Below are 115,343 nucleotides of genomic sequence, written 5' to 3'. Positions count from 1 at the left end.
TATCTCGGCTACGCCACCCAGCAGTTCCGCCGGCTCGAAGCGCGAGGCGACGGCTCCCTCTCCGCGGACACCCGTAAGCGCACCGCCAAGCACGCCCGGCACCTGAAGCGGCTGTGCCACCAGGGCCTCGCGCTGTACACCACCGGGCAGCTGGCCATCCGCGTGGAGAACCCCGAGGAGTACCACGACTTCGGCGAACGGGTCGCCGCGGACCCGTCGGCCGCCCGGCCCCTCCTCGGCCACTACGAATCGGCCTTCGACGAAACCCGCACCGCGCTGCCGGACCGGCCCGACGAGGCGGCCGTGGAGGCGTGGCTTCGCCGGGTCCGGGATCACTTCTACCGTCCCGCAGCTCATGAACCTCTGCCGTCCGGCAGCTCGTGACATTCGGGGTGTGGTCAGCGGCGGGACCGCACGCGCGCGTCCCGTGGAGGCCGGATGAACTGCAACTCCAGGGTGAGCGGCGGCTCGGCGACCCCGGGTCCGCCGGCCGCCGCCCACTGCACGACCTCCTCGGTGCTCTCGTCGTCCATGACGAACCCGATCCAGGCGGCCCGGCCTCCGGCACGGCGCCCGGCGGCCGAGGGGCGGACGACGATGACGTTGGCCTGGTCGCAGGGGCCCAGGCAGTCGGTCGTACGGACCTGGAAGCCGTGCTCGGACGCGGCGGCCCGCAGTAGATCGAGCTGCCACGCGTGGTCGGTGCCGGGGTGTTTGCGGGCGTCGCCGCAGCAGCAGCCCCGGCAGACGACGAGGGTGCAGGAGCCGGTCAGGGGTGTACGGGGCGTCGAGGACATGGGAGAAGCATGAGGCCTTCGACGATCACCGGGTGTGGGCGGGGTGCCCTTCCGGTCAGAAGCGCCCCGATGTTCGTCCCGCTCCGCGGCACCGGACGTGCCACAGGGGTGCCGGTCGGGGGCCCGCCACGCCCCGCCCCGCTCCGCCACGCCCCGCCTCGCCGAGGCGTCGGCGTCGGCGTCGAAGCCCGTACCGCCGTTCACGCAGGTGCTGTTGCGCTGCCGGGGGGCCGGTCCCGTTCCAGCCTGGTGCGGGCCCCGTCTAGGGTGAGCGGTGTGACCGACAGCAGACCACCGCTCGCCGTGTTCGACCTCGACAACACCCTCGCCGACACGGCACACCGCCAGAGGTTCCTGGAGCGCAAGCCGCGCGACTGGGACGCCTTCTTCGCGGCCGCGCCACAGGATCCCCCGATCGCGGAGGGCATCGAGCTGGTGCTGGAGAGCGCGCAGGAGTGCGAGATCGTCTACCTCACCGGGCGGCCCGAGCGCTGCCGGCGCGACACGCTCGACTGGCTCACCGGGCACGGGCTTCCCGAAGGACGCGTCTTCATGCGGCGCAACGACGACCGCAGGCCCGCCCGGCGCACCAAGCTGGAGATCCTCCGGCGGCTCGCCCGCACCCGGGAGATCCGCGTTCTGGTGGACGACGACGAGCTGGTGTGCGAGGACGCCCGCCGAGCGGGGTTCACCGTCGTACGGGCGGACTGGACCGCCCCCTCCGGCGCGCTCAAGGAGGCGCAGGAGAGGGAGGGGCGGACCTGAGCACCGGATCCCGGCGGCGGCGAGCGCCGGGTCCGGCCCCAGGCCGTCAGTCGACGTCCTCGATGCGGAAACCGACTTTGAGGCCGACCTGGAAGTGCTCGATCTGCCCGTTCTCGATCTGACCCCTGACCTGGGTCACCTCGAACCAGTCCAGGTTGCGCAGGGTCTGCGAGGCACGGGCGATGGCGTTGCGGACGGCCTGGTCGACACCCTCGTGCGAGCTGCCGACGATCTCCGTGACCCGGTAGGTGTGGTCCGTCATGCGGGTGCTCCTCTCCGCCGTGACAGGATCGTCACGCGTCATTCCACGGTGCCCCAAGCCGCGGCGGAGCGCGAGACGACCCGTCGGCCGCCGTCACCTCGCCGCGCTCAGCGACAGCGCGAAACGGCCCTCGCGGTCCGTCCACCAGTGGGTCAACTCCAGGCCGGAAGCGGCGAGTTCGGTGCGTACGCCGTCCTTCCGGAACTTCGCCGACACCTCCGTGCGCAGTTCCTCGCCCGCCGCGAAGTCGACGGCGAGATCGAGCGCCGGGATCTTCACGGTCTGCTCGGTACGGGAGCGCAGCCGCATCTCGATCCACTCGTTCTCGGCGTCCCACAGCGCGACGTGGTCGAAGGCGCCGGCATCGAAGTCGGCGCCCAGCTCGCGGTTGACGACGGTCAGGACGTTCTTGTTGAACGCGGCCGTTACTCCCGCAGCGTCGTCGTACGCCCTGACCAGGACCTTCTCGTCCTTGACCAGGTCCGTGCCGAGCAGCAGGGCGTCGCCGGGTGCGAGCAGGGCGCGTACCGAGTCCAGGAACACGGCGCGCTCGGCCGGCAGCAGATTGCCGACCGTGCCGCCGAGGAACGCCACCAGCCGGGGACCCGGCGTGTCCGGCAGCGTCAGCCCGGTGGTGAAGTCGGCGATCAGCGCGTGCACGTTCAGCTCCGGCCGCTCGGCGACGAGGGCCTGTCCCGCCCGGGTGAGGGCGCTCTCGCTGACGTCTACCGGGACGTACGTGTGCTGCCCGGTCAGCGCGTCGATCAGGTACCGCGTCTTCTCCGAGGAGCCGGAGCCCAGTTCGACCAGGGTGCGGGCACCGGTCGCGGCGGCGATCTCGCCGGCCCGGGCGCTGAGGATCTCCCGTTCGGCGCGGGTGGGGTAGTACTCGGGCAGCTCGGTGATCTGCTCGAACAGGTCGCTGCCGTGGGCGTCGTAGAACCACTTCGGTGGCAGCGTCTTGGGGGTGCGGGTGAGGCCCTGCTGCACGTCGGCGCGCAGGGCGGCCTCCGTGGCGTCCTCGGGCAGGGTGCGGGTGAGAAGGAACGGACTCACGTATGGGGCTCCTTCGCGGGTGCGGGCGGTGCGGGCGGTGCGGGCGGTGCGGGTGCCAGGGGGTCGCTCGGCTCCTTGAGCGGGGTGAGCAGCACGTCCGTGCGGCTCGCGGCGAGCAGGGTGCGGTCGGGGACCTCCTGCCAGTGCGGGTCGTCGTCGTAGGGTTCGGAGGCCACGACGGTGCCGCCGCCGGGCCGGAGCAGGTACCAGAGGGTGTCGCCCCAGGCGGTCGCGGCGATGGCCTCGCCGTTGGTGAGCAGGAGGTTGAGCCGGGAGCCGGGAGCCGCCTCGGCCACTTCCAGGACCGTGTCGGCCAGCGCCTGCCCGGCCTCGAGTTGATTCGCCGTTCGCCGCCGGGACGCTGCAGCCGGTGTCGACACCGCGATCGTGCTCAGCCCTTCGGGCCTCCGCGCGCTCGCGATCCCGGCACCGTCGCGCCCCTTCGGCTCACCCGCGATGCCGCCTCGCAGCCGGGCGAGGACCAGCGCCCACACGAGTGCGGAGTCGTTGCGGGCCTCCAGGGACAGGACGTCCACCGCCGGCAGGCTCCGCACGAGGGGCGCGAGCGAGCCCGGCCAGCCCTTGACGGCGCCGTTGTGGCTGAACAGCCAGGGCCCCGCGGTGTACGGTGCCGCCGCGGCCTCCGCGTCGGCGCCGGAGAGGGTCGCGTCCCGCACCGCGGCGAGCACGGCCCCCGAGCGTACGACGCGCGCCAGGTCGGCCAGGGACTGGTCCGCCCAGACGGGCCCGGCCCGGCGGTAACGCGCCGGAACCGGGTCCCCCTCCGCGTACCAGCCGACGCCGAAACCATCGGCGTTGACCGTCCCGTACCGCTGGCGCCGCGGCGCCCAGGACTGGCGGTACAGGCTGTGCGGCGGCTCGACGAGGATCCTGCCGAGCGGCTCCTCCGGTCCCAGATAGGCAAGGTGACGGCACATCAGACGTCCGCCGAACGGGCCGTGCGGAACCCGGAGAAGATCTGCCGCCGGACCGGATAGTCCCAGTTGCGGAACGTTCCCCGGCAGGCCACCGCGTCCACGGCGAACGAACCTCCGCGCAGCACCTTGTACTCCGGCCCGAAGAACACCTCCGAGTACTCCTTGTACGGGAACGCGGTGAAGCCCGGGTACGGCAGGAAGTCGCTCGCCGTCCACTCCCACACGTCGCCGATCAACTGCCGTACGCCGAGCGGCGATTCGCCCTCCGGGTAACTGCCCGCCGGGGCCGGGCGCAGATGCCGCTGTCCCAGGTTGGCGTGCTCGGGCGCGGGGTCGGCGTCGCCCCACGGGTAGCGCGTCGAGCGGTCGCCCGCAGGGTCGTGCCGGGCGGCCTTCTCCCACTCGGCCTCGGTGGGCAGCCGGCGTCCGGCCCAGCGGGCGTAGGCGTCGGCCTCGTACCAGCACACGTGCAGCACCGGCTCGTCGGGCGGCACGACCTCGGTCACGCCGAAGCGGCGCCGCAGCCACTGCCGTCCGTCACGGCGCCAGAACAGCGGTGCGCCGATGGAGTTGCGGCGGATGTGGGACCAGCCGTCCGCCGTCCACCACCGCTCGTCGTCGTAGCCGCCGTCCTCCATGAACGCCTGGTACGCGGCGTTCGTCACCGGCGTCGTGTCGATGTGGAACGGCGCCACCTCGCGCCGGTGCGCCGGGCGTTCGTTGTCCAGGGACCACGGCTCGGTCGAGGTGCCCATCATGAACGGGCCGCCCGGGACGAGGACTTCCGCCGGACCGGTGAACAACGGCGCGGGTTCCGGGTCCGGTGCGGTCAGGACCTGGGGGCCCGTGCGGAGCTGATGGGTGATCAGCATCGTCTCGTCGTGCTGCTGTTCGTGCTGCGCGATCATCCCGAAGGCGAAGCCCGCCTCGGTCAGGCGCGTCCCGTGGAACGCGGTGCTCTCCAGCACGTCCAGCGCCCGCCCGCGCACGTCCGCCGCGTACCGGCGCGCCTCGTCCGGCGGCAGCAGGGGCAGAGTCGGGCGCTCGGAGCGCGGGTGCTCGAAGGCGTCGTAGAGGCTGTCGATCTCCGGGCGCAATGCCTCCTGGCCGGCGACGGCCCGCAGCAGCCACTGCTCCTCCTGGTTGCCGATGTGCGCCAGGTCCCACACCAGCGGCGACATCAGCGGCGAGTGCTGCGCCGTCAGGTCGGGCTCCTCCACACAGGAAGTCAGCAGCGTCGTACGGTCCCGGGCCGTCACGAGCGTGGTCAGCGCCCGTTTCCGGAACGCCTCGACGTCGAGGGCGGGGTCGGTCATGTGCGGATGTCCTTCCCGTGCGGGCGACGGCTCGCGCCGTACAGCTCGTCCAGCAGATCGTCGGCGGGGCAGCGGCCCCGGCTCACGTAGCGGTCCAGGTAGGCCGTGACGGCGTCCGTGACCCAGGGGGCGGCGCCGAGCCGGGGCAGGGCCTCCACAGCGGCCTTGAAGCACGTGACGGCCACCTCGTGCAGCTCGGGGTCGGCCAGGCCGTGCCGCGCCGCGTCGAGCCACAGCGGGTTGTGCGGCGCGGGCAGCGACAGGGACCGCTCGGCCAGCGGCTTCACCGCCCGGTAGGCGGTCTCGGCGGCCTCCGGATCGTCGAACAGCGCCGTCGTCACGGCGAGCGGCACGACCCACCCGTCGTCGCCGGGCTGCGCGTCGATCATGCGCAGTTCGAGGTGCCCACGGGGCCTGATCGGCGGGAACAGGGTCGTGACGTGGTAGTCGAGATCCGCCCGCGTCGGCGGCCTGGGCGCCCCCGACCTGGTCCACTCCCGGAAGGTCAGCCACTCCGGGACGTCCCAGGGCCCGCCGTCCTGCCGTACGCACATCACCGGCGCGTCCAGCACGTGCCGGGCCCAGCCGGTGCGCGGGTCGGCGTGCAGCGGGGGCGCGCCCGCCCGGCCTGCGCCGATCTCCATCCACAGCAGCTGGCGGGTCGAGAGCCAGCCGGTGGGCTCGTGTCCGGCGAGGGGGGAGTTGGCGAACGCGGCGACCAGGACCGCGCCCAGCTGGTGCGCCAGCCACCAGCGCCGCCCGTGGCCGAGCGGCCCCGGTTCCTCGTGTCCGGCGTCCAGGCACACCTGGACGGAGGCCGAGGTGCACATCATGGCGCGGCCGGCCGGGCCGGTGCGGTCGAGGCAGGTCTCCATGGCGTCGTAGCGCGGTTCGTGCAGGTACCGGCGGGGCGAGTGCCAGGGATCATGGCCGATGCCGACGAGAGCGAGATCGTCCTTGGCGAGGACCGCGCGGACGGCGTCGAGGTCGGCGGAGACGGTACCGATGCACTCCATCAGCGAGGCGGCGGGCGGCGAGCTCAGTTCCAGCTGGCCGCCGGGTTCCTTGGTGAGCGCCGACCTCAGGTGCACGGTCCGCAGTGCGGCGTAGGCCGCTTCGAGTTGTGCGGATGTTACGGGGAGCTGCGGTGTGCGCAGCCCGTGGATGAGCCATTCGACTTCCACCCCGACCCTGCGGGGCGGGCCGGTTTTGAAACAGATGCCCCGGACCAGGGCCTCCACCTCGGCTTCGGTGAGGCCGGTGCGGGGCTCCGTACAGTCACTCGCCGGACAGACACTAGGCGAATCGGACATGTCGGAAACCTCCAGAGGGTCCACGATGCCACCGGCCCGGGTCCGGGCGGGGCCCGGGCGAAGGCACTCGTTCCACCCAAGCCCCTCCCGCCGCTCGGCACAAGGGGGCAAATCACCGCAACCGGGGCCGGTGATCTCCGTCCCCGCGGCATTCTCGGGACGTGCACCGCACCGGAAAACTCTGTTGCACCGCATGACCAGCATCGCTCACGATGCGTTCATGAGCACGACGGGGGAGATCGCGCGGCGCGCGATCGTGGCGCCCACGGGGGTGGCGCCATGAGCGCGCGGCTGCGCGGCATCGCACAACAGACGGAGCAGATCGTGGCGGCCGGGGCGTATCGCGCGCCCGACGGGCGCGAGGTGTCCATCCTGGCGGAGGCGGAGGCGGCGCGCTCCGGCACGCGGATGCACGGGCCCGGTCCTGTGCAGGCGCCACCGGTCCCGCCGGCGGACACCTTGTTCGAGGTCACGGGGGAGAGCAGCCTCGAAGCCGCCCGCCGGCTCGTCCTCGCCGGTCCGGTGGCCGTCCTGAACTTCGCCTCGGCCCGCAACCCGGGCGGCGGCTACCTCAACGGCGCCCAGGCCCAGGAGGAGGCCCTGTGCCGGGCCTCCGCGCTGTACGCGTGCCTGACCGGGGTCCGGGAGTTCTACGACCAGCACAGGGCGCACCGCGACCCGTTCTACACGGACCGTGTCATCCACTCACCCGGCGTGCCGGTCTTCCGTGACGACCGCGGACGGCTGCTTGCCGAGCCCTACACCGCCGGATTCCTGACCGCCGCGGCGCCCAACGCGGGCGTCGTCCTGCGAACGGCGCCGGAACGCGCGGGCGAGCTGCCGCAGGCCCTCGCCGTACGGGCCGAGCGGGTCCTGGAGACGGCCGTGGCCCACGGCTACCGCCACCTGGTGCTGGGAGCCTGGGGCTGCGGGGTGTTCCGCAACGACCCGGCGCAGGTGGCGGGAGCGTTCCGGGCGCTGCTCGGGCCAGGCGGGCGATTCGAAGCAATGTTCGAACAAGTGGTGTTCGGAATCCTCGACCGCACACCGGGGGCCGTGACCCGGGAGGCTTTCGTACGGGCGTTTCCGGAGCGCCGGCTCCAAGTCTGACGTGGAGCCTCAGCTCCAGCCGTGGCGCTCCCGCAGCCGGTGCCGCACCAGATCGAACCGCATCCGGTCAAGGGCACAGGCCTCCCGCCGCATGCCCTCCTCGTGGAGCCGCAGGATCCGGCCCACGTCCACCCACGAGTCCCGCCCCGACCGGTCCCACGGCCCGCTCCCGATCGGCACCCACCGGGGCAGGCCCCGGCCCCACTGGTGCGGCTTCGCCGCGCATCCTGTTGCGCCGTCGTGCCGCTTGCTGGAGAGCTGCACGGCGAGGAAGGTCCCGCCCGCCTCACGGGCGACGACGAGCACGGGACGGTCCTTGCCACGGCCGTCGTTCTCCTCGAAGGGGACCCAGGTCCAGACGATCTCACCGGGATCCGGGTCCCCGTCGTGCGCGGGCGAGTACTCCGTGCGCACCCGGCCCACCTCGCGAGGGTCGGCCTCCGTGGTGGCGGAGTCACCGTGCCGGCCGGGGACGTTCTCATCGGTAAACGCAGTCACGGGGCCACGGTAGAGCCTCGGTCCCGGACCGCCCGCCTCACCCCTCGTCCTTCTCCACCGGCACCTTCTGCGCCGACGGCGGCACGAAACCGTTCAGCACCGAAGCCCCGTTCGCACCTTGGCCGTTCTGATTCATCGAGGTCAGCAACTGGCGTGCCAGGCCCAGGCCGGTACCGCCCATGGTGAGCGCCTTGGCGAACATGTCGGCCATGCCGTCGGCGCCGTTGAGCAGCACCATGTTGTCGACGTTGCCGAACGCGGACGCGCCCGCCTTCACGATCTCCGGCCAGTTCTCGGCGAGTTGCTGAGCGACGACCGCCTCCTGGTTCTCGGCGAGGGCGGCGGCCCGGGCCTTGATGGCCTCGGCCTGGGCGAGGCCCTGAGCCTTGGCCGCCTCGGCCTGCGCGAGTCCCCTGGCCTGCGCCGACGCCGCCTCGGCCTCACCGGTGGCGCGTGTCGCCGCCGCCGTGGCCGCGCCCCGCGACTTGGTCGCCTCGGCCTCGGCGGCCGCAGCCGTCTTCACCCGGGTCGCCTCGGCGACGGCCGCCAGTTCCGTCTCCTTCGCCTTGGCCTGGGCCGCCGAGATCCGTGCGTCGCGCTCGGCCTCGGCCAGCGTGCGCTTCTCGTAGGCCTTCGCGTCCGCGGGCTTGCGGACGTCGGCCTGGAGCTGCTGCTCACGCCGGTGTGCTTCCAGTTCGGCGACCCGCGTCTCCTGGACCACGACCTCCTGCCGGGCCCCTGCGTCGGCCAGCGGGCCCGCCTGCCGTGCCTTCGCCGCCGCCTTGTCGCGCTCGGCCTGGTAGCCGGCCTGGAGGATCTCGCTGTCCCGGGTCGCCTCCGCCATCTTGGCGAAGGACTGCTGCTCGGCCTCGGTGGCCAGCCGGTTCGCCTCGGCCTGCGCGATCCGCGCGTCCCGCTGGACGGCCGCCGCGTGCGGGGCGGCCAGGTTCTGGATGTACCCGGTCGGGTCCTCGATCTCGTGGATCTGCAGCGAGTCGACGATCAGACCGAGCTTCTCCATCTCCGTGCCGCAGGCCGCCCGGGTCTGCCCGGTGAGCTTCTCCCGGTCGCGGATCATGTCCTCGACCGTCAACCCGCCGACGATGGACCGCAGATGACCGGCGAAGACGTTGTGCACCCGCTCCGACATCAGCTTCTGCTGGTCGAGGAAGCGGCGCCCCGCGTTGGCGATCGACACGAAGTCGTCGCCCACCTTGAAGATGACCACGCCCCGCACCTTGAGCGGAATGCCCTGGTGGGTCACGCAGTCCACGTGCAGCTCGGTCTCGTTCAGGTCGAGCGAGAGCTTGCGCACCGCCTGCACGCCGGGCAGCACCAGCGTGCCGCGCCCCGTGACGATGCGGAATCCCATGCCCTCCCCGAGGCCCTCCGTCCTGTGCTTGGAGCCGGAGATGATGAGCGCCTCATTGGGTTCCGCGACCCGCCACATCATCTTGAACAGACCGATGAGAACGAGGACGGCAGCGAACGCCACCCCCGCAACGACGCCGACAACCATCGGCATACGCCCCCCTTTGCATGGTGCCCTGTCGGCACCGAACGAAGGGAGTGTGCTCCTCGGCGACGCCGGGGTACAGACGTCCGCGCATCCTTGTCGAAACCTTGACACACACGGCTCCACCTGCGCCGAAGTGGGCTCAACTGCCGTAGGCGGCCGTCACGTGGACCGTCCTGGGCGGCAGGTACTCCACCACCATCACCACGGTGCCGCACTCGATGCGGTCGGTGCCGGAGGCGGCGTAGGCGAGGAAGTGCTCGGCGCCGCCACGCACCCGGACGATCACCTCACCGACGAGCCCCGGCCCGACCGTTCCGGTGACCCGCCCCACGAGCCCGACCATCGCCGCATCGTCCATGGTCACAGCGTACGGGCCGAACGCGCCTACGCCGCCGGGGTTTCCGAGGTGACCGGCTGCGGCGGCCACGCCTCGTGCCAGCGCAGCTCCGCCTCAAGCTGCGCGGCGAGCGAGACCAGCAGTGGCTCGCTGTTCGCCGGCCCGAGCAGCTGCGCGCCGACGGGCAGTCCGCCACCGACGAGTCCGGCGGGGACGTTGACTCCGGGCCAGCCCAGCACGTTCCACGGCCATGCGTACGGGCAGGCCGCGATCATCGCCCGGTCGGTGGCCATGCCGGACAGCTCCAGCATCGAGCCTATGCGCGGTGGGGGAGCGGCCGTCGTCGGTGCGAGGATCACGTCGTACGACGTGAAGAACTCGCCGACACGGCGGTGCAGGACCGCCTCCGCGCGCCGGGCCGCCCGCAGCGGGGTTCCGCCCAGCAGCCGGCCGAGCCGGGCGGCGTCGCGGGTGCGGCGGTCGAGGAGCGCGGGGAAGGGGGCCTCGCGGACGTGTTCGGCGATGCCGGCTGTGGCGCGGGGGATGAAGGTGAGGCCGATCTGACCGTACGGCGGGTCGGCTTCCTCGACGGTGTGCCCCAATGAGGCCAGCTTCTCCGCGAGTTGCAGTACCCGGGCCCGTACCTCCGGCTGGAGCCGGGCGGGCAGCGCGGTGAACGGCGGCTTCAGGGAGAGCGCGATGCGCAGCCGTCCGGGGTCGCGGCCCACGGCCGCGGACACGTCGAGGGCCGGCGGCCGGTGCGGGTCGAGGTCGTGGTTTCCGCTCGCCGCGTCGAGCAGCAGGGCCGCGTCGGCGACCGTACGGGCGAGCGTGCCGTTGACCGTGATGCCCTGGAAGGCCTCGCCGCGCGGCCAGGTGGAGATCCGGCCGCGCTGCGGCTTGATACCGATCAGGTGGGTCCAGGAGGCCGGGATCCGCACCGAACCGGCACCGTCGGAACCGAGCGCGGCGGGCACCAGGCCGGCGGCGACCGCGGCGGCCGAACCGCCGGACGAGCCGCCCGGGGTGTGCTCCGTGTGCCACGGATTGCGGGTCGCGCCGAAGGCGGGTCCCTCGGTGAAGGGCCACTGCCCGAGCTCGCAGGTGTTGGTCTTGCCGACGATCACGGCCCCGGCCGCGCGCAGCCGCCGTACCGCCTCGCCGTCCTCGGCGACCGGCGGGTACTCGCCCGGGCAGCCGAACGCGGTCGGCTCACCGGCCACGTCCATGTCGTCCTTCACGGCCACGGGCACCCCGAGCAGCGGACGGCGCACTCCGGCGGCCAGTTCCTGGTCCGCGGCCTCCGCCTCGGCGAGAGCGGCCTCGGCCCGTACGATCCGGAAGGCGTTCACCGACCCCTGCGTGGCCCCGATCCGTGCCAGGGCCCGCTCCACCAGAGCCCGGGACGAGACCTCCCCGTCAGCCAGTGCGCGGGCGGTCGCCACCAGGCCTGCGGAACGGTCGAGCGTCATGCGGGCCACCTCCGGGAACACGTGGTCTACCGAACGGTAACGTCCGGTGGGCCGTCGTGCTACGGGATGTCGAACATCCGTTGTTCCCGATGGGAGTCCTCGCGCACCGCGGGTCAAACCATTGACGCGCACACGCCCCACCCCTACCGCACGCCGCCCCTGCCTCGGTCTGGCTTCTCCGCCTGGAGCATCGGACCGGACCGCGCCTCCGCGACGGTCCGCGGGCGCGGACGGGGTCAGTGGGCGTTGTGGCGCATCTCCCGGGGGCTCACGCCGAAGCGTCGGCGGAAGGCCGTGCTCAGTGCGCTGGCCGAGGAGAAACCCGAAGCGTGGGCGAGTTCCGTGATCGTCATGTGGTCGCACTCGGCGCACTGAAGACGGTCGCGCACCAGGCGCAGGCGTTCCTCGCGGATCAGGTCACGGGGGGTCGTGCCCACACGCTGGAGGGCCAGTTGGATCTGCCGCAGTGACCAGCCCAGGGCGTGCGCCATGGACGTACCGGTCAGGCCGGGGTCGGCCGCGTGATCGCGCGCGTGGCGTCGGGCCAGCGCCTCGACCTCGGTGAGATGGCCCGGCGCGTCGGGACGGTCGTCGCTGCAGACGAGCATGCACAGGAGTTCGACGATGCGGTCCGAGACGGCGTCGAACTGCGAGTCGGTCAGGGCGTGGCGCTCCTCGTGCAGACCGTTCAGCATGGAACTCACCACACCTCCCAGCCCTCTTGTCAGGTCCAGCCCGGTGGCCAGCGGTGACTTCCGGTTCAGCGGGCCGTCGATCTCACGGGCGGGAATGGTGAAGATGTAGGCGACAGCACGGGCCTCCTGCAGGCACTGGAAGGGAGCGCCGAAGGTGACCAAGGTGGCCGACCCCGGTGTGAGGTGCGCCACCTCGTCGTTCTGCCGCAGCACGATGCGCCCGTTGATCGGCAGGAGGAGGCGGTAGTCCTCGTCCGGGTCCTGCCGTACCTGCTGGGCGGTCCGGATGTATTCGATCTCGTCCGACTCGAACCTGACGAGCTGGTAGTTGTGGCTGCGCTGGCGGACCGTCTCGCCGCGGAAGTTGTCGGGGTGCGCATATCGGTACCCCATCCGGGACTGGTAGGACGCGATGTGTTCGCTCCAGAAGTCGGCCCGCTCGCGCGGGTCCACTTCACCCGTGGTCTGCGACTCCAAGACGTAACGTCCCGTGGGCAACGTGACTCCTCCGCTGCGACGGGTCTCGACGGTGTGTGCGGGCAGCCCGGAACTACCGTGCGTCCACGTGCTGTTCACGCGTCGTCACATTAGGGGCAGCAAGCGGTATCCGGGAGCAGCGGAAGGCTCATTGGCACATGCCGAAGGCAAGGGGTCGCCCGTGGGTGCTCCGTGGAGCGCGCGTGCGCCGCACGGCAACTTCTCTGCGTGTACGGGCAAGTGCGTATGCGCGAGGCGCCGCTACCGTCGTGCGCCCGTCAACTCACGCCCGCCTTTGAGGACTCCATGACCGATCAGATACCGGTGACGGTGGTCTGGTGCCTGGCCCTTGGCCTGTTCGCCGTCACCGTGCTGCTTGTGCGTCAGCTCGGCATCACCGCTCGGCACCGCAGACGGAACACGGAACTGGCTCAGGGCCTGCGGTCGCGGGACGCGGAACTGCGCCACCTCCTCGCGGTCCGGCTCCCGGCGGTGGAGGACGCGACCGACCGGACGGCCCCGCAGACCGGTCTGCTCGACGCCCGCCTCGCCGACACGGACTTCGCGGCCGGTCTCGACGACGTCCTCGACCGGTTCGCCGCGACCGTCGAGCACGCGCAGTCGCGCGCCGACCAGTCCGCGAAGGCCGCTCTGAAGGCGTCGATGCGCTCCATCCAGGCCCTGGCCAACGAACAGCAGGTGTCCATCGCGCAGATGCAGGACCGGCACGACCACCCCGACGTGCTGCGCGACCTGCTCGAAGTCGACCACACGAACGCCCAGTTCGGTCGCCGCGCCCAGGCCATCGCCGTACTCTGCGGGTCCTGGCCGGGCCGCCAGCGCGCCACCTCGGCGCTCGTCGAACTCGTCCGCGGCGCCACCTCCCGCATCCGCGACTACCGGCGTATCCGCATCAACGGCGAGGTCGGCATCGCCGTGGAGAGCCGGGCGGTGGAACCGGTGGTGCTCGCGGTCGCCGAACTGCTCGACAACGCGGCACGCCACTCACAGCCCCACACGACCGTCGAAGTCTCGATCCAGACCGTGCACAACGGCGCCTGCGTCGTGATCGACGACGGCGGTGTGGGCATGGACGGCCAGGCGGTCGCCCATGCCGCCGAACTGCTGTCCTGCAGGCGCGCGACGGACGTGACCCGGCTGGGCGACCCGCCCCGCTTCGGCTTCGCCGTCATCGGGGCGCTCGCGGAGCGCTACGGCTTCAGCGTCTGCGTCGACACGCTCTCCCCCTACGGCGGTGTACGCGCCGTGGTGTTCCTGCCGACCGGGCTGCTCACCCACATGGAGACCGTCCAGGACGTCGCGCCGGCGGCCACGGCCCCCGACCCCGCTCCTGCGCGCGACTCCGCCCCCGTGCGCGACTCCGCCCCCGTGCGCGCTCGCGCGTCCGAGCCCACGCCCGCGCACACTGCCGAGCACGCGCCCGTGCCGGACTCGGTGCCCGGGCAGCCGGGTCGACAGCCCTCCGTCGTCGAGCCCGCGTCCCCGTCGGCATCCCCCGCCGAGACGGCAGTACACGGCGGAGGACGTTGCAGCACACCGCCCCCCGCCCTCGGCTCCGGCGAGTCGACCACGCCCGGCGGCCTCCCCAAACGCCGTCGCCGCTCCCTGCGGGAAGCGGCCGTGGAACCCGCGGCCGTGCCGACCGTGGAGGTCGGTGGCCGCTCGGCCGAGGAGAAAGCCCGGCGCATGGGCGCATTCGCCCGCGGCACCCGCTTCGGCCGCACCGCGCAGTCCACCGCCCACGAAGAAGAAGGGAACAGCCACGAATGACCGGGCCCACCAACAACGAGTTGGGCTGGATGCTGGACGAGGTGCTGAAGGTGCCGGAGGCGCGTCACGCGATCCTGCTCTCCGCCGACGGAATGCTCCGCGCGTACTCCGAGGACATCGACCGGGACGACGCCGAACGACTGGCCGCAGGACTGTCCGGCGTCCAGTCGATCAGCCGGAGCACGGCCGAATTCTGCGGCAGCCCGCACACTCCCTGGCGGCAGACCCTGATCGAGTTCACGGAGGGCTACGTCTTCCTGGTCGCAGCCGGCGAGGGTGCCTACCTCGCGGTCTCCACCGGTGAGGACGTGGACATGGAAGCCGTCACCTACCGTATGCACAAGCTCGTCGACCGGCTCGGCAAGGAGTTGAGCAGTCCGGCCCGGCAAGACGCGGGCAGCTCGGCATGACACCCCGGCGGCGCCCCGCAGACCGGCTGGTGCGGTCGTACGTCGTCACGGACGGCCGTGCCCACCCCACCCGCAACACCCTGGACCTGGTCACGCTGCTGGTCGTGACCGACGATCTGCCGCTGAGCGGTCTGAACCCGGAAAAGCGCAGGCTCATGGAGCTGTGCCGGCCCGGAGCCCTGTCCGTCGCCGAGGTGGCCGGCCATCTCGCACTGCCGGTCAGCGTCGCCAGGGTGCTGATCGCCGACCTCATGGACAGCGGCCACATTGTCACCCGCGCGCCGATCCCCGCCGTCCTACCGGCCGACGCCCACATCCTCCAGGAGGTGCTCGATGGGCTCCGCGCCCGCCTCTGAACCCGCCGCCGGGGACGTCCATCTGCGGCCCAGCGTGCAGACCGCTGTCAAAGTGCTGGTCGTCGGCCACTTCGCGGTCGGCAAGACGACATTCGTCGGCGCGCTCTCCGAGATCCGGCCGCTGCGCACCGAGGAGGTCATGACCGAGGCCGGCGCAATCGTCGACGACCTGGCCGGCATGACTGACAAGACCACCACCACGGTGGCCCTGGACTTCGGCCGGCTCACCCTCGACGACCGCCTCGTGCTCTACCTGTTCGGCACCCCCGGCCAGCAGCGCTTCGCCCCGCTGTGGCACGACATGACGAGGGGAGCGCTCGGCGCGCTCGTCCTCGCCGACACCCGCCGCCTCGGCCAGTCCTTCGAGGTGATGGGCGTGCTGGAAGAGCTCGGCCTGCCCTACGCGGTCGCCCTCAACCAGTTCGACGACACGCCCGCGCACGAGCTCGACGAGGTCCGTGAGGCTCTCGACCTTCTCCCGGAAACCCCCCTCGTCCGCTGCGACGCACGCGACCGGCTCTCCTCGACCCGGGCCCTGATCTCCCTCGTCGAGTACCTCCTGACCCGCATCGGCCACCTGGAGCACATGTGACCTCCCCACGCCCCGTACCGCCGCCGGCCTGCCCGGCGCACGAGCCGCTGTACGGCCCTGAGTTCGCCGCCGACCCGGCCGCCGCCTACCGGCGGCTGCGCGAGCACGGCCCGATCGCGCCGGTCGAGCTGGCACCCGGCGTCCGCGCCTCGCTCGTCGTCGGATACGAGGCCGCCCTGCACGTGCTGCGCAGCGCCGAGACCTTCTCCAAGGACCCCCGCCGCTGGCAGGACCTGGCGGACGGCACCGTCCCCGCGGACAGCCCGGTCGTGCCGATGATGATGTACCGGCCGAACGCGTTGTGGGCCGACGGCGAGGAGCACCGTCGGCTGCGCGGCGCCATCACGGACAGCCTGGCCCAGGTGGCCCCCGGCACACTCCGCGGCTATGTCGAGACGTGCGCCGACACGCTCATCGACCGCATGGCGCCCGCCGGGCGGGCCGATCTGCTGGGCGAGTACGCGCAGGTGCTGCCGCTGCTGGTGTTCAACCGCCTCTTCGGCTGCCCGGCCGACTACGGCGAGCGCCTGGTCGAGGGGATGTCCGGGATCTTCGACGGGGTGGACGCCGGGAAAGCGAACGAACTGCTCGCCACGACGCTGTTGGACCTCGTCACGCTGAAGCGGGAGCACCCCGGGCACGATGTGACGTCCTGGCTCATGGCCCATCCGGCAGAACTCACCGACGAGGAGATGATCCACACCCTAGTCCTCCTCATGGGCGCGGGCACCGAGCCCCAGCAGAACCTGATCGCGAACAGCATGCGGCTGCTGCTGGCCGACGACCGGTTCGGGGGCAGTCTGTCGCGCGGCAGCCTGCCGGTGGAGGACGCCCTGGACGAAGTGCTGTGGACCGACCCGCCCATCGCCAACTACGCCGTCCACTACCCCGTGCACGACGTCGTGTACGAAGGAGCGGCACTGCGCGAGGGCTGCCCCGTCGTCGTCTCGCTCGCCGCCGCCAACACCGATCCGGCCCTGATGGCGGATCAGCGGGCGGGTAACCGTGCCCATCTGGCCTGGAGCGCGGGCCCGCACAACTGCCCGGCACAGGGCCCGGCCCGCCTGATCGCGGCCGCTGCGGTGGAGAGACTGCTCGACCGCCTGCCCGACGTCGAACTCGCCCTTCACGTCGAAGAGTTGACCTGGCGGCCAGGCCCCTTCCACCGGGCGCTCGCCGCGCTGCCCGTGACGTTCCCGCCGGCCGCCGCAGGCGGCCGGTCCGCCGCGCACGACGAGGCATCCGCGCAGCGCGAGCCGGCCTCCGGGCAGGCGCGGCCCTCCGCGGTGCCGACAGCCGGTGGGGCCAGGCGCGGCTGGGCGGCCCGGCTGCGGGCCTGGTGGCAAGGGGACTGATCAGGACAGGTGTACCGGCAGCGAGCGGTGGCCGTTGGAGATGAACGAGTCGACCGGCTCCAGTTCCGTGCTCCTCACCGCGAGCCGGAGTCCGGGGAAGCGGTCGAAGAGCGCCGGGAGCGCGATGCGGGCCTCCAGCCGCCCCAGGGGTGCGCCCATGCAGAAGTGGACGCCGTGGCCGAAGGCGAGATGCTCCTTGTCGCCACGTGTGACGTCGAAGACGGCGGCGCTCTCGCCGTACTTGTCAGGGTGGCGTCCGGCGGCGGCGTAAGCCGCGAGGATCGCCTCGCCCTTGCGGATCACCACGCCGTCCGGGCCGCCGAACTCGCTCATCGCGAGGTCCTCCACGGCGTACCGCAGCGGCAGGCTGGCGACCGGTGCCTCCACGCGCAGCGCCTCCTCGACCACGTCGTCCCAGGAGGCGCTGCCCGCGCGGACGTGGGCGAGTTGGCCGGGGTACGCGAGCAGGAGGTGGATGGCGTTGTCGATGAGGTTGACGGTGGTCTCATGACCGGCGCTGACCATCAGCACCAGGGTGTCCAGCAGTTCCTGCTCGCTCAGCCGGGTGCCGTCCTCGTCGTCGCGCGCCGCGATCAGCTCCGAGGTCAGGTCGTCGCCCGGCGACCGCCGCTTGAGGGCGACGAGCTCGCCGAGTGCGGCGTAGAACCGGGCGTAGATGTCGGTGACCTGCTCCGGGGTGGCGGAGGTGTGGAAGATGCCGTCCACGACCGCGCGCAGTTCCGCCCCCTGTTCCTCCGGCAGCCCGAACAGCTCGCTGATCACCTGAATGGGCAGCGGGTAGCAGAACTGCCCGCGCAGGTCGACGACTCGGCCGCGCCGCCCGGCCTCCTCGACGCGGTCCAGCAGGGCCTTGGTGATCTCCTCGACACGAGGTTCGAGCGTCGCGGTGCGGCGCGCCGTGAACGCCTTGGAGACCAGGGCGCGCAGCCGCCTGTGCTCGACGCCGTACGCCGTGAACATGTTCTGCACCGCGACCCATGTGAACAGGGGCCATTCCGGGGATATCCCGCCGTTGATCCACCGTGGCCAGTGCCGGCGCGGATCCTTGGAGACCCGGGGGTCGGTGAGCAGACGCTTGAGGAGGTCGGGGGAGGTGACGGCCCATGCCTCGACGCCGTCCGGGAGTTCGACGAGGGTCACGGGACCCCGCTCGCGGATCCGGATGGCCTCGCCGTGGATGTCGCGGCCGGCCGGATCGATCACTAAGGGTCGGGGGTTTCCCATCGCAGCCTCCTGGTACTCGAACGTCGGTACGAGCGGTAAAGCTACTTCGGCGTAGCGTGCCTGACGAGATCACCTGCCGTGCGCTGCGCACGGGGACAAGTCCCCTGCGCGTGAACGCAAGTCGGCGGCACCGCATCCGCCGTGGGTCCTGTCGTCACCTTCCCGCCCGCCCCGCCCTCCGGGCGGACGACGGGAAGGTGACGACAGGACCCAGGGCCGGAATCCGTCGGACGGGAGAACCGGTGAATGCGACATCGCTGCGCCGGCTCAGCGGCGGCTCTCGCGGGCAGGCCGGACACCGTGGCCGACGTGACCATCGGACCGCAGCAGCAGCGGTCCCGGCGCACTGTGATCCGGCACGGCACCCGGTCGACCGAGTCCGCCTGCACCTCCCTGAAGACATCCGCCCCGGCACTCGAGTCGTCCCCAGCGAAATAGGGGCTCCGCCCGTTGTGTCCGTCACCCGCCCCGGACGGCCGCGGGGCCGAACCGCCGGACGAGTTCGGTGCGCGAGGTGATGTGCAACTGCCGGAAGACACGGCGAAGGTGGTAGTCGACCGTGCGCGGGCTCAGGCAGAGCCGCGCTGCCGCTTCCTTGTTGGTCGCACCCGCCGCCACCAGCCGGATGATCTCGCGCTGACGGGCGGTCAGGCCGTCCGTCCTAGCGGAGCCGCCTGGCAGCGTACCGTCCGCGGCTCCGGCAGTCGCGTTGTCACCGCCGGCGCGCAGCTCGGCACAGGCCCGGTCCAGCCACAGCCGGGCCCGGTGCCTGCGGAAGATCTCGGCCGCCTCCCGGAGCTGGACACGGGACTCCGCCCGTCGGCGTTCGCGCTTGAGGTACTCGCCGTAGAGGAGGGCGGTGCGCGCCCGTTCCAGCGCACGGTCGCGGGGCCCGTGCAGGCGCAGAGCGAGCCGGAAGTACTCCTCGGGGTCTTCGTGTGCCAGGACGGCGCGGCACTGGGCCACCAGTGCCGTCGGCCAGCCCTGGCCGACCCCCTCCGCCCACCGCGCGAACGCCGCGGTGGCCCGTTCCGCCCGCAGGTGAAGTCCGGCGCGGACGGCGGCCTCCACATAGGCGGGCATCGCCTGGAGCGCGACACCGGGGTGCCCGGGCTTCATCCGGGTGAGCCGACGCAGTTTCGCAGCCGCCTCCTCCCAGCGTCCCGAAGCGAGATCCACCTGAGCCAGGCCCCACAGACCGAGGGCGCAGGCCAGCCCGTTTCCGTGTTCCGCCGCCTTGTCGACCACCCGGTCCGCGTACTGCTCGCATGTCTCGGTGTCACCGGCGAGCCCCGCGGCGAGCATCAGCATCCCCATCAGATTGCGCACGCCCACCATCTGGCCCGTGCCGCGGGCCAGCCGCAGCGCCTCGGTCGCCACGAGCCGCGCGGAGTCCGGTCCGCTCAGCCAGCACTCCGAGTAGGCGAGGTACTGCATGGCATGCGCGACGGTCGGGGTGTCACCCGCCCTGCGTGCCAGTGCCACCGCACGTGCCGCCAGCGATCGGGCTTGCGCGTCGTCCGCGATGAACAGGGCTCCATGGGCTGCCCAGGTCAGCACAAGCGGGTCCGCCGCCTGCGCGGCCTCCGCGACGCCGCTGCGCAGCCGGACGGTGGCGGTCGGCAGCCCCCGTAACGACTCGGCGACTCCGAGGAGGCAGTGGGTGGCGAGCCGGGCGTCGGGCTCGTCCGGTGCCTCGGAGCCGCCCAGCAACGCCCTCGCCCGCAGGGCCGCCTCCACCGGTAAGTCCTCGTTTCCCGTGCAGAGGCCGGCCTCTCCTGCCGCGGCCAGGGCCTTGGCCGCGAGACGGGCGTTGCCGTTCGCAAGGACATCCGCGGCGCTCAGCAGCGCGTGGTAGGCGTCGCCCGGTGTGCCCTGGTGAAGTGAGAGGACGCCCTGAAGAAGGGCGATGTCTCCCCGCAGGGACGGGCGTTGCGCTCCGTTCAGCCTCTCTGCCCGCTCCAGCAGACGGGCGGCGCGGCGCAGACGCCCTGCCATGGTGCTGCAGGTGGCGGCGGCGACGAGGCGGCCGGCCCGCGGACCGTCCGCGCCGGTCAGCTCTGCGGAGCGTTCCATCAGTACGGCGGCGTGGCACGGCCGGCCGTGCCGGCGCGCCTGGACGGCCTGGCGCTCCAGTTCGTCGGCCAGAGTGGCGTCTGCCTCCGTCGACAGGGCGGCCTCGTGCCAGCCGCGACGGTCGTCGTCGCGGGCAGCGAACGCCCGCGCCAGCAGTTCGTGCGCCCAGTGCCGTTCGGTCAGGTCCGGGGTGTGGCGGATGGCCCGGGCGAGAGCGGTGTCCCGGAAGGACACGCTCGTCCGCGACACGGTGACCAGCCCCGCCGCCTCGGCGCCTTTCAACGCCGCGGGGTCGATCGCTGCCAGTCGGGCCACTCGGTACAGCGTCAGCGGGTCCAGGCGCGGTTCCGTCGCCAGCAGTGTGAGCAGCCGGCGGCAGTCGTCGGAAAGCCCGCGCAACGGCGCGAGCCTGAGCTGGGTCAGCCGCGGCCCGAGCGGGAGTGGGTCAGGCAGCCGTGGCAGCTCCGCCAGCTGATCGGGACTCAGCGTCCGTAAGAGCTCCAGAAGGACCAGCGGATTGCCGTGGGCGGCATGGACGAGTACCTCGCACACGGCGGGGGCCACCGCCGACCGGTGGCGCTGTGCGATCAACCGCAGGCAGTCGAGGTCGTTCATGCCCGTCACATGGAGCACCGGCACACCCGGCATCAGCCTGGCCGCCGCCCTGTCCGTACCAGCCAGCACCAGGACCCGTTCGGTGCTGATCCGACGGGCCACAAGGCCCAGGACGTGCAGTGACTCGGCGTCGACCCACTGCAGGTCGTCGATGCTGACCAGCACCGGGTGCCTGACGGAGCTCCGCGACAGCAGGGCCAGCACCGCGACGGCCATCAGCGACCGATCCCGGGGTGGCGGCAGCAGACCGAGAAGTACCCGCTCCAGCAACTCGGCCAGGTCCGGGGGAGATGCCGTACGCCCCCGGCGAAGGGCCGGACCAGTCGCTGCACTGCCGCGTAGTCCAGGCTCTGCTCCGCCTGCACCCCGTCCGCGCGGACGGTGTGGAACGCCTGCGCGAGGTGCGTCGCGTGCCGGATCAGCGCGGTCTTGCCGATTCCCTGATCCCCCGTCAGCAGCAGTGCCCCGCCCTTCCTGGCACTGCGGCAGGCGTCGATCCATGCCGCGAGCTGCCGCCGTTCGGCCTGTCTGCCGATGATGCTGTGCTCGGTGCCGTACGTCATGACGTACGCCTCCTGGATGGACTGATCCTGGTCAAGAATAGTGATTATTCGCGGCCGGGAGCGCAAGGGGTGCCGCAGAACGTCGTCGCCGGGCCCTGTCGTCGGATTCCCGCCCGCCCCGCGTCGCCAGGGCACGCACTCTCGCATGTGACGACTGACCTAGGCTGGGCGCGTGGCAGAGCCTGATTCATTCGCGAGGCCGTCCAGGTCCGTGATCCGTGAACGCCTGGTGGAGGCCGCTGTCCAGGAATTCGGTGAGCAGGGCTACGACCGCGCGAGGGTGCAGGACATAGCCCGCCGAGCCGGCCTCACCACCGGGGCGATCTACGGCAACTTCCGCAACAAGGCCGAACTGCTCGCCGAGGCGGTCGACCACGGCCTTGCGGCAGCCTCGTACAAGCTCGGTCAGGCGCTGAACAGCGGTGCCCGGCCCGCCGATGTCCTCGCGTTGATCGTCACGGAACTCTCCGATCCACGTCAGCGGACCTGGGCACCCCTGGTCAGCGAAGCGCTCACGGCCGCGCGGCGGGACGCCGAGGTCGCCCGCAGGGTGCACGCCGCGTTGAGCCGGGTGGAGACCAAGCTGCGGGAGCTGGTCGAACTCGCCCAGCAGGACGGCTCTTTCGGCCCGCTGATCGATGCGGCGGCCTGCGCTCGCCTCGTGTTGTGCGTGTCCCTGGGAGTGGACGTGCTCGCCGCCGTGAAGGCGGAAAGCCCGGACCACGAGGCCTGGACCTCGCTGACGCACGTTCTGTTCGCAGGGCTGGGGCCTGCCGAATGAATCCGCACCGGCGTCGCTACGGACACGAATCGGTGAAGTCACCGGTCTTGCCCTGGTGAGCGTGTCCAAGAAACCGTTGAAAGACACTGGTCAAAGCAGCACGAGTACGTTTCCTGAATTTGTCTGCGTCCCGCGTGCGTTGACACCGCGAATGGTGCCCGCCACTCTACCCGTGAGCCGCAGCAGGGCCGAAAACGCGAACCGCGAATCGGGTACCTGAAACCCTTGGCCGATGTTTTCTCTCGGTCCCGCACTGATTTCCGCACCATTCTTTTCTCGTCCGGCAGTCACCTTTGGACACGAAACGGGAGAGAGACATGTCCCACCGAAGTCCGTCACTCACCGCCCCACTGGTAGTCACCGCACTAGGGGCCACTGCCGCACTGGTCGTCACCGCCGCCGCCCCGGTCCCCGCCCCGGCGCCGGCGTCCGCGGCGCTGCACCGAACCGCCGATGCGAGGACGACGACGACCGTCCGCTACGGGCCCTTCACGATCCCCGCCGCGTCAGGAGACGACCACGGCGAAACCGGCAACCGCCTCGCGTTCGACATCGAGAAACCGTGCGACGACTGCTTCATCACGGGCTTCAAGCCGAACCTCGTCTACGCGGACGGGTCGAACGCCAACGTCAACACCGGTCCGATGCTCCACCACGCCGTGTTGGGCACCCACTCGAAGCGTGACGTGGTCTGCGGCGGCCCCCAGCGCAAATTCGCCTCCGGTAACGAGCGGGTGGAGAGTGTGCTGCCCTCGGGATACGGCATCAAGGTGCGCCGGGGTGAGCGCTGGAACATGCTCTACGACCTCATGAACCATGCGCCCGAGCGTAAGACGGTCTACATCACCTTCACCTTCACCCATGAGCCCGCAGCAGGCTCGCGGCTCAAGCCCGTGACGCCGATCTGGATGGATGCCGGCGGCTGTCTCGGCAGTGCGTACGACGCTCCGGACGGTGCCAGCGAAAAGGTCAGGCGGTGGCGCTCCAGCATTTCCGGAAGGCTCGTCCACATGCGCGGCCACCTGCACCACGCGGGCCGCTCCGTGCGTACGGAGAACCTCACGACGGGAAAGCTGCTGTGCAACGTCGTGGCGGAGGAGGGGGGAAGCCCCGAATTCATCGACCTCCACGGCCACAAGGAAATCTCGGACATGCCCCCGTGCACCGGCGATCCGCTCGGCACCATCGAGCGGGGTGACGTCCTGCAGATCACCAGCAGGTACGAGAGCGACCACGCGCACGGCGGGGTCATGGGCATCATGGCCGGCTGGGTGGCCGAGGACTGATCAGTGCCGCACGTGGTCGTCGCGGCGGCACGGTCTGTGCCGACGACCCACCGTCAAGAGGTGATCGCATGAGCCGGGGCTCGTTCCGGGGACCGGTGCGCGGCTGGATGACCGGTGCCGCCGACGCCCTGGTCTGTCTGGTGTGGGCGGCCGGCCTCTGGGTGGCACTGCACCTGCAAGCCGGCCCCACGCTGCACGCCGTGGCACTCTTCGTGCACCTGGCGGCGCTGATCCTCGGGCTCGGCGCCGTGCAGACCATCGACTACTACGGGCTGCTGTGGCTGCTGGGGCGGCGCAGTCTGCGTCAAGTGCTGGACTTCACCCGCCCGTTGCACGTGCTCGTCTGGTCCGGTCTGGCAGGAATGGTGATCAGTGGTGCCGTCCTCGGCTTGGACCCGGCGCCGGCAGCCACCCGGGTGAAGCTCGGACTGGTCCTCCTGGTCGCTCTCAACGGTGTGCACGCGTACGCTCTCCACCGGTCCCTCGCCGAGCAGGCGGGGGGACAGGTGGACAAACGGCTGCTGGTGCGTGGAGCGATCTCCGTCGTGGTTTCTGAGGTCGGGTGGTGGGGGGCTGCGGGCATCGGGTTCCTCAACAGCCAGTCCTGAGGGGCACCCGCTCTCCGGACAGCGCGGCTGCCGGCCCACGGCGGTGAGCCCACCCCCTGCCTGTCACCGCCGGTCCTGGACAGGATGCCGGTGCCGGTGCCGCGCTGCTACGTTCTCGGCGGATGGCCATGGGTGCGTGTCCAAGTGTCCGAATCCGTCACTTGGACAATGCCCCGTGAAATCTCTTTGACCATGCGATCCGGATGCGCTTCACCGATCCCCTATTTCCGGAACGGGACGTGCGTTTGTCCAACCTTGTGTGCCCTGAGCCCCGCGACTATCTTGAGCGAGTCCAGGCAAGCCCCAATTGATTGGGAGTGGTCATGGCAAACCCGTTCGACAATGAAGACGGCTCATTTTTTGTGCTGGTGAACCACGAACACCAGCATTCGCTCTGGCCGGCTTTCGCCGAAGTCCCGGACGGCTGGCGGGTGGTGTTCGGCGAGAGCTCGCGAAAGGCCTGCATAGACTACGTCGAGGAGAACTGGACGGATCTGCGTCCCAAGAGTCTCGTCGACGACATGAACAGGGACGCCGTGGACAAGAACGGCGTGGACAAGAACAGCGTGAACAAGAACGACGCGGACAAGGGTGACGCGAACAAGCAGGACGTCGAATCCGCTCAAGCCGCCCGATAATGGCGAAGAATACGAGGAGATTCTTGTGGCCATGATCGGCGGCTCCGGGCCGGTGACATTCGGCGGAGTGGGGCCGGACTCGTCCGGAGCCAAACAACGCGTCAAACCCGGCACAGTGAAACGCATCCTGCCCTACACCCGGCCGTACCGCTTCAGCATCGGTCTGCTCCTGGTCATCACGACCCTGAACGCCGCCGTCACCGTGGCTCCCCCCGTGATGTTCAAGTACCTCATCGACGACGGCATCGCCGAGCGCGACACATCCCTCGTGGTGTGGCTCTCCGTGGCGATCGGCGCGCTCGCGGTGGGCGGGATGATCGTGGGATGGGCGGAGACCTGGTACTCGGCCCGCGTCAGCGAGGGCCTCATCTACGAACTGCGCACCGAGGTCTTCGACCATGTGCAGCGCCAGCCGCTGGCGTTCTTCACCAGGGCTCAGACCGGCGCCCTGGTCAGCAGGCTGAACACGGACGTCGTGGGCGCCCAGCGGGCGCTGACCACACTGCTGTCGACCGTCGTCTCCGCAGGGCTGACCCTGGCGTTCGTGCTGGTGACGATGTTCCTGCTGTCCTGGAAGATCACCCTGATCGGCCTGGTGATCATCCCGCTGTTCATCCTTCCCGGAAAGATCATCGGGCGCAGGCTGCAACGCCTCATGCGGGCCCATATGCAGGTCAACGCCGAGATGGGCTCGTTGATGAACGAGCGGTTCAACGTGACCGGGGCCCTGCTGGCCAAGCTCTACGGGCGTCCCGACACCGAGGCCGGCCTCTACGCGGAACAGGCGGGCCGGGGCCGCGACCTAGGCATCCAGACCGCCGTCCACGGGAAGATGCTCTTCCTGTCGATGATGCTCCTGGGATCAGTGGCCACGGCCGCGGTCTACGGCGTGGGCGGCAAGCTCGTCATCGAGGGCTCGTTCTACATCGGAACCCTGGTGGCGCTCGCGACCCTGCTCACCCGCCTGATGACCCCGATCACCCAGCTCTCCAACGCCCAGGCCGACGTGATGACCGCCCTGGTCAGCTTCGACCGGCTGTTCGAGGTCCTCGATCTCAAGCCGCTCATCTCGGAGAAGCCGGGAGCCAGGGCCCTGCCCGCCTTCGGCTCCGGCAACGCCGGCGCACCGGACATCGAGTTCGACAACGTGTCCTTCCGCTATCCCCGGGCCCGGGATGTCTCCCTGGCCTCGCTCGAGTCGATCGCCCTGCCCTCCGCGGAACGCGTGGACGATTCCTGGACGCTTCGGAACCTCAGCTTCACCGTGCCGGCCGGCAAGCTGACCGCGCTGGTCGGCCCCTCGGGAGCGGGCAAGACCACCATCACGCACCTGGTGCCGCGCCTGTACGACCCGGTCGAGGGAACGGTCCGCATCGGCGGCCACGACCTGCGCGACCTCACGCTGGCGTCGCTGCACGACACCGTCGGCATGGTCACCCAGGACGCGCACCTGTTCCACATGACGATTCGCCAGAACCTGCTGTACGCCCGCCCCGACGCCACCGAGGCGATGCTCATCGAGGCGTGCCGGGCGGCGCAGATCTGGGACCTGATCGAGGCTCTGCCCGACGGATTCGACACCGTCGTCGGCGACCGCGGCTACCGGCTCTCCGGTGGTGAGAAGCAGCGCATGGCGATGGCCCGGCTGCTGCTCAAGGCCCCGCCTGTCGTCGTCCTCGACGAGGCCACCGCGCACCTCGACTCGGAGTCGGAGGCCGCTCTGCAACGGGCCCTGAAGACCGCGCTCATCGGCCGCACCTCCCTGGTCATCGCCCACCGCCTCTCCACGATCCGCGACGCCGACCAGATCCTCGTCATCGACAAGGGCCGGGTCCAGGAGCAGGGAAACCACGAGGAACTGCTGGAGCTCAACGGGCTCTACGCGGAGCTCTACCGCACCCAGTTCGCCGGCCACGGGCGCGGCAACGGGCACGCCAAGCCGGCCCCGCAGCCGACGGGCGGGCCCCAGACCTTCGGCGGCGGAGGCGGCGAGCCCCTCCCTCCCCTCCCGCCTCCGGGCTCGGGCCCCGCCCCGATGATCCTCGGCGGGCCGCCCCCGGCGCAGCGGTGAACCGACCGAGAACCGTGCGCGACCGCGCACGCACCAAGTCCGGAACGCGGGCCCCGCGTTCCGGACTCCGGGCCGTGCACGGCGGGCGGGCAACGGCAGGAGACGAAACAGGACCACGGCACAGTGCTCCGGAGTACCCTGAACAACGCACGGGCTGACCACGCAGACATGACAATGCGGACACTGTGACCGGGGCGTGACCACGGTCCGGGCAGGCTGACCAGCATGAACAGCCTCTGCCGCCCGGCCCCGCGACCATGAAGTGCCGCGCCGGGGGTGAAGAGTTGAGGGTTCTCGTCGTCGAAGACCATGCCGAACTCGCGGAATCGGTGGCGCGCGTCCTGCGCCGCGAGGGAATGGCGGTCGACGTCTCCTACGACGGAGCCGGCGCACTCGAACGCGCGACGGTCGTCGACTACGACGTCGTCGTCCTCGACCGCGACCTCCCGAAGGTCCACGGCGACGCGGTGTGCGGCGTGCTCGTGGAACAGGAGCACCGGCCCCGCGTCCTGATGCTCACGGCATCCGCCACCATCGCCGACCGGGTGGAGGGCCTCACCCGCGGTGCGGACGACTACCTGCCCAAGCCCTTCGCCTACGCCGAACTGGTCGCGCGCATTCGCGCCGTCGCCCGCCGCCCCCAACAGGCACTCCCACCCGTCCTGGTCCACGGCGACCTGGTCCTGGATCCGGCCCGCCGGGTCGCCACCCGGGCGGGCACCCAACTGCGGCTCACCCCCAAGGAGTTCGCGGTACTCGAATGCCTGCTCGCCGCCCAGGGCCGGCCCGTCCCCGCCGAGGAACTCCTCGAACGCGTCTGGGACGAGGCCGCCGATCCCTTCACCAACACGGTCAAGACAACCGTGAACCGGCTGCGGCCGAAGCTCGGGTCACCGCCCCTGATCGAGACCGTCCCCCGCGGCGGCTACCGGATCTGAGATGCCGATGCGCCTGCCCCATCCGTACCGTCTGCTCCCAGCCGGCGTCCCGGCGCGCCTCCTGCCCCGACGTGTCCGCATGCGTCTCACGGTGCTGTTCGGCCTGCTCTTCGTCGCCTCCGGCGCCGTCCTGCTCGCCATCACCTACCTCCTCGTGTCCGGGCGCAAGGGCAACATCACCATCTTCAACCAGGGCGCCGACGGGCTGCCCATGCCGGACGGCCGTGGCGGTGGCGCGGGCGGCCTGCCGGGCCAGGCCCCTCCCTGGGCCGAAGGCGTCGCCCGTGAACTGCGCGAACAGGCCGTCCGCCAGCACGCCTTGGAGATGCACCACCTCCTGGTGCAGTCCGGGATCGCCCTGGCGATCATGGCCGGCATCTCCATCGTGCTCAGCTGGCTGGTCGCCGGACGTATCGTGCGCCCCCTGCGCACGATGACCTCCACCATCCGGCAGATCTCCGCGCGCAACGTCCACGAGCGGCTCGACGCCAAGGGCCCGTCCGACGAACTCAAGGACCTGGCCGACACCGTCGACGGGCTCCTGGGCCGACTGCAGACCGCCCTGGAATCCCACAAGCGGTTCGTCGCCAACGCCGCCCACGAACTGCGCACCCCGCTGACCCTGGAGCACGCGCTGCTCGAGGAGACCCTCATGGACGACGACGCCAGCGCCGAGACGTTCCGGGCCACCTTCGACCGACTGCTCGTCATCAGCAGGCAGCAGGCACGCCTGCTGGAGTCGCTGCTCACCCTCTCCAGCAGCGAACGGGGCGTCGAGCACCCGGAACCACTGGACCTGGCCGCGCTCGCCGAGGACGTCCTGCTCTCCTTCGACGCGGAGATCGAGCAACGCGGACTCCAGCTGAACGCCGACATCCGGCCGACGAGCATCTCCGGCGACCCGGCCCTCATCCAACGCCTGATCGCCAACCTCCTCGACAACGCCATCGACTACAACGTGCCCCGCGGCCGCGTGGAGATCGCCACCGGCACCGGTCCGTCCGGCCGCCCCTTCGTCTCCGTCTCCAACTCCGGCAACGAGATCCCGCCCGAGCAGATCGACCGGCTCCTCGAACCCTTCCAACGGCTCGTCCGCACCCCGGACGACGGCCACCACGGCCTCGGCCTGTCCATCGTCCGGGCCATCGTCACCGCGCACGGAGCCGAACTCGTCGCCCGCGCCCGGCCCGGGGGCGGCCTGGTCATGGAAGCCGTCTTCCCGGGACGCGTGCCCTGGCCGACGCCGGGCGCCGGACACCACACGGCCCGCAGAGTGGTGGCCCGCCTGTAACCGGCGACCCGAAGCAACCCTTTCCCGGCGTACGCGCCCAGCCTCCGAAGCGTCAAAGGCTGGGCGCGTTTTACATGTCCAACCGAAAGGAACAGTCGGTTGGACGGCGTCCCGCCGGCCCCGATCCGTACACACTGTCGCCAATCAAATGTCCGTGAGAGCATGAACGCGGGCTGGATCATGCCCGGTTATCGATGCCAATATCGATGGCTTATCCGCGACGGATGCATCGCACCCTGCTCGGAATATCAGGCCCGGGGGAATGATGAACGGTCAGGCTGATCACGAACTGCCACTTTTCGATTCCCAAGAGGGAATTCTGCTGGCGCAGCGCATGGAAGACTCGCATCGGCTCTACAACGTCGGCCAGTACGTCGAAATCGCCGGGGCCGTCAATCACCGGTTGTTCGAGCAGTCGCTGAGGCAGGCCGTCGCGGAGGCCGAGATCCTGCGGGTGAAGCTGGTGGCGGACGGCGACCGTGTGACACAGCAGTTCACCCGGGAACCGGAATCGGAATCGGAACCGGAATCGGATCTCAAGGTCCTTTCCTTCGTGGACCTCAGCGCGGAAGGCGACCCTCAGGAAGCCGCCGAAGCGTGGATGCGCAACGAACTGCACCAGGTGGGAGACCCCACCGAGAGCCGGCTCTTCTCCCACGCCCTCTTCCGGCTCGCCCCCGACCGGTACGGCTGGTTCCAGCGCTACAACCACATCCTGATGGACGCCTACGGCTGCTCACTCATCGGCCGCCGGGTAGCGAAGATCTACACGGCCCTGGTGAGCGGTGGCACCTGCCCGCCCCCCGGCCATGCCCCACTCCGCGAACTGCGGCAACAGGAGTCCGCCTATCGGGCCTCCGAGCAGTACCGGAGCGATCTGCAGTACTGGAGCGACCACTTCGCGGACCGGCCCGAGCCCATGAGCATCCCCGGGCAGCGTTCCGAGCACTCCGACGAAGTCCTGCGGGAGACGGGCCACCTGCCCCCCTCGGCGGTCGAGGCCCTGCGCCGGGCGGCCGCCCTCGCCAAGGTGAGCTGGCCCCGGCTCGTCGTCGCGGCGGTCGCCGCCTTCACGAGCCGGCTGGCCGGAGCCGACGAGGCCCTCCTCAGCCTCCCGGTCTCCGTCCGCACCACCGCACAGGCACGGCGTACCCCGGTGACGACCGCGAACGTGCTGCCGCTCCGCCTCCGCGTGACCGCGGACACCACGTTCGTGGAACTGGCCCGGCTGGCCGAGCAGGAGGTCGGCGGCCTGGTCGAGCACCAGCGCTTCCGCGGCGAATGGCTGCGCCGCACCGTCGGCTGGCCCACGGGCAGCCGCTGGCAGTTCGGGCCGTACGTCAACATCATGCCGATCGGCGAGACCCTCCGCTTCGGTGACCACCGGGCCGTCGTGCACGAGCGGTCGAGCCGGCGCGTCGAGGAGTTCGGCGTCCTGGTGAGCGGCTGGTCGGACGACGAGGGAATGCGCGTCACCTTCGAAGCCAACTCCCGTCTGTACGACGGCCAGTGGCTCCGCTCAGCCCACGCCTCGTTCCTGTACTTCCTGGAGCAGGTGGTCGCGGACCCGTCGCTGCCGGTGGGCCGGGTCGATGTGCTGGGGGAGGTGGAGCGGGCGGCTGTGGTGGTGGGGTGGAACGACACGGGGCGGTCCTTCTCTGAGGGTTCGTTGTTGGAGTTGTTCCGTTCGCATGTTGCTGCGGCGCCGGGGGCGGTGGCGGTGTGTTCGGGGGGTGAGTCGTTGTCGTATGCGGAGTTGGATGTGCGGTCGGATCGGCTGGCCCGGTTCTTGGTGGGTGCTGGGGTGGGGCGTGAGTGTGTGGTGGGTTTGTGTCTGCCGCGTGGTGTGGATGTGGTGGTGGGTGAGCTGGCGGTGTGGAAGGCCGGTGGGGCGTTCGTGCCGTTGGATGCGGAGTATCCGGGTGACCGGTTGCGGTTCATGATCGAGAACAGTGGTGCGGGTGTGGTGCTGGCGACGGCGGCGACGCTGGGCCGGGTGCCGGCCGGCCGGGCTCGCATTGTGTTGTTGGAGGAGGTGCCGGCCACGCCGGATGTGACGGCTTTGCCGGGTGTCGTGGATGCGGGTCAGTTGGCGTATGTCATCTATACCTCTGGTTCGACTGGGCGTCCGAAGGGGGTGGCGGTCGGTCATCGGGGTGTGGTGAACCTGGTGGAGGCGATGGGTCCGGTGCTGGGTGCGGGGCCTGGTGTGGTGGCGTTGCAGTTCGCGTCGTTCAGTTTCGATGCGGCGGTGCTGGATGTGGCGGTGGTGTTGGGGTGTGGTGGCACGTTGGCGATCGCGACGGGTGAGGAGCGGGCGGAGCCCGGGGCGTTGGCGGGGATGATCGCGGCGCGTGGGGTGTCCACGGCCAGTGTGGTGCCGTCTTTGCTGGGTGTGCTGGATCCGGAGCAGGTGTCGGGGGTGGGGACCTGGGTGCTGGGTGCGGAGCGCTTGAGTGCGGATCTGGCGGGGCGGTGGGTGTCGCGGGCGAGGGTGTGGAACACCTATGGCCCGACCGAGGCGACGGTGATGGTCACGGCGGGTCCGGTCGACTCGCGCGTCGTGTCGGGGGTTGAGCCGCCGGGGATCGGGCGGCCGCTGTCCAATTCCCGGATCTATGTGCTGGATTCTTTTCTGCGTCCGGTGCCTGTGGGGGTGACGGGTGAGGTGTATGTGGCGGGGGTGGGATTGGCGCGTGGTTATGTCGCGCGGGCGGGTTTGACGTGTGAGCGGTTCGTGGCCTGCCCGTTCGGTTCGGGTGAGCGGATGTATCGCTCGGGTGACCTGGCGCGGTGGACGCCGGGGGGTGAGCTGGTGTTTGTGGGGCGTGCGGACGCGCAGGTGAAGGTGCGTGGTTTCCGCATCGAGCTCGGTGAGGTCGAGGCGGTGTTGAGCGGGCATCCCTTGGTGGGTCAGGCGGTGGTCGTGGCCCGTGAGGACGGCCCGGGGGACAAGCGACTCGTCGGCTATGTCGTGCCGCAGACCCAGGACATCGACATGCGGCAGGTCCGTGAGCACCTGGCCGAGGCGCTGCCGGAGTACATGGTCCCGGCGGCACTCCTCGTGCTGGACGCGCTGCCGCTGACCGTCAACGGGAAGGTGGACCGGGCCGCGCTGCCCGCCCCCGACTTCGCGGGACGGGTGTCGGGCCGGGCGCCTGTGGGGGAGACGGAAGAGAAGCTGTGCGCGCTGTTCGCCGAGGTCCTCGAACTGGAGCGGGTCGGGGTCGACGACAACTTCTTCGACCTGGGCGGTGACTCCGGGCTGGCGATGCGTCTCGCCGCACGTATCCGTGAGGAAATGGGCGCCGACCTGAGCATGCGGCAGTTCTTCGGCGCGTCGACGCCCGTGGGTGTGGCCCGGATGCTGGCGGCGAAGGCACGGCCGGAACTCGGACCGGCCGAGCGTTACGAGGAGATACCGGTCTCGATGGAACAGCAGCGCACCCGGCTGATGGCAGGGCTGGCCGAGGAGGCGGGCGCCGCCCACCGGAGCTCGGTCGCGCTGCGGCTCAGTGGCGCGCTGGACCGGGCCGCCCTGGAGGCGGCGCTCGGAGACGTCGCCGTACGGCACGAGATTCTGCGGACCCGGTTCACCGGTGGCCGGGCGGACGACATGCGCCAGCACATCCTGGACGCCGATGACGCCGGAGCCCGGCCCGTGCTGTCGGTGACCCCCGCCGGTGAGGAGGAGCTGGCCGGGCTGCTCGCCGATCGCTCGGCACGCGAGTTCGACCTGGCGAGCCAACTGCCCTGGGCGGCGCACCTGTTCGCGCTGTCCGACACCGAGCACGTACTGCTGCTGGTCGTGCACCGGATCGCCGCCGACGACGCCTCGCTGGACATCGTCGTCCGCGACCTGGCGGCCGCCTACGGTGCCCGCCGCGAGGGCCGGGTGCCCGAACGGGCCCCGCTGTCCTTGCAGTTCGCCGACTACGCGCTGTGGGAGCGGGAGCTGCTGCTCGGCGCTGAGGAACCGGACAGCCTGATCAGTGACCAGCTCACCTACTGGAAGGAGCGGCTGGCCGACCTGGAGCCGGAGCTGCCGCTCCCGTTCGACCGGCCGCGGCCGGTGCTGGCCGACCACCGGACCGGTTCCGTGCCGCTGGGCCTCGACGCGGACGCGCACGACCGCCTGGTGGACACGGCCGAAGCCGAGGACGCTTCGTCCTTCATGGCCGTACAGGCGGCCCTGGCGCTGCTGCTCACCCGGCTCGGCGCCGGTGATGACGTCGTGCTCGGCACCCGGCTGTCACGGCGCTACGAGGAAGGCGATCTGGAGGGCGTGGTCGGGCCGCTGACCCACCCGCTGGTGCTGCGGACCGACACCTCCGGCGACCCCACCTTCCGGGAACTGCTGCGCCGGGTCCGGGAGGTGAACCAGGAAGCACTGCGCCACCGGGACGTGCCGTTCGAACGGCTTGTGGACCTGCTCGAGCAGCCGGCCTCGGCGGCGCGCCACCCGGTGTTCCAGGTGATGCTCGAAGTCAGTGATCTGAGCGCCGAGGAACTGGACGCGGCGGACCTGCCCGGTCTGCGCACCACCCGGCTGGACGGCGTGGCCGACGACACCGAGCTCGACCTGTGGTTCGCGCTGAACGAGCGCACCCACGGTGACGGCACCCCCAACGGCATCGAGGGTCTGCTGCGGTACGCCACCGAACTCTTCGACCGCTCCACCGCGACCGCGCTCGCGGACCGGCTCGTACGCGTGCTGGAACAGGTCGCGGCCGATCCGGAGCTGCGGGTGAGCCAGGTGGACGTGCTGCTCGGCGAGGAAGAACGCCGAAGGCTCGTGGGCGCAGGCGCCGACCCCGCGGGTGACCTCGTCCACGACACCGTCCTCGGCCTGCTCGCCGAACAGGTGGCGCTGACGCCGGACGCCGTCGCCGTGAAGGCCCAGGACGGGACCCTCACCTACCGGGCGCTGGACTCCGTGACCGATCTGCTCGCCCGCCGGCTGTCCCGGCGAGGCGTGAGCACGGAGCAGCGGGTCATCGTGATGCTGCCACCCGGCGTCGGCTTCACCGTCGCCCTGATCGGCGTGCTCAAGGCCGGTGGCGTGTGCTCCTTCGTCGATCCGACGCGGCCGTTCATCGGCGGCACCGGCGGCCCGGGGCCGCGCAGCCGGCCCGCCGCGCTGGTCTGCACGGCGGCCATGGCCGGGCGGATGAACGCGGACAGCAGGATTCCGGTCCTGTGGATCGACGACCTGACGGAGGAGGGCGCGGAGTTCCCGTCGGCCGCCATGCCGCCCGGGGCCGAGCTGCCGCTGCCCCGGCCCGGTCACGCGGCCGTCGTCCTCGACGCCCTCGTGCCGGACGCGTCCGTTCCGGGCTCGGTCGTCGACCATCGCGCGCTGCTGTACCAGACGGCACACCGGCTGCGGCCCCCTGCCGTGAACGGCGCCCCGGCCCTGCTGGACGCGCGTGCCCCCATCGGCGCGTTCCTGGTGCCGCTGCTCGCGTCCCTCAGCGCCGGCGGCGGCGTCCGATTCGTTGTGCCGGGAGAGGACGTCGTTGCCGTGGCGAGCGCTGCGGGGGCGGGGGAGCCGACCCTGGTGACCACCCGGGACCGGCTGCGGAAGACAACCGGGTCGGAGGCGGGACGCCGTCCGTTCGCCGAGGTCACGGTGGTCGAGACCGGCCGGCCGGTCGCCGCCGAGGAGACCCGCGAGTGGCTGGATCTGCATCCGGACACCCCGCTGGTGAGCGCCCTCGCCGGAGTCGGGACCGCGGGACCGTGGCTCGAACACCGGGTGCTGCCGGGTGAGCCGGTCCCGGCGCGCCTCCCCGCGGGCAGGCCGGTGCACGGCAGCCGTGCACTCGTCCTGGACGACCTGCTCCGCCCGGTTCCCCCGGGTGTCGTGGGCGACGTGTACGTGACGGGCACACCCCTGTCCCGTGGCATCGCGGGCGGGGCGTCGCTGACCGCCGAACGTTTCGTCGCCTTCCCCTTCGGCGGTCCGGGGGAGCGGATGCTGCGCACCGGCGAACGGGCGCAGCGGACCGCCGCCGGGCTGCTCACACTGCGGGATCCCGGCGAGGAGCGGGACAGGAGCTCCCGGGCCCGGCGCACCGTCACCGACAGCCGGGAGCTGGAGGTGCTGCTGCCCCTGCGGGCGACGGGCACCCGCCCGCCGCTGTTCTGCCTGCACGAGACCACCGGTCTGAGCTGGATCTACGCCGCCCTTCTCCAGTACCTGCCGCAGGACCTGCCCGTCTACGGAGTGCAGGCGCGCGGTCTGACGGGCGCGGAACCGCCGGCCGACGGCATCGAGGAGATGGCTGCGGACTACGCCGAGCAGATCCGCACGGTGCAGCCCACCGGCCCGTACCACCTCCTCGGCTGGTCCCTCGGTGGAGTTCTCGCGCACGCCGTCGCCACCCGGCTGGAGGAGCTCGGCGAGGAAGTGGCACTGCTCGCGGTGCTCGACGCCTATCCCCAGCACGGGGTCGGCACTTCGCTGTACACCTACGACGACGAGGAGACGCCCGAGGGCCGGGACAGCGGCCGGCGTATGCAGCGCGGTCCCGGCGGCCAGGACGTCACCGGCGTGAGCGGTCCCGTACTGGAAAACGTCAAGAAGGTCATCCAGAACACGGCCGGCTTCATGCCGGACTACACGCCGCGTCACTTCCGGGGCGACCTGCTGGTCTTCGTCGCGACGGTGGACCGGCCCCGGGAGAAGCCGATACCGGAGGCGGTCGCCACCTGGGATCCGTACGTCGCCGGAAACGTGGAGTCCCACGAGATCGTCGCCCGCCACAAGGAGATGCTGAAGCCCACGCCGGCCGCTCACATCGGGCGCGTCCTCACGGAGAAGCTCGGGAAAACCGCCGGCGCGGAAAAGGAGTGATCCGGAAAAGGAGTACTCCGCAAGGATGATCCGGCGGGGGCGGCATGCCGTACGGCACGCCGCCCCCGCCGCCTTTCGCGTGCTCATATTCCCTTCACCTGTATTCCCCTGCGGAATTGGTCAGTTGGACATTCATTGACGCCCACGCCGTGCGATTTCAGACTCGAACGGTGGGCCACGGATCCCGCAGCGAGAAATGACGAAAGGGAACCGCCGATGCCGAAACCCCCGGAAATACCCCTGCACAACCGCCGGGTCGGACTCGATCCGCTGCCCGAACTGGGCCGCACGAGCCGGGAGTGCCCGTTCACCGAGACCGTCGCACCGGGGACCTCGGCCCGCGCCTGGCTCGCCTCCGGCAACGAGACGGTACGGACGGTCCTCGGGGACGCCGACCGATTCAGCACCCTGCCGCCCGCGGACAGCAAGGAGGACTCCCGCCGGCTCATCCAGCCCGGCAACCTGCTGCAGTACGACCCGCCCGAGCACACCCGGCTCCGGCAGCTGCTGACACCGGAGTTCACGCTGCGCCGGATGCGCAGGCTGGAACCCCTCATCGCGGACATCGTGACGGACCGCCTCGACGCCCTCGAACTGGCCGGATCACCCGCCGACTTCATGCGGCACTTCGCCTGGCCCGTGCCCGGGCTGGTCAGCTGTGCGCTGCTCGGCATCCCCCGCGACGACCACGCCGAGCTGGCGCGCAACCTCGACCTCACCCGCGCCACCAACCGCAGCCGCGAACAGCAGCAGGCGGCCGGCAAGGCCTACATGGCGTACATGCACAAGCTGATCGGGCAGAAGCGGCGCTCCCCCGGCGACGACCTGCTCAGCAGGCTGATCCGGGAGCACGGCAGCGACATCACCGACGACGAACTGGTCGGGACCGCGGCGACCACGATGGCCGCCGGGTTCGAGAACGTCGCCGGCACCCTGGGACTGGGCACGCTGGCGCTGTTGCAGCACCCGGACCAACTGGCCCTGTTCCAGGACCGGCCGGAGCTGGCCGACCAGGCAGTCGAGGAGCTGATCCGGTACGTCTCGGTCATCGCGACGGCCTCGCCGCGCACCGCACTCGAAGACATGATCATCGAGGGGCACGAGGTCAAGACGGGGGAGACCGTGGTGTGTTCCCTGATGGCGGTCAACCGCTTCCAGCCCGCCCAGCCCCCGCAGTCCTCGCGCGACGATCTCGACATCACCCGTGAGGTCACCTCCCACCTGGCCTTCGGACACGGCATCCACTACTGCCTGGGGGCCCCGCTGACCCGGCTGATCCTCCGGATCGCCTTCCCCGCCCTGCTCGGCCGCTTCCCCAAGCTGCGGCAGGCGGTGCGGCCGGAGGATCTCCGCTACCGCACGCTGGCTCCCAACTACGGCGTCGACGCGCTGCCGGTCGCCTGGTAGGGGATGACGTGCCACGTGACATGCCGGCCGTGCCCGTGCACACCCGCCGGGCCCGCTTCGATCCGGCGGACGACCTGCGTACGCTCACCGGCGGCCGCCCCGTCGCGCGACTGCCCGTGGGCCCCGGCACGGACGGCCGCCCCGTCTGGCTGGTGACCGGGTACGAGGAGGTGCGCCAGGTCCTCGGCGACCACACCCGTTTCTCCACCCGCCGCCGTACCGGCGCCCCGCACCGGCCGGGCGCACCCGACACCGCCCGGCCGGAGCACGCCGTCGGCCAGTTGATGGACTACGACCCGCCCGAGCACACCCGCCTCCGCCGGCTGCTGACACCGGAGTTCACCCTTCGTCGCCTCCGCAGGATGGAGCCGTACATCGCGGGGGCCGTGTCCGAGCGTCTGGACGCCATGGAACGTGTCGGGCCACCGGCCGACCTGGTGGAGCGGTTCGCGTCGCCCGTGCCGGGCGCGGTCCTGTGCGAGCTGATCGGGGTACCCCGCGACGACCGCGCGGACTTCCTGCGCCGGGGCCACGCCCACCTGGAGGCCGGGCGGGGCAGGCAGCGCCGGGCAGCCGCGGGAGAGTCGTTCCAGCGCTATCTCTCCACCCTGGTGGAACGGCAGCGCAAGGAGCCCGACGACGGATTCATAGGTGCCCTCGTGCGCGACCACGGCGACGAGCTGACCGACGAAGAACTGCGCGGCCTGTGCGTCCTGCTGATGCTCGCCGGCCTGGACAACATCTCCGGCATGATCGGCCTGGGCACACTGGTCCTGCTGGAACACCCCGCCGAACTGGCAGCCCTGCGCGAGGATCCACGGACGGCGGACCGCGTCGTCGACGAACTGCTGCGCTATTTGTCCGTGCCGCACGCCCCCACGCCCCGGATCGCGCGGGAGGACGTCATGGTCGGCGGGGAACTGGTCAGAGCGGGCGAGAACGTCGTGTGCTCCCTGCCGATGGCCAACCGGGACCCGGCGCTCACTCCGGATCCCGACCGCTTCGACCCCGGTCGTGACCCGGTGTCCCACGTCGCGTTCGGGCACGGCATCCACCACTGCCTGGGCGCCGCGCTGGCCCGGCTCGAACTGCGGATCGCGATCACGGCACTGCTGGACCGGTTCCCCGCGCTGCGCCCGGCGGTGTCCGCCGAAGAGGTGCGCTTCCGTATCCACTCGCCCGCCTACGGGCTGGAGCGCCTGCCGGTCGCCTGGTGAGAGGAGAACGCGTGGACGGGAAGCTGGAGATCGAGGTCGACCGCGGCAGATGCGTGGGCGGCGGCATGTGCGCGCTGTTCTTGCCCGCGGTCTTCGACCAGTCGGACGACGACGGCAAGGTCCTGCTCAAGATCCCGGCGCCGGGCGCCGGGCTGACCGGATCGGTACGGGGGGCCGCGGCGAGGTGCCCCTCCGGCGCGATCACACTCCATGAACGGCAAGGGGACGCCATGAACGGCAAGTTGACGCCATGAACGTGAAGGGACGCCATGAACGCGAGGGGGACATCATGAAGAAGGACACCGTCGGCCAGGGCAGTCCGGCGGACATACGCCGGTTCGTCGTCTCCCTCTGGTGCGCGGAGCTCGGCGTGCCGGACGTGGGGGACACGGACGACTTCTTCGCCCTCGGCGGTCATTCGCTGGCGGCGCTGAACGTGCTGACCGACGTCGAGGACGCCTACCAGGTCGAGCTCGGCACGCGGGCCGTCGTCGAGCATCCGACCCTGTCGGACTTCATCTCGATGCTGGCGTCGCTCGTCGGCGTCGCCCCGGCATCTCCCGAGAGCGCCCGCGCGGCGGCCTCCGAGAGCGCCGCCTGACGGATCAGCACGGTTGCACACCCGCGGCCCGGTGGGCGGTGGAGCGAGGCCGACACCTCGTTCCGCCGTCCGCCGGGCCTTTTCGCGTCATCGGTGTCGTGGGTGTCGTGGGTGTCGTGGGTGTCATGGGTGTTGCTGGTGCCGACTTTTGTGTCCGCCGTGTGACCGCCCGCTGCGTAGAACTGAGCGCATGTTCACTCCGAAGAAGCGAGCTCTCTCGCACACCGTGCTGGCCGTGTCGGCGCTCGCCGTCGCCGTCTTCGTCACCGGCTGCTCCGACGACACCGAGAACGCCGCATCGAGCAACGAGGCCGGCTCCGGCGCGTCGGCCTCCCCGACCAGTCCCTTCGAGAAGGCCCTGGACTACGCAGAGTGCATGCGGTCCAACGGCGTCGCCAACTTCCCCGACCCGCAGCAGGACAGCGGCGGTGTCCGGATCAGCCCCGGTGACGTCGACCCGAACTCCAGCGAGTACCAGCAGGCGGAGGAGGCCTGCCGCGACAAGATGCCGCAGGGCCAGGGCGGTGCCGCCGCCGGCGGCGGCCAGCTCGACTCCGCCAAGGTCGCGGAATGGGCCAAGTGCCTGCGGGAGAACGGGCTCACCAAGCTGCCCGACCCGGAGATCAACGGCAGCAACATGACGATAGACCCGAAGGCGGCCGGGATCACGCCCGAGGAGTTCCAGAAGGCACAGCAGGCCTGCCAGGACAAGTACCCGGGCGGCGGGCTGATGCTGGGACCGGGGCCGGGCCAGTGACGACCTCCGACGAGACCGAGCTCGCCGTACGCGGCGAGGAGCAGGCGGCCCTGGAGCGCAGGACACCGGGCACGGTGGCGGGGGCCGAGCCCGAAGACGGCGCCGAGGCCCCCGCCGCCAGGAGTGACGACGGCGGATCCGACGAGCCGGCGGCGGCCCGCGGCGGCCGCAGGCGCCGACCCGTGCGCACCGTGCTGCTCGTCGCCATCGCGATCGCCGTGGCTGCGGCCGCCGGAATGGCCGCGTCGGGAACCTTCGGCAGCGACGGCGAGGACTCCGCGAGCGCGGCCCCCTCCGGGCCGCCCGCCACGACCAAGGTGCAGCGCACCACGCTGACCGACACCGAGACGGTGAACGGCAACCTCAGTTACGGCGACGCGACCGACGTCCAGGCCCCCGCCTCCTCTGGCGGCACCGGCTCGGGCAGCGGCCAGCAGGGCTCCGGCGGCGGCGACTCCGGCGCGGAGGTCGTCACCTGGCTGCCGACCGACGGTGTCGTCCTCGAGCGCGGAGACACCGTGTATCGCGTCGGCCAGGAGAAGGTCCCGCTGCTGTACGGCTCCATCCCCCTCTACCGCAGTCTGGAGACGGGGAGCGAGGGCGAAGACGTCAGGATCCTCGAGAAGAACCTTAAGGCCCTCGGCTACACGGGTTTCACCGTGGACGACACCTACACCGGCGACACGGCCGACGCCGTCAAGGAGTGGCAGGAGGACCTCGACCGGGAAGAGACCGGGACCGTCCAGGTCGGCGACGCCGTCGTGGCGTCCAGCGCCCGCCGCGTCGCGGAGGTCAAGTCCGTTCCCGGTGCCCTGCTCAGCGGGAGCCTGCTGTCCTGGACCGGCACCGAGCGTGTCGTGAACGTCGACCTCGACCCGCAGTACGAGGACCTGGTCAAGCATGGCACCAAGGCGACCGTCACCCTCCCGGACGACACCAGTGTCGAGGCCGTGGTGACCGACGTCGGCACCCCACCGCCCGCGCAGGGCGACGGGAGCGGCAGCGGTGATTCGGGCCAGCAGGCCGAAGGCGGCAGCGACACCGCCACCATCCCCGTACAGCTGAAGATCAAGGACCAGAAGAAGCTCGGGCGGTACCAGGCCGCCCAGGTCGACGTGGTCCTCAAGGCCGAGACCCGCGAGAACGTCCTCGCCGTCCCCGTCAACGCGCTGACCGCGCAACGCGGCGGGTACGCCCTGGAGGCCGTGACCGACAAGGGGGTCGAGTACGTCCCCGTGAAGCTCGGCATGTTCGCGGGCAGCCTGGTCGAGGTAACCGGCGCGGACGTCAAGGAAGGCATGGTCGTGGGGGTTCCCAAGTGACCGGTCCGGCCCACCCCGTCGTGCACCTGAGCGGGGTCACCAAGGCATACGGCGACGTCCACGCCCTCGAGGGCGCCGACCTCGTCATCCGGCGCGGCGAACTGCTCGCCATCGTCGGCCCGTCCGGCTCGGGGAAATCGACGATGCTCAACATCATGGGCACCCTCGACCGTCCCACCGCGGGCACGGTGCGCATCGACGGACATCTCACCCACGAGCTCACCGACCGTGAACTGTCCGCGCTGCGGGCCCGCACCATCGGCTTCGTCTTCCAGCAGTTCCACCTCGCCCCGGGCGTGGCGGCGCTGGACAGCGTCGCGGACGGACTGCTCTACAGCGGCAGGCCGCGTGCCTGGCGGCGCCGGCGGGCAGAGGCCGCGCTGCGCCGGGTCGGCCTCGGCCACCGGCTCGATCACCAGCCGCACCAGCTGTCCGGCGGTGAGAAACAGCGGGTGGCCATCGCCCGCGCCGTACTCGGAGACCCGCCGCTCCTGCTGGCCGACGAGCCGACCGGAGCGCTGGACTCCCGGTCGGGTGCCGTGGTGATGGAGCTGCTGCACGAACTGCACGAGGCGGGCACGACGGTGGTGGTCATCACGCACGACCGGGACATCGCCGCGTCCCTGCCCCGCGAGGTCCGGGTCAGGGACGGTCTGATCGAGCACGACTCCGGCCGCCCGGCGGCACTCGCCGGCCGAGTTCCCCAGGAGATCACCTCATGAGCACGCTCCACACCGAGCCGGACGCGGAGGAACTGGAGTGGCTCACGCTGCCGCCTCCCACCCGGCCGAAGCCGGCCAGGATGGGTCCGGCCGACGTGGTGCGCGTCGGCGGTTCCGGTCTGCGCTCCCGGCCGATGCGGGTCTTCCTGTCCGCGCTCGGCATCGCCATCGGCATCGCCGCCATGGTCTCGGTGGTGGGCATCTCCAGCTCGTCCACAGAGGGACTCAACCGCCGGCTGGCGGCTCTCGGGACGAACCTGCTCACCGTCACGCCAGGGCAGTCCATCAGCGGTGACACCGCGCATCTGCCCGACGAGTCGGTCGGCATGATCGGAAACATCGACGCCGTCGAGTCGGTCTCCGCCATCGGCAAGACGAGCGCGAAGATCTACCGCAACGACCACATCCCCAAGGAGGAGACCGGCGGCCTCACCGTCGACGCGGCCCGCACGGACCTGCCCGAGAGCACCGGAACGGAGATCGTCGACGGCCGGTGGCTGAACGGCGCCAACAGCCGCTATCCGGCGGTCGTCCTCGGCGCCAAGGCGGCGGAGCAGATCGGCGTGCACCAGGCCGGAGAGGACGTCCAGGTGTGGATCGGTGGACGCTGGTTCACCGTCGTCGGCCTGCTCGCCCCCAACGAACTCCTGCCGGAGCTGGACTCCGCGGCACTCGTGGGCTGGCCGGTCGCCGAAGAACTCCTGGACTTCGACGGGTATCCGACGGCCGTCTACACCCGTACCGAGGAATCCGCCGTCAACGACGTGCAGGCCGTCCTCGGCGCCACCGCCAACCCCGAGAACCCCAGCGGCGTCAACGTCTCACGCCCCTCCGACGCCCTCGCCGCCAAGGAGGCCACGGACGACGCGCTGAGCGGTCTGCTGCTGGGACTCGGCGGTGTGGCCCTGCTGGTGGGCGGCGTCGGCGTGGCCAACACGATGGTGATCTCCGTGCTGGAGCGCCGCTCCGAGATCGGCCTGCGCCGCTCACTGGGCGCCACCCGGGGGCAGATCCGCACCCAGTTCCTGTCCGAGGCCCTGCTGCTGTCCGCGCTCGGCGGCCTCGGCGGCGTCCTCCTCGGCATCAGTGTCACAGCCGGCTACGCGGCCTACCAGGGCCTGCCCTCCGTCGTGCCGCCCTGGGCCATGATCGGTGGCGTCGGAGCCACCCTCGTCATCGGCGGTCTCGCCGGCTTCTACCCGGCCGTACGCGCTGCCCGGCTGCCCCCCACGGAGGCTCTGGCCACCACCTGATACGGCGGTGCCCCCTGCCGGTCATCCCCCGCCCGGCGGGGGCATCGCTGCACAACCCGTTGTATGCCATCCACGTCGCGCAGAAGTCAGCAGACAGAGGAGAAGTCATGGTCGTGGTGATGGCCCCCGAGGCTACACAGGAAGACGTAGAGGCCGTCGTCGAACTGGTACGGGCGGCGGGGGGCGACGCCTTCGTCAGCCGCGGGGTCGCACGCACCATCGTGGGACTCGTCGGCGACGTGGACGACTTCGAGGCACTCAACCTGGGCAGCCGCCGCGGCGTCCTCCAGGTCATGCGGGTGTCCGCCCCGTACAAGCTGGTCAGCCGGGAGCACCACGCCGCCCGGTCCGTGATCAGGGTCGGCGGCGTGCCCATCGGCCCCGGCACGCTCAGCGTGATCGCCGGGCCCTGCGCCGTGGAGACCGCGGAACAGACGCTGCGGGCCGCCCTGATGGCCCGGAAGGCAGGTGCCTCGCTGTTGCGCGGCGGCGCGTTCAAGCCGCGTACCTCGCCCTACTCCTACCAGGGGCTCGGCGAGGCCGGCCTCAGGATCCTCGCCGAGGTCCGCGCCGAGACGGGGCTTCCGGTGGTCACCGAGGTCATCGACCCGGGCGACGTCGACATGGTCGCCTCTTACGCCGACATGCTCCAGGTAGGCGCCCGCAACATGCAGAACTTCGCGCTGCTGCAGGCGGTCGGCCGGTCGGGCCGGCCGGTGCTGCTCAAGCGCGGCCTGAGCGCCACCATCGAGGAGTGGCTCAGCGCTGCCGAGTACATCGCCCAGCGCGGCAACCTCGACATCGTGCTGTGCGAACGCGGCATCCGCACCTTCGAGAGCGCCACCCGCAACACCCTGGACATCAGCGCCGTTCCGGTCGTCCAGCGCCTGTCGCACCTCCCCGTCGTCGTGGACCCCTCCCACTCGGGCGGCCGCCGCGACCTGGTCGTCCCACTGGCCCGGGCCGCGCTCGCGGCCGGCGCGGACGGCGTCATCGTCGACGTGCACCCGGAGCCCGGCGAGGCGCTGTGCGACGGCGAACAGGCCCTCACCGGAGACGACATACGGGAGATCGCCGACGCCGTCACCATCCTGTCGCCGCTGATGGGCCGCTCCCTCGCCATGCCGCTGGCCGGCCGGCCGGGCACCCGCCGCGTCGCCCCCGCGAGTTGACCCCCTCGGGGTGCCCCTTCCCCCGGGGCATTCCCGTCGTACGCCCCGACCCTTACAACCCCTAGGAAATAGGGGGCGTAAGGGGCGTCCGGGCGGCGCGAGCAGGGGTTTCGATGTGCATTCGATGCTGTCAATTTCGGTCACATCTGCGGAAGCACTTCAGCCGCTGATCTTCTGCTCAAAATCGTCAAGGGGGAGTCGAGAGCATTGGAAACTGGCTGGTTCCTGCAATCCCTGGCAAAGCGCCGAGAGTGTGTCGCCCACGAGGTGGTGCGACAGGCAATCCCTGCGCGGACGGCGGCCTTCGGCCGTGTCGGCGACGGCGATTGAGAGGCGCCGGGATGGAACTCGAGGAGGAGGAACTCAATCAGCAGCCCGTCGTGGAAGTGGACATCGACACGCTCGACCTGTCGGGTTCACCACGACTGGCCGGAGAGAGGCCGGAACACATTCAGATCCTGGCCGCGGTCCAGGATCCGCTGCCGCCCATCACGGTGCACCGGTCGACGATGCGGGTCATCGACGGCTTCCACCGGCTGAAGGCCACCCGCCTTCGGGGCGGACACACCATCGCCGCCAGGTTCTTCGACGGGGACGAAGCAGCGGCCTTCGTCCTGAGGGTGAAACTGAACGTCGCCCATGGGCTGCCGCTGGCCCTGGCGGACCGCAAACGCGCCGCCCAGCGCATCATTGTGACGCACCCGCAGTGGTCGGACCGGCGGGTCGCCTCCGTCACCGGGATCTCCCCGGGGACCGTCGGCGACCTGAGGCGGCGCGAGAGCGTCGATGCAGAGCCGACCGGGCGCCGACTGGGTCAGGACGGCCGGCTGCGACCGGTCGACGGCAGTGTGGGGCGGCTCCAAGCGCAGGAGTTGCTCACCGAGAACCCGGACCTGTCGCTGCGCCAGGTGGCTCGGGCGGCGGGCATCTCCCCGGAGACGGCCCGCGATGTCCGCAACCGGCTGCGCAACGGCGAGGACCCGCTGCCGCGGCGCCGAGGCGCGACGGCCACCGGGGCGGACGAGTCCCGGGTGACCTCACTGGGGCTCGCCCGCGCGGGCGGCCGCGGGGAGCCGGTCCTGGACCGGGCCGCGCTCGTGAAACGGCTGAAGGCCGACCCGGCCCTGCGCTTCACGGAGACGGGACGCAACCTGCTGCGCCTGCTTGCGCTCCACACGGTGCGCAAGGAGGAGTGGGACGCCATCATCAACAACGTCCCCCCGCACTGCAGTGACATCGTTGCCGACCTGGCCCGGCAGTTCGCTGACCTGTGGTCGGAGTTCGCGGTCCGGGTCAGGGACGAGGTCACGCAGATCGGCTGAGCGCCGAGGCCGGGCGTCCGAGTGTCGAAAGCGGACGGTTGGACGCCCGGTCTCCCGCCCCTGAGGCGGGCGGCGCACATGCAGCAGCCCCTATGTGGGGGCCGGGAGAACGAGGAGACCGCAGCGGAAGCGATCCGCGGCGGTCTCCTCGTTCTCCCGGTCCTGGATTTCCTCGTGTTGGCCATGCTTCCGCGTACCTACAGGGGGCTCCCCACGTCGTGGGTCGCGCGGACCGTGCGCAGCCGTGCCGCTTCGGCGACGCCCGCGCAGCCGGACAGGCCGAGCGCGTCCCGCAGTTCGTCCGCCAGCAGCGTGAGCACGCGCGCCGCGCCGGCCTCCCCGGCCGTGGCCAGACCCCACATGAGGGGCCGGCCGACCAGCACGCCGCCGGCGCCGAGGGCGAGGGCCCGCAACACGTCGGTCCCGCCTCGGACGCCGCTGTCCACCAGCACCTGGCACTGCCCCCCGAGTGCCCCCACCACCGCGCCGAGCGCCTCGGCGCTGGCGATCGCGCCGTCGAGCTGACGGCCGCCGTGGTTGGAGACCACGACGGCGTCCGCGCCGCACTCCGCCGCCCGCACGGCGTCCTCCGGCGCGAGCACTCCCCGAGCGGAAGACTCGTCCACTCCCGCAGCGCGCGCACGGTGTTCCAGCTCACCGCGGCGGAGAAGGCCTGGCGGGTGTGCGCGGCCACCGCGGACACGTCGTCCCCGGGGCGTCGGTGCGCGGCGGACACCGCGTCCCGTGCGAAGTGCTCGGCCGTCACGTGTCCCGGCAGCGTGAAGCGGTTGCGCGCGTCCCGCAGCCGGCGCCCCATCCAGGGCACGTCGACCGTGAGCACGATCGCCTCGCAGCCGGCGTCCTCCGCCCGGCGCACCAGGTTCAGGGAGCGCTCCGTGTCACGCAGCCAGTACAGCTGGAACCACACGGTGCCCCCCAGCGCGGTCAGTTCCTCGACGGGGACGCTGCTCAGCGTGGTGGCGGTGAAGGGCACACCGGCCGCCTTCGCCGCGCGGGCGACGGCCAGTTCGCCCTCCGGGTGCAGCAGACGCTGATACGCCACCGGAGCGACGGCGACCGGCATGCTCACCGGCCGGCCCAGGAGAGTGGCCTCGGTCGTGCACGCCGAGACGTCCCGGAGGATCCGGGGTACGACGAACACCCGGTCGAACGCGGCGCGGTTGGCATCCAGGGTCGTCTCGGCACCGCTGCCGCCGGCGACGAAGTCGCGCACGTCGGCGGGGAGCGCGGCGGCGGCCGCCCGCTCGAAGTCGGCCAGGCACTGGGCCCGTTCCGGGTCCTTCGCGAAGGTTCCCGCCGCGCCCGCGTCGCCGCCGTACCCGCCGGCCGCCACCGGATCCGGGTCAGGGCTGGAATCCACGCTGGCCCGTCCGCTCCAGTTCCACGGCCTCGTACAGCGCCTTGATGTTGGAACTGCCGAAGGTCTCCGCGCCCTGCCTTTCGATGACCTCGAAGAACAGGGTGTGCCGCGGGTGGGTGGAAGCGGTGAAGATCTGGAACAGCTGCCCTCCGTGGTCGGCGTCCGCGAGCACGTGGGCGGCCCTGAGGTCCGCCAGCCGCCGCGGGTCCAGGTCGATGCGCTCGCCGAGCAGGTCGTAGTAGGTGGAGGGCGTGTTCAGGAAGCTGACACCGCGCCGTCCGAGGGCCCGCACGGAGCGGACCGCGTCCGCGGACGAGAACGCCAGATGCTGTACGCCGGCGCCCTGGTGGCCCTTGAGGAACTCGTCGATCTGCCCCGGCGGGGCGGACGCGTCGGGCTGCAGCAGCGTCAGGGTGACCATGCCGGACGGGCTCTGGACGACCTTCGACTCCATGGCCTGTGCGCCCACCACGATGTGCTCTTCGAAGATGTCGTGGAACCCGAGGGTCCTCATGTAGTAGTCGACCGTGGACGCAAGGTCGCCGGTGTTCAGGCACACCGCGACATGGTCGATGTCCAGCAGGCCCACGTCCTCGGCCCGTTCGTCGGCGCCGCGCAGCGCCGGCACGAACCCCGACGGCAGCCCGGGGCCCTCGCCGGGGGCGCGCTGCACCAGCGTGTGCACGACATCGCCGAAGCCCTCGATCGCGGCGCTGACCTCGGGCCCGCCGGCCGTGCCCGGACCGCCGTCCGCGTGCCGGGTGGGACCGCGGCGGGCGTGGGCGCCGCCCGCGACCGCGGCCGCGAAGGCGGCCCCCACGTTCGCGGTGCGCAGGGCGATGTCGGCGACTCCGTCGCCGTGCGCGGCCACGTAGGCGGACGCGGGGTGCTGGTCCGAGGTGGCCTGGGTCACCACGAGCGTGATCAGCCCGTGGCGCAGGGCGATGCTGCGGTGGTCGGCCGAGCCTCCGGTGCCGGTGACGGAGAAGGCATACCGGTCGACCCAGTCGAATACCGATTCCTCCAGATGCTCGACGTACAGCTCGACATAGTCGATGGAGAGGTCGCCGAGCGGATCCGCGGCCTCGGCATTTGATAGGGCCCGCATGTGTCCCCCAACCAGAAAAGGAACGAGTTTTCTGAACTGTAGGACGAATCCCGAGGATTCGGCCATGAACACCGGACGGGTTTGGTTGGACGGCGGGCCGGAAAGCCGTCGACCCTAAACGGGATCAGTCGAACCCGTACTGGATTTTGTCCGCGCTGGTAGTCGGCCGGGGCTGGTTCATGAACTCGATCCGCATTTCACTCGCACGTCGATGGCCTTTGGACGGAGTGATGTTTCATGGTGCGCACGATGGCCGTCGTCGGCACGGGGCTCATCGGTACCTCGGTGGCGCTCGCCGCGAGCCTGCGGGGGGTGACGGTCTTTCTGTCCGACCGCGACCCGGTGGCCGCGCGGACGGCGGCCGCCCTGGGGGCCGGGCTGGCCGAAGAGCCCGACCGGCCCGTGGACCTGGCGGTCCTCGCGGTGCCGCCCAGTGCGGTCGGCGGCGTGCTGGCCCGGGCCCAGCCGCCGGTTCCTTGCCCGCAGTTACACCGACGTGGCCAGCGTGAAGTCCGTGCCGGTACGGATGGCGCTGAGCCAGGCTCCCGACCCGTCCCGCTTCGTCGGGGGCCATCCGACGGCGGGCCGCGAACGGTCCGGCCCGCTGGCCGCGCGGGCCGACCTGTTCCGTGGCCGGCCCTGGGCGCTCACCCCGTCGGCGTGCACCTCGGAGCTGGCGCTGGCGGCCGCCCGGGAGTTGGTGGAGCTGTGCGGCGGGGTGCCGGTGATGACCCGGAGCCGGGACCACGACGACGCGGTGGCACTGACCTCGCACGTGCCCCACCTGGTGGCCAGCCTGATGGCGGCGCGACTGCGGGAGGGGCCCGACGAAATGTCCAGGTTCGCAGGACACGGGCTGCGGGACGTCACCCGGATCGCCGGCGGCGACTCACGGCTCTGGGGCGACATCGTCCAGGCCAACGCCCCGGCCATCGCCGGGGTCGTCAGGGAGTTGCACGCCGATCTGTCCCGGCTGGTGGCGGCGTTCGACCTGTTGGCCGAGCCCGAGCCCGACTCCGCGGACGGCCTGGCGGGCGGCGACGTGGACGGCAGCCGGACCGGGCACGGGCGCGAGGCGGAGGACGGATCGGAGGGCGGATCGGAGGGCCCGGAGGACGGATCGGAGGGCGGATCGGAGAACGGAGAGCCCGATCCCGGTGGGCGCGGACGGGGCATGCGGACAATGCTCGATCTGCTCGCGCGGGGCGTCGAGGGCCTGGCCGTGCTTCCCGCGACCCGGGCGGGCGGGGCGGCCGCCGACGCCGGGATCCTGGTGGCCGTCCCGGGACGTCCCGGCGCGCTGCGGCGACTGCTGCGTGTGGTGGGGGAGTTCGGTGTCGCCCCGGAGGAGACGGCGGTCCTGAGGGCCGACGGCGACGGGGCCGGCGGCGTGCTGGAGGTGCGCGTCCCGGTGCCGTCCGGCCTGGCGGCGTCGGTGCTCGGCACCCTGCGGCACGAAGGCTGGGCGGCTGAGCCGGAAGGGGAGACGGTGCCCGAGGTCCCGGCCGGTGGGCGCCCGGCGGCGGGCATTCCACTTCCGTGGCTCAGACCGATCGATCGGCAGGGCTGAAGCACACCACTGATGCGGGTGCACACTAGGGTGTTTCGGCCACCTGTGATGAGGATTTCGTTCCGGACGTTGCCGTGGGCCGGGCCGCCGCGGCAACCGCCTGCGCCGGAGCGCGGGTCCTGAAGTGGCGGTACGGACAGACGCCGGGGGCAGCCGGAGGCCCGTCACGTGCGACACGGAGGGGGCGCCCCGGGCGGTTTCCGCCGGGCCGCTGCGTACTTGTTTGTGCTGTTTCGTCACCAGGAGCCCTGCGTCAGTCCTTTGCTCAGCCACTGGCCGAACTCACCGGGCGGTCGCCCCGGCCTGCGGCCCCGCCTATGCGTTTCGGGATGCGGACACCTGCTCGCCCGTGACCTTCTCATGAAATTTCACGGCGGGGAAATAAGGACTGTCTCAAAACGATCGATACCGTCCGGCACGTATGTCCGAAATCCAGACCACGGGCGACAGGATCGAGCCGGTATCCTGGGCGTACCGCTTCCCCTGCATCCAGCAGGGCCGTAACTCATCCCCCCACGTCGGTATCGGCGCAGATCGGAAGCGGTTTCATTGTTCTTCTTGATTTATTGCGAGGGTATTGCGAGTCGGCGGCACCGAGTGAAACGCCGCTGTGTACACGGACATGGATCACGGGGGGTCCTTTGAAGTTCCGAGACGTGAATCTCAGTGAAAGGGATGGAGAACTTCGACTGCTTGAGCAGGTCTACTCGAGATCTGTGAACGGCAAGGGCGCCGTCGCCCTGGTGAACGGACCGGTCGGCTGCGGAAAAACGGCTCTGATCCAGAACTTCGCCGAACGGGTCAGGGCACGGGGAGGCCGTTTCCTCTCGGTGACGGCTTCCGCGAGTGAGCGATTCGACTGGCTGGGGCTCATCGACCGGCTGATGAGTGCCATGCGTGCGGCGGGCCTGGTCGAGTACCCGTTCGTCGAGGAGGACGCCGCGGGACCTGCCTCCGGCCTCGCCGCGATCGAGGCCGGGAGGGTGCCGCTCGCCCTGCTGCAGCGGATTTCCCGCACCGTCACCGGTTTCGCGGGCGAGGGGCCGCTCGTCATCGGTGTGGACGACGTGCACTTCGCCGACGAGGCCTCGCTGGACTGTCTCAGCTACCTCATACGCCGCATCGATTCGGCTCCGATCATGGTCGTCCTGACCGAGAGCTCCTGCCACGAGCAGAGCCTTGTGACGTTCCACGCCGAGACCCTGCACCTGCCCTCCAGCCACCGCATCCGGCTGGGAACGCTCAGTCTCGACGGTGTCGCCGGCCAGTTGGCCGCCCGCGGGGTCATCGGCCCCGGGGCACGGGACGCCGCCGAGCCGTGGGCGGAGACGACCGGGGGGAACCCCCTGCTGCTGCACGCCCTCATCGACGACGTGGCGGAGGGCGGGTTGTCGGCGGAACCCGGCCCGCACGGCCTGCCGTCGGCAGCCGGGCAGCAGCGGCCTCTCGTGGGTGGGGACGCGGCCGGCGTGCGCGGGCCGGCCGGTCCGGGAGCCGTCGGTGTGCGCGTGCGTGTCCCGCTGCCGGGGGAGTCCTTCCGGTACGCCGTGCTGCGCTGCCTGCACCGCGGTGAGCCGGCGCTGCTCGCCGCCGCCCGCGCCCTCGCCGTACTCGGCGAGTCGGCGACCCCGGCGCTGATGGCCGACTTCCTCAGCGAGGACATCACCTCGGTGCGCCGCAGCATCGCCGAACTGCATGCCGCCGGCCTGCTCTCCGGCGTGCGCTTCCGACATGAGCGCACCAGGTCGGCCGTCCTTGCGGACATCCCCACCAAGGACCTCTTCGGGATGCGGTCCGCGGCGGCGGAACTGCTCCACGAGAGCGGAGCCCCCGCGATCGCCGTGGCCGAGCAACTGCTCGCCACCCATGAACCGGTCGCCGCCGCCTGGCAGACCGACATCCTCCGCCGCGCCGCCAGGGACGCCCGGGACACCGGGGACGTCGGCGCGGGCGTGGAGTACCTGCGGCACGCCTCCGGCATCTGCGCAGACCCGGTCCAGGAAGCCGAGGTGACCGCCGCGCTCGCCGAGACGCTGTGGCTGATCGACCCCGCGAAGGCCTCCCGGTACCTCCCGCAGCTCGAACGCATGGTGCGCGACGGTCTGCTGGCCGGGTCCGAGGCCCTGGTCGTGGTCGAACAGCTCGTCTGGCGGGGGGACTTCGCGCAGGCCGACGCCCTGCTCCGGATCATCGAGGGCCGGACCGCCGCCGAGGGCGCCGACCTCTGGGACGGCGCCGGGCCGGCCTCGTCCGCAGTCCGCGCCGGCGTCCGCCTGGTCCGGCTCCGGCTCTCCTTCTGCCGGCCCGGCCTGCGGCACGACCCGCGGGCCGAGCCACCCGGGGCGGGCCCCGTGTCCGCGGTCCCCGCGCTGCTGCCGGCCGGGGCGCTGGTCGACCTGACGGCCGGCCTGACCACGGCGGAGCACTGCACACCGGGTTCGCGCGGCCCCGGTCGGGGCGCCCGCTTCGCGACCCCGCCCGGCGGCCTGTTCCTGCGGGCCGAGGGCAGCCGGCCGGACGACTCCGTGTCCTGGCCGAAGCGGCTGCTGGAGGAACCGGGAAACCGGCGCGTGCCCATGCGACGGGCACTGCTCGAGGCCCTCGGCGCGGCCGAGGCGCTGCGCGCCGGCGACATCACCACGGCGTCCGCGGCAGCCAGGTCGGCGCTGACTCTCGTCGGCTCCGAGGCGTGGGGCGTGGTGATCGGCGTCCCCCTGTCCCTGGCGGTGCGGGCGGCGACGGCGTGCCGCGACCTCGACGCCGCCATGGCGTACCTCAACGTCCCTGTGCCCGCAGTCATGTTCGAGACACCCTTCGCCCTGCCCTACCTCCAGGCACTCGGCCGCTACCACCTCACCGCGGGCCGGCCCGGCGCCGCGCTGCGGCACTTCGAGACCTGCGGGGAGCTGATGGCGCGGTGGCGGCTCGACGTACCGGAGCTCGCGGACTGGCAGGGCGGTGCGGCGGCCGCCCTGATGGCGACGGGCCGGCGCGACCAGGCGCGAGCCGTGTTCCGGCAGCGACCGGTCCCCACCGGCGACGAGCCGCGGTCCGGGACCGGCACCCTGGGCGCGCTGCTGGCCACCAGCGCGCCCGACGAGCGGCTTCCCCTGCTCCAGGAGGCGTTACGGCTGCTCGAAGCGGGCGGCGACGGCGCCGAGTTCAGGCAGGCACCGGCCGACGCGGAGGCCGTGCGGGCGTTGGACCGGCGCACCGTCGAGCGGGAGCGGGTGTGGCCGCGGACAGCGCCGCCGGCCCGCCCGGAGCCGGAACTGCCGCAGCACCACCGTTCCGCGGACGCCGAGCCGTTCGGCGATCCGTCGGCGCACCGCCTTTCAGTGAACGGAGCACCGGACGCGCTGACCGAACTCACGGGAGCCGAACGCCGGGTGGGTGCGCTCGCCGCGTCCGGATGCACCAACCGGGAGATCGCCCGCAAGCTCTTCATCACGGTGAGCACGGTGGAACAGCATCTGACCAAAATCTACCGGAAGTTGAAGGTGCGCAGACGGACGGACCTTCCGGCGGACCTCAGAAGGTTCGCCGATCTCCCGTGTTCGCCCAATGGGGAATGAAAACGTACGGCATTGCCGTGCGATAGGGGAACTGCTCGTCAACTCCCCGTCCAAGTGAGCATTTTGGCGTGTTGGACAGCGTTGTGACGCGGGTTGAGAACGTGTGATCCTGGCCGCCGAAATCAACCACTGAAAATCCAATCCGCCGAGGGGATATCCATGGCCGGACGGAGCCTGGACGACTGTGCGCGGCCGGCAGAAGAAGCGCTGGAACCCGTTCTCGCGGAATTCCTGACAGCGGAGGGGACGACGGAGGCCGGGGCAGACCTCCGCAGGAACGACCTGCACCGCAGCCTCGCCGACCCCGTCCTCGACACGATGAACTTCCTGAACGAGGTCACGCATCGCTACCCGGACGCGATCTCCTTCGCCCCCGGACGGCCGTACGACGGGTTCTTCGACACCGAACGGATCTTCACCTACCTCCGCCGGTACCTGGACCACCTGACCGCCCAGGGCTGGTCCGACGACGACGTGCGCACCGCCATGTACCAGTACGGCCCCACCGCCGGACAGATCCGCGACATCGTTGCCGACTCGCTGCGCGCGGACGAGGACATCGACGTGCCGGCCGAGTCGATCGTCGTCACGGTCGGCGCGCAGGAGGCCATGCTGCTGGTGCTGCGGGCCCTCTTCCGCGGCCCGGACGACGTCCTCCTCGTGGCCAGCCCCTGCTATGTGGGCATCACCGGCGCGGCCCGGCTGCTGGACGTGTCGGTGGCCGCCGTGGAGGAGCGCGAGGACGGGCTCTCCTGCGCCGACGTGGAGGCGGTGATGCTGCGGGAGCGGGCGGGGGGACGCCGTCCCCGTGCCGTGTACGTGGTCCCCGACCACTCCAACCCCTCCGGGACCACGATGGACGCGGCGAGCCGTGCCGCGCTGCTGGAGCTGGCCGAGCGCCACGGCGTCCTGGTCATCGAGGACAGCCCGTACCGCAGGGTGAGCCCCGGCGTCACGCTGCCGACCCTGAAGTCCCTGGATCGCTCCCGTACGGTCGTCCACCTCGGCTCGTTCGCCAAGACGGTCTTTCCAGGCGCACGGGTCGGGTTCGTGGTCGCCGACCAGAGGGTGGCCGACGAAACGGGCCGCACCGGTCTCCTCGCCGGCGAACTCGCCAAGATCAAGAGCATGGTGACGGTCAACACCTCGTCGCTGAGCCAGGCCGCCGTGGCGGGGGCCCTGCTGTCCGCGGCCGGCCGGGTCTCCGAGCTGAACGCCGAACCGGCCGCCTACTACGGGCGCGCCATGCGGTCCACACTGCGGCAGCTGGACGCCCGTCTCCCGGCCGACCGGCGCGCGGCACTCGGCGTGCGGTGGAACGAACCGGCGGGAGGCTTCTTCCTCACCGTGCACGTCCCCTTCACGGCGGACAACGAGGCCCTGACCCGGTCCGCCCAGGACTTCGGCGTCATCTGGACGCCGATGAATTACTTCTATCCGCAGGGCGGCGGCCGGAACGCCCTCCGCCTGTCCACCAGTTATCTGACGGACGCGGACATCGAAGAGGGCATCGCCCGGCTCGCCCGATTCATCGAGGCGCGGAGTACCGAGTAGCGGACCACCGCGTCGACCGCCGAATTCCCGGGCCGGCTCTGCTCTCCGGCAATTCAGATCACCGACTCTGCCACGGAAAGGCGAAGGCAAGTGACCGGCATCAGTGCACGGAAACCGCGCAGCAAGCCGCGCATGTGGGGGTGGACCTTCCGATGACCAGCAGCCTCGACCACTACCTCGACCACCGTCCGGTCCTGACCGGGGACGGATCCCTGAGGACTCCGTTCCGGCCGCGGATCGTGGGCGTCGGCACCGCCGCCTCGCCCGCCGTCTACTCCCAGCAGGAAGTGCTCGATGCCTTCGGCATCACCGATCCCAGGATCGGCTCGGTCTTCCGCAACAGCGCCATCGACCGGCGCCACCTGACCCTGCCCGAACCGGACGCCGACGGCGTCCGCCACCCGGAGCAGCAGGGCGACCTGCTGGACAAGCACAAGGCCATGGCCGTCGGTATGGGCGCCGAGGCGCTGCGCGCCTGCCTGAAGCGGGCCGGTGCCGAACTCGCCGACCTGCGGCACCTGTGCTGTGTGTCCTCCACCGGCTTCCTGACCCCCGGCCTGAGCGCCCTGATGATCCGCGAACTGGGCATCGACCGGCACTGCAGCCGCAGCGACATCGTCGGCATGGGCTGCAACGCGGGGCTCAACGCGCTGAACGTCGTGGCCGGCTGGTCCGCCGCCCACCCCGGCGAACTCGCCGTGGTGCTCTGCACGGAGGCCTGCTCCGCCGCGTACGCGATGGACTCCTCGATGCGCACGGCGGTCGTCAACAGCCTCTTCGGTGACGGAGCCGGCGCAATCGCGCTTCTGTCCGGGCCCGGTGACGACGTGTCGGGGGCCGCCGAGGGACCGACCGTCCTCAAGTTCTCCAGCTGCATCATCCCCGACGCGATCGACGCGATGCGCTACGACTGGGACCGCGAGCTGGACCGGTTCAGCTTCTACCTCGACCCGCAGATCCCGTACGTCGTCGGCGCCCACGCCGAGATCGTCGTCGACCGACTGCTGCAGGACACCGGCCTGCGCCGCAGCGACATCGGCCACTGGCTGGTGCACTCCGGCGGCAAGAAGGTCATCGACGCGGTCACCGTCAACCTGGGACTGACCCGTCACGACCTACGGCACACGACCGGGGTTCTCAGGGACTACGGCAACGTGTCGAGCGGCTCGTTCCTGTTCTCCTACGAACGGCTTCTCGACGAGCAGGTGACCAGGCCCGGCGACTTCGGGGTGCTGATGACGATGGGACCGGGGTCCACGCTCGAGACGGCGCTGGTCCAGTGGTGACGACGGGGGAGAACGCCATGAGAGACACAAGTGACGTGCTGACGCTGGTCATCGACGGGACCCGGCCCCTCACCGCCGGCACCGTCAAGGACCTGACCGTCCTGTGCGACCGGGCCGAGGACCGGGGCGCCGGCGGGATCGTCTCCCTGCGGGTCACCGGCGCGCCCAAACCGGGCTGGGCCGACGCACTGGACGTCGCCCTGGTCACCAAGTGGGAGCGGGTACTGCGGCGGCTGGAGCGGCTGCCCGCCGGGACCGTCGCCCTCGCCACCGGCGACTGCGGCGGAACGGCCCTCGACGCGTTCCTCGTCGCCGACATCCGCATCGCGACGCCGGAGACCCGGCTGCTCGTGCCCTTCGACGGGGAGTCCACCTGGCCCGGTATGGCCACGTTCCGGCTCGTCCGGCTCGCCGGCGCCGCCCGGGTGCGCCGCAGTGTGCTCTTCGGGCATCCTCTCTCCGCGTCCGAGGCGCTGGCGCTGGGTATCGCCGACGAACTGGCAGAGGGCCCGGACGCGGCGGCGGCCGCAACGGAGCAGCTGATCGAAGAGGTGTCCGGCAAGGAACTCGCCATCCGGCGCCAGCTGCTGTTCGACGCCCAGCACGCCAGCTTCGAGGACGCCCTCGGACCCCATCTGGCGGCCTGCGACCGCGCCCTTCGGCGCAGCGCCTCCGGGGAGGCCGCATGACGACGACCCCGCCCCGCCCGGCGCCCGCGCTCGACGGATGGCAGTCCCTGACCGAGGCGGTGGAACAGGCGGAGAAGTCGCTGGCCTCGCTGCCCACCCCGGCGGAGCGCACCGCGGCGCAGCGGGCCGACGCCGATGCCGTGAAGAACCGGGCCCGCGGCGAGCGGGCCCGGTTCCTGGAGACGCACGCCGAAACCGTCTACGACCGGCTCACCGAGGGACGCACCCGCGAACTGCGCATCGGTGAACTGGTCACGGCTGCCGCGACCGCCTACCCCGGTCTGGTGCCGACGCCGGACGTGCTGGAGCGGGAGCGGAGCCGGCCGCAGGCCGACAAGGAAGGCCACGAGATCGACCAGGGCATCCTCCTGCGTGCCGTCCTGCGCTCGCCCGTCGCCGGCCCCCACCTCCTCGCGTCCATGCTCCGCCCCACGGACCGGGCGCTCGCGCTGCTGCCGCGGTTCCGGCGGACGGGCGTCGTGGAGATGGAGGCCGTACGGCTTGAGCGCCGCGACGGGGTCGCCCGGCTGACGCTGTGCCGGGACGACTGCCTCAACGCCGAGGACGACCAGCAGGTCGACGACATGGAGACGGCCGTCGACCTGGCTCTGCTCGATCCGGGTGTCCGGATGGGCCTGGTGCGCGGCGGCGAGATGAGCCACCCCCGCCACCGGGGCAAGCGGGTCTTCAGCGCGGGCATCAACCTGAAGAACCTCAGCTCCGGCGACATCTCCCTGGTCGACTTCCTGCTGCGCCGCGAACTCGGCTACCTCCACAAGCTGTTCCGCGGGATTCGCGTCGAGGACCCCGCCGCCTGGCACACGCCGTACGCCGAGAAGCCGTGGGTCGCCGCCGTCGACGGCTTCGCGATCGGCGGCGGGGCCCAACTGCTGCTGGTCTTCGACCACGTCCTCGCCGCGTCCGACGCCTACCTCAGCCTCCCGGCAGCGAAGGAGGGCATCATCCCCGGGGTCGCCAACTTCCGCTTCAGCCGGTACGCAGGGCCGCGGCTGTCGCGCCAGGTGATCCTGGAGGGCCGCCGGATCTGGGCGTCGGAACCGGCGGCCCGGATGCTGGTCGACGAGGTCGTGGAGCCGGCGGAGATGGACGCCGCCGTGGAGCGCAGCCTGGCGCGGCTCGACGGCGAGGCAGTGCTCGCCAACCGGCACATGCTCAACCTCGCCGAGGAGCCGGTGGACGCGTTCCGCGCGTACATGGCCGAGTTCGCGCTCCAGCAGGCGCTGCGGCTGTACGGGGCCGACGTGATCGACAAGGTGGGCAGGTTCGCGGCGGGCTCCTCATGACGGCCGGCCGCGGTGACGCCGACCGCCTCCGGGTGCGGTACGAGAAGAAGGACGGCGTCGCCCGCGTCACCCTCGACCGGCCCGACGTGCTCAACGCCATGGACCTGCGCATGCACCGGGAACTCGCCGCTGTCTGGGACGACGTGGAGGCGGACGACGGCGTCCGCGTCGCGGTCCTGACCGGGGCGGGCGACCGGGCCTTCTCAGTGGGACAGGACCTCGGGGAACGGGCCCGGCTCACCGCCGAGGGGGCCGGACCCACGACGTTCGGCAGCCGCGGCCTGCCCGGCTGGCCGCGGCTCACCGAGCGGTTCTCCCTGTCCAAACCGGTGCTGGCGCGCGTGCACGGCTACGCGCTCGGCGGCGGCTTCGAACTGGTCCTCGCCTGCGATCTGGTCATCGCCTCGCGGGACGCGGTGTTCGCGCTGCCGGAGGTACAGCTCGGGCTGGTGCCCGGCGCGGGCGGCGCGTTCCGGCTGGCCCGGCAGCTGCCCCTCAAGACGGCCATGGGGTATCTCCTCACCGGACGCCGGATGGACGCGGCGACCGCTCTGCGCCTCGGGCTGGTCAACGAGGTCACCGAGCCGCAGGAGCTGAACGACAGGGTCGCCGCCTGGACCGATGACATCGTCCGCAGTGCGCCCCTGTCGGTGCGGGCCATCAAGGAGTCCGTCATGCGCTCGCTCGACCGGCCGCTGGAGGAGGCGTTCGCGACCCGCTACGTCTGGGAGGAGCGGCGCATGCACAGCGCGGACGCCGCGGAGGGCCCCCGGGCGTTCGCGGAACGGCGTGACCCGATCTGGACCGGCCACTGAAGACCGGAGGCCGCGTCTGACACCGGCCCCGCCGACGGCCGCCGACGCCGTCGGCGGGCCCGGAGTCTTCCGAGTTACCCGCAGGGGAGGAGTACACCGATGCCGGTGGCGCACGTCAACGGAGTCGATCTCTGGTTCGACGACCACGGGTCCGGCGAGCCGGTGGTGATGGTGGCCGGAACCGGCGCGCCGGGCCGTGTCTGGCGCACCCACCAGGTGCCGGCGCTGCGCAGGGCCGGCTACCGGGTGATCACCGTCGACAACCGGGGCAGCGGAACGACCGCCTCGGGGGACGGAGGCTTCACACTCGACGACATGGTCGCGGATGTCGCGGGCCTGATCGAGCACCTCGGGGAGGGGCCCTGCCGCTTGGTGGGCCACTCGCTGGGCGGGATCATCGCGCAGGAACTCGTGCTCGCCCGGCCCGAACTCGTCAGCCGGGCCGTCCTGATGTCGAGCTGCGGACGAGCGGACGAACTGATCAGGGCCATGGCGGCCGCCGACCTCGAACTGGCCGACAGCGGTCTCAAACTCCCGCCCGCCGTGTCGGCGTACCAGCTGGCGCTGCAGAACCTCGCACCGCGCACCCTCAACGACGACGAGACACTGCGGGACTGGCTGGCCGTCCTGGAGATGACCGCGCCCGACCCCTCGGCGGTCCGGCGGCAGCTCGGTCTCGAGGTCATCCCGAACCGTCTCGCGTACTACCGGGAGATCGACCGCCCCTGCCTCGTCATCGGCTTCCGGGACGACCTGGTCGTGCGCCCGCACCTGTCACGGGAACTCGCCGAGGCCGTCCCCCGAGCCCGCTACACCGAGATAGCGGACTGCGGGCACTACGGCTATCTGGAGCGCCCGGACGCCGTGAACGAGGTGATGACCGACTTCCTGGCCGAGTGAGCGGGGCTTCGGTATGTCGTGAGGATCCGCGCCGAACTCGGCTGGGCGTCCGGCTACGACGTGGTGACGGGTACCGCCGGCCATGGCCCGCCTGCCGACCCCGATGCTCGTGTCGTTCTTCACGCTGCGATTCGAGCGCGCGCGGTGGGCCGATCAGGACCCTCGCCGTGGTGGTCCCGCCCGAGCGAAGAAGCCAGGGCGGTTCCGGCTCCCGGCATGGCCTGGATCACACTCGCCTGGTTCAGTGCACCTCAAGTGCACTTTCCGTACTCATGCATGACGACCGACGCTCGGATGCGAGGATGAGGCGCCATGACAGCAGGGTGGTGTTCTCGCACGGTGCGGGCCGCGGTGTTCGCGGCCGCATGCGTGCTGCTCGCCGCCCTGGGGCACGTCATGATGTCCGGCTCCTCCGTGCCCGCGTGGGCGCTGGCCGCCGGTGTGGCCGTGGCCGGTGCGGTGGGCTGGGGTCTGGCGGGCCGTGAGCGCGGGCTGCCGCTGATCGTGGCCGTCGTGGTCGCCGCGCAGACGGTGCTGCACTCGGCGTTCTCCCTTGCCCGGTCGGCGTCTTGGGGCAGTACCTCCACGGAGATGAGCGACACGGGATCCGCGCACATGAGTGTGATCATGGGCATGGGGTCGACGCACATGGACTCCATGGACATGGGACGCATGACCGTGAGCCACATGGATCACATGGGGCATTCCACGGACGGCGCCGGATCGTCGTCCGTCGGCATGCTCGCCGCCCACCTGCTCGCAGCACTTCTCACCGGCCTGTGGCTCGCGCACGGGGAGAAGGCCGCCTTCCGCATCCTGCGGGCCGTGGCCGGGTGGCTGGCGGCACCGCTGCGGCTGCTGCTCGCTCTGCCGGCCGCACCGGACCACCCCCGCCTCCGTCCTGGGCGTCCTCGCTCGGACCGGGCGCCGAGCCTTCTGATCGTCCACGCGATCACCTCTCGAGGACCTCCCGTGGGGCCGGCTGCCCTCTGACGGCAGCTGGTTTCCCGAGGCTGCCCGTGTGCGCCTCGGGCCTCGGCCGTACGCCCGCGCGAGTGCCTGCGCGCCTCCGCGCCGTACGGCTGTTTCCCACTCACCGGAACCGGACCGCCCGCGCCCTCGCGCCCCCCGGTCCGGATCACGGATTCCGAGAAGGACACCAGGTGACCACCTCTGCCGTGCCCGCCTCAGGCAGCAACACCGCCCCCACCGCACAGGCCGACGAGTCGATAACCGCGTGGGCGCTGGCCGCCCGAGGCGGTGACGCGCACGCCGTCGAGCAGTTCGTGCGCGCCCTGCACCGCGACGTCCGGCGGTACGTCGCCCACCTGTGCGGCGACCCCCAGGCCGCGGACGACCTGGCGCAGGACACGTTCCTGCGCGCACTCGGCAGCATCAACCGCTTCGAGGGCCGTTCCTCGGCGCGTGCGTGGCTGCTGTCCATCGCCCGCCGGGCCGTCATCGACAGCTACCGGTACAACGCCGCCCGGCCTCGCCTGTCCGACGTACCGGACTGGCAGCTGGCCGTCGAACTGGCCCAGCCGCGGAATCTGCCCGGATTCGACGACGGCATCGCCCTGTTGGACCTGCTGGGCACTCTGCCGGACGAGCGCCGGGAGGCGTTCGTCCTCACCCAACTGGCCGGCCTGCCCTATGCGGAGGCGGCCGAGGTGTGCGACTGCCCGGTCGGCACGGTTCGCTCCCGCGTGGCCCGCGCCAGGGCGGCCCTGATGAACCTGCTGGACGAGGCGGAGGAGCCTGCCGCCCTGGCGGCGGCCTGAGCCCACCCGGACGAGGGTGCCGGGGCCGGTGCCGACAGGAAGTCACCGGCCCCGGCGCCCTCGGCAGTACCTCATCCGACGGGGTCGCGTATGCCGACAGCGCGCGTACGGCGTCATCCGGCGCATGCGCGCCTGGGGAGACCTGATCGCCGAGCACCGGACCCACCACCTGAACCGACAACGACCCGTCGCGCTCACCATCCTCCGGTGCCTGCGCTACGCCGCGCCGCCGAACGCCTTCAGAATCCGCTCGGCGGCCAGCGTGGCCGTCAACTGACCGTCGCGTACCTGCTGTTCGAGACCCGGGGCGAGGGCCCGTACTGCCGGATCGGCGTGCAGGCGGCCGAGGAGTTCGTCGCGGACCATCGTCCAGGTCCAGTCGACCTGCTGGTCGCGGCGCTTGGCGGCGAGGCGGCCGGTGGAGTCCAGGAGCGCACGGTGCTGGTCGAGGCGTTCCCAGACGGTGTCCAGGCCGGCCGACTCGCGGGCGCTGCAACTGAGCACGGGAGGAGCCCAGTACGCGTCCTTGCCGTGCATCAGCCGCAGCGCGCCCGCCAGTTCGCGCGCCGCCGCGCGGGCGTCGCGCTCGTGCGGACCGTCCGCCTTGTTGACGGCGATGACGTCGGCCAGCTCCAGGACGCCCTTCTTGATGCCCTGCAACTGGTCCCCGGTGCGAGCCAGCGTGAGCAGCAGGAAGGAGTCGACCATGTTCGCGACCGCCGTCTCGGACTGGCCGACGCCGACCGTCTCCACCAGCACGACGTCGTAGCCCGCCGCCTCCATCACCACGATCGACTCACGGGTGGCCTTGGCAACCCCGCCGAGCGTGCCGGCGGTGGGGGAGGGGCGTACGAACGCGGCCGGGTCCACGGCGAGACGTTCCATGCGGGTCTTGTCGCCCAGGATCGAGCCGCCCGTGCGGCTGGACGACGGGTCGACGGCGAGTACCGCGACCCGGTGCCCGAGCGAGGTCAGCATGGTGCCGAAGGCGTCGATGAACGTCGACTTGCCCACCCCGGGCACCCCGCTGACCCCGATGCGCCGGGCCTTCCCGCTGTGCGGGAGCAGCTCGGTCAGCAACTCCTGCGCCAAGCCCCGGTGCCGGGGGTGGGTGGACTCGACGAGAGTGATCGCGCGGGCGACGACCGCCCGCTTTCCGCCGAGGACGCCCTTCACATATGTGTCGAGATCGATCGCTGCCATGGGCTCTACAGGTCGTGGCCGAGGTCGGCCGACAGCCGTCGCACCAGATCGTGCGCCGCGTCCGGGATCACCGTGCCGGGCGGGAACACGGCCGCCGCGCCCATCTCCAGCAGCGTCGGCACGTCCTGCGGCGGGATCACCCCGCCGACCACGATCATGATGTCCTCGCGCCCCTCCTCGGCGAGCTGCTCGCGCAGTGCCGGTACGAGGGTGAGGTGCCCTGCGGCCAGCGAGGACACCCCGACGATGTGCACGTCCGCCTCGACGGCCTGGCGGGCCACCTCCGCCGGGGTCTGGAACAGCGGGCCGACGTCGACGTCGAAGCCGAGGTCGGCGAAGGCGGTGGCGATGACCTTCTGGCCGCGGTCGTGGCCGTCCTGGCCCATCTTGGCGACCAGGATGCGCGGCCGGCGGCCCTCGGCCTCCTCGAAGGCGGTCACGAGCGTACGGGTGCGCTCCACGGACGCCGACTCACCTGCTTCGTTGCGGTACACGCCGGAGATCGTACGGATCTGGCTCGCATGGCGTCCGTACACCTTCTCCAGGGCGTCGGAGATCTCACCGACGGTGGCCTTGGCGCGGGCCGCGTGCACGGCCAGCTCCAGCAGGTTGCCGCCGCCGTCGGCCGCCCGGGTCAGCGCGTCGAGCGCGTCCTGGCAGACGCGCTCGTCGCGCTCCTCGCGCAGCCGCCGCAGCTTCTCGATCTGCTGGGCCCGCACCGAGGAGTTGTCGACCTTGAGGACCTCGATCTGCTCGTCGCTCTCCACCCGGTACTTGTTCACGCCGATGACGGGCTGGCGGCCGGAGTCGATCCGGGCCTGGGTGCGGGCGGCCGCCTCCTCCACCCGCAGCTTGGGGATGCCGGCGTCGATGGCCTGCGCCATGCCGCCGGCCTGCTCGACCTCCTGGATGTGCTGCCAGGCGCGGCGGGCGAGGTCGTACGTCAGCCTCTCGACGTACGCGCTGCCGCCCCACGGGTCGATGGCCCGGGTCGTGCCGGACTCCTGCTGGAGCAGCAGCTGGGTGTTGCGGGCGATCCGCGCGGAGAAGTCGGTGGGCAGCGCGAGCGCCTCGTCGAGGGCGTTGGTGTGCAGCGACTGCGTGTGCCCCTGCGTCGCCGCCATCGCCTCGACGCACGTGCGCGTGACGTTGTTGAACACGTCCTGGGCCGTGAGCGACCAGCCGGAGGTCTGCGAATGGGTGCGCAGGGAAAGGGACTTGGTGTTCTTGGGGTCGAACTGCTTGACCAGCTTCGCCCACAGCAGGCGTGCGGCGCGCAGCTTGGCGATCTCCATGAAGAAGTTCATGCCGATCGCCCAGAAGAAGGAGAGCCGCGGCGCGAACGCGTCCACGTCCAGGCCCGCTTCCCGCCCGGCCCGGATGTACTCCACGCCGTCCGCGAGCGTGTACGCCAGCTCCAGGTCGGCCGTCGCGCCGGCCTCCTGGATGTGGTAGCCGGAGATGGAGATGGAGTTGTAGCGGGGCATCCGCTGCGAGGTGTAGGCGAAGATGTCGGAGATGATCCGCATCGACGGCTTCGGCGGATAGATGTAGGTGTTGCGGACCATGAACTCCTTGAGGATGTCGTTCTGGATGGTCCCGGCCAGCTTCTCCGGCGGTACGCCCTGTTCCTCGGCAGCCACGATGTACAGCGCGAGTACCGGCAGCACGGCGCCGTTCATCGTCATCGACACGGTCATGCGGTCCAGCGGGATGCCGTCGAACAGCTGCCGCATGTCGTAGATCGAGTCGATGGCCACCCCCGCCATGCCGACGTCACCGGTCACACGTGGATGGTCGCTGTCGTAGCCGCGGTGGGTGGGCAGGTCGAAGGCGACCGACAGGCCCTTCTGGCCGGCCGCCAGGTTACGGCGGTAGAAGGCGTTGGACTCCTCGGCGGTGGAGAAGCCCGCGTACTGACGGATCGTCCAGGGCTGGTTGACGTACATGGTCGGGTACGGGCCGCGCAGATACGGCGCGATACCCGGATACGTGTCCAGGAAGTCCAGGCCCTCCAGGTCACGGCCCGTGTAGAGCGGCTTGACCGTGATGCCCTCCGGGGTCTCCCAGAGCAGGTCCGCCCCGTCGGCGGCCCTCTTCACGGCCGTACGCCAGTCGTCGGCGCCGCCCCCGGCGTTCGGGGTCCCCAGTTCGATCCCGGAGAAGTCGGGGATTCCCATCAGGACACTCCCATGCGGTCGAGGGTGGCGGAGAGCACGGCGACGGCGTCGCAGCCCGCGAAGACGTAGGAGTCCACATCTGCGTACTGCCCCGGGCGGCCGGCGAGGAACACGTGCCGTGCGCCCGCCGCCTTGAGAGCCCGTGCCGTGTCCGCGGCCCGCTCCTCGTACAACGTGTCACTGGAGCACAGGCAGACCTCCGTGGCGCCGCTCTCCTCGAAGGAGCCTTCCGTGACCGGCTCGATGCCGCCCGACTGGAAGAGGTTCGAGGCGAAGGCCGCCCGCGCGGTGTGCGCGGCGGCGGGACCGAGCGCGGCCAGGAAGATCCGGGGCCGGGATCCGGTCGCGGCGAGGTGGGCGTCGGAGCGGGCGCGCAGCGCCTCGTACGCCTCGTCGCGGCGCACCCGAGGGAGCCCGCCGGACGGCGGTTCGGGCGCGGACGCGCGCTCCACGGGCCGTTCGCCGAGGTGGGGGAACTCGCTGACGCCGGTGACGGGCTCCCTGCGCTTGGCGAGTTTCGCGCTGCGCGCCTGCCAGGTGTCCGCGAGGTCCTGGCCGAGCCATCCGGAACGCAGCGCGGCCGCCTGGCCCCCGGTCCGCTCGATCCGCTGGAAGAACTCCCAGCCGGCGTGGGCGAGTTCGTTGGTGAGCCGTTCCACGTACCAGGAGCCGCCCGCCGGGTCGATCACGCGGGACAGGTGCGACTCCTCGACCAGGATCGTGGAGGTGTTGCGGGCGATCCGGCGCGCGAACGCGTCCGGCAGGCCGAGCGCGTGGTCGAAGGGCAGCACGGTGACGGCGTCGGCGCCACCGACTCCGGCCGCGAGCGTGGCGATCGTGGCGCGCAGCATGTTCACCCACGGGTCGCGCCGGGTCATCATCACCGGCGAGGTCACGGCGTGCTGCGTCTGCGCGCCCGCGCGCGGTGCCCCGCACACCTCGGCGACCCGCGCCCACAACCGGCGTGCCGCGCGCAGCTTGGCGATGGTCAGGAACTGGTCGGCGGTGGCCGCGTACCGGAACTCCAGCTGTGCACACGCCTGTTCCACGCTGAGCCCGGCCTCGGCCAGCTCACGCAGATACGCGACACCGGTCGCCAGCGAGCAGCCCAGCTCCTGAGCGGCCGAGCCGCCTGCCTCGTGGTACGGCAGCGCGTCCACGGTCAGCGCCCGCAGCCCGGGGTACTCGTCGGCGCACCGTCGCGCGAGACCTGCCACGACGGCGAAGTCCAGGGCCTCGCCCGTACGCGCCTCGTGGCCCAGGGGATCGGCACCGAGGTTGCCACGCGCGGCCTCCTTGGCGACGCCGCGCTCCTCGTACAGCCGCAGCAGCTCCCGCGCGGCGGCCTCGACGTCGCGCCCCGCGTCGAGCACGACCGGCGCCAGGTCCAGGTACACGCCGTCGAGAACCCGGCCGAGCGACGGGACGGGGATGCCCTTCTCGCCCACGACCAGCCAGAGCGAGGTGACGCCGTTCTCCAGGTCCACGAGTGCCGCGTCGCCGTCCACCGCCGGGTGCTGCTGCCGTACGTCCCAGCCTCCGAGGGTGTTCCCCTCGGCGCGGCCGCCGCGTACGAACGGTGCGAAACCGGGAAGGCCGGGCTCGGGCGCGGTGTCGCGGGCGGTGTAGAGGGGGCGGGTGCTCAGCCCGTCCTCCAGTGGGGTGGACAGGGCGTCCTCCGCTGCCGCGCCCGAGACCTCTTTGCCCGACTTGCGCAGGACGCCCTCCACCAGGCGGTGCCACTGCTCTTGTGTCGCGTCAGGGAACTCGGCGGCCAGGGAGAGCCCGTCGTCAGGCAGGACCGTCATGCTCGGATGCTAGGTCAGATCGACAAAGGAGCAGCAGGGGGCGCGCCTGTGACCTTTCCCTCCCCGCCACTGTGACCTCGGCCTCTCCCGCGTTTTCCGCCCTTCGGACGGAGTCCGTACCACGGCGGTCGGACGGATTCCGTACTGCGGCAGCACGTGCTCGTCGCCGAGCGCCGGGCGGCGTCGCCACGGCCGCGCGCGGTCGGCGCCACCGAGATCCGTGATCCGCCCCCGCCCCGTTCCCGCACCCGACGACGTCCTCGACGGCGGCCGCTCGTGCGCCGACAGCAGGCGCAGGCGCACGAGTTCCTCGACGATGCCGGTGCGGCGCGTCGACCGAGGTGGGCAGCTCGCCGGACCGCCCGGGCGGCTGCGACCACGTTCCACAGCGCGTTCGAGGGAGCTGTGCACGGGTCCGCCCGGCCGCGGTGGCGTCCACCTCGCAGACCACGGTGTCCAGCCCGGCGCGGGCACACACCTCGGCGATCCCGGCGCCCATCTGACCGCCGCCCACCACGCCGACCCGCTCGATACGGGCGTTCACGAGGTCACCGCCGGCCGCCGTACGAGGTGGCGGGTGTAGGCCGTCCGGCGCGAAGAAGAGCGGCAATTCGCCTGCCATGGCGGTGCGTTCGAAGACAGCCCGCACCTCGTCGACTGCCGCCCACGGGTACTCGGCGCCCAGGGCCGCGAGCTCGTCGTCGAGCAGCCGCAGCACGGTCTCCCGGTCGACCACCCGGTGGCGCAGCCACTGCCAGATCTGGACCCGGGCTATCCACGTCCAGATCGCCGAAATGCCCGACGGGCAGCGGTACTTGTGGACTGCACGGGCCATCACCCGCCACCGGGGCGGCTGGGGCGAACCCGGTAAGACCTTCGCCGTCGGCCTCGGCTCGAGATCCGCCACGCCCACCGGCTCGTCTACTCCGACGGCCTCGACCTCACCAGCGCGTCCGCCGCAACCCCCATCGGCATGGGCTGCCGCGTCTGCGAGCGCCTGGAGTGCCCTCAGCGTGCCGCCCCGCCCCTCGGCCGGCGTCTGCTGATCGACGAGAACAGCAGTGCGTTCGTGCCGTATCCGGTGGCCGATTTTCCGAGGTGACACGGCTTTCGGACCAGCGGGGCGCCGACTTCGGGGCGCGCCTGCGCCGCTCCGGCGGCCTGTCGCGGCCCGCAGCCGCGCGGCGAGGTCCTCGGCAGAGACGGCGGCCATCTCCCGTCCGCCGCCGCCGCCGACGACGACCGGTCGGGCCTCCGGGAGGTCACCCTCGGAGGGGATCGACGGCGCGGCCCGCGCGGCCCCAGACGTGGCGGACAGTTCCTCCGGGTGCGCGGACCCGGGGTGGTGTCGGTCAACCTGGGCTGTGCACGGCACCCACCGAGGAGGCCGCGTTCAAAATCTGAATGTACTAACCTCGTGGCCATGCCTCGTGCCTCGTTCGCCTCGTTCCACTGTTCGCTGTCGCGCGCCTTGGCCGTCATGGGCGACTGGTGGTCCCCGCTGGTCCTGCGTGACGTCTCGCTCGGCATCGACACCTTTGACGAGCTCGTTCGCGACCTCGGTGTGTCGCGCCCGCTGCTGAAGGAACGGCTCGACAGGCTCGTGGACGGCAAAGTGCTCGAACGGGTCGAGTACTCAGCGCGACCGCAGCGGTTCCGGTACGCGCTCACCGCGTCGGGACGGGAACTCGTGCCGGTGCTCATCGCGCTCACCCAGTGGGGCGACCGCTGGCACTCCCCGGACGGCCCGCCGATCATGTTCCGGCACGACTGCGGCGAGATCCTGCAGGTGTCTGTCACCTGTCACGCGTGCGGCGAAGCGGTCCGCCCGGACGGGGTTGCGGTCCAGCCCGGCCCGGGCGGGCGCGCAGCTCCGGGCACCCTCGTCGTCGCCGAGCGCCTTGCGGGAACGGCATGACCGACTACATCGCGGCATGGCGGGCGGCCGGTGAGGCGGGGGACGCGAGCGCGGCCGTGGCCGCACTGTCCGAGGACGTCGAACTGGTCTCGCCCCTGACCGACCGGTTCACCTTCCGGGGGCACCACGAGCTGCAGGAGCTCCTGATGTGCGTGTTCGAGGTGTTCACCGACATCCGCTACGAGGCGGAGTTCCGGGAGGGACGGCACGCCGTACTGCGCGCCGCGGGCCATGTCGGTGCCCTGCGGTTGGAGGAGACGCAGCATCTCGAACTCGACGACGAGGGCCGCATCCGGCGCCTCACGCTCATGATGCGCCCGCTCGCGGCGGCCACCCGCTTCGTGCGCGTGCTCGGGCCTCGGGTTGCGAGCCGACAGGGACGACGGGGCACCGCCGGTGTGCTCATGGCCGCCGGCGCGTTCCTCGACTCGGTCGTGGCCGGCGGGGACCGGGTCTTCATGCCGATGGCGAGTCCTGAACGGTCGCGCCGCCCCCTCCGGCCCGACCCACCTCAGACGTGACCGGCCGAAGCGGACCTCGGCTCTTCCAGGGACCTGCGCCCCACAACCCGCGCCCGCTCCGGGCCCACCCTCAGGTCGACCTGAGCCCTGTGTTTGGATCAACCGCATGAAATCGGATCAACTTCACAGGGCTCAGATGCCGGCCGATCTCACCGCTTTCGTCGATCGGCGCACTGAGATCGCCGACGTCAGACGCCTGCTCGGTGTCTCGCGCCTGGTGACCCTGACGGGAGTCGGAGGCGTGGGCAAGACACGTCTGGCGCTCCAGGTTGCCGGTCTCGTCGCGCAGTCGTTTCCCGACGGTGTGTACGTCGTCGAACTGGCCACCGTGCGCGATCCGCAGCTCCTTGCGCAGAGCATCGCCAACGCCATGGGACTGCAGAACCAGTGCGGACGAGCACCTGTCGACGTGGTGGCCGAGCACGCCGTCGGCAGACGACTCCTGATCGTCCTCGACAACTGCGAGCACCTGGTGGACGCCTGTGCGCGCGTCGTCGACGCTCTGCTGCGCGCCGCCCCCCGGCTGCACGTGCTCACCACGAGCCGCCAGGTGATCGGGGTCACGGGTGAACGCACCTTCCCGGTGCCTCCTTTGGCCGCCCCGCTGCCGGAAGCCGGCCTCCCTTGGCAGAAGCTGGCGGATTATCAGGCGGTTTCGCTGTTCGAACAGCGGGCCGTGTCGGTTCTGCCGGGGTTCACGCTCAACGCGGACAACGCCGAGGCAGTGGGACGGCTGGTGCACCGACTCGACGGCCTGCCCCTCGCGATAGAGCTGGCCGCGGCCATGATGCGCACCCTGAGCGTGCGGCAGATCCTGGAACGCCTTGAAGACCGCTTCGCACTTCTGGCCGGAGGCAGCCGCGCGGCACTGCCACGGCAGCGGACCCTGCGCGAGACGATGGACTGGAGCTACACGCTGTGCTCCGAAGACGAGCGTGAGCTGTGGGCGCGGATGTCGGTCTTCGCCGGGAGCTTCGACCTCGATGCGGCAGAGGCGGTCTGCTCCGGTGACGGACTCCCCAGACAGCTGGTGATCAAACTGGTGCACGGGCTGGTCGAGAAGTCCCTGCTCACCAGGCAGGACACCGCGAGCGCCGAACATCCCCGCTACCAGGTGCTGGAGACCGTCCGTGAATACGGATACGAGCGACTGGCGGAAACCGGGGCTGAAACGGCGCTCCGGCGCCGTCATCGCGACCACTATCTCCACCTGGCCACCGAGGCACAACGCCACTGGTTCGGCCCGCAACAGGCCGACTGGCTGGCGCGTCTGCGAGAGGACCACCCCAATGTGAGAGCGGCTCTCGAGTACTGCCTCACCACGCCCGGCGAGGCGGAAGCCGGCATGTGGCTGTCCGTGACACCACGTCACTGGTTCACTCTCGGCTCCGTGGGCGAGGGGCGGTACTGGCTGGCACGTCTGCTGGAGGCCGACGCCGGGGACAGCCCGGCACGCGCTGTGGCGTTGGGCACTCACGCCCTGCTGTGCCTCATGCAAGGCGCCGTCGAAGAGGGACTCTCGGTACTCGCCGAATACCGGCGGGCGGCCGAACAGCAGGAGGACCTGACGGCCCTCGCCTGGGTGCAGCATCACATGGCGCTCGCGGCGGCCCTCCGTGGCGATGTGCGGGGAGCAGCGGCCCTGTTCGAAGACGCGGTCGCACGTCACCGCGCCCTGGGAGACCTCATCGGGCAGACCTCGTCCATGCTCAAACTGGCGATGGCGGTCTGCGCCCTCGGGCAGCGTGATCGCGCCCTGGAGATCTGCCGGGAATGCAGCGCCATCACCACCGCGCACGAAGAATCCTGGATCACCGCCGAAACCCTCTACACACAGAGCATGGTCCATTGGAAGAGCGGTGACCGAAGTGAGGCGGTCGCGCTGGCACGCGAGTCACTGCGGCTGAGGCTGCCCCTCAACGACCTGCCGGGGGTTGCCCTGTGTGTGGAAGTGATGGCCTGGTGCTCGGCGGCCGATGGCAGAAGTGAGCGTGCCGCCCATCTGCTCGGCATCCTCGCCCCCCTCTGGGAGGCCGTCGGGGGTGCTCTGCTGGCCGCCCCGTTCATCATGAAGCCTCACCAGCAGTGCGAGTCGGACGTGCGGGCTGCTCTGACGGAGGAGTTCTTCGTCCGGGCGCGCCGCCAAGGCAGCGCCTTCTCGTTCCGGGAGGCGATCGCCTACGTGCTCGAGGAGGCGGTGAACGAGACGGACACTCCTGCGGCTCCGAGGCCGGCCGGGAGACCGAACGACGGCGGTGGTCCACTGACCAGACGGGAGCGGGAGGTCGCCGATCTCGTCGCCGAGGGCATGAGCAACAAGGACATCGCCACCAAGTTGGTGATCTCTCCGCGCACGGTAGAGAACCATGTGGCACGCATCCTGGCGAAACTCGGTTTCACCTCCCGGACGCAACTCGCCGTCTGGGCCTGTGAGCAGCAGGCCGAGGCGCGTGAGGAGAGGCGGTCCGATGTCCACCGGCAGGTGCGTTGACCCTGCACGCCGAGGCTGCCCGAACGGTTGCGCCTCCTGCCGACTGCCCCAAGGCAGTCAGCGAGCCGGTATTCCGTTCCCGAGCTGACGGGAGCCGCCGGAAAGCCACAGGACCTCTTATGTTTGGATCCTGTGTGTGAACGTGCAACAAAGACGCAAGTCAGTGGTTCCGTCCGATCTCACCACGTTCGTCGACCGACGGGCCGACGCCACCGAGATCCGACGACTGCTCACTGTCTCTCGCCTGGTGACGATGACCGGAGTGGGCGGCGTGGGCAAGACGCGTCTGGCGCTCCACGTGGCCGGCCCCCTCACGCGGGTGTTCCCCGACGGGGTGTACGTCGCCGAGCTGGCCACGGTGCGGGACCCGAAGCTGCTGGCGCAGAGCGTCGCCGCAGCGCTGGGGCTGCAGAATCAGAGTGTGCCCGAGCCCCTCGACGTGGTGGCCGGACATCTCTCCCGACGACGGGTCCTGCTTGTTCTGGACAACTGCGAACACCTGGTGGATGCCTGCGCGCAGATGATCGACGTCCTGCTGCGGGCGGCCCCCGGTCTGCGTGTTCTCGCCACCAGCCGACAGGTGATCGGTATCACGGGTGAGCGCACCTTCCCCGTGCCTCCACTGGACGCCCCGCTGCCGGACACGAGTCTCACGCCGAAGCAGCTGGCGGGCTACCCGGCGGTGTCCCTGTTCGAACAACGAGCGGCCGCGGTTCTGCCGGGGTTCATGCTCACCAAGGACAACGCCGGTACGGTACAGCGGCTGGTACACCGTCTGGACGGGCTGCCCCTGGCGATCGAACTTGCAGCGGCCATGATGCGCACCCTCAGCGCACGGCAGATCCTTGACCGTCTGGACAACCGCTTCGTCCTGCTGACCGAAGGCAGTCGCGCGGCACCGCCGCAGCAGCGGACACTGCGGGCGGCGATGGACTGGAGTCACATGCTGTGCTCCGAAGGCGAGCGCGAGCTGTGGGCCCGTATCTCGGTGTTCTCCGGCGGCTTCGACCTCGAAGCCGCCCAGGCCGTGTGCTCCGGTGATGACCTCCCCAGGGAGGCAATGGTGGCACTGCTGCACGGTCTGATCGAGAAGTCGCTGGTCATAAGAGGAGAGACGGACAACGCCGAGCGTCCGCGCTACCTGGTGCTGGAAACCGTCCGTGAATACGGCTACGACCGGCTGACGCGTTCCGGGAGCCTGGCGGCTCTGCGGCGCCGTCACCGCGACCACTATCTGCACCTCGCCACCGAGGCGCAACGCCATTGGTTCGGCCCCCGGCAGGCGGACTGGCTGGCCCGCCTGCGCGAGGACCACGCCAACGCCAGGGCGGCTCTCGAGTACTGCCTCATCACGCCCGGCGAGGCGGAAGCCGGCATGCGGATGGCTGTCACACCACGCCAGTGGTTCACTCTCGGCGCAGTGGGGGAGGGACGGTACTGGCTCCGGCGCTTGCTGAGGGCCGAGAGCAGGGACAGTCCGGAGCGCACCAACGCACTTGGCAATCATGCCGTGCTGTGCCTCATGCAGGGAGCCGTCGAAGAAGGACTCTCGACCCTCGCTGACTATCGCAGGGCGGCCGAGACGCAGGGCGACCTGTCAGCTCTCGCCTGGGCACAGCACCACCAGGCGCTCATCGCGGTCTTCCGCGGCGACCGGCCGCAAGCGGCGGCTCTCTTCGAGGACGCCGTCGCGCGTCACCTCGCCCTGGGAGACCTCGAGCGGGCCACCAGCTCCATGGTCAAACTGGCGATCGTGCTCTGTCTCCTGGGGCAGCACGACCGTGCTCTGGCAGTGTGCCGGGAATGCAGTGCCATCACCACCGCGCACGAGGAAACCTGGATCACGGCCGAGGCTCGCTACGCGGAAGCAGTGATCCACTGGAAGCGTGGTGACCTCGACACCGCCGAAGCACTGGCACGACAGTCCCTCCAGCTCCGGCAGCCACTCAACGACCTGCCCGGCACGGGACTGGACGTGGAACTGCTCGCGTGGAACGCGGCAGCAGGCCGTAGATACGGGCGCGCCGCCCAGCTTCTCGGCATCCTCACTTCTCTGTGGGAGAAGGCCGGAGGTGCCCTGCTGCCCGTTCCCTTCTTCGTCGAGTCCCACCGGCGGTGCGAGCAGGACGTGCGGGCCGCGCTGTCGCCGAAGGACTTCGCCGACGGGCACCGCCGAGGTGCCGCACTCTCCTACGAGCAAGCGATCGCCTATGTGCTGGAGGAGCGGCGCCCCCGGGATCCCCGCACGGGCAGAGGTGAACACAGTGGCGCCCGCCTGACCAGGAGGGAGCAGGAGGTCGCCGATCTGGTCGCCGAGGGCATGAGTAACAAGGACATAGCCGCGAAGCTGGTGATCTCATCACGGACGGCGGAGAACCATGTCGCCCGCATCCTGGTGAAGCTCGGCTTCACGTCCCGTTCCCAACTCGCGGTCTGGGTGTACGAGCAGGGAGATGACAAGCGGCGCCAGTGACACCTGCCCGCTCGGTGCGACCCGCCTGGTGACTGACCTTGTTGTCCCCACGCGAAGGCGCCCGGACGATGAGGTCTGCGGCTACCGCGGCGTGCCATGCCGGCCGCGTCGTTCCCGCGCCCGCGGCCGGTGCCCGGGCTCACCCCCCTCGACCAGTGTGGCGTCCTGACGTGACATGTTCCAGCGACTGTTTCCGAGTGACATCCGTCGACAGAACCAACCGGTGACAGTCAGGACGACAACCTGGCATCAGGGGGCTTCGCGAAATCGCCTGCGGCTACATGGCCTGCGGTAGTCCGGTCGGAAGCCCGGCGGACGCAACTGATGTCGGCGACTGCCTGGCGGCCGACACCATGCCCTCGATCACTCGCAGGTCCACGCCCATTTCCGGATGCCATTGCACGCCCAATGCGAAGCCACTGCCGGGGAGTTCAAGGGCTTCGATGGTTCCGTCTTCCGCATATGCCGATGCCACCACGCCCTCGCCGAGGCGCTCCACTGCCTGATGATGGTGAGAGGCCACTTCCATCACCTCAGGCGACAGTGCGGCGACCCGGGTGCCCGGAACCGGCTTGATCACATGGTGGGTGAAGAGGCCGGGCCGGCCGGTGTGGACATCGTGTCCGACTCTCTCCGGCAAGTGCTGGATGAGCGTGCCGCCCGCGTGGACGTTCATCAGCTGCATACCCCGGCAGATCCCGAGCACGGGTATGCCCCGCTCCAGGGCGGCGGTGAGCAGAGCATGCTCCCACCGGTCACGGACAGGCACTGACGGTTCCGTGAGCGGGTGAGGTTGCTCGCCGTACAGGGCGGGGTCCAGATCCTCGCCGCCTGTGAGGATGAGCCCGTCCACGCGCGCGATGGCGGAGGCAGCCGCAGCCGGCGTGTCCGGGGGCATCATGACGGCAAGGGCACCAGCGGCTTGCAGACACTGTCCATACGCGGCCGGCAGCAGAGCGGCGGGCATCGCCCACTCCTCCCACTGGGCGTCGGCGAGGTATGTCGAGAGCCCGATCAGCGGCAGTTGCACTCGTTTTCCCTTCCGGGGCACAGGGCGCCCCTCTAACAGTCGTGGCTGATCCCCATCTGTGGGCCGGGATGCCCGATGCGGCTCTCGCGGGGGGCCAGGCATCAGGGTTCAGCGGCAAGTGGCGCACACGAGATCCGAGTGCTGCCTTCACTGGAGGGGGGTGCGGCAGGGGGCGTGCGGCTCGCATCCTGTCGGCGGCAGAATCCTGCAGCCTTACAGAGGTAAGCACAAGTAATGACATCTTTGCACCAGATAAGCCATGCTTATCAGGTGCAGACAGTAGATCCCCGTCTCCTCGCCACCCTGGAAGCCGTGGTCCGAACCGGCTCCTTCGCCGAGGCCGCCCGCGAGCTGGGTTACAGCTCTCCGGCGGTCTCACAGCAGATCGCCGAGCTCGAACGCCGAGTCGGCCTGCGTGTTCTGGAACGCCGGCCGGTTCGCCCCACCAAGGCCGGCCACATCCTGCTCGACGCGGAACAGGGCGTCCGCACAGCCCTGGCAACCGCAGCATCGGAACTCGACGCCGTCCGAGCCGGAACGGCCGGGCAGATACGGCTGGGGGCGTTCGCCTCTGCGGCCAACAGCATCGTCCCGAAGGCTCTGGCGCGACTGCACGCCACGTACCCCGACGTCCAGGTCACCCTCTCCCAACTCGAGCCCGAGGCCAGCTACACCCGTGTGAAGCGCGGTGACGTGCACCTTTCCGTGGTCTACGACTACGACTTCATCCCGTTCCCGCCACCTCGCACACTCCGCCGGACCCTCATGGCCCGAGAACCCGTCGTCGCTGTGCTGCCCAAGGCTCACCCCTTGGCGGACTGCGACACCATCGAGCTGGCAAGCCTTGCCTCCGAGACATGGATTGCCGCCCCAGAAGCGGCCTTGCGCCTGGAACTGCTGTCGCAGATGGCCAAAACAACAGGGTTCTCAGCCCGCTTGCAGTACGAGGGCGACGACTTCAACACCGTGCTCGGCTTCGTGGCCGCCGGCCTCTGCGTCGCGGTGCTGCCGCGCCTGGCGCTGCCCCGTGGGCTCACCGACGTGGTCGCCAAACCACTCACCAATCCGACACTGACGCGTTTTCTCTACACGGTTCGCCTCGACACGCGTCACACACCCCACGCCATAGTGGCCCTCGAGCAGATGCTCGCCGCGGAGGCCGACTACCTGCGCGGACGAGGAGCCCCCGCGCTCCAGCCGGTGGCCCGGTCGCAGCCGCAGGAGTGAAGCTGGGCACCTGGGGACACAGATGGACATGACAGAGCCATAAACGGTCACTTTCGTCCACCTGTATCGGTCGGAAACACTCGCTAGAGCAGAACGCGTGTTGAGGGCACAGTGGTCGTGGGCCGATCGCCGTGGCACGTGCCGAGACAGGCATGACCCACAGCCGCGGCCGACTGCTCGCGACTCCTCCTGACCGTCGCCCGGCTGCCTCCCCCATGGCCGGGCGACCCCTACACGTCCGGCAAGGACCCACTGACAGGTTTGCAGGACCCTCACAATGGATTGCTGTTCATGACATCACTCCCTGAGCATGCCGAACGCTGCCGTTCGATGCAGATACCGGGCCAGCCTGCGTTCCTGATGGTGTCGGTCGAGGGCATCGGCTCACATCGGACATCACGGCTCGAGCGAGCGGGTCTCGTTCCGGGCGGCGTCGTTCGATGGGGCGCTGAATCCTCGTACTCGGCCATGCTGGAACGAAGACCCGCCATGATCCTGCTGGACGCGCCAACGACAGACACCGACCTCATGACACGGCTGGTCCGAGCCGTGTCCCTGGTCGCCCCGGTGGCCGTCCTACGCGACCACAGCGATGACGCTGTGGCCGCCTTCGGCGCGGGGGCCTGCGACGTCCTGGACGCTCAGGCCCCGCTCGCCGAGCTGACCTGGCGCATTCGGGCCAACCTGAGACGGCGTTCACCCGTGCCGCCTCCCACTGGCTGCGCGAGAGCAACTGCGAGCCAACGGCTGCTGTTCCACGTGCTGGCCACCGCGCAGACCGTGGTGTGCTGTCACCAACTGAGGCTGTTGCTGGGAACACCCGGGCTTCCCATGACCCTGCGGGCCCTCAGGGCACGTATCCAGCGGCTGTTGCCCGCCTTTCACGCACAGGGCCTCGAACTCGTCGTCGACCAGCAGTGGGGACTGGCGACCTACCGGACACGCACGGCGGGGAGTACGAACTGCGGCCGTCTTCCCGGCGGTGCCGTCGCCCGGGAGTTCGCCGTCTCCGGGAACAGCCCGAGACCTGAGTAGTTTTACTGATGCCGAGCAGGCACCAGTCGCGCACAATTCCTCTCGGTGAACGGCCCCCGGGGTCCGTGGCGTTCTGTGCCCGTGGCCGGTCGCGGAAGTCGTTCTGCCGCGCGCCAGGGCAGAACCGACGACCGGCAAGGGACCGGTTCCGGCCGTGGAGCCGGTGGTCCGGTACCACGGCGATGACTTCCACTCACGAGGATGTTTGTGTCGGACACAGATGCACTTCTGTCGAAACCGGAGCTTCTGATTGCCGGCGAACCGGCTCAGGTGCTGGACCTGCTGGACAAGGGGCGTGATCCGAGATCTCGTTTCGTGGCCGCGGTGTACCGGGCGTCGGTCGGCGTCCATGAGCGGATGAGCCTCGCCCGGCGCCGCCAGGTCCTGGCGTTGGACGCGGCGCGGCTCGGCGACCGTGCTCTCGCGGCTCGGTTGGCGACTGCGCAGCTTCCGGACGTGGCTCCTGCCACATGGATGGTGGACTGGGCCAGCGGTTCACTGATGGACTACCGGCACCTGCGTTCCCTGACCGGTCACGGCGGCCCGGTCATAGCCGTCGCGACGGCGGTTGTGGACGGGAAGCCCGTAGCCGTCACGGGCAGCCGGGACAAGACGCTCCGCGTGTGGGACCTGACGACGGGCACGCAAGTGTACGAGCCTGGGACGGGCAGCACCGATCCGGTCTCCTCGCACACGGCGGAGGTGGTGGGTGTGGTCTCGGCGACATGCGATGGGCAGGCGACAGCCATCACAAGGGACGCCGAGGGAACGGTGCTGGTGTGGGATCTGGAAACCGGGCGCACCGTCGGCGAGTTCATGCGGGTGCTGGACGGCCCGCCCGAGGTTCTGGTCACCGTATCCGCGGACCGCACGGTCTATGTGTGGAGTCTGTCCACGGGCGGTCTGATACATGCGTTCCCGTCCATGACGCACCTGGCGACGCTCAACGGCCGGCGCGTCCTTGTCACTTCGGAACCCGACGGCGGGGCGCAGGTGTGGGACCTGGCCGGCGGCCGGCGCATGGGGGAGCGCCTTCCCGTGGCCAAGGCCGTGATGTTCAAAGGCCGTCCCGTCGCGCAGGCGGCGCGGAACGACCGTTCCCCGTTTCTGTGGGACCTGGACACGGGCCGCCCCGTCGGTGATCCTCAAGCCCATCTCGTGCTGTCGCGGGCAGAAGAGGGAACGCTGGGCGTCACCACCATCACGGTGGTCGACGGGGGCGTCGTCACCGTCACGCTCGATTCACACGAGACGCACCTCATCGGCGGCCTGACCGCCGACCGCCTGGGCAGCGCACCGGCGCCGGGAACAGAAACCGCACTGCTGGGGGGCCGAACCGTCGCTCTCACCCTCGCGGCAGAGCGGTCGCTCCGCATGTGGGACCTCACTCGGGGCTCCGAATACCAGGACGGCATGCGCGTGCTGGCGACCATCGTGCCGAACGGCCGGCCGGTCGTCCCCGCAGGCGGGGACATCCGCCTGTGGGACCTGGTCGCGGACCGCACGATCGGCGGCCCCTGCGCCGGTCAGCTGCCTGGGGTCAGCCCCGACGCTCCTGCGGCGCGCGCGGTGCTGGACGGCCGCGACGTCATCCTCACCGCGGAGAAGGACCACACCGTCCGGATGCGGGACACGGCAACCGGACTCTGCCTGGAACAGGCACTCAGGGGGCATACCGACCGTGTCCTGTCCATCGCCGCCGTAGCGGCAGAGGGGCGCGACCTCGCCGTCACGACGGCTCTCGACAAGACGGTGAGAGTGTGGAACCTGAACTCCCGCCAGCAGGAGGGCACGCCCCTGACGAGACACGTCGGCCAGGTCTGGGACGTGGCCACCTCTGTCGTCGACGGCCGCCCGGTCGCCGTCACGGCCGGAGCGGACCACACCGTCCGGACCTGGGATCTCGAGCATGCTGACGGTCCAGCCGGCCACCCCGGTACGGGACACACCCGATCGATAGTGGCAGTGGACACCGCCACCCTTCGCGGACAGCCCGTCGCCATCACCGCAGGCGCGGACGCCACCGTGCGGATCTGGGACCTGACGACCGGTCGGGAAGCCGCCGCGCCCCTGACCGACCCGGTCGGCGAGGTGCGCGCTCTGACCACCGCGGAGTTCCAGGGCGAGACCGTGGTGATCACCGCCGGCCCGGACGCCCGGATCCACCTCCACGACCTGGCCACCGGCCGGCTGCTCCGGGAGCCCTTCCTGAGCGGGCACGCCAGGGTCACGGCCCTGGCCTGTGCCGAAGTGAACGGCAGGACCGTCCTCGTCACGGCAGGCTCCGACCCGGCCCCGCGCCTGTGGGACCTCGCAACCGCAGAACCCGTCGGCACACCCCTGACCGGGCACTCCAGCAGGGTCACCGCCGTCAGCACGACCCGATTGGAAGGACGCCCCATCGCCGTCACCGCCGGCTGGGACAGGACCGTCCGCCTGTGGGACCTGAGCACCGGCCGGCAGACCGGGGAACCCCTGACCGGACACACCGACTGGGTGACCTCCGTAGATGCCCTCCACACGGAGAACGGCCCCGTCGCGATCAGCCGCAGCCGGGACAGGACACTGCGCCTGTGGGACCTGACCACCCGGCAGGAGACGGCCTCCACGGCGCTCGACACCGCCACCGGCTGCCAGACCGTCATCGTGAGCTCCAAGGACGGACAACCGGTCGCGGTCACCGCTGAAGCGGACCGGGTACGGCTGTGGAAACCGGGCACCGGCCACGAGACCGAGACGGCGTATGTGCTCCCGCTGCCGGTCTCCGCCCTCACGACCGCTCCGGACGGGCAGCTCCTGGTCGCCTTCGGAACGGACATCGCGAGTGTGCGCCGTGCCGGGCGATGACGCCGGGCGCGGCGGCACCACGGACAGCTCCTTCCGTCCGCTGCTGGGCAGTCAGCCCGTCCCGCCGGCGCGTGTCGGCACAGTTCGACGGTCCCGGCCCTGACCTCGGATCGTCTCCACCCTGTTCCCCTTGCTGTGCCCCCGTATCCGGCAGGCCGACTCTGCGGGGGCCTGCCGGGTACGTCGCCTTCCTCGCCCGTGGAACCGGAAGCGCACGCCTTCATGGTGCCGGTCGCTCAAGCACGGCCCCGTGAAGGGGGGCAGGGCATTGGCCGGGGATGCCAATGCCCTGCTGCTTTGGGCGCGGCCTTTCCATCACCGGCGGCCACGGACGACAATCCTGCGCTCCCGGCCACCTGCATGGCATCGGTGAAACTACTCAAGACCGCACCGGGAGTGTCGGTGATCGGCCGTCCAGTGGTTCATCGACGAGCTGCAGCTGCGGCGCGCGACCGCGCGCCGACCGGACTGCGAAGATCACAGCGCCGAGGAGACGATGACGTGGTGTCGGAACACAGTGCGAAACCATGGTGGTCGGTGCTTGGGCAGTCAGTGCCCTCAGAGACACCGCCCGTACTGCAGGTGGCTGCTGACGGGAGGTGGGAAACGGCGGCGACGGTCACCCTCGCGGAGGGTCGTGTCCGTGCGCTGGAGGCCGTCAATCAGGTCGCCCGGGCGGCTCAGCACGACATCGCTGTGGAAATCCTGTGGCCGGTGCACGCCTTCTGCGGCGTGCGCTGGACGGTCGACCGCTGGGACGAGGCCGCTGTTCGGACCGGGCACGCACACGACACCTTGACCGCGGGGCACGCGGCCGAGGCAGCACTGTTCGCTCTGCTTGGCAGCGCCCCGCATGCCATGGTGGAGTTCGCCGAACTGGGCGCCGTGAACGCTTGGCGGTCAGTCGGGCCCGTGGCCCTCTGGCACCAGGGCGAGGAACTCACCGGGGAGACGATCGACACCGCTTTGCGCCGCCGCCCCGATGTCGGGATCTGCGAGCACCCCTTGGCGGTAGAGCTCGCCGTGACGAGCCCCCGCCCCTGCTGGGTCGGAGTCCATGTCTCGGTGCCACACGGGCAGGTCCACCATCTCGACCGCCGGGCACTGAACGCCGTGCTCGACAGCGCAATGCCCGATGACAAGCACAGCGCCTGACACGCATCAGCTCCATGGACATTCTATCCAGCCTGGACTTATAGTCCGAGCATGACTGCGGATGAGAGCTCCGACCCTCGGGTGCGGACGTGGGCACCGGCGTGCCGGGCTGTTGCGCTGCTGCTCGGTCCGTACGCCGAGGTGGTCCTGCACGATCCGGACACCGACCGGATCCTGGCCATCTGGAATCCGATGTCGTCACGCGGTCCGGGGGACCCGTCGCTGCTCGGCGAGCTGGATTCGCTCGATCCGTCGGCCCGGGACGTGTTCGGGCCGTACGAGAAGCTGCTCGCGGACGGCCGACGCCTGTCGTCGGTCAGCGCGGTCCTGCGCGACCCGGACGGCAAGGCTTCGGCGGTGCTGTGCGTGAACCTCGACCGCACGCCGCTGGAGCGGGCCGCGGACGTGCTGTCCGCATTCGGCGCTCCGACCGTCTCCCGCCCGGAGCCGCTGTTCGAACAGGACTGGAGCGAGCGCGTCCAGCACGTCGTCGGCGCGTACGTGCGCGAGTGCGGCCGCCCGGTGGAGCGCCTGACCCGCCAGGACCGCCTGGCCGTCCTCGCCCGACTGGAGGAGGCCAAGGTCTTCGCCGTGCGCCGCGCCACTCCCATCGTCGCCAACGCCCTGCGCGTCTCCCGATCCACCCTCTACAGCCTGCTGACCGAACTCAGAGCACCCAGCACAAAGGACCCGACGCTGTGACCCGGCTTCCTGACTTCCGCCTCGAAACCCACTTCTCCCGGTGGGAGTTCACGGCGCGCCACCACCTGACCGCCTCCGACGTCCAGACCCTGTCGCTCAGCGAGCTGCTCGCGCTGGCTGACGACCAGGACCGCGCCACGTTCGAGAACCTGTCCCTGGGCTACACCGAGACCTACGGCGATCCGGCGCTGCGCGAGGTGATCGCCCAGACGTACGAGCAGGCGGACGCCGCTGACGTCATCTGCTTCGCGGGCGCCGAGGAGGCCCTGTATCTGGCGATGAACGTGCTGCTGGACGCCGGCGACCACGCGGTGGTCGTGACCCCGAACTACCAGGCGGCCGAGACCGTGCCGTTGGCCCTGTGCGAGGTCACCGGCGTCGCTCTCGACCCGGACCGGGACTGGGCCCTGGACCTGGATCAGGTGAAAGCAGCGATCCGGCCGAACACCCGGGTGGTGTCGGTGAACTTCCCCAACAACCCCACCGGCAAGGTCGTCAGCGTCGCGGACTTCACGGAACTGGCGCGGCTCTGCGACGACCGCGGCATCCACCTGTTCAGCGACGAGGTCTACCGCGGCCTGGAACGTGATCCGGCCCGCACCCTCGCGCAGGCCGCGGACCTGTCCGAGCGCGCCCTGTCGCTGAACGCGACCTCGAAGGCCCTGGGCCTGCCGGGCCTGCGGATCGGCTGGATCACCTGCCGCGACCGGGACCTCCTCACCCGGCTGGAGCGGGCCAAGCACTACACCTCCATCTGCAACTCCGCCCCCAGCGAGGTTCTGGCCCGTATCGCGCTCAAGGCCCGGCAGCCGATCCTGGACCGCAACCGTGCCCTGATCGAGGAGAACCTGCCGGTATTCGAAGCGTTCTTCGCCGAGTTCGCGGATGTCTTCGAGTGGAAGGCGCCGGACGGCGGCTGCGTGGCCTACCCCCGCTACCTCGGCGCGGAGGGCGTGGAGGAAGTCTGCACTCGTCTCGTGGACGAGGCCGGCGTTCTGCTGCTCCCCGCGAGCATCTACCGCTCCGAACTCAACCCCACACCCGTCGACCGGTTCCGCATCGGCATCGGCCGCCGCAACCCGGAAGAGGGCCTTGCCGCCTTCGCGCAGTGGATGCGGGCACAGCGGTGACCCCGCCCCTCTTCGACGCCGCCGTCATCGAGCGGGTCGCCACCGCGGACCTGGTCCTCGACGCCGTCCGCGAGGCACTGATCGCCCACGCCAGAAGACGCACCGCCGTGCCCCCACCGCTGCACATGCAGTTCCCCGACGCCGACGGGGACTGCCACGTCAAGGCCGGCTGGGTCACCGGAGCCCCCGAGTTCATTGTCAAGATCGCCACCGGCTTCTACCGCAACCCCGAGGCCGGCCTGCCGTCCAACAACGGCCTGGTGTGTGTTGTCAGCGCCCGAACGGGCCAGGTGCGCGCGATCCTCGACGACCAGGGCCTGCTGACCACCTGGCGCACCGCGGCCGCGGGCGCACTGATCACCCACGCCATGGCCCGTCCGGACGCCGCGACCCTGGCCGTCTTCGGCACCGGAGAACAGGCCCGGCTCCAAGTCGAATGGCTGGCCGGACTCCGCCCGATCAGCACGGTACTCGTTCACGGACGCAGCCCTGGCAACACCCGAGCGCTGTGTGAGGAGTTCAACGCGCGGGGCCGTCATGCCCGGCCCGCCTCCGCCGAAGAAGCCGCGGGCGCCGACATGGTCATCACCACTACGCCGGCCACCGCCCCGGTCCTGCAGGCCGCCCATGTCCGCCTTGGCGCGCACGTGACCGGGATCGGCACGGACATGCCCCACAAGAACGAGCTCCCCCCGGCGCTCTTCGCCCGCGCCGCAGTGATCGCGACGGACGACCACGAGCAGTGCGTGGACCATGGCGACTTCGGCCACGCGGTCCGCGCCGGAGCCACGACCACCACCAGCGACATCCCCGCCGGCCTCCTGCTCGAAAGGCCCTTCGAGCGTCCGGACGAGGCGATCACCGTCGCAGACCTGACCGGCGTCGGCGCACTCGACGCTGCCCTCGCCACGGCGGTCCTACGCGGACTCGCCCCGTAGCCCCTCGGGGCAGACAGCCGCCGGACGACGGGCCCGGCCGACTGCCCTTTGTGCGCTACCCCCGCTCCTTCTGCGCAGGAGGTCACGGGGTCCGATGAGCCTGCTCCAGCCCGGTCTGGGGAGAAGGTACTCCGGGCGCCGTGTTCCGGCGGCGGCTCTTCAGGAGAAGCACCGACCCTGAAACCAGTGCCACACCGGCACCCACGGCTGTCCACAACCGCTTCTGTTCCCACTCGTCCACGTCGGCCAGGTTCAACTCGGCCCATCGGCGCGAGCTCTCCCACTCGCGCAGGAGCGCGAGTTGCCTCGCCCCTTCTGCACCGCGCGACGCACGCAAGGCCCGCTCGGCTGTCGTGATGTCTCTGTCGAGGCGCCACTGAGACTCATCGACCAGCGTGTCGGCCCGCACGCTCGCGGCTGCGCAGATCAAGGCGATCACCAGCAACGCCAGACCGGAGACGAAAAACCTACGATTCATCGACCTTCCCATTCGAGGACAACGCAACGTCGCTTGTGGGATCCACCACCGCGACCTGACAACAAGGGCCTGGCGAGCCGCGCCACGAGAAGCGCGCGCTCATGCGCGGCCGGCCGGGTCAGGTGGTCGGCTGGTCCAGGAATCGCGTCAGATAGGCCCGTTCGGCTTCGGTCAGGCGCCGCGGGCGCCTGCCCTTCAGGTCGTAGGGGACCATGGTGGAGGCGGCTCTCGCGTACAGCGTCTTCTCGTCCCTGACCTCGTACGCGAGGTTGAACGAGACCGCCCTGAGGCCGGTGACCCAGACCTCGATGGTGACGGCCGACTCGCGCCACTCCAGGGGAGTCTTGTACTCGATCTCGTGTCTGACGCTCACGCAGCCTGCCGCGAAGGTGTCCACCCCGGCCATGGAGGCATGGAAGCCGAGCATGTCACTGCGGGCTTCCTCCAGATACGTGAGGAAGACGGCGTTGTTGACGTGCCCATAGACATCCATGTCCGACCACCGGACAGAGCAGGGGTATGAATGGTGAGTCATGTGCAGTGTTCTCCGTCTGGCACAGTGCGCGGGTTCACGGTGTCGGCACCCCGCCGCGACACGGCCGAGAAACGGCCAGCCGGCAGTGCGACTGGCTGATGTCCCCGTTCGTCACCGCCCTCAGCGGCGGCGGCCGCGGGCAATCATCCCGTGCTTCTCCGCCCGGCCACATCTGTAGAACTACTCAACTTGGAGAAGCCGTTGGCACCCGGTCCGGCCTTCCAGCCATAGCTCACGTCCGCCCCGGAGGGAAGGCTCTCACACGGGCCCGCAACGGCGCCGTGGAACTACTCGATCCAGGGCAGTCAAGTGAGTGGTGCGCAGGGACTCCGATGCGAGGTGTGGCGTGGGTGACACCGGCCAGGAAGCGGCCCTTGGAGGAGCTTGCGCCAGTGGCGTGAACTGCTTTAATGCGGCCATGAACGCTGAGCTTCCTGCTGGTTTCGAGATATCCACCGACCCTGCACGCCTCGATCTCGCGCTGATCCACGAGTGGCTGTCGCAGGATGCTTACTGGGCCGTCGGTCGATCCAGGGAAAAGCAGGACCTGGCCATCGCCTGTTCCCTCAACTTCGGCGTCTACGACAGTGCCTCCGGGGACCAGCTCGGTTACGCCCGTGTGGTCACCGACCAGGCCACCTTTGCCTGGCTGTGCGATGTGTACATCGCCCGTGACGCCCGCGGAAAAGGCTTGGGAACCGCTCTGGCCACCGCGGTCCGGGACCACCTTTCTCCCTACGGCCTGAGGCGCATCCTGCTGGCCACGGCAGACGCGCACGCAGTCTATGCGAAGGTGGGCTTCGCATCGCTGGAGAAGCCGGAGAAGTGGATGACGTTCGGGGAGCAGTGAGCTCCCCCAAACGTGCTGGACCAGTCTTCAACAGGTCTGTTTCGGCGAATGTTTCCGAGTGCAGTTCGTGGATAAATCCCATCGCTCCGGGGCTCCGGCCCCGGCCGATTTGACCTCCTGGGGGAGAGGCCGAGTACCAGGCCGAGTACCGTGCCGGCCGTCACCGCTCTCCGGTCCAGACCCGCGCGGGGCCGGCTAGTGCACGGGGCCACGGGCGCCAGGTGAACATTCGGTTTTATCGACGGAAAACGATCGGAAATCTTCGCTGGTAAAAGCGTGGACCGGTCGGCACAGTAGCCCCGGGTTGATCACCCATCCCGGACGAACGAACGCATGTTCGGTTTAGTTACGGGTGTGTCGGAACCCGAAGTGCCACCCTCACCGCTCATGCGGAGACCGTGCGTCACGCGCCAGCCGCATACAACGTCCAGCGACCCGGAGGACTGTCGTCATGAAGCCTGTCAGTCAGTCAGACAGGTCGTGCGGGGGAAGCCGTCTGGGGCCAGGCGGCAAGCCTCACGTCGTCTCCCGCGGATCCGGGAGTGCGCACCGAGGCCGAGGTGACGGCGAGCGGGCGCCTTCCCCGTAGGTGGTCGCAGCGCACCGGACGACACCGGTCGACGAACAACCCACCCTCGACTCAGTCGAGGCCACCTGACCGAACTTCGGGCGGACCGAAACCAGCGGACCGTGCCGAATCCATCATGGAAAGTGAGACGCAGGCGTGAGTGAGCAGCCTCTCTTGAAGCCCGCAGCGCCGCCCGAGTCGGACCAGCGTCGTGTCGACGCCGGAGACGCGGGTTACAGCAAGTCCCTCAAGTCCCGGCACGTCAACATGATCGCCATCGGCGGCGCCATCGGCACCGGCCTCTTCCTCGGCGCCGGCGGCCGCCTCGCCGACGCCGGTCCCTCGCTGTTCGTCGCCTACGCGGTCTGCGGTGTCTTCGCCTTCCTCGTCGTCCGCGCGCTCGGCGAACTCGTCCTCTACCGGCCCTCGTCCGGCGCCTTCGTGTCGTACGCCCGGGAGTTCCTCGGTGAGAAGGGCGCGTACACGGCGGGCTGGATGTACTTCCTGAACTGGGCCACCACCGGTATCGCCGACATCACCGCGGTGGCCACCTACACCCACTACTGGGGCATGTTCTCCGACATCCCGCAGTGGGTGATCGCGCTGATAGCCCTGGCGGTCGTCCTCGCCGTCAACCTGATCTCGGTGCGGCTCTTCGGCGAACTGGAGTTCTGGTTCGCGATCATCAAGGTCGGCGCGCTGGTGGTCTTCATGTGCATCGGCATCTTCCTCCTGGTCACCCAGCACCCCGTCGACGGCCACACCCCCGGACCGGCCCTGATCACCGACCACGGCGGCGTCTTCCCCAACGGCCTGCTGCCCATGCTGCTGATCATCCAGGGCGTCGTCTTCGCCTACGCGGCGGTGGAGCTCGTCGGCGTCGCGGCCGGTGAGACCGAGAACCCCGAGAAGATCATGCCGAAGGCGATCAACTCGATCATGTGGCGCGTCGGCCTGTTCTACGTCGGCTCGGTCATCCTGCTGTCGATGCTGCTGCCCTGGAACAAGTACGTCGCCGGCGAGAGCCCCTTCGTGACCGTGCTCTCCAACATCGGCGTCCCCGCGGCGGGCGGTGTGATGAACCTGGTCGTCCTGACCGCGGCCATGTCCTCGCTCAACTCCGGCCTGTACTCCACCGGCCGCATCCTGCGCTCCATGGCGATGTCCGGCTCCGCCCCCAGGTTCACGAGCGTGATGAGCCGCACCCAGGTCCCCTACGGCGGCATCCTGCTGACCACCGGCATCTGCGTGCTCGGCGTCGGCCTCAACTTCGTCGTGCCGGCGGAGGCCTTCGAGATCGTGCTCAACTTCGCCGCGCTCGGCATCCTCGCCACCTGGGGCATGATCATGGTCTGCCACCTGCTGTTCTGGCAGAAGACCCAGAAGGGCGAGCTGACCCGTCCCGGCTACCGGCTGCCCGGCTCTCCGTGGACCGAGATCGTCACGCTCGGCTTCCTCGCCTCCGTCCTGGTCCTCATGTACGCCGACGGCGGTCCCGGACGCACCACCGTACTGTGCCTGCCGCTGATCGTCGGAGCACTCGTCGTCGGGTGGTTCGGCGTCCGCGGCCGTGTGACAGGCCTGCGGAAGGCCGCAGAGGACGCCCAGGGCAGGTCGTAGGCCAGACACCCGTGGGGGCGGGCCCGCCCAGGCTCCGGTCGTCCGTGACATCGCCTGCCTGACGCGGTCCTGCCCCTTTGCCGGCCATGGACAGCTTTGATCGTGTACGCCGCATCGCTTCACAACGGCGAACATGTCGCCTTACGATCCGACCGCGCCCAGGGAACCGTGGCCGTCCAGCCCCTACGCACCAGCCGGCCGGCAGGCCGAACCGGCCCTGGAGACGTACGGCACGGCGTCCACGGGGTGTGCTTCACCACGGCCACCCGTCCGTCGCGATGCGCACGCCGACCCTCAGTACGCCCATCAAAAAGGAACCCGCGGCGCTGACCCCTGCAACCGCCGCCAGCACGACTCGACCACGAGGCTCGAACGGGCTCAACGCCTGGGCCTACGGAACAACTTCGCCAATGAGAAAGCCAACGGTTTCAGGCGCTGACATGTTCGATCTTCACCGGCTCAGACTCCTCAGAGAGCTCAAGCACCGCGGCACGCTGGCTGCTGTCGCCGCTGCCCTGTCGTACAGCCCGTCCACCATCTCCCAGCAGTTGTCGCTGCTGGAATCGGAGGCCGGTGTCCCCCTGCTCGAGCACGTCGGTAGGCGCGTACGCCTCACGCCACAGGCAGAGATACTCGTGGCGCACACCGAGGCCGTGCTGGAGCGGCTGGAACAGGCGGAGGCCGACATCGCGACGTCCCTGACAGATCTGACCGGAACGCTGCGTATCGCCTCCTTCCAAAGTGCCGCTCTGGCCCTCGTTCCCAACGCGCTGAACCTGTTGCACACCGCCCATCCGCTGCTGCGGGTCCATCTCACACAGATGGAGCGGGAAAGCGCTGTCTCGGCACTGCTCGCTCGCGACTTCGACCTGATCATCGACGTGGAGTACCCGGGTATCCCAAGCCCACGGCCCGCGGAGGTCGAGCAGGAGGACCTGTGTGACGACACCCTGCATGTGGCCCATCCGGACATCGAGGACGCGGCCGATCCCGCCGAGGCGCTGCGTAGACTCGCCGAGCAGCCGTGGATCATGGAGCCGGAGGGGACCATAGCCCGCCGCTGGTCGATGGCACTGTGCCGCGAAGCCGGTTTCGAGCCCGACGTACGCTACGAGTCCACCGATCACTTTCTGCACCTGCGACTGGCTGAACAGGGCCATGCGGCCGCGCTGCTTCCGGGCCTGGTGTGGCACGGCCGCCGGCTGACCGTCCCGGTGCAGCCGCTGCCGGGGGCCCATCACAGGCGCAGGCTGCTCACAGTCGTACGCCGGGGAAGCGGCCACCATCCCACCGTCAAAGCCGCCCGGCAGGCACTGCTCCAGGCAGCTGATCAGCTGGTGCTGTGACGGCGGTCCGGCCCTGTGGAGTGTCTCACGATACGGATAAGTAGGGCATCGCCTGGTAACGGTTTGGGAGGCCGTGACCCGATTTATGGCGTACGGCAATAGGCTGCGTGGGTGCCGATTCTCTCCCGCCGTTCAAAGCCGCGCCTGCTCCCGGAGCTTGATGACAAAGAACTGGGCAAGGTTCTGAAGCTTCTCGTTCGGCTGCCCACGCCGAACATGGTCGATATCCAAGTGGACGCCATCGCGGCAGTCCTGCGGGACGCCGACGCACGAAAGGACTGGGACCGGAAAGCTCATCGTCTGGCGATTCTTGGGCAGGCGGTGGCCGAACGGCAACTGTCTGAGCAGTGGCTGAGGCGTCAGCCGAATGACGGAGAAGCTCGCCTGTTCAAGGCTTGGGTGGACGTCGTAAGAGGCCGTCACCACGGTTCTGTGCCGGACGCACCGGAAATCGCAGAGGCTTGCCACGAGGCAGCGGCGAAGAACCCCGAAGACCCCACACCGTGGGTGGTGCTGCTGGCCTTGTTGCGCCTGCTTCAGCGGCCACTCTCGGAAACGAACAGTGTCTGGAACGAGGCAGTCCAGCGAGACCCCTGGAACCGCCACGCATACTGGGAAATGCTTGGTTACCTCTCGCCGGAGGAATGCGGCTCGCATCTGGAGTGGATGGAATTCGTCGAGACGGTTCAGGATCGCGCGCCGGCCGATGCGCCCACCGCGGGTCTCGCCCTGACAGCGGTGGTGCGGCGTCATGTGAAGGTCGTTCTGCGCGGCGGCGTGCAGGCCTGGACATCCCACTCCTCATGGGAGCAGCCATGGGAATCCGCAGTGCTGGAGCGTGCGGCACAGCTGTGGCTCAGACCCGGGTTTCTGCAGCACGCGGCCGCACTCGCCGACCTGAACACGCTTGCCTACGCACTGGTCGAGGCAGATCGGCTTTCGGAAGCGACAGCCGCCTTCCAGGCTCTCGATGGCGTGGTGACGTCGTGGCCGTGGGAGACGTCAGGGGAGGCCGTGCCGCAGTTCACCAGGGCGACGGAACGGGTCAGACGCCGTCAGGCGGTCTGAAGGCCGACTCGGTGGTCCGGAGCTGGGACGCAAGCCCGACTGCCTGAGTCAAGGCCTGTTGCGGGAAGCCGCGAGCACCGCCCCGTGCGCGGGCAGGGCGTCCGGTCCGAGTTCCGGTACCGAGCGATCGCAGCCGCGAAGCGATCGGCCCCGAACAAGGATCACCGCGCCCCAACCACGCCCGTTCTGCCGGCGACATGGGTCCGACGCCGCAGAACGAGACCAGCAAGAGCCTCAGTTGCCTGGGATGTGTCAGCAGCCCGTGTGGTGATGTGGATATCGCGGGCGATCCCCGCAGGCTCGGACACGCGGAGGAAGCTGACGCCGGCACGGGACACAGCTGCCATCTCCGGGATGAGGGCCACGCCGAAGTCGGCCGCCACCAGCGCCAGGAGAACATCGTAGCTATCGGAACGGTAGGCGATGTCGGGTTCGAAGTGCTGTGCGCGGCAAAGGAGTTCGGTAACAGCCTGAAAGCCCTCGGTCGGCAGGGTGGAAAGCCAGGTCTCCTGCGCGTAGTCACTCAGGCGCGCGGTCGCCTGCCCGGTGCGCTGAAGGTGTGGGGGTACCGCAACCAGCAGCGGGTCGCGGTGAAGGAGCACCTGACTCAATCCGCGCAGGTCGGGTCGGGCAAGGCCGCCGTACTGGTGGGTGACGGCCAGGTCTACGTCACCGGCCGCGACAGCCGGGATGGAGTCCTCGGGATCGGCCTCGGTGAAGGAGACGCGTACCTCGGGGTGCTTGCGTCGGAAGGCGACGAGCGCCGGGACGACCAGAGCGGTTGTCGCGGTGCTGAACGCGGCGACGCTGATCCTTCCGCCGCGCAGGCCGGACACGGAGTGCACGGCCTGCGCGGCGTCCTCCAGTTCCGCCAGCACGCGGTGGGTGTGCTCGACCAGGACCCGACCCGCCTCGCTGAGGCGCACGCTACGCGCCGATCGTTCGAGCAAGGTGACACCGAGTTCCTGTTCCAGCGCCGACAACTGCTGAGAGGCCGCTGACGCCGTGCAGCCGGCCCGCTGCGCGGCGCCGGCGATCGAGCCGGTGCGCGCCACGTCTCTGAGCAGGCTGAGCTTGCGGGGATCGAGCATAAGAGAACCTTACGCTCAGGTGAAGGGCACGCGTCTTCTTCCTGGGCTCGTGGCGGTGGAGCCTTGCTCGACGGCACCACGAACTCCCGGGAGACTCCATGCTTCCCTCACCCACCGATCCGCTGAGAGCGGCGGCCCCGCGCACCGTGCGCACGCCCTCGCCCCTCGATCTGGAGCAGGCCTGGCGTACCGTCCGTGGCCACCTCCGGCCCACTCCTGTCGACCGCGGCACCGACGGGCCATCCGAAGCGGACTTCCTGCTCAAGCTGGAATCGCTCCAGCCCACCGGTTCCTTCAAGGTCCGCGGAGCGCTGAGCGCCCTGTCGGCGGTCGAGGAGGGAACCCGGGTGGTCGCCGCGTCGGCGGGCAACCACGCACTGGGGGTCGCCTATGCGGCCCAGGCCCTGGGCCGCCCCGCCACCGTGGTGGTCGCCGAAAACGCCTCACCCGCCAAGATCTCACTGCTACGGAGGTTCGGCATCGACCTCGTACAGCGGGGCACCTCGTTCGACGAGGCCGAGGCACACGCGCTGGAACTGGCAGCCGAGGGAGCCCACTACGTGTCCCCCTACAACGATCCGCATGTGATCGCCGGTCAGGGAACCATCGGCTTCGAACTCGTCGCCCAACTGAAGGAACGGCCACCGCAAATGACGGTCGTCTGCGGCGTCGGCGGCGGAGGTCTCGCCGCCGGTCTGGGCCTGTGGGCCTCGACCCGACCAGACGTGCGGATCGTCGGTGTGGAGGCCGAGGCCTCCACGGCGGTGAGCGCAGCCGTCACCGCAGGTGGCCAGGTGACGGTCGGCATCGGCAAGAGCCTGGCCGACGGCCTGGCCGGGAACATCGAACGCGGTGCGGTGACTCCCCACCTCATCGACCGGTACGTCGACGACCTGGTGACTGTGAGCGAAGCCGAGATCCGCGTGGCAATCCGCTATCTCGCCGCGGAGCGCGGCTGTATTGCCGAAGGGGCGGGAGCCGCTGCCACCGCCGCACTGCTGGCGGGCAAGGTCACACCCCATGGGCGTGCGATAGCCGTGGTCTCGGGCCGGAACATCACGCTGCCGGCCCTCGCCACCGTGCTCGGCTGAGAGCCGACGCTGTCGGCGTCGCCAGCCCTGATCGGCGTGACGGCGACGTCGCGGCCGTTTCCGCGGCCGTGAACCTCCCCTGCACCGGGCCGGTGTGACCGGTGGGAACCTGACCGATGGGCGATCCGGTGGCGGGATCCCACTGAACGGCGTTGGTGTCAGTGTGGCGACGCGGCCCGGCGTGCGAGCGCGACACGGGCGAGCAGCGCGACGTGGTCCGAGAGGAAGGCCGTGCCGCTCCCAGGCAACGCGACACGGTCAGCGAGGAGGACCTCGGCCGTCGTGACCGGGTGACGGCCGGGATCGCCCGTCACAAGGAGGTAGTCGACCCGGTGCGCGGAGGCGCCGGGAGGCAGCAGTTCGGGGTGGAAGGTCGGTTGATCGGTCGCGGCGAAAGCGTCCCGCCACGCACCGCCGTCGACCACCGCGGAGTACAAGGAGGAACTGCTGGGGACGTTGAAGTCACCGCTGACGATGGCCAGTTCACCGTCGCTACAGCCTGCTCGTCGCAGTACCTGGTGCAGTCTGGCCAGTTGGCCGGCCTGCAGGGCCTCGTGGCGGTTGCCGGCCGACCAGTCGCCGTCCCGGTTGGCGGTGAGGTGAGCGTTGCCGACCAGGGCGGGCAGGTCCGGAAGCCGGAAGGTCAGCACACCCTGCAGGGCACTGCCGACGGTCAGGGCGGCGCGGAACAGTGGCCCGCCGGACCGCGGCCGCACGCCGCGGAACGACCGGTACGCCACCGACCGCACCGGCTGCCTGGAGAACGACACCAGACCGCCGGCCGGCTGGCCGAGCATCCCGGTGGCGCGGGCGACGAAGGGGAAGGACGGCAGCTGCCGGTGCAGGAAGCGCAGCAGTCCCGGTGTCCAGACCTCTTGGAAGTTGACGACGTCCACCCCCGCCCCTTCGAGGAGCCGGCAGAACTCGGCGGCTCGTTCCCGTGTCGGAGGCAGCGGGTTCGACAGTCCGCAGCAGACGTTCAGCGACGCGAGCCCGATCGACCCGTCCCCACTCCGGCCTGTTCCCACATGCGTTCCTTCCGTGTGTCCGGGCCCAGCCGGTGAACCGCCGCCCCAGCTCAGCCTGCGCCGCCGCGACGACGGCGTCCTGACCACCGACCGACGTCCTGCGGACCGTGGAGGCACCGAATGGGAGCGGCGTCGTTCCAGTGAGCTTCCCATGCCATGGTGGCTGGCGGCTTCCGTGGAACCACCCCATCCGAAGCGGAGCCCTCGTCCTTCAGCCGGACAGCCGGCCGCGCCGCACGGAGGCACACCGCCCCCCGGCAGGGGTGCCTGGGCTCCTGATGTGCATGTGGAGTTCACCGTATGCACCTCAACCGGCAACCAAGCCCTTCGCGGAGATCGGGCACGGTGTGCCCAGCACCGTCAAGTCGATCACCAGTACGGCGTGGCTCATGCCACTGCCGAGCCGCTGTCAGGAGCCCGCCGTCGCGATGGACACGCCACTCCCGAGACCCGCCACCGCTGTCCCCGCTGACCGCCACGGCCGGGCGGACCGGGCCAGGAATCCGTGGTGGGACAACGCCCGGTTCCTCTCCGCCACACTGATCGTGATTCTGCACACCGGCGGCAGCATCATGGCCCGGGAAGACGTGCTGCACTCCTTCCACATCGCCAGCTGGGCCTTCCGGGTGCCCGCCTTCGTCGTGCTGGCCGGAGTGTTCAGCAACGCGGGGCCGCTCGGCCCCCGTCCCCTGCGCACCTTGCTGCAGAGCATAGTTCTGCCTGCCCTCGCCTTCAGCCTGCTCTACTCGCTGGAGACGTACTGGCTGGGCGCCGAGTTCATCGTGCATGTCGTCGAGCTGCCGTGGACCCTGTGGTTCCTGATGTCCCTCTTCTTCTGGCGGCTGCTGCTGCCGTTGGTGGTCCAGCTGCGCCACCCACTGCTCGTCACCACGGGCGTAGCCCTCGCCGTGGGGTACGTCGGCGAGTTCGGGATGGCCTTCTCCGCGAGCCGCACGCTCGTCTACCTTCCGTTGTTCTATCTCGGCTGGCGGATCGGCCAGGGCTTCGGGAACACCTGGTTCACAAGCCGCTGGAGTCTGCCCGTGGCGGTCGCCGGGATCCTGGCCTCGTGCGTCGCGGGGTGGCTGTTTCACCGGGACGTCAGGGGCAACTGGCTTTCCATGCGTCATCCCTACTCCGTGACCGATCCGCTGAGCCTGGAATGGGCCTGGGTCATCCGGCTGCTGGTGCTGGCCTCGGCCGCGGCCCTCGTGCTCTGTCTGCTGCGGCTGGTGCCCCGGCGGCGGCTGCCGCTGATCTCCACGCTGGGCGCGGGCGGCTTCACGATCTACCTGCTGCACCCATTGGTCATACTGCCGGTCCGGGAGCAGGGCTGGATCTCACACGTGGACTCCCCGGTCGAGATCGTCGGTCTGGTGCTGTGCGCGGTCCTGCTGACGATGGTGCTGGGGTCCCCGCCGGTGCGCCGCCTGGTCCGTCCGCTGACCCGGCCGTCCGCAGGCTGGCTGTTCGCCCCCGCCACGCCCGGGCCGCAGCAGCCTGAGCGTGTACCTGCGCAAGTACCGCCCGCGGGGGAGCCCGTGCGCACGCCGTAGTCCTCCGCGGTGGGCTCTGCCGATTTCTTCATGCGGAAGACACTGCCGAGGACGCCGGGGCGGCGGAGTTCGCGCCCGAGGAACATGTTCGAGGCGATGTCTGCGTGTGCTGCCCGGCGGCGGACCTGCGAACACGGCAGCAACCCCGGCCTGCTCGGTTGCCGGTCCAGGGAACATCGCGCCCGAACCGCTGACGCATCGGCCTCGCCGTCCCCGAGGGATAAGGCGGCAACGGCCACCGGCGCGCTCCGGGCCACCATGGCGCTGACCGACCCACCGTGTGCCGGCGTCAGGAAGCGGCGTCGATGAGAGCCTGGAGCAGGCGTTGGGGGTCTTCCGCGAGCCTGTTGCAGACGTAGAGCCACCATTCGGTGCCGAAGACGACGTACTCACGCGTGGGGTGGCCATGCCCCGCCATGGCGTCGAGGCGGTCGGGGCCAAGGCCGAGGAGGGTTTCGAACTCCCAGGGGGCGGTCTCCTGGCCCTTCCCCCCGAGGTGGCCGTCGATGCGGTGGATCAGGTCCCAGTCATGGGTGGCGAACGAACACAGGTGGCCCGAGTCGGCCAGCTGTTCCGCGTACGTGAGGTAGGCGGCGGTCAGGGCGGGCGCTTCGCGCGGGTGGGCGATGCTCTCGGGTTCCAGGAAGGCGCCCTTGACCAGGCGGACGCGGCCGGGACGAGTGAGGAGTTCGGCCAGGTCATCGGCTGTGCGGTACAGGCGCGCCTGCACGGTCACACCCACGTGGTCGAACCGCTCGCACAGGGTGCGGTGCAGGTTCAGCACGGCGTCGGTGCGGTCGGACCCCTCGGCCGAGATCATCATTTCACGGCCGGTCTCGGCGGTTGCCTGCGCGATGCTGGCGGCGTTGGCCAGGGCGAGTTCCTCGTCGACTGCGAGGCCGATGTGGGAGAGATCTAGGGATATCGAGCAGCCGGGCGGCAGAAGCCGGGCGGCGTCGAGGAACACGGCGGTTTCGGCCGTGGCCCGCTGCTCGTCGCGGCAGCTTTCGCCCATGTACTCGACGCTCACGCGGTGGCCGTCGGCAAGGATGTGCTTCACACGGTCCAGTGCGTCGGACAGGCGGTCACCCGCCACGAAGCGCCCTGCGACCTTGCGGGCCAGTGGACCCAGGACCGGATCCTCCGGGACGCGCCACTTCAGCGTTTCGTCGAGCGCGAGCCGGCGCAGGACCTGTGCGGCCTGTGCCGAAGGCGCGGAGGTGCCTGTGGGGGAGGGATGCGTGGTCATGGGGTGCCCTCGCTGTCGGTGCGATGCCTGGAACGGCCACGAGCCTTCCAGGGACGAGGCATCCGGCGGGAGTGGCAGAAAAGACAGGTAGGCTGAAATTCCTGCCACCGCATCCAGCGCGGAAGGAGCCCGGCTCTCATGCTTCGCGATGTCGCCGTCCTGGCTCTCGAAGGCAGCCACGCCTTCGAACTGGGCGTGTTCTGTGAGGTCTTCGGCATTGACCGGAGCGACGGCGGGCTGCCCGTGTACGACTTCGCCCTTGTCGCCGCCGCGGGCGACAGTGTGCCCACCCGGCACGGCTTCGACGTGCGGGCCCCTCATGGCCTGGACCGGCTCGCCTCCGCGGATCTCGTCTGCGTCCCGGCGTACGACCTGAGGGTGCGGCAGCCGGACCGCCTGGCCGTCGAGCTGCGTGCCGCCGTCGAGCGCGGCGCCAGGGTCCTGAGCATCTGCACCGGCGCGTTCCTCCTGGGCGAGGCGGGCCTGTTGGACGGGCGGCGCTGCACGACTCACTGGCACTGCACAGAGGAGCTCTCCCGCCGCTACCCGGGGGCCAGGGTCGAGTCCGACGTACTGTACGTCGACGAGGATCCGGTGATCACGGGGGCGGGCACCGCCGCCGGCGTCGACACCTGCCTCCACCTGGTCCGCAAGGAACACGGCAGTGCCGTTGCCAACGCCATCGCCCGCCGCATGGTCGCACCCCCGCACCGGGAAGGCGGCCAGCGCCAGTACCGGGAACGCCCCCAGCCCCGGGAAGGCACCGGACCCCTCACCCCCGTCCTGGACTGGATCGAAGCCAACCTCGACCAGAACCTGACCGTCGAGGCCATGGCCCGCCGCGCCCACCTGTCCCCCCGCACCTTCGCCCGCCACTTCCAGCAGGAAACCGGAACCACCCCCGCGCAATGGCTGACGGCACAGCGCGTCCTGCTCGCCCAGCACCATCTGGAAACCACCGACGCCCCGATCACCGCCATCGCCCAACGGTCCGGCTTCGGCACCGTCGACAACCTGCGTCACCACTTCGCCCGACGGCTGGGCACCACGCCCCAGGCCTACCGGCGCACCTTCCGTACCCCGCACGAGGTCTCACCGTCTTCGGTGGGCGCGTAGAGCCATGGCCCCTGGGCCCGGCTGAGCGGAACGGGGCCACGTGCGGGACGGTTACAGGGGCGGACGCTTGCGCCGTGCGGGTTCTTGGCGGCCAGGGCGAGTCCCCCGGTCCGGGAGTGGGCGGCGTCCTCGTGCTCGATGTCGACGGCCATGTCCGGGCGATCCCGGCAAGCCGCGCGGGAACTCGGACCAGTACGCGGTGTCTGACCAGTCCGCGGTGAACGACGTGTCCAGGACGCCCCGGATAGCGGCGCCCGGGCAGAGCGTCGCGGCCTTCGCGGCGCCGTGGAACACCAGCGGGCCCAGCCACGAGGGGTTGAAGGCCCGTCACGCGTCCACGGACGGGAGAGCGCGGGACGAGCCGGCGAGGCGAAGGCGGCAGGCGGCACTCGCCGAGAGGTGTCCCGCCGCTATGCCGTTTCTCGCAGGCCGGGCCCTTTCTTAGCGGGAGGTTAGATCTGGGTGCCGGACCTTGTACGGGCTCGGGAGCCGCCCGCATGCTCATGCGCATTCCCCGCATCGGGGCATCCCCCCGCTTCCCGCCAGGGACGACTTCCGTCTGGAGCCGCCATGTCATCCGCTGCCGTCACGCACGGGACACCCCCCGAAGACCTGCGTGCGAAACGCCGCCTCGCCCTCGTCGGCGGGTCTCTGGGCAACCTTGTCGAGTGGTACGACTGGTTCGTCTACGCCAGCTTCGCGATCTACTTCGCCGACTCGTTCTTCCCCGGCGACAACCCGACCACCCAGCTGATGAACACCGCCGGAATCTTCGCCGTCGGCTTCCTGATGCGCCCGGTCGGCGGCTGGGTGCTCGGCCGCGCCGCGGACCGGCACGGACGCAAGAGCGCACTCACCCTCACCGTCACCATGATGTCGGTGGCCGCCCTGCTGATCGCCCTCGCCCCCACCTACGACCAGGCCGGCTACTTCGGTGCCGTGGTGCTGCTGCTGGCACGACTGCTGCAGGGCATGAGCATCGGCGGCGAGTACGCCGCCAGCGCCACTTATCTGACCGAGGCCTCCGCCCGCAACCGGCGCGGCCTCGGCTCCTCCTTCCAGTACGTGTCGATGACCTGCGGTCAGATCCTCGGCCTCGGCATCCTCATCACGATGCAGCACACGCTGACGACCGCCCAGTTGGAGAGCTGGGGCTGGCGCATCCCGTTCGTGCTCGGCGCGCTCTTCGCGCTGGTCGTGTTCTGGCTGCGACGCCGGCTGACGGAGACCGACGCGTTCACCGAGGAGAACGGTGAGGACGGCCACGACGACAACACACGCGGCACGCTCAAGGTGCTGTGGCAGCACCGCCGCCAGGCGGGCCTGGTCATGGCGCTCACCCTCGGCGGGACGGTGGCCTACTACACGTACACGACCTACCTCACCAAGTACCTGATCGGCAGCGCGGGCATGGAGAAGACCACCGCCACGCTGGTGAGCTTCACCGCCCTCACCGTCTTCGCCGTGCTCCAGCCCTTCGCCGGGATGCTGTCCGACCGGATCGGCCGCCGCCCTCTGCTGATCACCTTCGCGGTCGGCTGCACCGTCGGCACCTACCCGATCATGACCGCACTCGGCTCGGCGTCCTCGTACTGGTCCGCGCTCGGACTCTCACTGCTCGCCCTGGTGATCATCACCGGCTACACCTCGATCAACGCGGCGGTGAAGGCGGAGCTCTTCCCCACCCGCGTGCGAGCCCTCGGCGTGGCCCTGCCGTACGCGATCGCCAACGCCCTCTTCGGGGGCACGGCGGAGTACGTGGCGCTGTGGTTCAAGGACAGCGGCCACGAGACCATGTTCTTCTGGTACGTGTCCGGGTGCGCGATGATCTCCCTGATCACCTACGTCCTCATGCCGGACACCCGCAATGCCGCGCTCAGCCGCGCCGAGACCGAGGCGGACGCCGACCGTGACCTGGGGACGGCGGCCCCTCCCGTCGAAGCTGTCCGCTGACCCGAGTTGAACCCACTGTGACCTGGGCGAGCCGCTTCCGTAAGCTGCTGCCCAGGTCACAGCGGCACAAGGACTCACATGCACGCGCTTCTCGTCGAAGACGACGACCGCATGGCCCAGGCCCTGGGCACCGCCCTCGCCCAGCGCGGGCACACCGTCCGCAGAGTCGGCCGGGCCATGGACGCCCTGCGGTACGTCCGCGAGGCGCAGTTCGTGCTGCTCGATCTCGGGCTGCCGGACCTCGACGGTCTCGACCTGCTGCGGCGCCTGCGCACCGTCTGTGACGCGCCGCTGATCGTGGTCACCGCCCGCTGTGATGAGCGCGACATCGTGCTGGGGCTGCGCGCCGGCGCGGACGACTATGTGGTCAAGCCGTTCCGGATGAACGAACTGATGGCCCGGATCGACACCGTGCGCCGCCGGACCGGGACGCCGTCGTTCCGTACGGAGGACGAAGGGGCCCCCGTCCGCGCCGGCGACGTGGAGATCGACATCGCGGGCCGCGCGGTCACCGTCGCCGGGACCGAAGTGCGGCTCACCCGGCGCGAGTTCGACGTCCTCGCGTTCCTCGCCGCCCGGCCGGACCAGGTGCACTCCCGCGAGGAGATCCTGGACCGGATCTGGGGCGACGCCTTCCTCGCCGCCTCCCGCTCCCTGGACGTCCATGTGGCGGGCATCCGCGCCAAGACCGGCCGGTCCGACCTGGTCCGCACCGTCCGCGGCTTCGGCTACCAGCTGGGCTCCCCCCAGGTGGGCGGCGAGCGATGAGACGCAGACTCCTCGCCGTGCTCATGGTGCTGATGGGAGCCGCGACGCTGCTGCTCTCCCTGCCACTGGCCGGCTCCTACGCCGACGGGCGCACCGAGCACCTGCTGCTCCAGCGGCGCTCCGAGGCGGTGCGGTTCGCCGACCTCGCCGACCGGATGCGCACCGACGCCGACCGCACCGAGCTGTCCACTGAGATCCGCCGCTACACCGAGCTGTACGGGGCCTCGGTGAGCGTGGTCGACACGGCGGGACGCACCGTCGCCCGGGCAGGACCTGACACCCCTTCGTCCTCCGGCCCGGCGGCGGAAGAGGGCCTGCGCCGGGCCCTGACCGGCCGTTCCACCGAAGGGCTGCCGACGATCCGTCCCTGGGGACCGGACACGGTGGTGCTGGCCGAGCCGGTCGGGCGGGACGAGCGGGTGAGCGGAGCGGTACTGCTGACCGTCTCCACCGACGCCGCCCGCAGGGACGTGACGCACCGCTGGTCCCTCATCGCCGCCGGCGCGCTCGCCGCGTTCTCCGCCGCGGCCCTGGTCGCGGTGGGCATCGCCCGGTGGCTGATGCGCCCGGTCCGCGACCTGGACCGGGCCGTGGAGGGCCTGGCCTCCGGAAGACTGAAGGCACGGGCCGTCTCCGACACCGGTCCACCGGAGCTGCGCAGCCTGCGGCAGCACTTCAACACCATGGCCGAGGCCATGGCCGACTCCATCGGCCGCCAGCGCGACTTCGTCGCCGACGCCTCCCACCAACTGCGCAACCCGCTGGCCACCCTTGTGCTGCAACTGGAGAACGTCGAGCCGCACGTCTCACCCGGCCCCGGCCGGGCCGAGCACGCCCGCGCCCTGGACGAGGCGGAACGCCTGGAGGAACTGCTCGACGGCCTCCTCGCCCTGGCACGCGTGGAATCCGGCACCACGGAACCGGCCGAGCAGGACGTGTCACGTGCCGTACGCGAACGGGTCGTGGCCTGGACCCCGGTGTTCCACGGGGCCGGGGTGGAGCTGACCGCGTCGGCCGTCGCGGACGGCCTGCGGACGCGAGCCGTGCCCGACGCGGTGGGCAGGATCCTGGACGCGCTCCTCGACAACGCCGCCAAGTTCGTGCCGTCCGGCGGCCATGTCGAGGTGCGCGCCGTACTCCGGGACGGCGAGGTGGCCGTGCGGGTCGTCGACGACGGCCCCGGGGTGCCAGAGGAGCAGGTGCCCCTGCTGCTACGGCGGTTCGCCAGGGCGCCCGAGCACCAGAACGTTCCCGGCAGCGGGCTCGGCCTGGCCATCGCCGACGAGCTCGCCCGCCTCAGCGGCGGCCGGCTCGTCGTGACCGGCAACGCCCCGCACGGCCTCGCCGTGGAGCTCCGGCTGCCGTCCTGCTGAGTGCCGGACGCCTGTTCAGTCGTACACCGACCGGTAGTAGGCGACCGCACCGGGGTGCAGCGGCACCTCGCCGGTGGAGATGGCGAACCTGGGCTCCAGCCGGGCGCCCGCGGTCACCTCCCGCAGCAGCACCCGCCACCGGTCGAACACCACCTGGAGCACCTCGCGCACCGCGTGCTCCGGCACACCGGCACGGGCCATCAGATAGTTGCCGATTCCGATGGTGCCCACCGGCTTCGTCAGTCCGTACGCCCCGGCAGGAATCGTGACGGCCGTGTAGACGGGGCCGTACCGCTCGCGCAGCGCGCCCACGTGGCCCTCCAGCGGCACAAACCGCAGCGGCAGCTCACGTGCCAGCGTCGACAGCGCGGGGGTCGGCACCCCTCCGGACCAGACCAGCGCGTCCACCGTGCCCTCGCGCAGAGCCTTCACCGACGCGGCCAGTCCGAGGGGCCGTTCCTTCACCGCCCGCTCGCCGGTCAGCCCGGCCGCGCGCAGCAACCGCCCGGCCACCACCTGCACACCGGACCCCGCCGCGCCCGTGGCGACCGGCCGCCCGGCGAGATCGCTCAGCGAGCGCACCGGCCCGTCCACCCGTACGACGAGGTGCGTGTAGTTGACGTAGACCCGGGCGAGCGCCGTCACCGCGGCCCGGTGGGCGAACGGCGCCCTGCCCAGCACCGCGTCCTGCGCCGCGTCCGCCATGGCCAGGGCCAGCTCCACCGAGCCGTCGTCCAGCTTCCGCAGATTGTCCACACTGGCCGAGGTGCTCACCGGAACGATCTCCAGTCGGCGTCCGCTCCCCGCGACCGCCTTCGCCAGGGCCTTGCCGAAGGCGTTGTAGGGCCCTCCCTCGGGCCCCGTCGCGAACCGCAGCCGCCGTACAGGCTCCGTGTCCTGCGCGCACCCGGCCGCCAACGCCGCCGCGGCCACACCGAGTGAGGCCTCCAGCATGCGTCGACGGCTCACCGATGAGCTGGTCACCAGCGAAGAGTAGCCGCCGCCGGTGGTCCCGACCCGCGCAGGCCTGTGCACTGCGGGCGCTGCGCTCCGCGTATCGACGCGGGCGCAGGCCGTTCCGCCGCGGAATCGGGCGACGCGGTGCTCGCCGTCGTCGAGGCGCAGCGGATCAGTCGGTGCCGACGACACCTCGTCGACCGTGGCGGCGCATGAAACACGGCGGTCGAGTGGTCCCGTGATCCCGGGCACAGGCCGGCGAGGCTTGATCATCCGCGTGTTAGCCTCCGGCCGTGACTTCCCCGGCTCTGGACGCACCCGCACCTGAACTGCTGGATCTGTTCGGTGACGGGTTCGTGCGCGACCCCTACCCCTGGCTTGACGCCCTCCGTTCGGACTCTCCCGTGCACCACGATCCGGTCACCGGGCTCTGGCTGGTGAGCCGCCACCGTGAGGTGCGCCGGGTACTCCTCGAGCCGGACGTCTTCCGCCCGGACAACGCCCAGAACGCCGTGACGCCGCTGCCCATCGCCGTGCTGCGGGTGCTCGCCAGGGCCGGCTTCAGTCTCGCGCCCGCCCTCGCCAACAACGGCACCGACAGTCACCCGGGGCTCCGGCGAGCAGTTACCCGGTTCTTCAACGCCGAGCGCGTAGCGGCCGCCGTCCCGGTGATCGAGCGTATCGCCGAGGAGTTGCTCGACGCGGCGCAGCACGAGACCGACGCCGTCGGCAGCTGCGACCTGTTCTCCTCCTTCGCCCAGATCCTCCCGTGCCGCGTGCTGATGGAACTGCTGGGCATCCGCGGAGTCGAGCCGTCCACCCTCATACGCTGGAGCGACGCAGCACTGGAGCTGTTCTGGGGCGCGCCCGCCCTGGAGCGGCAACTCGAACTCGCAGAACGGGTCGGAGAGTTCAACCAGTGGTTGACCGAGACCGTCCGTGGCACCACGGCCCCACCGGGTTCCTTCATCGGTTCGCTTGCCCGCCACCGCCTGCCCGACGGCGAGCCGCTCGACCTGGCGACGGCAGTCGGTGCCTGCTTCTTCGTCTTCGTCGCAGGGCAGTCCACCACGGGACAGCTCATCTCCACTGTGCTGCGCCGGGCGCTCACCGAGCCCGGCCTGTGGCCGCGTCCGGCGTCCGAGCCGGGCCTGGCCGAGGGCTGGGTGGAGGAGGTCCTGCGGCGGGAGCCGCCGGTGACCACCTGGCGACGGGTCACCGCGCGACCCGTGGAGCTCGGCGGGGTGCACCTGCCCGCCGGCGCCCAGCTCCTGCTGATGCTCATGGGAAGCGGATCCGACCCGGAGGTCTTCACCTCCCCGGAGCGGATGTGCCCGCACCGGAAGAACATCCGCCATCACCTGGCCTTCGGCGTCGGCCGCCACCGCTGCCCGGGCGCGTCCCTGGCCCGGACGGAGGCCGCGATCGCGCTTCGTGCGGTTGCCTGCCGACTGCCGGATGCGCGGCTTGTGCCGGACGGGGGAGAGGCGCCGATGCTCGGACTGCTGTCCTTCCGGGCACCTTTGAGCGTTGTGATCGAGCACCGCTGACCGTGCCCCGGCCGACCGCCAGGGCAGGGGCTCAAGGCACCCCAGGGCATCAGGCCGCAGTGCCCCGGCACGAAGCGCGGTGGAGGGTGTGTGGCGAGGACGTCGTGCGGTCAGCCCTGGTCAACGGGACGCGGGCTGCCGGGCGAATCGGATACGGACTGCCGGGCGACCGCGAGCACGAGCCGGGCCGTGCTCTCCACGAACTCCCTGTCGACGGGCGCGCCGAACACGAGCACGCGGTAGTGCAGCGGCCCGAGCAGCAGATCCACCAAGTGGTCGACGGTCCGGTCGTCGAGGGTGAGATCGTGATCACGCGCGAGGAGCGTGCGCAGGCCGGCCGCGTCGCGCTCGCGCTGGTCCCGCAGGAATCCGGCTCGCAGTGATTCGGCCGTCTCCTCGTCCAGTCGGGCATGGCCGCGCAGGGCCTGCAGCAGCCGGCCGGCAGGTTCCTCGAAGAAGTCGGCCACCCGCTGCAAGTGCGTCGCGAGGTCCTCTTCGGGGCTGCACTCGCGGGTTCGGCGCTGCGGCGGATCCGGCTCAGGAGGCGTGCTTGCGGGTGCGGACCAGACTGAGCAGTACGCCGAGGCAGAGCGCGGCGACCACCGCGCTGAACGTCTCCCCGCGGGGCGCAGACCGGTCTCCCGGATCAGGACTCCCACCCCGATGGCCGGCGCCGCGAGCTGACGGAGCCGCAGCACGACCCCGACGAGCCGTCCGCCCTCGAGAAGAGGACCGCGCCCGCCGACGCCGGCTGCAAGCGGCAGACCGGCTACATCGGCACCGTAGCGATCATGGACCCGAGGCCGGGCCGGGTCCGGTCTGACGCAGGGTGTCGCGCAGGCGCCGCAGGTCGTTCGCGGGCCGTCCCAGGCCGTTGATCTGCAGCCGGGCCGCCTCGGTACCGGCGCCGGTGTGCAGGGCGAAGGCCAGATCCATCGACTGGCGCACCATCCACTGGTCGTAGGCCAGCAGTCGCCCTGCGTAGCCCTGGGCCTCCACCAGGTCGGCTTCGGTCAGCGGCAGGTCCCCGAGCCGTGCCTGAAGCCGGTGGAAGGTCGAGCCGGCGCGTCCGCAGCGCTGTGCGGTCTGCCCGGACACCTTGCCCGGCGCGCCGCACGCCGCCACCGCCTCATCGGCGAACTGCAGGGCGGTCACCGCGTCGTCCAGTACCGCGAGCAGCGCCCGTACCTGTGCCGTGCGGGAGAGGCCGACGGGCTCTGAGCGACGGCGACGCAGGTGTGCGAGATGGTGCAGGGCGTGGCGCCACAAGCCGGTGGCGGGAAGCGGCACGGACGGGGCGGTCGCACTGGGTACGGGCATGACTCCTCCGGTCAGCATGGCTTGACCAGGCACGGTCTGCGCAGGCCCCGCCGTTCAGGTGCACCCCGGCATCCTCCCGGAGGGGATGTGCTCCCTCCAGTGTGCGCCTCGGCCGAACCCGGGCCGGTCGGGTGTCGCCGCCCCCGTCCCGGCCGCACCGCTCGCCGCTCAGGCCCGGCCGTCCGGTCCCGTCATCTCGTCCAGCGGGGTGGTTTCGCGCCCTGCTCCGTACCTTCGGTGGTTCCTGCGGCGGTGGTGGGTCACCCCGTTCACCGCCGTGGCCAGGCCGAGGCAGAAGATGAGCGCCAGCGCGAGGCCGGCACAGAAGACGGCGAGCGTGTTCATGGTGGCCAGGTCGCGATCGAGGATCGACACGGCGTACTCGGGGCCGCCGGACAGGTTGTCGGCGATCACCAGGCCGGTGAAGGCGGCGGCGGCCGCGAGGAGGAGCAGTCCGATGAACAGCATCCGAGTCACCTCCTCCGGGGATTCGTGCTGCTTGTGCGTGTACCCGGGATCCCGTGCGGCATACGAAAGGCGACGTGGACGCGGCCGCTCACCGGGGGTCTGTCCCGGGCCGTGGAGTGAAGGTGTAGGCCTCGGGGTCGAACCGAGCCAGCCGTCGGCGCATCCGGCCCGTCGACCAGGGCCAGCTGAAGCTGTTGAGGCCGTTGCCGTCGAGGTAGTAGCTCGAGCATCCGCCCGCGTTGTACACGGTGGTCGGCAGTGCTTGCTGGACTTCGGCGTTGAACGCGGCCTGGACTTCGGGGCGTACGTCCATGGCCGCCCAGCCCCTCTGCCGTACATGGCGTACGGCACCTGCCACGTACTCGAGTTGTGCTTCGAGGACCATGAAGGCCGAGGAGTGGCCGGTGCCCAGGTGCGGTCCGAGGAGGACGAACGCGTTGGGGAATCCACTGACCGTGGTTCCCAGGTAGGCGTCCGGGCTGCCCTTCCAGTGGTCGTCCAGGCCGGCACCGTCGGCGTCGAACACGCGGCGGGCGATGGGCATGTCGAGGATGTGGAAGCCCGTGCCGAGGATGATGGTGTCCACATCCGCGATGCTGCCGTCCGCGCCGAGGACACGGTTGCCCTGCACGGCCTTGACCGCCGTGGCGTGGACGGTGACGTTGGGCCGGGTCAGAGCGGGGTAGTACGTGTTCGACATCAGCAGGCGTTTGCAGCCCAGGGTGTAGTCGGGGGTCAGTGCCCGGCGCAGCCGGGAGTCCTTGACCGTCGCTCTGAGGTGGAACGTGCCCAGCTTCTGGACCGCGCGCAGAAGGGACGGGTGGCGGAAACCCACTCCCAGGGCCTCCATCGCCGCGTATTCCGTGTTGCGCAGGGCGCGTTGCGCTCCCGGAAAGCGGCGCATGAGCCATCGTTCGGCGCGCGGCACGTGGTGGTCGGGCTTGGGCAGCACCCACTGGGCGGTGCGTTGGAACAGGTGCAGCCGAGTGACACGCGGCTGGATGGCGGGCACGAACTGCACCGCCGATGCGCCGCTGCCGACGACGGCGACGCGCGCGCCCGTCAGTTCGTGGTCGTGGCGCCAGCGCGAGGAATGGAAGACCACCCCGGGGAAGTCGGCCAGGCCGGGGATGTCGGGGAACAACGGTTCATGCCAGGGGCCCGCCGCTGCGATCAGGACGCGGGCCGTGTAGCGGTCGCGGTTCGTCTCGACGTGCCAGCGGGCGTCCTGGGGCTGCCACTGCGCACGTACGGCTTCGGTGCCGAAGTGGATGTGCGGTGTGACTCCGTGGGCGGCCGCGGTGTCGCGCAGGTAGGTGCGGATCTCGGACTGGCCGGCGAAGGCACGCGTCCACTCGGGGTTCGGCGCGAACGAGTAGGAGTACAGGGCGGAGGGGACGTCGCAGGCGCAGCCCGGGTAGGTGTTGTCCCGCCAGGTGCCGCCCAGTTCGTCCGCCTTCTCGATGAGGACGACATCGTGCACGCCGGACTGGCGCAGCTTGACGGCTGCGCCGATGCCGGAGAGGCCGCTGCCGATGATCAGTACCTCCACGTCGTGAGTCTCCCGGGTGGCGGTGACCGTCGGACCATCGGTTCGGGGCATGTCAGGCTCCTGTCCGGGGGTGGGGACGGCTGCCGGGGACGTGCGGCGGAGGGGGCTCTCGGAGGAGGTCGCGGACGAGGGCCCGCGTGGTCCGCAGCGACGTCTCCAGGACCGCCAGGCGGCGGCGTGCGTCCATGAAGTTGCCGCCCATCACGTCCAGATCCGCGGCAGTGGGCTCGATGCGGACGACATGGGTGCCCGCCGCGCGCAGGGCGGCGCACTCGGCATTGAGTGTGCGGGTCATGACACGGCGCAGCAGCGCTTCGGCCCTGCCGAGTCCTCGTCGCCGCCCGGGCGAGAGCGAGCTCATCGGCGCCAGGACGTACACCTCGTCGAGTGCGCGGGGCACGAGAACGTCGGCCGAGGTCGGGGAGCTGATGCCACCGTCCGCGTAGCGCCGGCCGGCGATGCGCACCGGGGGGAACCAGCCGGGGACCGCCCAGGACGCGCGGAGCGCGTCACGCAACGCGGCCCGCGGAGCGTCAGGGTGGCCGAAGACCGTACGCCGGCCCGTGTCGAAGTCGGTCGCCACCAGCCAGGTCGCGGGATGCTGAACCCACTTCCCCTCAGGTGCCAGGGCGTCGGCGAGCACCGCCAACCAGTCCGCGTCGCCTCGTCCGCGTGGTAGGAGGCCGGACAGCCCGGTCTGCACAGGCAGGGCGCCGCCCATCGCCCGGGCCGCGAGCCGAGGTGATCCGAGAAGGGCCGCGGGGCGGGGCGGAATGCGCCCGGGCGGCGCCGCGAAGTGGCGCAGCAGCTCCGGACGGGCGCTGCCCCGGGCGAGCTGAGCGGCCAGCAGTTCGTCCACGCCGATGCCGCTGCCCAGCATGGCCGCCACTTCCGCCCCGGCCGAGGTACCCACCAGCACATCGGCGCCGCGAAGGTCCCATTGCAGAGCCTGCTGAAGGGAGTGCAGGGCGCCGATCGTCCAGGCGGCACCGAGAGTTGCGCCGCAGCCCAGCACGAGTCCGCGAGAAGGGACCGTGTTCGTGCCCGTCATGGTCACCGAGCTCTCCGCCCATTCGAGATACCGAGGAGATCGGGATACTAGCGGTATCTGAAGGGGGCTGAACAGCCCACGGCGGAGATAGGATCCGAGAGCTCATGGGCTTCGTGGGAAGCCGCGCAAGGACGGGAAAGGGAACGCACATGGCCCGCCTCAGCCGCGTCGAGAGTCAGGAACGCACGCGCGGGCGGCTCGTCGCCACCGCGCGGGAGCTGTTCCTGCGCAAGGGCTACACCGCGACTTCTCTCAGCGACGTGGCGGAGAGCGCCGGCTACTCCAAGGGCGCGGTGTACTCGAACTTCCGCAACAAGGACCGCCTCTGCCTCGCCGTCCTCGACGACATCCGAGCCGAACAGCTGGCCCTGCTCACGGATGCCGTCATGCGCGCCGACCGGATCGACGATCGCCTTGCGGCCTTCGCCGCGTGGGGCGAAGCACACATCGGTGATGAGGCCTGGACGACGCTCGAGGTCGAGTTCCTCACCCGGGCCCGCCATGACGACGAGCTGCGGCACGAGGTCACGGCACGCGTCGAAGCCGTCCGCGAGGCGCTGGCTCAGCTCCTCGAAGCGTTGGCCAAGGAACTCGGCGCCGGTCTCGCCATGCCCGCCGACCAGGCCGCCATGGCCCTGCTGAGTCTCGGTATCGGGCTCGGCGTCCAGCGGGTCGCGGACCCGGCCGTACCCACCACCGTGCTCACCGACACTCTGCGTCTCATGCTGGGCGCTCAGTAGGAGAGCTGCCTCACGCTTCCTCACCCATTTGTCACCTGTGGAAAGGGTGGCGCCGCAGGGTGAGGTACCGGTGGCCCAGGGGGCGTCGGCCTGCCGTTCACCCGACTGTGAAAAACGTCCGGGCCGGCCCCTGCGGCCGGCCCGGACGCCGTGTTCGGATCAGGGTGCGATCAGACGAGGTCGAACCGGTCGAGGTTCGACACCTTGACCCACGCCGCGACGAAGTCGTTCACGAACTTCTCCTTCGCGTCGTCGCTCGCGTAGACCTCCGCGAGCGCGCGCAGCTCGGAGTTCGAGCCGAAGACGAGGTCGGCACGGGTGGCGGTCCACTTCACCTCGCCCGTGGCGTCGTCGCGGGCCTCGAAGGTGCTCTGGTCCTCGGACGTCGCCGTCCACGTCGTACCCAGGTCGAGCAGGTTGACGAAGAAGTCGTTGGTCAGGACGCCCGGCGTTCCGGTGAAGACGCCGTGCTGCGACTGCTGGTAGTTCGCGCCAAGTACGCGCAGGCCGCCGACGAGGACCGTCAGCTCGGGGGCGCTCAGGGTCAGCAGGTTCGCCTTGTCGATGAGCAGGTACTCCGCGGGGAGGCGGTTGCCCTTGCCGACGTAGTTGCGGAAACCGTCGGCAACCGGCTCGAGCGCGGCGAACGACTCCACGTCGGTCTGCTCCTGCGACGCGTCCACACGACCCGGCGTGAAGGGGACCTCCACGTCGAAGCCGGCGTCCTTGGCGGCCTTCTCGACGCCCGCCGCACCGGCGAGCACGATGAGGTCGGCGAGGGAGACCTGCTTGCCGCCCGCGGCGTTGAAGGACTCCTGGATGCCTTCCAGGGTGCGCAGCACCGTCGCCAGCTGGTCGGGCTGGTTGACCTCCCAGCCGCGCTGCGGCTCCAGGCGGATTCGCGCGCCGTTGGCGCCGCCGCGCTTGTCGCTGCCGCGGAACGAGGAGGCCGCGGCCCACGTGGTGGACACGAGCTGGGACACCGTGAGGCCCGAGGCCAGGACCTGCTCCTTGAGGGAGGCGATGTCCGCGGCGTCGACGGTCTCGCCCGTCGCCTCGGGGAGGGGGTCCTGCCACAGCAGCACCTCGGAGGGGACCTCGGGGCCGAGGTAGCGCACGACGGGGCCCATGTCGCGGTGCGTCAGCTTGAACCACGCGCGGGCGAACGCGTCCGCGAACTCGTCGGGGTTCTCCAGGAAGCGACGCGAGATCTGCTCGTAGACCGGGTCGAAGCGGAGCGAGAGGTCGGTCGTGAGCATCGTCGGGGCGTGGCTCTTCGACGAGTCGTGGGCGTCGGGGATGGTGCCGGCGCCGGCGCCGTCCTTCGCCACCCACTGGTGGGCACCGGCGGGGCTCGTGGTCAGCTCCCACTCGTAACCGAAGAGGTTCTCGAAGAAGTTGTTGCTCCACCGGGTGGGCGTGGTGGTCCAGATGACCTCCAGACCGGAGGTGATGGCGTCCGCGCCCTTGCCGCTGCCGTAGCTGTTCTTCCAGCCGAAGCCCTGCGCCTCGATCGGGGCGGCCTCGGGGTCGTCGCCGACGTGGTCCGCCGGACCGGCACCGTGGGTCTTGCCGAAGGTGTGACCGCCCGCGATCAGGGCGACCGTCTCCTCGTCGTTCATCGCCATCCGGCGGAACGTCTCACGGATGTCGCGGGCAGCGGCGATCGGGTCCGGGTTGCCGTTGGGGCCCTCCGGGTTGACGTAGATGAGGCCCATCTGGACGGCACCGAGGGGGTTCTCGAGCTCACGGTCGCCGGTGTAGCGCCGGTCGTCGAGCCATGTGGTCTCGGGACCCCAGTAGACGTCCTCGTCGGGCTCCCACACATCGGCGCGACCGCCGGCGAAGCCGAAGGTCTTGAAGCCCATCGACTCCAGGGCGACGTTGCCGGCGAGGATCATGAGGTCGGCCCACGAGAGGTTCTGGCCGTACTTCTTCTTGACCGGCCACAGCAGACGGCGGGCCTTGTCGAGGTTGCCGTTGTCCGGCCAGCTGTTGAGGGGCGCGAAGCGCTGCTGGCCGGCGCCGGCGCCGCCGCGTCCGTCGCTGATGCGGTAGGTGCCGGCGCTGTGCCACGCCATGCGGATCATGAACGGGCCGTAGTGGCCGAAGTCGGCCGGCCACCAGTCCTTCGAGTCCGTCAGAACCTCGGCGATGTCCCGTTTCACGGCCGGGAGGTCGAGGCTCTTGAACGCTTCCGCGTAGTCGAACTCCTCGCCGAGCGGGTTGGACACGGCGGGGTTCTTGGCAAGGATCTTCAGGTTGAGCCGCTCCGGCCACCACTGGCGGTTGCCTCCGCCCTGGGTCGGGTGCGCGGCGCGTCCGTGCGCGACCGGGCAGCCGCCCGCCTCCTCCGGCTTCGGGTCGGTGACGATTGCGTCGTGGTTCTCAGGCATGGAAATCCTTCCGAACTGGGTGGATCACGGTGCTGAAGTGCGGGCGGTGGAGCAGTCGGGGCACAGGCCCCAGTAGATGACCTCCGCCTCGTCGATCGCGAAGCCGCGGTCGTCGGACGCGGTCAGGCACGGGGCGTGGCCGACCGCGCAGTCGACGTCGACGACGGCACCGCACGACCGGCACACGAGGTGGTGGTGGTTGTCCCCGACGCGGCCCTCGAACCGGGCCGGGCTGCCGGGCGGCTCGATACGGCGCACGAGTCCCGCCGTGGTGAGCGCGTGCAGCGCCTCGTACACGGCTTGAACGGAGATGTGGCCCACGCGGTCGCGTACCCCGGCGGCGATCGCCTCGACGTCGAGGTGGTCGCCGGCCCGGACGGTCTCGAGCAGCGCGACGCGAGCTGCCGTCACCCGCAGGCCGGCACCGCGCAGCTCCTCAGCGGCGGTCGGAAGCTGGGATGCGGTCATGCCGCCGAACCTACCCTCATAAACACGAACGATTCAAGAGAACGAATAATGCAAGTTTTATGTGCCCTGTTGATCAGTGTTTGACCCGTTATAGCGGTGCCCGTCGCTCGCGGACGCGAGATCGACGGGAGACACGGGCAGCGCCTCCGCGGATCATCCGCGGAGGCGCCGGGGAGCGGGGTGGGCCGTCAGGCCTTCTGCTGGGTGAAGCGGACGCTGTTCCCGAAGGGGTCGCGCAGGCCGCAGTCGATTCCGTACGGGCGTTCGGTGGGTTCCTCGGTGAACTCGACGCCCCGGCCGAGCAGCGTCTCGTACGTCTTGCGGCAGTCGTCCGTGCTGAAGATCAGATGGCCGCCCGTAGCGCCCTTGGTCAGCAGCTCGCGGACCCGCTGCGCCGTTTCCTCGGACATGGCGGGAGGGCCCGGCTTCTCGAGCAGGATCTGCCGCTCCGGGTGGCCGGGGACGTTGACGGTCAGCCAGCGCATGAAGCCGAGGTCGGCGTCGGTGTGCACCTCCAGGCCGAGTTTGCCGACGTAGAAGTCGAGGGCCTCGTCCTGGTCGAGGACGTAGATCTGGGAATGGGTGATGGCGGTGAACATGTGCCTCACGCTACCGAGCGGGCACCGCGAAAACTTGTCCGAAACTGCTCTGTCGCGGACGGCACCGGCGCCGCGGACCATCACAAGTGCGGCCGCATCCACGCCATCGTGAAGCAGGTCGGTACGCCCGCGGCCGCGGACTGCCCTGCCTCCTTGCGGTACGTCCTCGGCGACCGGCCGACGATGTCGCGGAACGTGCGGCTGAACGTGCCCGGGCTGCCGAAGCCGACCTCGAAGCAGATCTCCGTCACGCTGCGGTCGGTCTCCCGCAGCAGGAACATCGCACGCTCGACCCGGCGGCGCTGCAGATAGCGGTGCGGCGTCTCGCCGAACGTGGCCCGGAAGGTGCGCGTGAAATGCGCCTGGGACACATGGGCGATCCGGGCCAGGGCCGGGACGTCCAGCGGATGCGCGTAGGCGCGGTCCATCGCGTCCCGTGCCCGAAGCATCCGGCGGTTGGTGTCTTCCGCGCCACGGCTCACGGCGCCATCACACCACGGCCGGGGCCGGGGTGACCCGGGCCCGCCGGTGGCGCCCCCGCCACAGAGGAAGGCCGCCCCCGGTCAAGCGCGTCGGGTGAGAACGCTGAGCGAGTCGGCCGCGACGATCGCGCCGATGCTCGCCCACTCCGGCCGCTGGGCCCGGGCGCACCCCGGTACGGACCTGCAGCTGGTCCGCGCCAACTCGGCCACCGCCGGTCTGGCGGAGGGGTTCTGCGACCTTGCCGTCGTGCGCAGGCCGCCGGACGACCGACGCTTCGACTCCGCCGTCGGGGGCTGGAGCGGCGACTGTGCGCGACGGCCGGCGACGATTGCCTGGCGCGCCGTCGCTCCGTGCGGCTCGCCGACCCCAGCGGGCGCACCCTGCTCGTCGACCGGCGCACCGCTACCACGACAGCGGAACTGTGGCCGCCTGACGCCCGGCCCACGACCGAGGAGACGCACGACGTCGACGACTGGCAGACCGTGATCTCCGGCGGCCGCTGCGTCGGCGTGACGGCGGAGTCCACCGCCCACCGGTATCCGCGCCCGGAATCGTCTACCACCCGGTCCGCGACGCCCAGCCGATCGCCGTACGCCTCGCCTGGTGGCGGAGCGACCCGCATCCCGTCACCCAGGCGGCGATCGAACTGCTCACGGCCCCTACCGCGGCGGCTGACCGCTCGACGGCGGTGGCGCCCCGCAGTGCGCTCCGACTGCGAACGCTTCTTCCATCAGGACGGCGACTGCTGAAGGGCCCGGGCGGGGTCGCCCACCACGACCGCCACCGACGGGCGTCGGGGCGGCGGTCGAAGTGAGATCATCTGCGCATGGATGCGAGTGCCGAGCTCACGATGATCGCCGTCCCGCCCGGCACAGTCACGCTGTCGGACCGGCGGACGCAGCGCAGTTGGGAGGTCGAGCTCGCGCCCTACGGACTGGCCGCGCACCCCGTCACCCAGGAGCTGTACGCACACGTCACCGGCGGGCGCCCGAGTACTGCCCGGGGCGACCGGCTGCCCGTCGAATCCGTGTCGTGGTGGGACGCCGTCCGGTTCTGCAACGCCCTGTCCACACGCGACGGTCTGGTGCCCGCCTACCACCTCTCGCCCGACGACGAGACGGTCGAATGGGACATGGCCGCGGACGGGTACCGGCTGCCGCGCGAGGCGGAGTGGGAGCACGCCTGCCGTGCCGGCAGGCCCGGACCGCGCTACGGGCCGCTCGACGAGATCGCCTGGTACCGGGGCAACTCGCAGGAGCGGATCCGCGAAGTCGGAGGCAGGCGGCCCAACCCGTGGGGCTTCCATGACACGCTCGGCAACGTGTGGGAGTGGTGCTGGGACGTCTACGACGCCGACGTCTACGGCAGTTACCGGGTGCTGCGGGGCGGCGGCTGGTTCGACGAGCACTGGAGCTGCCGGGCCTCGGTACGGCGCCGCAGCCACCCCACCTTCCGGGTGGACGACGTGGGATTCCGCGTCGCGCGCTCCACGGCCTGAAGCCGGCGCACGGGGCGGGGCGCCAGCTCCCGGGACAGTTCCCGGACGCCCCGCGGCCGTGGGTACGGTCGCGGGGGCCTCGGACACGCGGGCCGGATCAGCCCTTGCGGGTGTTGATCTCCTCGGTGAGCTGGGGGACGACGTCGA

At 70.7% G+C, this 115,343-nt stretch carries 94 protein-coding genes and 5 pseudogenes (1 of these 99 running past the window's edge); 62 read left to right on the top strand and 37 right to left on the bottom strand.

The genetic code is table 11. The features are described from left to right. Positions 1-384: the 3' portion of a nucleotidyltransferase domain-containing protein gene (locus ACZ562_RS00495; protein ID WP_471172386.1), read on the top strand. It extends 336 nt beyond the left edge of the window; 384 of the gene's 720 nt are visible here — the last part of the coding sequence; its start codon lies beyond the left edge, outside the window; its stop codon occupies positions 382-384. Between the two features lie 14 nt (positions 385-398). On the opposite strand, the gene ACZ562_RS00490 is transcribed toward ACZ562_RS00495, so the two are convergent. Beyond that, positions 399-797, bottom strand: coding sequence for a (2Fe-2S) ferredoxin domain-containing protein (locus ACZ562_RS00490; RefSeq protein WP_471172383.1), 399 nt, complete (start codon positions 795-797; stop codon positions 399-401). Positions 798-1,073: 276 nt separating this feature from the next. On the opposite strand from ACZ562_RS00490, the gene ACZ562_RS00485 reads away from it, so the two are divergent. Then, complete coding sequence (locus tag ACZ562_RS00485; RefSeq protein WP_471172380.1) at positions 1,074-1,562, top strand: phosphatase domain-containing protein; 489 nt, start codon at positions 1,074-1,076, stop codon at positions 1,560-1,562. A 46-nt stretch (positions 1,563-1,608) separates the two neighbouring features. On the opposite strand, the gene ACZ562_RS00480 is transcribed toward ACZ562_RS00485, so the two are convergent. The 5 genes from ACZ562_RS00480 to egtA form a co-directional block, all read right to left on the bottom strand. Continuing rightward, positions 1,609-1,824 (bottom strand): dodecin, encoded by a 216-nt coding sequence (locus ACZ562_RS00480; RefSeq protein WP_471172378.1) that lies wholly within the window; start codon positions 1,822-1,824, stop codon positions 1,609-1,611. Positions 1,825-1,917: 93 nt separating this feature from the next. After that, a complete protein-coding gene (gene egtD / locus ACZ562_RS00475) occupies positions 1,918-2,880 on the bottom strand; it encodes an L-histidine N(alpha)-methyltransferase (protein WP_471172376.1) in 963 nt (320 codons plus the stop codon). Then, a complete protein-coding gene (gene egtC / locus ACZ562_RS00470; RefSeq protein WP_471172373.1) occupies positions 2,877-3,818 on the bottom strand; it encodes an ergothioneine biosynthesis protein EgtC in 942 nt (313 codons plus the stop codon). Before egtC ends, egtD begins: the two co-directional genes overlap by 4 nt. Then, positions 3,818-5,134: an ergothioneine biosynthesis protein EgtB gene (gene egtB, locus ACZ562_RS00465; RefSeq protein WP_471172370.1), complete on the bottom strand. Its 1,317-nt coding sequence runs from the start codon at positions 5,132-5,134 to the stop codon at positions 3,818-3,820. Before egtB ends, egtC begins: the two co-directional genes overlap by 1 nt. Beyond that, complete coding sequence (gene egtA / locus ACZ562_RS00460; protein ID WP_471172368.1) at positions 5,131-6,447, bottom strand: ergothioneine biosynthesis glutamate--cysteine ligase EgtA; 1,317 nt, start codon at positions 6,445-6,447, stop codon at positions 5,131-5,133. The genes egtB and egtA overlap by 4 nt, the downstream gene beginning before the upstream one ends. A 279-nt stretch (positions 6,448-6,726) precedes the next feature. On the opposite strand from egtA, the gene ACZ562_RS00455 reads away from it, so the two are divergent. Beyond that, positions 6,727-7,557 carry a TIGR02452 family protein gene (locus ACZ562_RS00455; RefSeq protein WP_471172366.1) on the top strand — a complete coding sequence of 277 codons (831 nt, stop codon included), beginning with the start codon at positions 6,727-6,729 and terminating at the stop codon, positions 7,555-7,557. A gap of 9 nt (positions 7,558-7,566) precedes the next feature. On the opposite strand, the gene ACZ562_RS00450 is transcribed toward ACZ562_RS00455, so the two are convergent. The 5 genes from ACZ562_RS00450 to ACZ562_RS00430 all read right to left on the bottom strand — a co-directional run bounded on the left by ACZ562_RS00450 (position 7,567) and on the right by ACZ562_RS00430 (position 12,576). Then, positions 7,567-8,055, bottom strand: a complete 489-nt coding sequence (locus tag ACZ562_RS00450) for a type II toxin-antitoxin system PemK/MazF family toxin (protein WP_471172363.1) — start codon at positions 8,053-8,055, stop codon at positions 7,567-7,569. A 37-nt stretch (positions 8,056-8,092) separates the two neighbouring features. Further along, a complete protein-coding gene (locus tag ACZ562_RS00445; protein WP_471172359.1) occupies positions 8,093-9,580 on the bottom strand; it encodes an SPFH domain-containing protein in 1,488 nt (495 codons plus the stop codon). Between the two features lie 133 nt (positions 9,581-9,713). After that, a complete protein-coding gene (locus tag ACZ562_RS00440) occupies positions 9,714-9,932 on the bottom strand; it encodes a hypothetical protein (RefSeq protein WP_471172357.1) in 219 nt (72 codons plus the stop codon). 26 nt (positions 9,933-9,958) lie between these two features. Continuing rightward, on the bottom strand, positions 9,959-11,383 hold the full coding sequence (locus tag ACZ562_RS00435) for an amidase (RefSeq protein ID WP_471172354.1): 1,425 nt from the start codon (positions 11,381-11,383) through the stop codon (positions 9,959-9,961). Between the two features lie 236 nt (positions 11,384-11,619). Continuing rightward, positions 11,620-12,576 carry a helix-turn-helix domain-containing protein gene (locus ACZ562_RS00430; protein ID WP_471172352.1) on the bottom strand — a complete coding sequence of 319 codons (957 nt, stop codon included), beginning with the start codon at positions 12,574-12,576 and terminating at the stop codon, positions 11,620-11,622. A 285-nt stretch (positions 12,577-12,861) separates the two neighbouring features. On the opposite strand from ACZ562_RS00430, the gene ACZ562_RS00425 reads away from it, so the two are divergent. From ACZ562_RS00425 to ACZ562_RS00405, 5 genes are read left to right on the top strand one after another with little or no spacing between them, the layout of a single operon-like run. Then, positions 12,862-14,346: an ATP-binding protein gene (locus ACZ562_RS00425; RefSeq protein ID WP_471172348.1), complete on the top strand. Its 1,485-nt coding sequence runs from the start codon at positions 12,862-12,864 to the stop codon at positions 14,344-14,346. Beyond that, the gene (locus tag ACZ562_RS00420; RefSeq protein ID WP_471172345.1) at positions 14,343-14,756 is read left to right on the top strand and encodes a roadblock/LC7 domain-containing protein; all 414 of its coding nucleotides are present in this window, start codon (positions 14,343-14,345) and stop codon (positions 14,754-14,756) included. The genes ACZ562_RS00425 and ACZ562_RS00420 overlap by 4 nt, the downstream gene beginning before the upstream one ends. Then, entirely contained in the window at positions 14,753-15,112 is a 360-nt protein-coding gene (locus ACZ562_RS00415) for a DUF742 domain-containing protein (RefSeq protein WP_471172343.1), read from the top strand. Before ACZ562_RS00420 ends, ACZ562_RS00415 begins: the two co-directional genes overlap by 4 nt. Next, the gene (locus ACZ562_RS00410) at positions 15,090-15,704 is read left to right on the top strand and encodes a GTP-binding protein (RefSeq protein ID WP_471172340.1); all 615 of its coding nucleotides are present in this window, start codon (positions 15,090-15,092) and stop codon (positions 15,702-15,704) included. The genes ACZ562_RS00415 and ACZ562_RS00410 overlap by 23 nt, the downstream gene beginning before the upstream one ends. Next, positions 15,701-17,059, top strand: coding sequence for a cytochrome P450 (locus ACZ562_RS00405; protein ID WP_471172336.1), 1,359 nt, complete (start codon positions 15,701-15,703; stop codon positions 17,057-17,059). The genes ACZ562_RS00410 and ACZ562_RS00405 overlap by 4 nt, the downstream gene beginning before the upstream one ends. Here ACZ562_RS00405 and ACZ562_RS00400 read toward each other — a convergent pair whose 3' ends face one another. From ACZ562_RS00400 to ACZ562_RS00390, 3 genes are all read right to left on the bottom strand, one after another. Beyond that, entirely contained in the window at positions 17,060-18,304 is a 1,245-nt protein-coding gene (locus ACZ562_RS00400) for a cytochrome P450 family protein (RefSeq protein WP_471172332.1), read from the bottom strand. A gap of 459 nt (positions 18,305-18,763) precedes the next feature. Beyond that, on the bottom strand, positions 18,764-21,211 hold the full coding sequence (locus tag ACZ562_RS00395) for a helix-turn-helix transcriptional regulator (RefSeq protein ID WP_471172329.1): 2,448 nt from the start codon (positions 21,209-21,211) through the stop codon (positions 18,764-18,766). Next, the gene (locus ACZ562_RS00390; RefSeq protein ID WP_471172325.1) at positions 21,211-21,558 is read right to left on the bottom strand and encodes an AAA family ATPase; all 348 of its coding nucleotides are present in this window, start codon (positions 21,556-21,558) and stop codon (positions 21,211-21,213) included. The genes ACZ562_RS00395 and ACZ562_RS00390 overlap by 1 nt, the downstream gene beginning before the upstream one ends. A gap of 211 nt (positions 21,559-21,769) precedes the next feature. Between ACZ562_RS00390 and ACZ562_RS00385 the strand changes: the two genes are divergently transcribed. The 18 genes and pseudogenes from ACZ562_RS00385 (at position 21,770) to ACZ562_RS00300 (ending at position 45,803) form a co-directional block, all read left to right on the top strand. Then, positions 21,770-22,339: a TetR family transcriptional regulator gene (locus ACZ562_RS00385; protein ID WP_471172324.1), complete on the top strand. Its 570-nt coding sequence runs from the start codon at positions 21,770-21,772 to the stop codon at positions 22,337-22,339. Between the two features lie 317 nt (positions 22,340-22,656). Next, positions 22,657-23,625, top strand: coding sequence for a hypothetical protein (locus ACZ562_RS00380; RefSeq protein WP_471172323.1), 969 nt, complete (start codon positions 22,657-22,659; stop codon positions 23,623-23,625). A gap of 68 nt (positions 23,626-23,693) precedes the next feature. Continuing rightward, positions 23,694-24,233 (top strand): hypothetical protein, encoded by a 540-nt coding sequence (locus ACZ562_RS00375; RefSeq protein ID WP_471172320.1) that lies wholly within the window; start codon positions 23,694-23,696, stop codon positions 24,231-24,233. A 323-nt stretch (positions 24,234-24,556) separates the two neighbouring features. Further along, positions 24,557-24,763, top strand: a pseudogene (locus tag ACZ562_RS00370) (MbtH family protein); the annotation flags it as partial. Between the two features lie 139 nt (positions 24,764-24,902). Next, entirely contained in the window at positions 24,903-26,942 is a 2,040-nt protein-coding gene (locus ACZ562_RS00365; protein WP_471173914.1) for an ABC transporter ATP-binding protein, read from the top strand. Between the two features lie 284 nt (positions 26,943-27,226). Then, complete coding sequence (locus ACZ562_RS00360) at positions 27,227-27,880, top strand: response regulator transcription factor (protein WP_471172316.1); 654 nt, start codon at positions 27,227-27,229, stop codon at positions 27,878-27,880. A gap of 79 nt (positions 27,881-27,959) precedes the next feature. Beyond that, positions 27,960-29,171, top strand: coding sequence for a sensor histidine kinase (locus ACZ562_RS00355; RefSeq protein ID WP_471172313.1), 1,212 nt, complete (start codon positions 27,960-27,962; stop codon positions 29,169-29,171). A 262-nt stretch (positions 29,172-29,433) separates the two neighbouring features. Then, positions 29,434-36,030, top strand: a complete 6,597-nt coding sequence (locus ACZ562_RS00350; protein ID WP_471172309.1) for an amino acid adenylation domain-containing protein — start codon at positions 29,434-29,436, stop codon at positions 36,028-36,030. Positions 36,031-36,246: 216 nt separating this feature from the next. Next, positions 36,247-37,437, top strand: coding sequence for a cytochrome P450 (locus ACZ562_RS00345; protein WP_471172303.1), 1,191 nt, complete (start codon positions 36,247-36,249; stop codon positions 37,435-37,437). Positions 37,438-37,445: 8 nt separating this feature from the next. Further along, positions 37,446-38,654 (top strand): cytochrome P450, encoded by a 1,209-nt coding sequence (locus tag ACZ562_RS00340; protein WP_471172298.1) that lies wholly within the window; start codon positions 37,446-37,448, stop codon positions 38,652-38,654. A gap of 11 nt (positions 38,655-38,665) precedes the next feature. After that, positions 38,666-38,908: a ferredoxin gene (locus tag ACZ562_RS00335; RefSeq protein ID WP_471172296.1), complete on the top strand. Its 243-nt coding sequence runs from the start codon at positions 38,666-38,668 to the stop codon at positions 38,906-38,908. Then, the gene (locus tag ACZ562_RS00330; RefSeq protein ID WP_471172293.1) at positions 38,905-39,255 is read left to right on the top strand and encodes a phosphopantetheine-binding protein; all 351 of its coding nucleotides are present in this window, start codon (positions 38,905-38,907) and stop codon (positions 39,253-39,255) included. The genes ACZ562_RS00335 and ACZ562_RS00330 overlap by 4 nt, the downstream gene beginning before the upstream one ends. 190 nt (positions 39,256-39,445) lie before the next feature. Then, entirely contained in the window at positions 39,446-40,012 is a 567-nt protein-coding gene (locus tag ACZ562_RS00325) for a hypothetical protein (RefSeq protein WP_471172290.1), read from the top strand. After that, a complete protein-coding gene (locus ACZ562_RS00320; RefSeq protein ID WP_471172286.1) occupies positions 40,009-41,334 on the top strand; it encodes a peptidoglycan-binding protein in 1,326 nt (441 codons plus the stop codon). The genes ACZ562_RS00325 and ACZ562_RS00320 overlap by 4 nt, the downstream gene beginning before the upstream one ends. Next, positions 41,331-42,056: an ABC transporter ATP-binding protein gene (locus ACZ562_RS00315; protein WP_471172283.1), complete on the top strand. Its 726-nt coding sequence runs from the start codon at positions 41,331-41,333 to the stop codon at positions 42,054-42,056. The genes ACZ562_RS00320 and ACZ562_RS00315 overlap by 4 nt, the downstream gene beginning before the upstream one ends. Before the next feature lie 80 nt (positions 42,057-42,136). Continuing rightward, on the top strand, positions 42,137-43,309 hold the full coding sequence (locus ACZ562_RS00310) for an ABC transporter permease (protein WP_471173912.1): 1,173 nt from the start codon (positions 42,137-42,139) through the stop codon (positions 43,307-43,309). A gap of 107 nt (positions 43,310-43,416) precedes the next feature. Continuing rightward, on the top strand, positions 43,417-44,481 hold the full coding sequence (gene aroF / locus ACZ562_RS00305; protein ID WP_471172279.1) for a 3-deoxy-7-phosphoheptulonate synthase: 1,065 nt from the start codon (positions 43,417-43,419) through the stop codon (positions 44,479-44,481). A gap of 341 nt (positions 44,482-44,822) precedes the next feature. Beyond that, a complete protein-coding gene (locus ACZ562_RS00300) occupies positions 44,823-45,803 on the top strand; it encodes a streptomycin biosynthesis protein (protein WP_471172274.1) in 981 nt (326 codons plus the stop codon). A 197-nt stretch (positions 45,804-46,000) separates the two neighbouring features. Here ACZ562_RS00300 and ACZ562_RS00295 read toward each other — a convergent pair. Continuing rightward, positions 46,001-47,037, bottom strand: a pseudogene (locus ACZ562_RS00295) (alpha-hydroxy acid oxidase). 130 nt (positions 47,038-47,167) lie between these two features. Then, on the bottom strand, positions 47,168-48,292 hold the full coding sequence (gene hppD / locus ACZ562_RS00290) for a 4-hydroxyphenylpyruvate dioxygenase (protein ID WP_471172272.1): 1,125 nt from the start codon (positions 48,290-48,292) through the stop codon (positions 47,168-47,170). Between the two features lie 496 nt (positions 48,293-48,788). Between hppD and ACZ562_RS00285 the strand changes: the two genes are divergently transcribed. The 10 genes from ACZ562_RS00285 to ACZ562_RS00240 all read left to right on the top strand — a co-directional run bounded on the left by ACZ562_RS00285 (position 48,789) and on the right by ACZ562_RS00240 (position 61,766). Then, complete coding sequence (locus tag ACZ562_RS00285; protein ID WP_471172268.1) at positions 48,789-49,862, top strand: prephenate dehydrogenase/arogenate dehydrogenase family protein; 1,074 nt, start codon at positions 48,789-48,791, stop codon at positions 49,860-49,862. A gap of 656 nt (positions 49,863-50,518) precedes the next feature. After that, positions 50,519-53,437, top strand: a complete 2,919-nt coding sequence (locus ACZ562_RS00280; RefSeq protein ID WP_471172264.1) for a helix-turn-helix transcriptional regulator — start codon at positions 50,519-50,521, stop codon at positions 53,435-53,437. Positions 53,438-53,755: 318 nt separating this feature from the next. Further along, a complete protein-coding gene (locus tag ACZ562_RS00275) occupies positions 53,756-54,991 on the top strand; it encodes an aminotransferase-like domain-containing protein (protein WP_471173910.1) in 1,236 nt (411 codons plus the stop codon). Positions 54,992-55,143: 152 nt separating this feature from the next. Beyond that, the gene (gene dpgA, locus ACZ562_RS00270) at positions 55,144-56,277 is read left to right on the top strand and encodes a 3,5-dihydroxyphenylacetyl-CoA synthase DpgA (RefSeq protein ID WP_471172262.1); all 1,134 of its coding nucleotides are present in this window, start codon (positions 55,144-55,146) and stop codon (positions 56,275-56,277) included. Positions 56,278-56,294: 17 nt separating this feature from the next. Continuing rightward, the gene (gene dpgB / locus ACZ562_RS00265; protein WP_471172259.1) at positions 56,295-56,966 is read left to right on the top strand and encodes an enoyl-CoA-hydratase DpgB; all 672 of its coding nucleotides are present in this window, start codon (positions 56,295-56,297) and stop codon (positions 56,964-56,966) included. After that, positions 56,963-58,270, top strand: a complete 1,308-nt coding sequence (gene dpgC / locus ACZ562_RS00260; protein WP_471172256.1) for a (3,5-dihydroxyphenyl)acetyl-CoA 1,2-dioxygenase DpgC — start codon at positions 56,963-56,965, stop codon at positions 58,268-58,270. The genes dpgB and dpgC overlap by 4 nt, the downstream gene beginning before the upstream one ends. After that, the gene (gene dpgD / locus ACZ562_RS00255) at positions 58,267-59,085 is read left to right on the top strand and encodes an enoyl-CoA-hydratase DpgD (protein ID WP_471172253.1); all 819 of its coding nucleotides are present in this window, start codon (positions 58,267-58,269) and stop codon (positions 59,083-59,085) included. Before dpgC ends, dpgD begins: the two co-directional genes overlap by 4 nt. 99 nt (positions 59,086-59,184) lie before the next feature. Continuing rightward, positions 59,185-59,985, top strand: coding sequence for an alpha/beta fold hydrolase (locus ACZ562_RS00250; RefSeq protein ID WP_471172251.1), 801 nt, complete (start codon positions 59,185-59,187; stop codon positions 59,983-59,985). Between the two features lie 312 nt (positions 59,986-60,297). After that, positions 60,298-60,978 carry a hypothetical protein gene (locus ACZ562_RS00245; protein ID WP_471172249.1) on the top strand — a complete coding sequence of 227 codons (681 nt, stop codon included), beginning with the start codon at positions 60,298-60,300 and terminating at the stop codon, positions 60,976-60,978. Between the two features lie 170 nt (positions 60,979-61,148). Next, entirely contained in the window at positions 61,149-61,766 is a 618-nt protein-coding gene (locus tag ACZ562_RS00240; RefSeq protein ID WP_471172247.1) for a sigma-70 family RNA polymerase sigma factor, read from the top strand. Between the two features lie 216 nt (positions 61,767-61,982). On the opposite strand, the gene meaB is transcribed toward ACZ562_RS00240, so the two are convergent. The 5 genes and pseudogenes from meaB to ACZ562_RS00215 form a co-directional block, all read right to left on the bottom strand. Continuing rightward, positions 61,983-62,969: a methylmalonyl Co-A mutase-associated GTPase MeaB gene (gene meaB, locus ACZ562_RS00235; RefSeq protein WP_471172244.1), complete on the bottom strand. Its 987-nt coding sequence runs from the start codon at positions 62,967-62,969 to the stop codon at positions 61,983-61,985. 5 nt (positions 62,970-62,974) lie between these two features. Next, positions 62,975-65,149, bottom strand: coding sequence for a methylmalonyl-CoA mutase (scpA, locus tag ACZ562_RS00230; protein ID WP_471172240.1), 2,175 nt, complete (start codon positions 65,147-65,149; stop codon positions 62,975-62,977). Then, positions 65,149-66,957 carry a methylmalonyl-CoA mutase family protein gene (locus ACZ562_RS00225; RefSeq protein ID WP_471172237.1) on the bottom strand — a complete coding sequence of 603 codons (1,809 nt, stop codon included), beginning with the start codon at positions 66,955-66,957 and terminating at the stop codon, positions 65,149-65,151. Before ACZ562_RS00225 ends, scpA begins: the two co-directional genes overlap by 1 nt. Further along, complete coding sequence (locus ACZ562_RS00220; protein ID WP_471173908.1) at positions 66,941-67,456, bottom strand: hypothetical protein; 516 nt, start codon at positions 67,454-67,456, stop codon at positions 66,941-66,943. Before ACZ562_RS00220 ends, ACZ562_RS00225 begins: the two co-directional genes overlap by 17 nt. A gap of 41 nt (positions 67,457-67,497) precedes the next feature. Next, positions 67,498-67,732 (bottom strand): annotated as a pseudogene (locus ACZ562_RS00215) (malate synthase A); the annotation flags it as partial. On the opposite strand from ACZ562_RS00215, the pseudogene ACZ562_RS00210 reads away from it, so the two are divergent. The 5 genes and pseudogenes from ACZ562_RS00210 to ACZ562_RS00190 all read left to right on the top strand — a co-directional run. Beyond that, positions 67,710-68,059 (top strand): annotated as a pseudogene (locus ACZ562_RS00210) (short-chain fatty acyl-CoA regulator family protein); the annotation flags it as partial. The pseudogenes ACZ562_RS00215 and ACZ562_RS00210 sit on opposite strands and share 23 nt — an antisense overlap. 321 nt (positions 68,060-68,380) lie before the next feature. Beyond that, positions 68,381-68,875, top strand: coding sequence for a winged helix-turn-helix transcriptional regulator (locus ACZ562_RS00205; RefSeq protein WP_471172235.1), 495 nt, complete (start codon positions 68,381-68,383; stop codon positions 68,873-68,875). Continuing rightward, on the top strand, positions 68,872-69,396 hold the full coding sequence (locus ACZ562_RS00200; protein WP_471172231.1) for a hypothetical protein: 525 nt from the start codon (positions 68,872-68,874) through the stop codon (positions 69,394-69,396). The genes ACZ562_RS00205 and ACZ562_RS00200 overlap by 4 nt, the downstream gene beginning before the upstream one ends. Before the next feature lie 136 nt (positions 69,397-69,532). Next, complete coding sequence (locus ACZ562_RS00195) at positions 69,533-71,887, top strand: helix-turn-helix transcriptional regulator (protein WP_471172228.1); 2,355 nt, start codon at positions 69,533-69,535, stop codon at positions 71,885-71,887. Positions 71,888-72,050: 163 nt separating this feature from the next. After that, the gene (locus ACZ562_RS00190; RefSeq protein ID WP_471172225.1) at positions 72,051-74,360 is read left to right on the top strand and encodes an ATP-binding protein; all 2,310 of its coding nucleotides are present in this window, start codon (positions 72,051-72,053) and stop codon (positions 74,358-74,360) included. A 277-nt stretch (positions 74,361-74,637) separates the two neighbouring features. Here the strand turns inward: ACZ562_RS00190 and ACZ562_RS00185 are convergent, their stop codons facing one another. Beyond that, complete coding sequence (locus ACZ562_RS00185; protein ID WP_471172222.1) at positions 74,638-75,390, bottom strand: gamma-glutamyl-gamma-aminobutyrate hydrolase family protein; 753 nt, start codon at positions 75,388-75,390, stop codon at positions 74,638-74,640. 270 nt (positions 75,391-75,660) lie between these two features. Here ACZ562_RS00185 and ACZ562_RS00180 point away from each other — a divergent pair, with 270 nt between their 5' ends. From ACZ562_RS00180 to ACZ562_RS00150, 7 genes are all read left to right on the top strand, one after another. Then, positions 75,661-76,617 (top strand): LysR family transcriptional regulator, encoded by a 957-nt coding sequence (locus ACZ562_RS00180; RefSeq protein WP_471172220.1) that lies wholly within the window; start codon positions 75,661-75,663, stop codon positions 76,615-76,617. Positions 76,618-77,085: 468 nt separating this feature from the next. Beyond that, positions 77,086-77,652 (top strand): response regulator transcription factor KdpE, encoded by a 567-nt coding sequence (locus ACZ562_RS00175; RefSeq protein ID WP_471172217.1) that lies wholly within the window; start codon positions 77,086-77,088, stop codon positions 77,650-77,652. A 207-nt stretch (positions 77,653-77,859) separates the two neighbouring features. Further along, positions 77,860-80,499 (top strand): WD40 repeat domain-containing protein, encoded by a 2,640-nt coding sequence (locus ACZ562_RS00170; protein ID WP_471172214.1) that lies wholly within the window; start codon positions 77,860-77,862, stop codon positions 80,497-80,499. Positions 80,500-81,081: 582 nt separating this feature from the next. After that, on the top strand, positions 81,082-81,654 hold the full coding sequence (locus ACZ562_RS00165; RefSeq protein WP_471172211.1) for a hypothetical protein: 573 nt from the start codon (positions 81,082-81,084) through the stop codon (positions 81,652-81,654). Positions 81,655-81,705: 51 nt separating this feature from the next. Next, positions 81,706-82,356: a helix-turn-helix transcriptional regulator gene (locus ACZ562_RS00160; protein ID WP_471172207.1), complete on the top strand. Its 651-nt coding sequence runs from the start codon at positions 81,706-81,708 to the stop codon at positions 82,354-82,356. Next, a complete protein-coding gene (locus ACZ562_RS00155) occupies positions 82,353-83,486 on the top strand; it encodes a pyridoxal phosphate-dependent aminotransferase (protein WP_471172203.1) in 1,134 nt (377 codons plus the stop codon). Before ACZ562_RS00160 ends, ACZ562_RS00155 begins: the two co-directional genes overlap by 4 nt. After that, positions 83,483-84,424, top strand: a complete 942-nt coding sequence (locus tag ACZ562_RS00150) for an ornithine cyclodeaminase family protein (protein WP_471172202.1) — start codon at positions 83,483-83,485, stop codon at positions 84,422-84,424. Before ACZ562_RS00155 ends, ACZ562_RS00150 begins: the two co-directional genes overlap by 4 nt. Positions 84,425-84,506: 82 nt before the next feature. Here the strand turns inward: ACZ562_RS00150 and ACZ562_RS00145 are convergent, their stop codons facing one another. Together ACZ562_RS00145 and ACZ562_RS00140 are read right to left on the bottom strand one after the other, a co-directional pair. Then, positions 84,507-84,869 carry a hypothetical protein gene (locus ACZ562_RS00145; RefSeq protein WP_471172199.1) on the bottom strand — a complete coding sequence of 121 codons (363 nt, stop codon included), beginning with the start codon at positions 84,867-84,869 and terminating at the stop codon, positions 84,507-84,509. Positions 84,870-85,020: 151 nt separating this feature from the next. Next, positions 85,021-85,437: an acyl-CoA thioesterase gene (locus ACZ562_RS00140; protein ID WP_471172194.1), complete on the bottom strand. Its 417-nt coding sequence runs from the start codon at positions 85,435-85,437 to the stop codon at positions 85,021-85,023. A gap of 418 nt (positions 85,438-85,855) precedes the next feature. On the opposite strand from ACZ562_RS00140, the gene ACZ562_RS00135 reads away from it, so the two are divergent. From ACZ562_RS00135 to ACZ562_RS00120, 4 genes are all read left to right on the top strand, one after another. After that, on the top strand, positions 85,856-86,287 hold the full coding sequence (locus ACZ562_RS00135) for a GNAT family N-acetyltransferase (protein WP_471173906.1): 432 nt from the start codon (positions 85,856-85,858) through the stop codon (positions 86,285-86,287). Positions 86,288-87,011: 724 nt separating this feature from the next. Continuing rightward, positions 87,012-88,475 (top strand): amino acid permease, encoded by a 1,464-nt coding sequence (locus ACZ562_RS00130; RefSeq protein ID WP_471172192.1) that lies wholly within the window; start codon positions 87,012-87,014, stop codon positions 88,473-88,475. Between the two features lie 440 nt (positions 88,476-88,915). Beyond that, positions 88,916-89,821 carry a LysR family transcriptional regulator gene (locus ACZ562_RS00125; RefSeq protein WP_471172189.1) on the top strand — a complete coding sequence of 302 codons (906 nt, stop codon included), beginning with the start codon at positions 88,916-88,918 and terminating at the stop codon, positions 89,819-89,821. Positions 89,822-89,932: 111 nt separating this feature from the next. Then, positions 89,933-90,889 carry a hypothetical protein gene (locus tag ACZ562_RS00120; RefSeq protein ID WP_471172185.1) on the top strand — a complete coding sequence of 319 codons (957 nt, stop codon included), beginning with the start codon at positions 89,933-89,935 and terminating at the stop codon, positions 90,887-90,889. Positions 90,890-91,050: 161 nt separating this feature from the next. Here ACZ562_RS00120 and ACZ562_RS00115 read toward each other — a convergent pair whose 3' ends face one another. Further along, positions 91,051-91,980, bottom strand: a complete 930-nt coding sequence (locus ACZ562_RS00115; RefSeq protein ID WP_471172183.1) for a LysR family transcriptional regulator — start codon at positions 91,978-91,980, stop codon at positions 91,051-91,053. A gap of 98 nt (positions 91,981-92,078) precedes the next feature. Here ACZ562_RS00115 and ACZ562_RS00110 point away from each other — a divergent pair, with 98 nt between their 5' ends. Then, positions 92,079-93,071: a threonine ammonia-lyase gene (locus ACZ562_RS00110; protein ID WP_471172179.1), complete on the top strand. Its 993-nt coding sequence runs from the start codon at positions 92,079-92,081 to the stop codon at positions 93,069-93,071. A 158-nt stretch (positions 93,072-93,229) separates the two neighbouring features. On the opposite strand, the gene ACZ562_RS00105 is transcribed toward ACZ562_RS00110, so the two are convergent. After that, positions 93,230-94,099, bottom strand: a complete 870-nt coding sequence (locus tag ACZ562_RS00105) for an endonuclease/exonuclease/phosphatase family protein (RefSeq protein ID WP_471172177.1) — start codon at positions 94,097-94,099, stop codon at positions 93,230-93,232. 428 nt (positions 94,100-94,527) lie between these two features. Between ACZ562_RS00105 and ACZ562_RS00100 the strand changes: the two genes are divergently transcribed. Then, entirely contained in the window at positions 94,528-95,655 is a 1,128-nt protein-coding gene (locus tag ACZ562_RS00100; RefSeq protein ID WP_471172173.1) for an acyltransferase family protein, read from the top strand. A 289-nt stretch (positions 95,656-95,944) separates the two neighbouring features. Here the strand turns inward: ACZ562_RS00100 and ACZ562_RS00095 are convergent, their stop codons facing one another. Then, positions 95,945-96,904, bottom strand: a complete 960-nt coding sequence (locus ACZ562_RS00095) for a proline dehydrogenase family protein (RefSeq protein WP_471172169.1) — start codon at positions 96,902-96,904, stop codon at positions 95,945-95,947. A gap of 138 nt (positions 96,905-97,042) precedes the next feature. Between ACZ562_RS00095 and ACZ562_RS00090 the strand changes: the two genes are divergently transcribed. The 4 genes from ACZ562_RS00090 to ACZ562_RS00075 all read left to right on the top strand — a co-directional run bounded on the left by ACZ562_RS00090 (position 97,043) and on the right by ACZ562_RS00075 (position 102,114). Continuing rightward, the gene (locus tag ACZ562_RS00090; protein ID WP_471172166.1) at positions 97,043-98,020 is read left to right on the top strand and encodes a GlxA family transcriptional regulator; all 978 of its coding nucleotides are present in this window, start codon (positions 97,043-97,045) and stop codon (positions 98,018-98,020) included. 570 nt (positions 98,021-98,590) lie between these two features. Further along, complete coding sequence (locus ACZ562_RS00085) at positions 98,591-99,973, top strand: MFS transporter (protein ID WP_471172163.1); 1,383 nt, start codon at positions 98,591-98,593, stop codon at positions 99,971-99,973. Positions 99,974-100,051: 78 nt separating this feature from the next. Next, positions 100,052-100,741, top strand: coding sequence for a response regulator transcription factor (locus ACZ562_RS00080; protein WP_471172160.1), 690 nt, complete (start codon positions 100,052-100,054; stop codon positions 100,739-100,741). Next, the gene (locus ACZ562_RS00075; protein ID WP_471172157.1) at positions 100,738-102,114 is read left to right on the top strand and encodes a sensor histidine kinase; all 1,377 of its coding nucleotides are present in this window, start codon (positions 100,738-100,740) and stop codon (positions 102,112-102,114) included. Before ACZ562_RS00080 ends, ACZ562_RS00075 begins: the two co-directional genes overlap by 4 nt. A 15-nt stretch (positions 102,115-102,129) precedes the next feature. Here ACZ562_RS00075 and ACZ562_RS00070 read toward each other — a convergent pair whose 3' ends face one another. After that, entirely contained in the window at positions 102,130-103,098 is a 969-nt protein-coding gene (locus tag ACZ562_RS00070; RefSeq protein WP_471172153.1) for a TAXI family TRAP transporter solute-binding subunit, read from the bottom strand. A 266-nt stretch (positions 103,099-103,364) separates the two neighbouring features. Between ACZ562_RS00070 and ACZ562_RS00065 the strand changes: the two genes are divergently transcribed. Further along, positions 103,365-104,621, top strand: coding sequence for a cytochrome P450 (locus ACZ562_RS00065; RefSeq protein ID WP_471172150.1), 1,257 nt, complete (start codon positions 103,365-103,367; stop codon positions 104,619-104,621). A 110-nt stretch (positions 104,622-104,731) separates the two neighbouring features. Here the strand turns inward: ACZ562_RS00065 and ACZ562_RS00060 are convergent, their stop codons facing one another. From ACZ562_RS00060 to ACZ562_RS00040, 5 genes are all read right to left on the bottom strand, one after another. Continuing rightward, positions 104,732-105,280 (bottom strand): TetR-like C-terminal domain-containing protein, encoded by a 549-nt coding sequence (locus ACZ562_RS00060; RefSeq protein WP_471173905.1) that lies wholly within the window; start codon positions 105,278-105,280, stop codon positions 104,732-104,734. Between the two features lie 130 nt (positions 105,281-105,410). After that, the gene (locus ACZ562_RS00055) at positions 105,411-105,941 is read right to left on the bottom strand and encodes a hypothetical protein (RefSeq protein WP_471172147.1); all 531 of its coding nucleotides are present in this window, start codon (positions 105,939-105,941) and stop codon (positions 105,411-105,413) included. 168 nt (positions 105,942-106,109) lie between these two features. Then, positions 106,110-106,409, bottom strand: a complete 300-nt coding sequence (locus ACZ562_RS00050; RefSeq protein WP_471172142.1) for a hypothetical protein — start codon at positions 106,407-106,409, stop codon at positions 106,110-106,112. A gap of 88 nt (positions 106,410-106,497) precedes the next feature. After that, positions 106,498-108,012: a flavin-containing monooxygenase gene (locus ACZ562_RS00045; protein WP_471172139.1), complete on the bottom strand. Its 1,515-nt coding sequence runs from the start codon at positions 108,010-108,012 to the stop codon at positions 106,498-106,500. 1 nt (position 108,013) lies between these two features. Then, on the bottom strand, positions 108,014-109,012 hold the full coding sequence (locus tag ACZ562_RS00040) for a patatin-like phospholipase family protein (RefSeq protein ID WP_471172138.1): 999 nt from the start codon (positions 109,010-109,012) through the stop codon (positions 108,014-108,016). Positions 109,013-109,161: 149 nt separating this feature from the next. On the opposite strand from ACZ562_RS00040, the gene ACZ562_RS00035 reads away from it, so the two are divergent. Beyond that, on the top strand, positions 109,162-109,752 hold the full coding sequence (locus ACZ562_RS00035) for a TetR/AcrR family transcriptional regulator (RefSeq protein WP_471172135.1): 591 nt from the start codon (positions 109,162-109,164) through the stop codon (positions 109,750-109,752). A 170-nt stretch (positions 109,753-109,922) separates the two neighbouring features. On the opposite strand, the gene katG is transcribed toward ACZ562_RS00035, so the two are convergent. The 4 genes from katG to ACZ562_RS00015 form a co-directional block, all read right to left on the bottom strand. Further along, positions 109,923-112,148 carry a catalase/peroxidase HPI gene (gene katG, locus ACZ562_RS00030; protein WP_471172132.1) on the bottom strand — a complete coding sequence of 742 codons (2,226 nt, stop codon included), beginning with the start codon at positions 112,146-112,148 and terminating at the stop codon, positions 109,923-109,925. 24 nt (positions 112,149-112,172) lie between these two features. After that, positions 112,173-112,616, bottom strand: a complete 444-nt coding sequence (locus tag ACZ562_RS00025; RefSeq protein ID WP_471172129.1) for a Fur family transcriptional regulator — start codon at positions 112,614-112,616, stop codon at positions 112,173-112,175. A 188-nt stretch (positions 112,617-112,804) separates the two neighbouring features. Next, the gene (locus ACZ562_RS00020; protein ID WP_471172127.1) at positions 112,805-113,215 is read right to left on the bottom strand and encodes a VOC family protein; all 411 of its coding nucleotides are present in this window, start codon (positions 113,213-113,215) and stop codon (positions 112,805-112,807) included. 80 nt (positions 113,216-113,295) lie between these two features. Continuing rightward, positions 113,296-113,697 (bottom strand): helix-turn-helix domain-containing protein, encoded by a 402-nt coding sequence (locus tag ACZ562_RS00015; RefSeq protein WP_471172125.1) that lies wholly within the window; start codon positions 113,695-113,697, stop codon positions 113,296-113,298. Between the two features lie 151 nt (positions 113,698-113,848). Between ACZ562_RS00015 and ACZ562_RS00010 the strand changes: the two are divergent. Continuing rightward, positions 113,849-114,356 (top strand): annotated as a pseudogene (locus ACZ562_RS00010) (LysR substrate-binding domain-containing protein); the annotation flags it as partial. 168 nt (positions 114,357-114,524) lie between these two features. Beyond that, a complete protein-coding gene (locus ACZ562_RS00005) occupies positions 114,525-115,196 on the top strand; it encodes a formylglycine-generating enzyme family protein (protein ID WP_471172123.1) in 672 nt (223 codons plus the stop codon). The last annotated feature ends 147 nt before the right edge of the window (positions 115,197-115,343 follow it).

The sequence above is a fragment of the Streptomyces sp. NPDC040410 genome (genome assembly GCF_055595715.1).
This window is presented reverse-complemented; position numbering and strand designations above follow the sequence as displayed.

Bases quoted from the DNA above. Each gene is read 5' to 3' on its own strand.
- ACZ562_RS00490 (WP_471172383.1), bottom strand. From the start codon at position 797: ATGTCCTCGACGCCCCGTACACCCCTGACCGGCTCCTGCACCCTCGTC.
- ACZ562_RS00480 (WP_471172378.1), bottom strand. From the start codon at position 1,824: ATGACGGACCACACCTACCGGGTCACGGAGATCGTCGGCAGCTCGCAC.
- egtC (WP_471172373.1), bottom strand. From the start codon at position 3,818: ATGTGCCGTCACCTTGCCTATCTGGGACCGGAGGAGCCGCTCGGCAGG.
- egtB (WP_471172370.1), bottom strand. From the start codon at position 5,134: ATGACCGACCCCGCCCTCGACGTCGAGGCGTTCCGGAAACGGGCGCTG.
- egtA (WP_471172368.1), bottom strand. From the start codon at position 6,447: ATGTCCGATTCGCCTAGTGTCTGTCCGGCGAGTGACTGTACGGAGCCC.
- ACZ562_RS00455 (WP_471172366.1), top strand. From the start codon at position 6,727: ATGAGCGCGCGGCTGCGCGGCATCGCACAACAGACGGAGCAGATCGTG.
- ACZ562_RS00445 (WP_471172359.1), bottom strand. From the start codon at position 9,580: ATGCCGATGGTTGTCGGCGTCGTTGCGGGGGTGGCGTTCGCTGCCGTC.
- ACZ562_RS00440 (WP_471172357.1), bottom strand. From the start codon at position 9,932: ATGGACGATGCGGCGATGGTCGGGCTCGTGGGGCGGGTCACCGGAACG.
- ACZ562_RS00435 (WP_471172354.1), bottom strand. From the start codon at position 11,383: ATGACGCTCGACCGTTCCGCAGGCCTGGTGGCGACCGCCCGCGCACTG.
- ACZ562_RS00425 (WP_471172348.1), top strand. From the start codon at position 12,862: ATGACCGATCAGATACCGGTGACGGTGGTCTGGTGCCTGGCCCTTGGC.
- ACZ562_RS00420 (WP_471172345.1), top strand. From the start codon at position 14,343: ATGACCGGGCCCACCAACAACGAGTTGGGCTGGATGCTGGACGAGGTG.
- ACZ562_RS00415 (WP_471172343.1), top strand. From the start codon at position 14,753: ATGACACCCCGGCGGCGCCCCGCAGACCGGCTGGTGCGGTCGTACGTC.
- ACZ562_RS00410 (WP_471172340.1), top strand. From the start codon at position 15,090: ATGGGCTCCGCGCCCGCCTCTGAACCCGCCGCCGGGGACGTCCATCTG.
- ACZ562_RS00400 (WP_471172332.1), bottom strand. From the start codon at position 18,304: ATGGGAAACCCCCGACCCTTAGTGATCGATCCGGCCGGCCGCGACATC.
- ACZ562_RS00395 (WP_471172329.1), bottom strand. From the start codon at position 21,211: ATGGCCGTCGCGGTGCTGGCCCTGCTGTCGCGGAGCTCCGTCAGGCAC.
- ACZ562_RS00390 (WP_471172325.1), bottom strand. From the start codon at position 21,558: ATGACGTACGGCACCGAGCACAGCATCATCGGCAGACAGGCCGAACGG.
- ACZ562_RS00380 (WP_471172323.1), top strand. From the start codon at position 22,657: ATGTCCCACCGAAGTCCGTCACTCACCGCCCCACTGGTAGTCACCGCA.
- ACZ562_RS00375 (WP_471172320.1), top strand. From the start codon at position 23,694: ATGAGCCGGGGCTCGTTCCGGGGACCGGTGCGCGGCTGGATGACCGGT.
- ACZ562_RS00365 (WP_471173914.1), top strand. From the start codon at position 24,903: ATGATCGGCGGCTCCGGGCCGGTGACATTCGGCGGAGTGGGGCCGGAC.
- ACZ562_RS00355 (WP_471172313.1), top strand. From the start codon at position 27,960: ATGCGTCTCACGGTGCTGTTCGGCCTGCTCTTCGTCGCCTCCGGCGCC.
- ACZ562_RS00350 (WP_471172309.1), top strand. From the start codon at position 29,434: ATGATGAACGGTCAGGCTGATCACGAACTGCCACTTTTCGATTCCCAA.
- ACZ562_RS00345 (WP_471172303.1), top strand. From the start codon at position 36,247: ATGCCGAAACCCCCGGAAATACCCCTGCACAACCGCCGGGTCGGACTC.
- ACZ562_RS00330 (WP_471172293.1), top strand. From the start codon at position 38,905: ATGAACGTGAAGGGACGCCATGAACGCGAGGGGGACATCATGAAGAAG.
- ACZ562_RS00325 (WP_471172290.1), top strand. From the start codon at position 39,446: ATGTTCACTCCGAAGAAGCGAGCTCTCTCGCACACCGTGCTGGCCGTG.
- ACZ562_RS00310 (WP_471173912.1), top strand. From the start codon at position 42,137: ATGGGTCCGGCCGACGTGGTGCGCGTCGGCGGTTCCGGTCTGCGCTCC.
- aroF (WP_471172279.1), top strand. From the start codon at position 43,417: ATGGTCGTGGTGATGGCCCCCGAGGCTACACAGGAAGACGTAGAGGCC.
- ACZ562_RS00300 (WP_471172274.1), top strand. From the start codon at position 44,823: ATGGAACTCGAGGAGGAGGAACTCAATCAGCAGCCCGTCGTGGAAGTG.
- hppD (WP_471172272.1), bottom strand. From the start codon at position 48,292: ATGCGGGCCCTATCAAATGCCGAGGCCGCGGATCCGCTCGGCGACCTC.
- ACZ562_RS00275 (WP_471173910.1), top strand. From the start codon at position 53,756: ATGAACTTCCTGAACGAGGTCACGCATCGCTACCCGGACGCGATCTCC.
- dpgA (WP_471172262.1), top strand. From the start codon at position 55,144: ATGACCAGCAGCCTCGACCACTACCTCGACCACCGTCCGGTCCTGACC.
- dpgB (WP_471172259.1), top strand. From the start codon at position 56,295: ATGAGAGACACAAGTGACGTGCTGACGCTGGTCATCGACGGGACCCGG.
- dpgC (WP_471172256.1), top strand. From the start codon at position 56,963: ATGACGACGACCCCGCCCCGCCCGGCGCCCGCGCTCGACGGATGGCAG.
- dpgD (WP_471172253.1), top strand. From the start codon at position 58,267: ATGACGGCCGGCCGCGGTGACGCCGACCGCCTCCGGGTGCGGTACGAG.
- ACZ562_RS00250 (WP_471172251.1), top strand. From the start codon at position 59,185: ATGCCGGTGGCGCACGTCAACGGAGTCGATCTCTGGTTCGACGACCAC.
- ACZ562_RS00245 (WP_471172249.1), top strand. From the start codon at position 60,298: ATGACAGCAGGGTGGTGTTCTCGCACGGTGCGGGCCGCGGTGTTCGCG.
- meaB (WP_471172244.1), bottom strand. From the start codon at position 62,969: ATGGCAGCGATCGATCTCGACACATATGTGAAGGGCGTCCTCGGCGGA.
- scpA (WP_471172240.1), bottom strand. From the start codon at position 65,149: ATGGGAATCCCCGACTTCTCCGGGATCGAACTGGGGACCCCGAACGCC.
- ACZ562_RS00225 (WP_471172237.1), bottom strand. From the start codon at position 66,957: ATGACGGTCCTGCCTGACGACGGGCTCTCCCTGGCCGCCGAGTTCCCT.
- ACZ562_RS00220 (WP_471173908.1), bottom strand. From the start codon at position 67,456: ATGGGCGCCGGGATCGCCGAGGTGTGTGCCCGCGCCGGGCTGGACACC.
- ACZ562_RS00205 (WP_471172235.1), top strand. From the start codon at position 68,381: ATGCCTCGTGCCTCGTTCGCCTCGTTCCACTGTTCGCTGTCGCGCGCC.
- ACZ562_RS00200 (WP_471172231.1), top strand. From the start codon at position 68,872: ATGACCGACTACATCGCGGCATGGCGGGCGGCCGGTGAGGCGGGGGAC.
- ACZ562_RS00195 (WP_471172228.1), top strand. From the start codon at position 69,533: ATGCCGGCCGATCTCACCGCTTTCGTCGATCGGCGCACTGAGATCGCC.
- ACZ562_RS00175 (WP_471172217.1), top strand. From the start codon at position 77,086: ATGCTGGAACGAAGACCCGCCATGATCCTGCTGGACGCGCCAACGACA.
- ACZ562_RS00160 (WP_471172207.1), top strand. From the start codon at position 81,706: ATGACTGCGGATGAGAGCTCCGACCCTCGGGTGCGGACGTGGGCACCG.
- ACZ562_RS00140 (WP_471172194.1), bottom strand. From the start codon at position 85,437: ATGACTCACCATTCATACCCCTGCTCTGTCCGGTGGTCGGACATGGAT.
- ACZ562_RS00135 (WP_471173906.1), top strand. From the start codon at position 85,856: ATGAACGCTGAGCTTCCTGCTGGTTTCGAGATATCCACCGACCCTGCA.
- ACZ562_RS00125 (WP_471172189.1), top strand. From the start codon at position 88,916: ATGTTCGATCTTCACCGGCTCAGACTCCTCAGAGAGCTCAAGCACCGC.
- ACZ562_RS00115 (WP_471172183.1), bottom strand. From the start codon at position 91,980: ATGCTCGATCCCCGCAAGCTCAGCCTGCTCAGAGACGTGGCGCGCACC.
- ACZ562_RS00110 (WP_471172179.1), top strand. From the start codon at position 92,079: ATGCTTCCCTCACCCACCGATCCGCTGAGAGCGGCGGCCCCGCGCACC.
- ACZ562_RS00100 (WP_471172173.1), top strand. From the start codon at position 94,528: ATGGACACGCCACTCCCGAGACCCGCCACCGCTGTCCCCGCTGACCGC.
- ACZ562_RS00095 (WP_471172169.1), bottom strand. From the start codon at position 96,904: ATGACCACGCATCCCTCCCCCACAGGCACCTCCGCGCCTTCGGCACAG.
- ACZ562_RS00090 (WP_471172166.1), top strand. From the start codon at position 97,043: ATGCTTCGCGATGTCGCCGTCCTGGCTCTCGAAGGCAGCCACGCCTTC.
- ACZ562_RS00085 (WP_471172163.1), top strand. From the start codon at position 98,591: ATGTCATCCGCTGCCGTCACGCACGGGACACCCCCCGAAGACCTGCGT.
- ACZ562_RS00080 (WP_471172160.1), top strand. From the start codon at position 100,052: ATGCACGCGCTTCTCGTCGAAGACGACGACCGCATGGCCCAGGCCCTG.
- ACZ562_RS00075 (WP_471172157.1), top strand. From the start codon at position 100,738: ATGAGACGCAGACTCCTCGCCGTGCTCATGGTGCTGATGGGAGCCGCG.
- ACZ562_RS00055 (WP_471172147.1), bottom strand. From the start codon at position 105,941: ATGCCCGTACCCAGTGCGACCGCCCCGTCCGTGCCGCTTCCCGCCACC.
- ACZ562_RS00050 (WP_471172142.1), bottom strand. From the start codon at position 106,409: ATGCTGTTCATCGGACTGCTCCTCCTCGCGGCCGCCGCCGCCTTCACC.
- ACZ562_RS00045 (WP_471172139.1), bottom strand. From the start codon at position 108,012: ATGCCCCGAACCGATGGTCCGACGGTCACCGCCACCCGGGAGACTCAC.
- ACZ562_RS00040 (WP_471172138.1), bottom strand. From the start codon at position 109,012: ATGACGGGCACGAACACGGTCCCTTCTCGCGGACTCGTGCTGGGCTGC.
- ACZ562_RS00035 (WP_471172135.1), top strand. From the start codon at position 109,162: ATGGCCCGCCTCAGCCGCGTCGAGAGTCAGGAACGCACGCGCGGGCGG.
- katG (WP_471172132.1), bottom strand. From the start codon at position 112,148: ATGCCTGAGAACCACGACGCAATCGTCACCGACCCGAAGCCGGAGGAG.
- ACZ562_RS00025 (WP_471172129.1), bottom strand. From the start codon at position 112,616: ATGACCGCATCCCAGCTTCCGACCGCCGCTGAGGAGCTGCGCGGTGCC.
- ACZ562_RS00020 (WP_471172127.1), bottom strand. From the start codon at position 113,215: ATGTTCACCGCCATCACCCATTCCCAGATCTACGTCCTCGACCAGGAC.
- ACZ562_RS00005 (WP_471172123.1), top strand. From the start codon at position 114,525: ATGGATGCGAGTGCCGAGCTCACGATGATCGCCGTCCCGCCCGGCACA.